This is a genomic window from Corynebacterium sp. H128 (genome assembly GCF_037482625.1).
Taxonomy (GTDB): Bacteria; Actinomycetota; Actinomycetes; order Mycobacteriales; family Mycobacteriaceae; genus Corynebacterium.
In genome coordinates this window covers 172088-263506 of the sequence record NZ_JBBHKW010000003.1, presented here as the reverse complement: position 1 = coordinate 263506, position 91419 = coordinate 172088, and the positions used below count along the sequence as shown (strand labels likewise).

The window sequence follows — 91419 nt, the reverse complement described above, 5'->3', positions numbered from 1 at the left end:
GCACTCTTTGGTAGCAGCTGCTGCGGGTGCGGTTGACGATCCGGAGTTTGCGCCCGCGCGGCTTGGCGACGTTCCTCGCTCTGCCTTATCTTTCGAGCGGGCTAAGGACGTGTTGGGGTGGCAGCCGAAGGTGGGTATTGAGGAGGGGGTGCGTCGAACTGTGGAGTACTTCCGCCGTTAGGGGGTGCCGACAGTCAAAGGAACCGCTGTGCCGAATTGTGTTTCGGTACAGCGGTTCCTTGTATTACGTAAAAAGTGGGTCCCAAAAAGGAACCCACTACATACGATCCTACTGACTAGTCATCAATTAGATGATGATGCCCTCGTGCTTGAGCCAGTTGAAGCCTGCGAGGATTGCGCCACCGATGACACCGCCAGCGAGGGTCTTCAAGCCGACATTCCAGAACTTCATCCATGCAGGAGCGTCGGAGTCAACTTCCTCGCCGAATCCATCCTGGCCGTTGGATGGCTGATCGCCATTGAGCCAGATGCCCCACTCGGAAGAGGTGGTGGAGAGCTCAGCCTCTTGGACTGGCTCAGCAGTCGCAACTGCGGTGCCGGACAGGGTCAGTGCAACAGCAGCTACGGATGCAACTGCAGCGTTCTTAAACTTACGCATTTTGTTTTCCTTTCAACCCGACTGGGTTGGGTTAGAGAGAAGGGTTGATTACCACTTAGGAAGTGGGAGGATGTTGTTGTAAGCCAGGAAGTTGTATGCAGGAGCGATCAGCATGGAGAAGACTGCTGCGCCGATGCCAGCGTAGGTGAGGGCACGCATGTTGCCAGCCCACTCAGGAAGATCTTCGGAGTCCTTGTTGGAAGAGCCCCAAATGTCGGTGCCGACGGCGTCCTGGTCAGCTTCCCACTGGTCGCCAACCTCAGAGGAGATGCCAGCGTTTGCAACGGAGGTAGCGCCGAAGGTTAGTGCAACGGCGGTAGCGCCCGCGATGGTGACGTTTACGAACTTACGCATGAAGTGATCCTTCACAGTTTGTATGGATGTGAGTGCTTTTGCTTGCACCTTCGGCTGCGGTGGTCGCAACCTTCAGGAAGAATCTTATGACACATTCCGGTTAAAGTCTCCCCGCTGGGGTGGTTTTCTAGCGAGTGAAGCCCCTGTACAGGTATGCATTTGCCGGATTCTTAGGCATAACGAATTCATAAATATGAATAAAACTGTAGAGGAGCGAACAAAGTGCCTGTTAATTGGTTTCAACTGCGTTACATCTCCAGGGCGCATATTTTCACCCTTAAGGTTTGCTGAGAAAACTCTTTTCTAACGCCAAAGCCCCCATTACGGGGGTAATGGGGGCTTTGTAGGGGTCCGTTTCTAGCCGATTGCCCAGAGGACATCGCCCTTGTGGTCGCTCATGTAGCGACCCCATGGCTGCCAGGTGTGTAGTCCGTTGCCGAAGTGGCGATGGACATTAAGTCCCTGGTTGCGCGCTTTGGTGGTAAAGGAGTCGGTGGACATGTTGATCAGCGTCTCGCCATGGATTGAAATAGCATCTGGGCCAAGGGAGCCTGGGTAGGACTCGCCGGGGCCAGGGTGAGAGTTGCCGGACCATACGTGCACATCAACACCGCCGTCGCGAAGCTTACCTGCGTTAGCTACTGGATCTGCATGTAGGGCGCGGGCGCTGGCTTCGAGTGGGTTCCAGCTCCACCAATCCCAAATGAACGCGCCAGCGTTGATGAGCATGGCGACGCTGAAGCCTGCGATCATGCCTACGTGGGTAGCCATCGCCGGGTCAATGAAACCGGAAAGGGCATGCGCCTGACGGAACTGGTCTGGGTGGTGCGCTGCCAGGGTCAGTGCTGGGATCGCGCCCATGGAAACGCCTGCAATAGCATTGCGGTTTGGCGATACTCCGAAGTTTTGCTGCAAGTATCCTGGGAGCTCGTATGCGAGGAAGGATTCCCACATTGGACGCTGAGGGCCGGATGAGAGGCTGCTGGTAGCTGGTGCGGCCCAGTCGGAGTAGAACTCGCCTGCGCCGCCGGCCGGCATAACCAGAGTCACGTTTTCATCCGCATAGTTAGCGGGAACGGTGGAGTAGGAAGCCCAGTTGGAGTCACGCTTGCCAACCTGTGCGCCATCAAGGAGATAAAGGCCACCGTCGCCACCAGCGCTGGAAGCCTGGATGAAGACCAGCATATTGCGATTGTTGGCTGGGGACCACACTTCACAAGCCTGGATCCAGTTGCCCTGGGCCGCCCAAGAACAGCCTGGACGCAGCCAGTCACGGTTGGCAGCCTTTGCGGCTGGGGTAAAAGTGAACAGGAGCGTGATCGCGACAATGGTTGCGATGATAGCGCGCGTCCACACGTTACGTGTGTGACTGATGTGACTAGTGTGCATAGTGGTTAGATTATCCTATGTCCTGGGAATTGCAAGTGGAATTCATAGCTATTCCACCTAAGGTTTTCCACGCGAAACTTCGGCCGAGCTTTACAGTACCGTGATCAAGTTGAAATGGAAAGACATAGGGCCGGTCGGCAGGGGATTGTCAAGAGCGGTCCAGGTCTACTGCGGATAGACACATAAAAAATCCCACTGCGATGGCAGTGGGATTAACGCTTGTTTCGGCAGGTTTAGATGTGGATGCCGTACTTAGCTAGGAAGTCTGCAACGATCTGCTGAAGGTTTGGCAGGGTGACCCACTGGCCACCTGGGAGCTGCACATTGTAGGAAGGCATTCCTGGTGCTGCGAGATTGATAGCGCCAGCTGGAGCTGCCTGTGCTGGGGCGGGTGCTGGTGCACCACCGTTGTCGGCAGGTGCGGGAGCTGGAGCTGGTGCCTGCGGTGCTGGTGCGCCGCCGTTGTCAGCAGGAGCTGGTGCGGGAGCTTCTGGTGCTGGTGCCGGGGCCGGGGCAGGTGCGCCGCCGCCCTTGAGTCCACAGCGGTTTGCAGCTTCGTCGATGCGGCCAAGGGCATCTTGAATCTGTGGGCCACGGGAGTCAACCATGGCAAGCATTTGTGCCTTGGCGACCTTGTCGTTGTAGTCAGCTTCGTTGGTCCAGTACTTGGTGGCCTGCTCGCAGGAAATCTGTCCTGCTGGCAGTGCTGCCAGGGCCTGGTCGACCTGGTCGGCGTGAGCTACTGCAGGAGCAGCTGCAATGCCGGTGGTCAGGGCAAAAGTAGCGAGGGCACGTCGAGATAAAGAAGTCATGGTGATCAATATTGCATACTTGACCAAAAATTGCCATGTCGACAACCTTCACGGTGGTCACTTTGGGAACAATGCTTGCGCCTTTTCGGGCGGCGATCTGTTGCCTGAGCCCTCAGCTCAGACTGGAGGATAACGTGCCGAAATGCCAAGTGAAGAGCTGTTTTTTAAATAGGTTGTACATATGGAATCGGCTTACATCCATTCCGGGAAAGGTGTCCTCCTATAACAATCCTATTTCGGGTACCTGTGCTTGCAGCATTCAGCTTTGAACGAGGTGCGACGGACGTCGAAAAGCGTTGGCGTCGATCAGGGGGTGGAGCTGATCGAAAAGCGCGCCCCGCCACCAAGCGAAGTCGTGCCCGCCGTCGTAAGTGTGCAGTTCGACGGGCCATCCCGCTGCCTTGAGTGTCAGCTGCAGGACATGAAGCTTGGCAACGCTAGTGTTCTCGCGGGCACCTACGCTGAGATGGAGAGTGGGGAGTGTCGAGTTGGGTGGCGCGCTCCAAAACTGTGAAGTGATCCAATCATTTCGTGGTATTTCAAGGTCCCGTGGCTTAGATGCGCCGTCTGGGGTCCACCACAGCGACGGTGACTGGGCGATCATTGCGCAATAGCGTTCCGGAAAGAAGCGGGCCATATAGAGGCACGACAGTCCGCCAAGGGATTGCCCTGCCAAAATATTGCCGTTTTCTCGATTAATGCGTACGCCGTGAGTGCGTGCCATTTCAACTGCCCACGTGGTGCCTACTGAGCTAATGAAGTCCAAAAAGGCGTGATTGGCGCCAAGCCGATCTTTGCGTTGTGCGGTGCTGGAGTTGCACACCCCAAACACTGCGATGGGAGGCATCTTGCTGGCGCTCGATTCCAGCGCTGCCGGGAGCTGTAACCGAGGAAACCAGGTTTCACCATCAAACAAGGTTAATAAGGGGACATCGTTTTCGGGCTGCTCGGGCAGATAAAGGTATACGGGAAGCGGCTGGCCGGCGTGGTCTAGCAGCGTGTCCTTAATTAAGGTGCCATGGAGCTGAGTTAAGGCATCCGGGGTCGGGGCCGCGGGCCAGGCTGGCTGGGGTGGCGCGCCGGTGCCGGCGATAATCGACGCCCCGAGTTTGCCGTCTAAAAAGAGGTGCTCGCGAGCATTGGGGTCTGGCAGCGTGCGGCAAGAATTGTGGGGTGGTGGAATGTGTCCTCTCGTGGCTAGCTGCTGCGCGCTAAGTGGCTGGAAACCATAGGAGCCGCGATAGGTCGGCGGCAGATCGATGGTGCGAACCCAATAATCAGTCGTTGCGATTCTCTTCATAAGCCCCCGTTCAAAGTTCGCCTTATCCGTGAGCCGGCTGAGTGACAGATGAACGTTCTTGATGTCAGTGTCTCCGGACGGGGCCCGAAAGAGGAAAGTGGCGGCACCGCACTTTGGGTGCATAATTGGCGTGCCCTGAGCGCTGAGTAGTGCCCACTTGTCCGTCAGGCTACCGTCTTGCGCCGCTGCTTCTAGGAGAGTGACTAATGCGTCTTCCAGGGCTTCGGCATTGCTGGGGTTGAGGGGCGGCCATGAAAGTGGAGCGGCGGTGGACATGCGAGTCCTTCCTAAGGGGTGCAAAGTCATAGACAACAAAGGTTAGCCTATGCTAACTTAACGGTGTCTTTTGGAAAAGACTTCCCCTCTCATCAGGGCTTCTGCCGTGCAGATTTCTGATGTAGAGAGTTAACACTTCTGGCACACGACCATATTTCCTCGCCACCGAGTCGGCATGTCTATAAGTCGCGCCTGTCTCGATGGGACATGGCAGCCAGTCATCGCTCCTATGAAAGGCAACACCCTATGCGTTCACAATCCCGCTCATGGCTTTCCCTCCCCGCAACAATTGCGTTGCTTGCATTGACGGCGTGCACCACATCGAATGCGGAGCGTGGCAGTGATGCTGCCGCGCCTTCGGCGAGCGTGTCCGAACGGGCCGCGTGCATTGCCAAAGCGCGACAGGAGGCTGCCACAGGGTTGATTTTGAATGAGCAGTGGATCCACGTTGCCTCTGAAGCCGATCATTCGGGCGTGACAGCCGCATCGCAGCTGCCGGTGACCGTCAAGGACGGTACGGGTGCTGAAGTCGCGGTAACGGACATTAGCAAAATTGTCTCCGCGGGAGACGGCACCTCTGCGACCCTCGGTGCTCTCGGCCTGTCTGAGAAGATCTACGCTGCGTCAGAGGATTCCACTTCACCCGAGGGCATCTGCGCAGAACAACACTACAAATTCAGCAAGGATTCTGGCGCCGAGGGATTGCTCGCCATTGATGGCACCCTATTCATTGGGGATAACACCAAGCGGCATGGTGCGGTAGCCCAGCAGTTCCGCGATGTAGCTATGGGAGCTGTGGTTGTTGATGACCAGCAGCCGCAGCTGGACAAGATCAAGGCCGTCGCTGAGTATGTGGGGGCCGCGGAGGCAGGACAAAAGCTAGCCACGGAAATATCCGCGCAGCTTAAACAAGCTGATAACAAGGTCAAGTCCAGCAACATCTCGGGAAAGCGGGTGATTCAAGTGACCGCCACCGGCGCTGGAGGGCAGAACTCAGTGGCAGGAAAAGGTACTCCCGGAGTTGAACTAGTAACAGAAATGGGACTGACTTCTGTCGGTGCGGAATCGGGGCTACGTGGGTTCTCTCGCGAGTTCAGCAACGAGGGCATCCTCGCTGCAGACCCAGAGATCATCCTGGTTGCGGAATCTGACCTGAAGAAGTGGGGTGGCGAAGACGGAATGTGGGCGGCGTTTCCGACACTGAAAGACACCGCCGCGGGCAAGGAGCAGCGGGTAATCGTCATGCCGGATGCTCAAGTGCGCTACACCAGTCCGGAATTAGGCGTCGGCGCTATCGCGCTTGCTGAAGCGTTAGCTGCAGAGTTTGGAAACTAATGCTGCGGAAGAGCCCCAACCCTGCTAATGCTGATTCGGCAGGACGACGTGCATCTGTATCTGTAGTTCTTGCAGTCGGTTGCGCTGCGTTGACACTGTTGGCAGTCCTCGCAGTTTCCTTGGGTCCACTGAGAATTCCGATCCTGGATGTGTGGCAAATCTTTGCGCTAAAGCTCGGTGTGCTTGATGCGGGGGACCTGACAACCCGTGACATCAACGTCGTCTGGATGTTACGTGTCCCGCGAGTCATCATGGGCGCCATGGTGGGGGCAGCCTTGGCAATCTCTGGCGCCGCTTTGCAAAGCCTGTTCAACAATCCACTTGCTGATCCCGGAATCGTGGGCGTAACTAGCGGGGCAAGCGTCGGCGCTGTGGGGGCGATTGTGCTGTCTGCTGCCTTCGAAAACACGTGGCTATTCCAGAAGCTTGGCACGCAATGGATGGTTCCAATGGGAGCTTTCCTCGCTGGGCTAGCAATCACGCTTTTGGTCTACGCTCTCGCGCGCCCGAAGCGCAACCGTGGTACCGCGCGGATGCTGTTGGTTGGCATTGCCCTCGGGTCCTCCTGCCAGGCGGTAGTGGGCTTCTTCACCTACATTGCCAACGACTCCGAACTGCAGACGCTCGTCTTTTGGCAGATGGGGTCTTTATCCAAGGTCACTTGGCTACAAGTAACTGTGGTGCTTCCAGTATTCCTCGTAGGGGTGACGTGCATGGCGTTCCTCTCTCGGGCATTAGATGTGCTGACGCTGGGGGAGCGGCAGGCGCAACACCTTGGGCTCAACGTAGCCAAGGCCCGCTTGCTGGTGATCCTAGCTACCGCGATGTTGACCGCAGCTGCGGTGGCCTTTGCTGGCAGCATCGGATTCGTGGGCTTGGTGGTGCCGCACATTCTGCGTTTCATAGTCGGCCCACTACATCGCTCCCTGCTGCCAGCTTCAGCCATTGCTGGCGCAGCGCTGCTCGTGGCCGCTGACACCGCCAGCCGGATTATCGCTCCTCCTACCGAAATCCCGATCGGGCTCTTCACTGCACTGGTCGGCGCCCCCTTCTTCCTTTTCTTAGTCCTGCGCGAGAAGAGAGGCACGTGGTGAACGGCGTCATTTCTGTTCGTGATGCTGGCTTCGAGGTCGATGGACATAGGTTGCTCATCAACCTGAACTGTGACTTCTTCTCCGGGGAGCTGGTTGCCCTCGTGGGCCCCAATGGTGCCGGAAAGTCCACTTTGCTGGGCTTGCTAGCAGGAGACTATCCGGCTAATAGCGGCGAGGTGTTGCTGGAAGGACGTGCGCTGCAAAGTTGGAACACTAAAGAGCTAGCCCGCAAGCGCGCGGTAATGCTCCAGACGAATGAGGCCCGGTTCGGTTTTAGTGTGGCCGAACTCGTCCACATGGCGCGTTTGCCGTACCCATTGGATGAGGTCCTGGATAGTGAAATAGTTGAGCGCGCGATCACAACTTCTGAGCTCAGTCACCTCAGGGACCGCAGCACAATGACCCTGTCCGGCGGGGAATTTGCGCGCTGCAATTTTGCGCGTACCGACGCCCAGACCACGCCCATCGTGCTGCTAGATGAACCTACCGCAGCCTTAGACCTACGGCATCAGGAACTAGTCCTGGGGCGCGCACGGGCTGCTCGTGAAGCTGGGGCCTTGGTGATTGTAGTGCTCCACGATCTCAACCTGGCGGCCCGTTATGCCGATCGCATCATCATGATGAAAGCCGGGGAAATAGTTGCAGAAGGCACCCCGGAAGTCGTGCTGACGGAGGAACGTGTGCACGAGGTGTATGGGCAACCGATTTTGCGCCTTGAGCATCCGGAGACGGGCGTGCCGCTGATCATCCCGAGATAGTTACCTTCCGATAACAATCTCGCCTCAGTGTTCCCGTGGAGAGGTTCCGCTTGTTAATCTCGCCGAAAGTATGTCCTGGATCACAAAGGGGCGGCTGGAACAGTGCGGAAAGGACACTAGTCATGACGATGGCGAAGGCGATGGGGAGGAAGAACCGGACGTCGAAAAGCGGCGAGTCCCTGGGTGGCCGCCTGCTCAACGGCATTGAAGTGGTGGGCAACAAACTGCCGGAGCCCTTCACCCTCTTTCTTATCCTGTTCTTGATCACGGGTGTGCTGTCCACGATCATGGCAGTGATGGGGCTGAAAGTGGCGGTGCCAGGCGCGGAAGAACTTCGCATCAAAGGCCTGTTTACCTCCGAAGGAATGGCGTGGTTCACCACCAACCTGGGCAAAAACTACATTGGCTTCCCGCCACTGCTAACGGTGCTGCCAATCTTGCTGGCCGTCGGTGTTGCTGAACGCTCCGGCATGCTGAGCGCCTTGGTTCGTAAACTATTTGCCTCCGCCAAGCGCTGGACGCTGCCGTATGCGGTGGGCATCGTCGGTGTTTCAGCCTCGGTGATGGCTGACTCTGCCTGGGTGGTTATTCCACCACTCGCGGCGATGGTATTCAAAGCGGCAGGTAGACACCCCGTCGCGGGCTTGCTGGGTGGCTTCGCCGCGGTAGGAGCTGGCTACTCCACCTCCTTCTTCCCAACTAGTCTTGATGCACTGTTCGCTGGCATCACCAATGCGGTGATGACCTCCATTCCGGATGCCGGGGCGACCGAGACAAACCCGATGTCTAACTTCTACTTCAACTTCGTCTCCGCCCTAATCCTGGGTCTGGTTTCCGGCTATATTACGGACAAAGTTCTAGAGCCTCGCATGGTCAAGCTGGGCGTACCAGTGGAAGAGACCGTAGACCCGGAGGAAGCTAAGACACGCGGTGACCGCGACGAAAACGGTGAGGAACTCTCCCCACAGCTCAGCGCTACGGAAAACAAGGCATTGTGGTGGTCCCTGATCGCAGGTTTCGCGCTTACGGTGCTGGTGCTTGCATCGGTACTGGTACCGAGCTCGCCGTGGCGCAACGAGTCTGGCCAGTTTTTGCCCAAGTCCCCGCTGATGGACTCCATTGTCTTCCTGGTCTTCGCCTACTTTATGATCCTGGGTTTGGTGTATGGCTGGATCGTCGGCAATATTCGCAGCACCTCTGACATGGTGGAGATGATGGGCTATGCGATGAAGGACATGACCAGCTTCCTAGTCCTGGCCTTCATCCTCGGCCAGTTCGTGGCGCTATTTACCTGGACCGGCATCGGCACCTTCACTGCAGTCAAAGGCGCGGCGTTTCTAGAAAACATGCACCTCACCGGATTCGTGGCGATCCTCGCCTTCATCATCCTCGCCTCCTGCCTCAATCTGGTGATCATCTCCGGCTCCGCGATGTGGACGCTCATGGCAGCCGTCTTCGTTCCAATGTTTGCCCTGCTCGGCTACGAACCAGCCTTCATCCAGGCCGCCTTCCGCGTTGGCGATTCCGCGACCCAGGTAATGACGCCACTCAATCCGTACATGATCGTGGTGCTTGGACTGCTGCGCCGCTACGAACCGGAAGCAGGACTCGGCACTTTGATGAGCCGCCTAGTGCCATTCGTGGTTCCGTTCTGGCTTTCCTGGGTACTCATCCTGTTTGTCTGGTACCTGACAGGCCTGCCACTTGGTCCGGGCGCGGACATCATGATCGCAAAGTAAAGGGTTTCACTGTGGTTTCTTCTGCTTACCTCGCACGCGTCAATGACCAGATGGACACCGCCATCGGAGAACTGACCCCACCACCGACTGCCCTCGATGCCTATCCGGAGCAGGCTGCGCTGTGGGAGCAGGCGGCTGCTGCCGTCGCAAAGCTAAAGCCCGCCCTGGAATCCGCCGCGCGGGACATCCATGCCCAGCCGGAGGTTGCCTTCGAGGAAACCTACGCGCAGCAGCGCCTTGCCGCATTGCTATCCGATTTTGATGTGGAGCTGGGAGCGCATGGGCTGGAAACGGCCTTTCGGGCGACGTGGAGCACCCCCGAATTCGACCCGGCGGAGCACCCCACCATCGCGCTGCTCAGCGAATACGATGCCCTTCCTGGCATCGGCCATGCCTGCGGGCACAACCTCATCGGTACCGCCGGAGTTGGCGGCTTCCTCGGAGCGGTGGCAGCACTGCAGGATTCGGACTTCCAGGGACGGCTGGTGCTGCTCGGCACTCCGGCAGAAGAAGGGCGCGCCGGCAAGGAGCTAATGATCCGCTCCGGCATGCTCGCAGGCATCGACGCCGCCGCAATGATCCACCCCTTTTCCTATGACATCGGTAGCCACGTGTGGGTTGGCCGGCGCACCCTGCATGCGACCTTCCGCGGAGTTTCGGCACACGCATCCTCCGAACCATTCATGGGACGCAACGCCCTCGATGCCGTCACCTTGGCCTACCAAGGCATCGGGCTGATGCGCCAACAGATGCCGCCCTCAGATCGTGTGCATGCCGTGATCCCGACCGGCGGCGAGCGGCCCTCCATCATCCCAGACGCTGCGTCCCTGCTATTGAACGTGCGCTCGCTCTACCCAGAAACACTGCTGGAGCTTTCCACCCGCGTCTCCGAAATCCTAGAAGGCGCTGCGCTCATGGCTGGGGTGGCCGTTGAGTTGGACTGGGACCCCGATCCAGCAACGTTGCCCGTGCGCAATAACGAAGCCATGGTGTCCCGGTGGGCTTTAACGCAGTCTCGGCGGGGACGCACCGCGATTCCAGCTGGTGTCATCCCCGCAACGCTCGCTGCTTCCACCGATTTCGGTAATGTGTCCCACCTCGTGCCGGGAATCCACCCGATGGTGAAAATCGCGCCCGTTGGTGTGGCCCTGCATACCGCCGAGCTGCGGGAAGCAGCAGCCTCTGAAGACGGGATGGTGGCCTTGGAAGATGCTGCAGTTGGGCTCGCGCAAGTAGCGGTGGACCTCGTTGCTGATCCTGCGTTGTTGGCGGCAGCGCGGGCTGAGTTTGCAGAAAGCGGGGGAGCGGTGACAACTGCGGAGCTGTTCGGAGGCTAGGGCTTGGGATACGGGCTTGGGATACGGGCAGTTTCCCGTCGCTGCAGCCTTTCCTGTTCACAGATAGGCTGACGAATATGGAACAGATGGGAAGCCCGGCTGAGGCCGTCGATAAGCTGATCGAGCTCTATGGTGCCGCCACTGATCTCGGTCTGGAACTGCTGCAACGCGACACCGCAGATGGCTATGAACAGGTGGTTTACCCAAAGCTTGTGGTGGATGTCCTTGAATGGCGCCCCATCGACCGCACTGAACCTTTTGGCTATGTGGATCGTGCCGGTCGCTACGCCGCCACTCTCTCCCGGCCTGCCCTGATCCGCTCCTACTTATTGGAGCAGCTGGAGCGCCTCAGCAGCAATTACCCGTGCGAGATCTTCGTCGGAGCTTCCGGGGAACAGATCCCGCCCGAGTACATCGACGATGCACCCGCGATCGAACGCTCACCGGCATCGAAGCTGCCGCGTCCCTCCCTCGACGCTGTTGACGACGCGATTATCGACGGCGAATGGGGAGCCTTCCACGGCGAAGAACTGCCACTGTTCCACTTCACCGCCCAACGCTTCGACATTGCCTGCAAACGCATCGAGCACTACACCGGGCTCCCCGTGGAATCGGTACAGAAATTCATCCTCTTCACCAACTACAACATGCACACCACCGAGTTTGTGCGCTTCGGTCAATCCGCCGGCGGCCGCTACACCTCGCTCGAGGTACCACGTGATGGCGTACAAATGCCACGCTATGACCTGGTCACCGAGGCCGGCGATGGCATCACCATGATCAACATTGGCGTTGGCCCCTCCAACGCCAAGACCATCACCGACTGCCTCGCAGTGTTGCGCCCCGAATGCTGGATCATGATCGGCCATTGCGCTGGACTCGACGGCCGCATGCGCATCGGCGACCTCATCCTCGGCAACGCCTACCAGCGCCGCGACCACATCCTCTCCGGGCACTTGCCCAACGACCTCCCCATCCCCGCGATCCCCGAAGTGCAGCGCGCCCTCGAATCCGCCGTCCGAACCATCTACGGCGACGACGCCGAACTCATGCGCACCGGCACCGTACTGTCTACCGACGACCGCAACTGGGAATGGCACACCCCCAAGCGACTCTGGAAGCAACTCCGCGGCTCTACCGCGGTGGCAGTGGACATGGAATCCGCTGCTCTCGCGGCCAACGGCTACCGATACCGCGTCCCCTACGGCACCCTACTTTCCGTCTCTGACCTGCCGCTCCACGCCGTTCCCAAGTTGCCGGCCGCCGCGCAAGCCTTCTACTCCTCCTCCAAGGAGGCTCACGTCATGTGCGCCGTGCACGCCGTGGAGGCGCTAGCCGCTGATCCGGCTCGGCTGCGTACCCGCAAACTACGACGCACGATCGGCGAAGTGCCGTTTAGATAGGGGTTTTCCTGCCCGAGACCGTCCGCTCACCGAGGATCCAAAACCTCAAAGGTGCCTCAGGATTCTTGGTGATGCCAATTCGCGGCCCCGAAACAAATTCCGCCGGTTGAGCTGGGAGTTCGAGGCTGAATGCGCCGCGAGAATTGAGGGAGATTGGCGTGGAATTGTCGTCGATAAGCAGGCCGAGCGCCTTGCCGACATTCCCCGGACCCGACGCCAGCTTGTGCGGGGCAACCTGGCCGCGCCGCTGCTTTGCGACGTCCTGACCAGCGACAATCTCGCCAGCGCGAATGAGGACTCCGCCGGATTCGCCATGCGGATGCGCCACAATATTGCCCGCCTTATGGATGCCATAAGAGTGGTACACGTAGAGATGCCCCGGCGGCCCGAACAGCGCGGCATTCGCATTGGTGAGGCCGCGAGCAGCGTGGGAAGCAGGATCGTTGATGCCGAGATACGCCTCAACTTCCGTGATTCGCAAGCTGACACCGTCATGCGTGAGGACGGCATTGAGCAGCAGCGGAGCGACGACATCAGCAGGGCGGGCGAAGAAGTCCATGGGTTGATTCTGCCGAATTTCTCACACCGAATGGAAGTTTTCGGGCTGCGCGACCTTCCGGTGTGAGAAATTCGGCCTCGCCTCAGCTGACACCTCCACCCCGCCTCCGAATGAAAAATCTCCGTATCCTAGATGCCATGAATCTGCTCTTCGACCTTTATGGTGTCCTGCTGAAAACTCAAAGCCCGTCGGCGCTGAAAGCGCTGGAGGATGCTACTGGCTCGGGCCCGGAGCTGTGGCCGGTGTATTGGGATTTGCGCCCGGACTTCGATGCCGGTCGTGTGACTGCGGAGGAGTATTGGGAGCAGGTGAAGCAGCGGCTGCAGTTGGAGGCCTTCGATGTGCAACAGGCTATCGAGGCGGATTATGCGGGCTGGTTGGAGCCGGATCCGGAGATGGTTGATTTGGTCACGAGTCTTGGTGAGCAGCATCGGGTTGGATTGCTGAGCAATATTCCCGAGGGGTTGGCCGAAAGGGTGAAGGAAAGGCACACGTGGCTCCGGGATTTTCATAGCGTGGCGATGTCTTGTGACATCAAGGTCGAGAAGCCTGACCCAGAGGCGTACCGCAAGGCCCTGGAATTGCTGGGGACAAAGCCAGAGGAGACGCACTTCTTTGACGATAATGAGGCCAATGTGGCGGCTGCGGAAGAGTTTGGGCTGATCGCGCATCACTTTACTGGCGTCGAGACGCTGAAGGCGGTTCTATGATCAAGGAATTCAACGGCAAAGCGCCCAAGATTCATCCTTCTGCGTTCGTGGCGCCGAATGCCACGATCATCGGTGATGTGGAAATCGGGCCGGATGCCAGCATCTGGTACAACGTGGTGATCCGTGCGGACGTGAACAAGATCCGCATCGGTGCCCGGACCAATGTGCAAGATGGCTCCGTGCTGCATGTCGACCGGGATGCGCCGTGCATCCTCGGCGATGACGTCACCATCGGTCACATGGCATTGGTCCACGGCACTACCGTGGGTAATGGCACTCTGGTTGGGATGAAGTCGGGTCTGCTGAGCAGGTCAAAGATCGGTGAGGGCTGCCTGATTGCTGCGGGCGCAGTCGTGCTGGAAGGGCAGGAAATTCCGGATAACACTCTTGCCGCGGGTATCCCGGCGAAGATCAAACGCGACAACACCCAGGAGTTTGTCACCCACGCTGGGCGCTATGTGGAGTTATCTAAGGAGCATGGTCGCTTGTAGCGTCGAAAAGCGGGCGTCGAAAAGCGAACCGAATAGGCTAGCCTTTCGCCAGATCCAGCGGGTGCGCATTGAGGATGGACAGTGAAAGCGCATGGGTAATGGTGCGCCGGGATTCCAGCTCGGGGCGGGTCAAACGGAGAATGATCTTGTCGCCGTGGGCAGCTTTGAAGCGCTTGCGGATGGTTTCGCGGTTCTCCGGATCCGTGAAATAGGAGCCAGAGAAGACGATCTGCTGCGGGCGTAGTTCCTCAATGGCGTAGGTCAGCCACTGCTCGGCGGTGAGGTTTTCCGAAGGAATGGACACGCCAGTATCGGTAATTAGTGCCGCTGAGGTGGTGAAATCGGAGCACAGCACCAGCACTTGCTCTTGGGTTACGTCGTGCTGGATTTCGGCCAGCGCGATGGCAGCTGCGGTGTTACCGGTGATGGTGGGAACGTGGAATTCGAACTCGAGGCGCTCGCGGATGGCGGAGAAATCATTCCAGTGTTGGGAGGAGGCCGTCAAAGCGATGCTACGCAGCGGCATGAGCAGGTCGCCCTTGATGCGGTAGATCGCGGCGATGATGTATTCGAGGACGTCTTCGCACTGGTAGTTCTTGGCGAACTCGCTGACCACCACTTCGCGCAGCAGGCGACCACGGGCGTCGTGGCAGCCGATGAGGGCATCATCTTTATCGATTGCCACGCCGATCATCACGGCGGGCCAGGTAGCTAGCTCTAGTGGGACGACCGGCCTTCCGGGCCGCTCAGTGTTGATCAGATCGCGGCGTTCCCGAACCAAGCCAGCGCTCGTGAGGGCGGTGACCGCGCGCGTAATCGTCGGCTGAGAAAGTCCTGTTGCTTTTACAAGTTCGCCACGACCAACATGCGGTGTACGCCGAACGTGGTACAGAACCTGTGCAGCAGGAGTAGCCGGTTTCTCAAAGATCTGGCTAAACGCGAGGTGCATATTCAAAATCATAGATTCCGCCTAAGCGGTGCTGTCTCAAAAACAATTCTAAAATGACGCTTTCCAACGCTCGATAGCGGATGCGCTGGCAGAACGCCGATTGGACGGGTAGTAGATTTGCTAATTCGGGTGTGCTGGTCGGGGGTGTGGGCTATCAACCAACCTCCCGACTTAAGACGATTTTATAACATATGGTGGCCTGGGGATGAGCGAGTTCGGCAAGTCCACAGGAAGTAGTTAGACTGGCCGATTATGACTCAGCCATCCCCCAACCGTGAGCCATCCTTGCTCGACGCCACCTGTGAGGCCTACGTATATGACGTCGCGGCGCTCTCGCCGACGGATGCCACCGCGTGGGGTATCGCAGGGCACGAAGGCGAGCTCCAAGATTTCTCTCCGGCCTACTGGGACGGACTGGCTGAATTGGACCGAGACCTCCTGGCTGACGTAGATGCCTTCGATGACGCAACCGATGACAATGATGACGAGGACGACTTCGACCACGTCGACAACGTCACGGCAGCCGTCCTCCGGGATCGCCTCTGCCTACAACTGGATCTGCACCACCGGGCGGAACGCTACGCGCAACTGGATAACATCGCCTCCCCGGTGCAAACCATCCGCGATACATTTTCTCTCATGTCAGACCCCGATGCTATTCGCTCCCGACTGGCTAAAGTTCCGGCGGCACTCCATGGCTATCGTGAGTCGCTGGCCCTAGCCGCAGGGCAGGGGCGGGTGGCCGCGCTGCGTCAGATCGACCTGCTGGTGACCGAGTGCAACAATCTGGCCGCCGCGAGTTCTTTCCTAGATACCTTGGGCGCTCCAGAAGCAGAGGTCGTCGTGGCCAAGGAAGCTTTCTCAACGATGGCGGACTGGCTCTCGGAGCACCTCGCCAGCTACGCCCCCAGCAATGACGCAGTGGGCCGTGAACGCTACGAGTTGTTCTCCCACGAGTTCGTCGGCGCTGCGGTGGACCTCGACGAAGCATATGAGTGGGGATTGCACCGCTTGCAGGAGATCTCGGAGCAACAGCGCCAGCTCGCTGCAGAGCTTTATGGTCCGGGAACCTCAGTCGCCGAAGCGGCCTCCCGCCTCAACAAGGAACCGGACTACACGATCGAAGGCGTCGATGAGCTGCAGCAATGGATGCAGACCGTGGCGGATAATGTGATCGACACCCTCGATATGGAGATCCCCGAGCAGCTGCGCACTATCCAGTGCTGCATCGACAAGGCAGGTACGGGCGGAATCTTTTACACCCCGCCGGCCGCCGACTTCTCCCGCCCAGGCCAAATGTGGTGGTCTGTAGTGCCAGGGGAGACCACCTTCCATAAGTGGCAGGAGCTCACCACGGTTTTCCACGAGGGAGTCCCCGGACATCACCTGCAAATCGGATCCGCCCTGCTCGCGCCTCTCAATCTGTGGCGTCGAGTAGTGTGTTGGAACTCCGGGCACGGCGAAGGCTGGGCGCTCTACGCCGAGCAACTCATGGAGGACCTCGGTTACCACGCCAATCCCGGTACCCGCATGGGGCTTCTCGACGCCAGTCGCCTCCGCGCCGCCCGCGTCGTCTTGGACATTGGCGTGCACCTGGGGAAGAAGGTTCCCGAAGGGACCTCCTGCTGGGATGCTTCCTACGCACGGAACTTCCTCCGGGAAAACTCCGTGATGAGCCCCGGTGCCCTCGAATTTGAAATCAACCGTTACCTGGGGTGGCCTGGTCAGGCACCCTCCTATGCTCTCGGCCAGCGGCTCTGGGAGCAGTTGCGCGATGATGCCACAGCTAGTGGAATGTCTCTTTCAGACTTCCACACCAAGGCGCTCGCACACGGTTCGATCCCGATGGGGATTCTCCGCCAAGAACTGCTGGGCTAAGACTTCACTTGAGAATCTTGGGCAGATAGCCCGCAACCAGCAGGATCGCTATCAGGCGAATGACTTGGATGGCGGCAATGGAGGGGCCTGCGCCAAACTCGTCGGCAAGCGCAAGCACGGTCTCCAAGCCGCCGGGGCTGGCGGCGAGATAGGCCTCGAAGTAGGTGGTGTCGAGCCAGAACATCAGGCCAAATGCTGCGAGTGCGCTGGCGGCGAGCAGGATGAAAATAAAGAGGAACGTGGCGGGTAGTTGGCTCGCGAAGAGCTTGAGCGCCGGTACGGAGAGTGCACCACCAGCTGCCCAACCGATGGCAATGAATGCGGCAATCTTCAGCACAGGTGGCAAAGCCAGCGCCGCGGGGTCGGGGAAGAACTGCGCGGCCACAATCGTCAGCAACATGGAGCCAAGGATCGTAGGTGCTGGCAGTCGGAGGAACTTGCCCAGCGGTTCACCGACAACAATGATGCCGAGGATGACGATCAACGCGACGGGGTCATAGCTGATCTGCAGGTGATCTACCCCGCCACGGGGCACATCCATGAGCGGAACCAACAGTGGAAGGGTGACCGTAACCGCTAGCAGTCGCAAGTATTGGGTGAGGGTGACGTAGCGAAAGTCTGCTCCCAGTTCCTGGGCTAGCACGGGCATGACCGAGGCGCCACCAGCGAGCATGGAGAGCACGCCGGTTTCTCGCGAGATCTCTGGCGTGGAGCGTGCGAGCATGAGGCCACCGACGATGCCGATTCCGATGGTGATCACCGCCATCGCGAGTCCAGGGAGGATGAAGTGGGTGAGTTCTACCGGATCCGCCGCCACGATGGGTGCCGCTGCCATAATTGCGATGAGGTTTCGGCCGACGCGGCTGACCATTCGATGTACGGGGAGATCGCGGCCGGTGGAGATAGACATTCCGGCGGCTGCGAGGATTGCCGCGAGAATCCAGCCAGCAGGAACGTGCAGGTAATCAAAGAGCATCCCGATCCCGATGGTTGCCGGTACCACCACGGTCCAGCGAACCGGATTCGAAAGGGTCATGAGAGTGCTTTTCTGGATCTTGATGGAATTTCTACCTGCGTATGCCAAAGGTGGCCTAAGCAAAGCTTAGGCCACCTTACCCAAGGGGGGCTCGTGGGGATCCCCTTATCCCCAGGCTTGGGCCTCCCGAACAACTGCTTGAGCTAATGCGGTCAGCGATGACACCGCCCGCTCTGTTGGCAGCCCGGAATGATTGAAGGCCAACGGCAGTTCTGTGCATGCGGTGAGTAGCGGCAACTGCCGTAACTCAAAGAGTTGATCTGCAATTGCGCGATAGGAACGACCAGCTTCATCCAGCTTGTTAGCCTTCACCAGACCTACGGTATTCATGATCTCAGTCTGTAAATCTGCTGGCGGAGAATGTAATACGTAGGACTGCTCAGCCGCTGCCCGCTGGTACAGCTGGGTATTCATGGTCCCCGTCGTTGCGGTGATCCAAGCCCCTTCCGGACATAGGCTTTTCGCACTCGCAATGGTTTCATCAACGATGTGTACCAGCGGTCTTGATAGTTCGTCTCGAAACTGATCGATGAAGTAGTGCGCAGTATTGCATGGCACGGCAAGGATATCTGCGCCTGCTTCTTCCAGAAAGAACAATCCGCGACGGATTGGTTCCAACGGCCCATCATCGTGATTCAGGATTGCTGTCGTGCGGTCTGGGATCGAGCAGTCACAGTCAATCAGCGTGTGGAAATGATCTTGATCCACCTCGGCTGGTGTGGCTCTGGTGAGTTCCAACAGGAATTCACCAGTAGCGGCTGGACCCATTCCACCGAGGATGCCGATCAGCGGTGGCCGAGTGACGGGCCGCATCTAGCTCACGACCAGTGGGGCTAGCAAGAACCCCAGGAGGACAGCCACTACCACGGACGTGATACCCGGTAAGACGAACGGGTGGTTGAAGACGTACTTGCCGATGCGGGTGGAGCCGGTGTCATCAAGCTCAACCGCTGCAACAGTAGTTGGGTAAGTCGGCAGGAGATACAGGCCGGTCACTGCTGGGAACGATGCGAGCATCGTAGTAGCGGCAACACCAATCTGTTGTGCCAGCGGCATCAGCGTGGCAGTACATGCTGCTTGTGAGTAAAGCAGCGCAGATGCGAAGAAGAGCACCACCGAAAGCAGCCATGGTTGGTCAGAGACTACGCTGCTGCCCACGCTCTTGATCTGCTCAATGTGGCCGTTGACGAATGTGTTCCCGAGCCATGCGACGCCGAGGATACAAGAAGCAGCACTCATGCCACCCTTAAAAGTTGACATCGTCGACATGGCAGCAGGCTTAACCTTAGTCAAGGCTACGATCGCTAGCCCGCCAGCCATCATGAAGGTCATAATTGCAGCATCGCGGCCCAGTGGCGGCTTTTCGATGAGGCCCACGGAGTCGGAGATGATGGTTGCGTAGACCATCACGATGGCCAAAGTGATGCCAAAAATTGCGACCGAGAGTTTCGCGCCCGGCTTGATATCGTAAGTGCCTTCGCCGCGCATTTTGATCAGCCCAGCGGCCTTGCGCTCTTGGTAAACCGGGTCATCCTCGAGTTCGCAACCTAGCTTTGAGGCGACTAAGGCGCCAACCATGCAGCCGATGAATGTGGTTGGGATTGCTACTGCCAGGATTTGCAGGTAGTCAACGCCCAAAGGCTCGGTTGCGGCGAGCATGGCGATCATTGCAGCTGAAAGCGGTGATGCGGAGATAGCGACCTGCGATGCTACGACAGAGATGGACAATGGCCTAGAAGGACGAATATTCATTTCCTTGGCAACTTCTGCGATCACAGGAAGTGAGGAAAACGCCACGTGCCCGGTGCCGCAGAACAAGGTCATCAAATATGTGACAATTGGCCCGTAGAACGTAATGCGCTTTGGGTTTTTGCGCAGCAGCTTTTCGGTTATGGAAACCAGGTAGTCTAAGCCTCCCGCGGCTTCCATCGCCGAAATGCACATGATGACCGACATGATGATGCCCAACACGGACCAAGGAATTCCAGTAGCTGGATCTACCTTCAGCCCTAGGAGACCCAGGACAATTACGCCGGCGCCACCGGCGAGACCGATTCCGAGGCTTCCATAACGGGCGCCGATGAGAATGAAAAATAGAACAACTGCAAATTGAAGTGCGATCATCATGATATTTCTTCGACCTCATTTCCCTGCAAGCTTGCGCTCGTGTGTGTGCTCATTGGGGGCAACCTTCCAATTTGTGGAATGGGTTTCGAGGACTAGGGCAGGCTCAAAAGAACTGGGTCGGGCTCAAATGGTCGAAATCCATTCACGGAATGATCTGAATCAAGTCGGATAGTGAATGAATGTATCCAATATTGACTTTGGCCCCGTAAACTTGTGCCGTCAATGTGTTCTGTGACAACTGACCATTTGGGAGTGAAAAGAGAGCTAAGTCGCTTAGATTTCCAGGGAAATTGTCAACGGCACTACAGTAAGGTGCTCCGAATAGTGAATTTAAAGAGGGCGAATTGATGGAAATTCAGCAATTGCTGATGTTACTTTTGGGCGCTGGCATTGCCGGTTGGGTAGACGCAGTTATTGGTGGCGGTGGGCTGATCCAGATTCCAATGCTGATGATTGCGTTTCCTGGCATGAATCCAGCCGTAGCGTTGGCCACCAACAAGCTGTCGAGCGTCGTCGGAACCGCATCGGCAGCGTGGACAATGACCAGAAAAGTAGCAGTCGATCGCCGCCTGGTTGCGATTTATCTGCCTGTCGCTTTTGTATGTGCTGGTTTCGGGGCCTTAGCCGCATCTCTCATCTCCAAGGAGGTGATGCGCCCGATAGTGATTGCTTTGATGGTGTTGGTCGGCATCTTCGTCGCCCTCAAACCGTCCTTTGGGCAAGAGTCGGACGGTAAAGCGCCAGGGCTGTGGCGGCGGATAATTGTGGTTTGCGCGGTCGCTGCCATTGCCTTCTATGACGGGATTTTCGGTCCTGGCACCGGAATGTTCTTGATTATGATCTTCACTGCGGTGTTGTCGCGAAACTTCCTGCAGTCGGCCGCTCTCACCAAGATTGTTAATACAGCCACTAATCTTGGCGCGCTAGCAGTATTCGCATTCCACGGGCACGTGTGGTGGGAACTCGGATTGGGCTTGGCAGTAGCAAACGTGATCGGAGCCCAAATCGGTGCCCGAACAGTATTGGGTGGCGGGGCAAAACTCATTCGAATCGCACTCCTGACCATGGTCGTGGTCATGAGCGTTTATCTCAGCTGGCAGCAATGGGGCTGATCTCCCTTCTTTTCCAACCCTGGGCGGTGTTGGTGTATGCGGTGCTGCTCGCGACTGCTTGTCGACGTCCCTGGCTAGCCCTGCCCGTGGCCTTGGCGAGCCTCACAACGCACCTACTCAAACCTCTTTTTGCGGTTCCGCGTCCGGAGGACGCCATGGTCTTTGAGCCTAGCTACTCCTTCCCGAGTGGCCATGCCACCGCGATTGCAGCGCTAGCGTGTGTGCTGGTCTTGTTGTGGCCACGGTGGTGGGTTGCTGTGCTTGCAATAGGGCTAGCGGCTTTGGTGGGATATTCGCGTCTGTACTTGGGAGTGCATCGACCGGTGGATATTCTTGCTGGTTATGCCGTTGGGATGACGTGGGTGTTGGGGTGGTTTTACGGCAGGAAAATCTTCCCCGCCTTCCGGAGATTTCACTCGCTAAATGGGTGAAAAATCGTGGAATGGCGGGGAAGATTTCCAAATCTAGGCTTCTCCTGGGTGGAACAGGTCCTCGATCGGACAATTGAAGAACCTTGCGAGATCAAAGGCGAGGGGGAGGGAAGGGTCGAAACGCCCCTTCTCGATGGAGATGATGGTCTGGCGAGAAACGCCAATGGCGTCGGCAAGCGCTAGCTGGGAAAGTCCACGCTGCTTGCGGGCCTCGGGGAGGAAGTTGCGCAATTATTTTTCCTTGCGCTCGATGAAGAGTTTTCGGATGAGCCATTCGGTCTCTCCATGCACAATTTCGTACTTCATGCGTTAGCTCCCTTGCCGTTTAGCGATGGTGTAGCGGATGCCAAAGCTCAACATGCCAATCATGAGGAGTGCGAGGACTAGATGGTTAGTCGGGAGCTCTAGGTGGCCAACGTTTACCACGGTGGTTAGTAGGCCGAGAACGATTAACAGGTCCGTGCCGGTACCGGCGGCGGCATCATGAGACCAGTGGTTTTCTACGCTGTCGTCGATGCGCTCGGCGCGACCTTTCAGGGTAGAAAGATCCACCAGCAGTGCCCATGTGCCAACGCAAAGGACAGGACCCATGCAGGCGATGCCGATGAGGAGAGCTAGCCAGAGTGCAATGTCTGGGTAGTTTTGGGACATTAGCCAACCTAGTGCGGCGGCGATGCTCAAGCCGATGGTGGTGGACAGAGTTAATAGGGTCGCGGTGGAATGTCCGCCGCGCATTCTTCCAAAGGTTGTCTTGTGCATACCCTCACTCTAAATGTAAAACGAGCTTTACGTCAAGTGTGCTTTACATTTGGTGGGACGTTAACGGCTTCGCTTCTTAGTACGTGCTGTCGCTGGCGCCGTCCACGGATCCTCCGGCCACGGATGCTTGGGGTAGCGGCCCCGCATATCGGCGCGCACGCCCGCGTAAGGGCCGGACCAGAAGCTAGCTAAATCATCAGTCACTGCGAGCGGACGCCCCGCAGGAGACAACAAATGAAACTGCACCTTAACGCCACAAACTTCCGGAGAACTGTCAAGGCCAAAACACTCCTGCAACTTCACCTGGCACACCGGTCTTCCCGTGTCATAGTGCAAGCGGTGGGTATTCCCGCTTGGCACCTGAAGCCGTTCCGGGGCAAGCTCCGCGAGCCGAGAAGCCTCAGGCCGCGGCAACAACGGTTGCAAAGCGGCGGCGCCAATTTCTAGGGACGTCCCCAGCCATTGACAAACCCGGTCCTGCAACGATGCATCTGAAACATCGGGCCAGGGGGCGCCGAGGTGCTCATGTAGAAACGCCAATCGTTCCCGCAGCGCAGTAAAACCGGCAGACAGACGCAGTATTCCCAACCCAGAGCTACGCACCGCATTAGCCAACGCCTGCTGTACCTGTCCTGATTCCAAGCGGACCGGGGTGGACGAGAGCGGGATTGCGCCCACGCGGCGCACCCGAACTCCCTTGATCTTGCCGTCTTCCACCAGAACCGAGTCTTCCTCAGAGACACTCAGCACCGCCAACACATCGTCGAAGGGCAGCGCAGTAGCCGCACGGATCACGCCACCGGTGGCGGAACGCGTTACGGCAGCACAAGCGATCCACTCGTCGTGGACATCTGTGCAGGTCGCGCGAGTGCCGGAGGCAAGCAAATAGGTGTCCGGCCCAACTCGATGGCCGATCCACTCCGGATAAGCCAGCGCCGTGGTGAGTCCGGGATTGCGTGGACCTGCCGAGACCAAGGAAGACAGTCGACGGACCTCCTGGGCGGGGGCGTGGCCACGAGAGATGTCGCCGGAGGGCTGGTCGGAGAGCAAAGCTACTGTTGCAACATCACCAGTAGCAAGCAGCGCTCGCCCGAGGCGAGGCTCCAGCGGTAGCGCCGCGAGCTGACGGCCAAGATCTGTCAGATTGGGGGCGAGCGCACCGAGCTCACGCAATGCCGCTTCCGCATCCGCCAAGGCAGTCGCCGGCGGTTGATCCAGCAACGGTAGCTCCAGAGAGCCCCAACAATGCATGAACAATGCCGCTTGGGTGAGGTCTGCCGACAAAATCTCCGGGGTGCTGAAAGGCTGAAATGCTGCATATTCCGCAGCAGAATAAGCGCGGATCACCAGCCCGGGGCCTTCACGTCCGGCCCGGCCGGCGCGTTGGTCTGCTGATGACTGGGCGATGGAGGAGGTCAACAACCCGGTCATTCCGCGTGCACGATCGCGCCGGGGTACGCGGGCCAAGCCGGAATCAATGACCACTCGGACACCGGGCACAGTAAGCGAGGACTCAGCGACATTCGTTGCCACCACTACCCGCGGGGAGTCGTTCGACAGCGCTGCATCCTGCTCGGCGGGAGAGAGCCGGCCGTGCAGCGGTATGGCATCGATCGCCGAGCAGACTAGGTTCACTTCGCGCACGCCCGGAACAAAGACCAGCACTGAATGTGGTCCGACATGGGAAGCGGCCAGCCGCGCCAACGCAGCATAGAACTCGCGTTTCCCGGCGAGGCGACCCGAGATTGGTTGGTATCGGATGTCGAGTGGGTGCGTGAGCGCGGGGGTTTCCAGGATCGGGGCGTCGCCAAGCAGGGTTGCGAAACGGGAGGCATCAATGGTCGCGGACATAGCGACTAGGGCGAGGTCCTCGCGCAGTTCGGTGAGCTCGAGCAACATGCCGAGCACAAGGTCAGTATCCAGGCCGCGTTCGTGAACTTCGTCGAGGACTACTGCGGAGACGCCCTCGAGGAAGGGATCGTGCAGGAGTCTGCGCAGCAGGACACCCGGGGTGAGAAATTCGACAAGCTTGGAAGGTCGGGAAGCGCCACGGACGGCGTAGCCGATGGGCAGGCCGGAAAGCGCACTCAGTCGCGCCGCAGCAGCACGTACTGCAACACGTCGCGGTGCCACAACGATCACACGCCCGCCGACAGCATTAAACACCGCCGGCGGCACCAACGTAGTCTTGCCCGTGCCAGGCGGTGCTTGGATGACGGCGCGGTGGGCGTCGTCAAGCAGCGGCGCTAGCTGGTCGATTCGTTGCAGAACCGGCAGGCCAGCGCCGATGACGGAGAGATCAAACAAGCTTTTCTTGGATCTGTCCAGCGACCATGTCGAGGTCAGAAGTGATAGAGCGATGCGCACGACGGCGCTGCTCTGGGGTCATGAACTCGGCGTTGTCCACGGCCTTATCCAGCTCATCAAGGCGCTCGTTGGCATCAAGCTTGAAACCGCGTGGCAGTGGAGCCTCGTCCACATTCTTGCGCAGGCCGGTGATGCGAGCCTTGAGCGAAGCGCCATGGCCCGCAAACTGGGACATCTCAGCCGCGGTCACGCCGTGCTTCTGCGCGCGCTGCTTATTCACCAGCTCTTGAGCTTGAGTCATGCCACGGTACATCAGTGGCAGTACCAGCGGAGCCAGCATGCGTGCCACACCGACATAACGCTGCACATTGTTCTTATTGACCTTACCCGCCTTGCGCTTTGCCAATTCCGTCTTGGCCAGCTTGATCTCCTGCTTGCGCTTAGCCTTCAAGCCCTTCTGCTCAGCCTTGATCAGCTTGTGCTCCTGCTGCGCGAGCAGCTTCTGCTGGCGGATGCGATCCTTCTGCGCCACCTTAACTTCGGCCTTAGCCCTCGCCTTTGCGGCTTTGACCTCAGCCTTGGTCTTGGCGCGTGCCTTGCGGATCGACTCAAAAACGCCCATGGTTTACTCCTCGGATTACGTTGGTTTCTTTTAACCACCCTACCTGTCCCGGAACGCGCGTTCATGGCAGAGTATTAATCGTGACTTCCCCGAGCGAACTGGTCGGCTGCCGATACCGCGCGGTGCAACGCGCTGCGCACCCCGACGTTCCGCCGACGGAAGCAGCCCAGGCCCGCGCCGCGCGTATCGACGCCGCCCTCGCCGCCGTACACAACCTTCTGCCACAGTCCCCGGCCATGGGGGATGCTCGCTATTTTCGACGAGTTAGCGCAGGTAAATCCTATTTTGAGACCCTCGAATGCCTAGCTGCTGGGGACACGCTGATTACCGAGGCGGTGCTCGAATGGGGCAGGTTCCAGATCACAGTGGATATCCTCGTGGCATTCGAAGATGGCTACCTTCCGATCATGGTGAGTAACCACCGCGCAGCCCGGAATCACTCCGGGGTGCAGGCGCGCTACCTCGCAGTGCCCAGATTAGGCCTCGGAAGTGTTCTGACCGGCGAATTTAAGATCAGACATCACGCTTTGGATACATATCGGCTTGCATTAGCTGGCCGAGCGTTATCTGAGATGGATTTGTCCTGCGGACTGGGTGGCACGATTGGCCAAGATCGCACCCGTGCGTTCCTAGAACCCCTCGCGCCGCTGGATGAAGCTCTCACGCGCGCGCTCCAGGTGGAAACGCCGCGTGCCCCTCGCAGAGTGAAGGAATGCGATTCCTGCCGCTACTGGCCGCTGTGTTCTGTTGAACTAGAGCGGGCCGATGACATCTCGCTACTTTTGCCCGGCGACCGCGCCAACCCGTATCGGGAACGTGGCATCCACACTGTCGGCGGTCTTATCGAGGCGGACCTCGGTGAAGCCTCGCTGCTAGCTGCGGCTTTTCGCTCCGGTCAGACGGTAGTTCCGCGGGGTTTGCTGAGCGCTCCACGATTCGATGTAGAGCTATTCATCGACCTCGAGGCATACCTTGACCAGGGTGCCTACCTTTGGGGTGCGTGGGATGGTTCTGCGTATCACGCTTTTACCGCGTGGTCGCTCGCCGAGGAAGCAAACGCATTCGCCGATTTTTGGACTTATCTATGCGATACCCGCGCTACGGCAACAGCTAACGGCCAGACCTTCGGCGCGTTCTGCTACTCCGCGCATGGCGAAAACCACTGGATGCGCGCCTCAGCTCGTCGATTCGCCGGGCAACCCGGTGTGCCAACCGTGGCCGAGGTGGAAGAATTTATCAATTCCGGATACTGGGTTGATGTTTTCCAGCTCGTGCGCGCGCAGCTCATCGGCCCCTTCGGACTTGGCCTGAAAGTGGTGGCCCCTGCTGCGGGTTATCACTACAGCGGGGACGTCGACGGGGAAAGCTCGGTGAATTTATTTCTGGACGCTGCTGCCGGCTCCGCGGCAGCCCGCACAGCGTTGCTGAACTACAACGAAGATGACTGCCGAGCGACGGCTGCGGTTAGGGATTTCTTAGAACGCTCGGATGCCCCGTTGTGACGCGCTAGTAGTTTTCTTTCTTCTTCACCCACGCGATAACCGCATAGGTCACTGGCATCATGCACACTTCCACGGCGGTCTTCCATAGGAAGCCGACGATCGTGTAGTTCACCGTATCTTCAATAGTGCTGATGCCGATGACAGGCGCCGCGATGAGGCAGAAAATCAGGGTGTCGCCGAATTCGCCAACGACGGTGGAGGAGAGCAGCCGGGCCCAGAGGGACTTCTCGCCGGTTTTCGCTTTCATCTTCACCAGGGTGAATGAGTTTAGGAGCTGGCCGACCAGATATCCGGCGAGCGAGGCCAAGACGATCTGTGGCACCAGGCCGAGCGTGGTGGCGAAGGCATCTTGGCCTTCGTAGAAGTCCGCACGTGGCAGGGCGATGGCGATATAAAAGGCGAGGACGGCGAGCAGCATACCTGCGAAGCCGGTCCAAATGGCGTTGCGTGTGGCTTTGAAGCCGTAGCACTCGGAGAGAACGTCGCCGATGACGTAGGCGATGGGGAAGAGGAAGAAGGCGCCGTCGGTAATGATGGGACCGAAGGCTACGCCTTTAGAGGCGGTGATGTTGGAAATGATGAAGATCGCGACGAAGAGCGCGAGCAGCATCGGGTAGAAGGAACGCTGGACAGTGATGTGGCGGGGTGTATGAACGGACGCAGCTTGTTCGAAAGAGGCTGCGCCCTCCCCAGACTTAGAAGTATTCACTAGCATTAATTACCATGATCGGACGCTACGCACCTAGCCCCAGTGGTGATCTGCATTTTGGGAACCTGCGCACCGCACTGCTGGCCTGGTTGTTTGCGCGTGTCGACGGCGGTTCATTTCTCATCCGTGTTGAAGACGTCGATTCGGGGCGCTCCTCTGCCGCATCCGCCGCCCGCCAGCTGGAAGATCTCGCAGCTATCGGCCTGGATTGGGATGACGAGGTGCTGTACCAGTCGACGCGTTCGGAAGCCTATTCCGCGGCCCTGGCGGCACTGCCCACCTATGAATGCTTCTGTTCCCGGAAGGATATTCAGGAGGCTGCCCGCGCGCCGCACGCCATACCGGGTTCATATCCTGGGACCTGCCGCAACGGGGCGGTGCCAAAACTAGACAAAGCGCCAGCATTGCGGCTGCGATCTGCTGTGAGTTCCTTCACGGTGCACGACTATTTTGTTGGTGAATACTCCGGTGACGTGGATGACATGATTTTGCGGCGTGGAGATGGCGACTGGGCCTATAACCTGGCGGTGGTCGTCGACGATGCTCACCAGGGAGTCAATCAGGTGGTTCGGGGAGATGATCTGCTGTCCAGCGCGCCACGCCAGGCTTACTTGGCCAGTCTGCTCGGGCTACCGGTGCCGGAGTATGTACACGTACCGCTGGTGCTCTCCCCGGCGGGAAAACGATTGGCTAAGCGCGATGGCGCTGTGACGCTGCGGGAGATGGGTATCGATTTTGCCATGCATAAGCTCGCGGCATCGCTCGGTTTGAAGCCCGGTTCGGCGCAGGAACTGCTTGCCCAGTTTGACCCTGCCGCGGTCCCGCGAGAGCCGGTGATCTTTTGATCCGCGGGCTGCTGGTTGACCAACACGGGCGCTGCGAGCACTACCATTCGGAACTGGACGTGGTGGCCAATAAGTGCAGCGTATGCGGGGACTACTGGGCATGTCACTTGTGCCATGCGGCGGAGTCGGCTCACCCCTTTGGGCAGATACCGTTGGATGAGCCTGCCATTGAATGCGGCGTGTGTGGGCATCGCATGAGTTACCAGGAGTATGGCCCGCGGTGTCCGGCGTGCGAGGCGCAGTTTAATCCCGGGTGCTCTCTGCACGCCGGGATCTACTTTGCTATTCCACGATGATTTTGCCGCGGGCTCCGCGCTCAGCATCAATGAATTGGTGGTTGACCATCGTGTAGGTGCCAGGCTCTGGGAAGCGGGCTTCCACGAAACCACCCTGCGCCGCTAATAGATCTAGGGCTTGTGAGGCACCCGTGTCACTGTCTTTGAGCAGGTAGGCCCCTTCTTTGTAGGAGGTGTGGAACTGTGAGCCAACGATGTGGAAGCTGAGTGAGTTGTTGGGGCCGGCGTCGAGAAGCCAGAAGCGCGCGGTCTCGCCTGCCCGCATGCGGAGCGGGTTGCTGACGTACTGGTCCTCGACGGAGTTGAACATGACGCGGTCTGGTGTGCCGGCGGCTAGCTTGGTGGCGTCGACCGGGTTGGTGGGATCGTTTGTGCTGCCGTAGAGCTCCGATTGGATGATGAGGTATTCATGATCGACGGGTGCGAGGTCTGGTGGATCGATGATCACTGCGCCGAACATGCCGGCAGCGATGTGCATGGACATTGGCATCGTGCCGCAGTGGTACAGCCAGATTCCAGAGTGGTGCGCACGGAAATTATATTGCAGAGACTCGCCAGGGTTGATGCTCTTCATCGGCTCATCAGGGGAAATGAGGCCGGCATGGAAATCGATGGAGTGTGGCATCGAACCGTTGTTGACGAACTTCACCCGGAACTCGTCGCCAATTTTTCCGCGCAAGGTAGGGCCCTGCATATCGCCGTTGAAAGTCCACCGGGCGCGGCCGTCGATGACCTTCTCCTCGACGTTGATAGTGATGTCATGCACGGTGCTCGGTGGCACCACCGGGTCGATGGTGTGCGCAGGTGGCTTGCCGACGCCCGCAGCTGCCATCGCCTGATGTTGATGCTGCTGGTGCGGTTGTTGCTGGCCTTGCTGCTCAGCCGGCGCGGTCCCGGTCAGCACATCCAGTGTCATGCCTTGCATCCGGTGGCCAGCGATAGAGCACCAAGCCTGGGTGCTTTCGGTGATGACACCGGCATCGAGTTCCGCAGTCTCGCCGGGGTTTAACCTGCCAGTGGTCGCGCCGTTGGGGAATACCAGATCGTGCACCATGGAGTCTTCATTCTTTAGCGTGAGTACTAGCCGACTATTGGCCGGAACGGTGATCGAACTCGGATGGAATCTCATCTGGTTCATTGTGATGTCCATCCGCACGGTTTCCGCGCCCGCAGCGGTGCTGGCCGGTTGCGGACCTGGGTTGCCGCTAAGGAGCATTGCGGCGGCAGTGAGGACGGCGATGCCCGCCGTGATCTGATGCCACCGGGGTGCGGTATCGGGCGTGGCCAGGGGTTTATCCTTGTGGGCCATGAGTGTGCGTTGTGCCTTCACCGCCCACGGGGTGGCTGGCACTAGATATGCCAGTGAAAGGCACACTAGGGCGGAAGCCACCACTTTCAGCCAGCTATTAGAAGAGAAAATCCAGATCAGCAGCCCGCCGTTGACCAGTGTGCAACGAAACAGTCCGGCCTGATTCATCACGCGCATCCCGGCGCGGGTTGCGGTTGGGCCGCCTCCAATGGTCGTCGGCAGCAAATAGCTCATGGTTCCGATGAGCAGCTGCGCCGCGAAACCTACCGCGAGGCCTAAGACAGGTAGGTGGCCCGCTGCCAACGCAAGGATGGAGCCGATGAGCCACAAGATTGCGGCGAGTGCAGATACGGAGGCAAAGGTGACACGGTCACGCGGATCGCGCGCCACTGCCACCAAACTACTCAGGAAGCCGACGAGGGCCAGCAGCCAAGCAGCTGCGTAGATCAATAGGCCTGGGGTGAGCCAAAGGGTGCCTACCACTAATCCCACGATGGCGATCCCTACCGACCAGCGCGTGAAGTCCCATTTGATCTGGGTGCGCCACATGGCGGGGAAGAGCACCGCCAGGGAGCCTAGTGCAGCCAGGCCTACAAAGCCGCCGAAGTTGAGAAGCAGGTGTGCAGGCAAGAGCTCGGAATAGCCGAGCCCGAGGAGTCCGCCCAGGATGGCGCCGGCAACGAGGGAGATTGCGGAGGCCACGTAGGCGACGATTGAGTGAGCGAAACGCTGTGAAGGTCGGAATTGTCGGCCCAACACAATGGCGTGGCATCCAAAGAGAGCAGCAATGGCGCTCGCCCCCAAGACCACTAGCCAGGATTGTCCCAGCACTCGACCGAGGATGGTGATGATGAAGGCTACATTGAGTGCGTAAACGCGAGCGACGAAGCTGCGCCGCTGTGACTGGCTGAAGTCCGCATGCATCCATTTTTCGGTGAAGTGAAAACTCCAGAGGTGGATGGAATTGCTGAGGATTCCCAGCGTGAGCATGTGGATGAGCATCCACCGGTATTCGGGGATGAGGATGTGGCTAGCTCCAGCAATGATGAGGGCAAGCATCCACCACGACACCGGTTTGCTTGCGGTCTTATGCCAGCTCTTCCGCCCACTTTTAATCATGTATATAACATACAGGATTAAGCTTGTTTTAGCTCTTCCGCCAGGGTGCGCACTCGGTTGTCTATGTCCTCGCGAAGCAAGCGCATGCGCTCCATGCCGGTGATGCCGTCGTGTGAAGGCTCAATGGTGTCCCACAACTCTACGGTGCCAGCAACTTGCGCCTGCTTGCCCAAAACGATGACTCGGTCGGCATTCAATAACAGCAGCGGGTCAATGGGCTTCGGAGTCTCCTGTGACATGTCGGCGCCAACTTCGGCGATGGCGGCAACGGACTCCTCATTGAGAGTGCTTCCCGGGTGAGTGCCTGCGGAGTGAACCTCGATCCAATCGCCAGCATGTTTGCGGAGCAGGGCTGCTGCCATCTGGGACTTGCCGCCATTGCTCACGCAGATAAACAAAACCTTCTTCATATTAAGACTCCTGAGGGTAGAGGCGGGGCTTGAGGGATTTCATGACATACACCAGCGCGACCAGGACCGGCACCTCGATCAACGGCCCCACTGTTCCGGCGAGCGCTTGGCCGGAGCTGGCTCCGAAGGTGCCGATCGCCACCGCGATGGCCAGCTCAAAATTGTTGCCTGCGGCAGTAAAAGCCACGGATGTGGATTGGGCATACCCCATCCCGGAGCGCCAGGAAGCAAGGACGCCGATGAAAAACATTCCGAAGAAATAGCACAATAGTGGCGCCGCGAGGCGAGCGACCGCCCAGGGATTCTCGGCGATGTGCTCGCCCTGCAGGGCAAAGAGCAAAACAATGGTGTACAGCAGGCCGAGCAGTGCGAGTGGGGAGATCTGGGGAAGGAAGGAACTTTCGTACCAATCGCGACCTTTAAGCTTCTCGCCGATAACGCGGGAGAGTGCTCCGAGCAGTAGTGGAATACCGAGAAAAATCAGCACCGAGGAAACGATGGTCCAAAATGAAAACTCAGCAGAGGTGGTCGGCAGGCCAAGTTGGCTAGGCAGTATTTGGAGATAAAACCAGCCGAGGATGCCAAACATTAGAACCTGAAAAACTGAGTTCACGGCAACCAGTACCGCGGTAGCTTCTTTGTCGCCGCAGGCCAGGTCGGACCATACCAAGACCATGGCGATGCACCGGGCTAGGCCAACGATGATTAGGCCGGTACGTAGTTCGGGTTGGTCGGGCAGGAAGAGCCAGGCCAGGGCAAACATGAATGCGGGGCCGATGAGCCAATTGAGGAGCAGGGAAACGATCATGAGGCGGCGGTCAGAAGCGAGCTTGCTTGCTTTGTCGTAGCGCACCTTAGCTAGAGGTGGGTACATCATGACGAATAGGCCGATCGCGATGGGGATCGAGATTCCTGCCAGGTGCATCGAGTTCAGTGCGGAGGCTAAGTGGGGAAATATGTTGCTCAGCGCCAGGCCGGCACCCATGGCGAGCAGGATCCAGGCGGGAAGGAAACGGTCCAGGAGAGACATCTGTGGCAGGCTTTCATATCGAAGGGTATCGATATGAAATGCTAGCTTTTATATCGACGGACGTCAATATAGACTGGTGGTCATGGGTTGTTGTTCCTTATGTGATGGACCACTGTCGGCAGAAGACTCGAAAAAGTACGCCATGCTCTTCAAGGTTTTGTCGGACCCAGTACGGCTTCAGTTGCTGTCTGAAATAGAAGCGGCCGGCTGCGGGCCGCTCTCCGTAACCGATTTGGTGTCGCGCACTGATTTGTCCCAACCAACGGTGTCGCACCATCTGAAGAAGCTCAGTGATGCAGGTTTACTACGAAAGGTACGCGAAGGTCGCACTGTCACGCATGTGATGCAGCCCGAGGTGTTCCAGGAATTGCAAAAGGTCCTGAGCCTGGACTAGTCCTGGCCGGATTGCTCGCGGGTCGACCATAGCCAAGCGCTGATGAGAACGATCAGCGCCGTCAACGCTGAGAGCCACATCGTGAACTGGAACCAGCCAATATGCATCACCATGCCAGATAGCCAGCCGATGATAGAGCTGCCAACGTAATAACAAAACAGGTACATGCTGGACGCCTCCGCACGATGCTCAGTGGCAAGGATGCCTACCCAGCTCGAGGCCGTCGAATGCAGCGCAAAAAACGAGGCTGTGAAAATGAAAAGCGCCAGTAGAATCACGCTCAGATGGCCTGAATTGAGTACTGGCAGGGCCGCCAGCATCAGCAGCGCCATACTCAGCACCACTGGTCCGCGGCCCCAGCGTTTTACCATCGAGCCTGCGCGTGCCGACGACCAAGTCCCCGCAAGGTACATGATGAAAAGCAGTCCGACAAGGCCTTCACTGAGCCCGAATAGTTGGATCATTCGAAAGCCAAGAAAATTGTAAACCGAAACAAAGGTCCCCATCGCTAGCAGTGGCAGGATGAATAGTGCTGCCAGCCGTGGATTTCTCCAGTGTCCCAGCATGGCCTGCACTTCAGCCTTGGCATGTAGTTGCTTGGCGTGGAAATGTTGCTGTGCTGGGAGTAGCAACCACACTAGGGCTGCCATCGTCAGAGCGAACACGGCGTTGATGCCCATTGCCCAGCGCCAGCTAGCAAATTCCAGGATTGTCGATGGGATGATGCGGCCGAGTAGCCCGCCGAAGGCATTTCCCGCGATGTATAGCCCCATAGCGCCGGCGAGATCGCGAGCATCGATTTCTTCCGAAAGCCACGCCATGGCCACCGCCGGTGTGCCAGCGAAGAAAGCTCCTTGGAGGCCGCGCAGGGCGATGATGAGGTTTGGATCGCTGAGGAAAGGAATGACCAGCCCGACTGCGGTGGCGGCTATCAGGGAGCCGGCTAGGATGCGGCCGCGGCCGAACCTTTCCGACAAGATTGAAGCCGGCACCACACACAGGGCGAGCATGCCGGTCGCCGCAGAAATGGTGAGGGCCGCCGTGGTGGGGGAGATACTAAAAACTTCTGAAAAGGTCGGCAGGAGCGCTTGGGTGCAGTAGAGTCCGTTAAACGTGGCTAACCCAACGGCAAGCATCGCCCACGTTGCCCGTTTGTATGCTGCGTCCGTCCGCCTTATGCCCGTCATGATTCCATCGTGCCTATGCTGGTTGTATTAGTAAAGTGCGAAGAATGGCTCTAATTAATCCGGAGGATGAATTGAATCTCGCTAGCAGCGACATCGCCAGTTTTCTCGCCGTGGCGGAGTCCGGGCACCTCACTGAAACGGCAGCTCGCTTGGGGGTGCCCCAACCAACTCTCTCGCGTCGCATTGCCCGCCTAGAGGAAGAACTGGGGGCGACGCTGTTTGATCGCGTCGGGCGAACCCTGCAGCTTAATACCCGTGGCCGTGCCTTCCAGCGCTATGCCCGCGCGCTCCTCTCGGCCGCCGAGGCAGGGAGCCGCGAAGTCCACCGCCTGATGGATCCCGAGTTGGGCACCGTGCGCATTGGCTTCATGCATTCCCTGGGTACTTGGCTCGTGCCGGCTCTCCTGCGCGAATACCGCGCCCGTTATCCGAAAGTACAGTTTGAGCTCCGGCAGGGGCCCGCGCGTGAGCTGGAGCAGGCAGTGCTTGACGACGCCCTGGACCTCGCCTTCGTCAGCCCGGAGCCTGCCAGTACCGACGTCGCCTGGACTACGGTGGCCCAGCAGCGACTAGGCCTAGCAGTTCCCGCCGGCCACAAGTTCGCCACGAAGACTGCGGTCAAACTCTCTGCAGCCAAGGATGAGCCGTTCATCGGCATGCTGCCTGGTTATGGCATTCAGATAATCCTAAATCGACTGGCAGCTGACGCGGGTTTTGAGCCAAAGATCGCCTTTGAAACAATGGAAATGACAACTGTTGCTGGACTCGTGGCCGCTGGCCTGGGAGTTGCTTTGTTGCCCATGGGGGATTCGGCGCTGGTCCCCGAGGGTGTTTCCGTGGTACCTCTCACACCAACGCAGGGGCGCGATATTGGCATGATCTGGCGCGCCGGGCTAGCCGAGGCACCGCCGGTGGAACTGTTCCGGCAGTTCGTGCTGGGGAAAATGCAAGTTCTCGTTTAGGGAGCGTGAGCGAATAAGGCCTGCGGAACTGGAGATCGAGCCCAGCTGGCTTGTACTCCAGCCACGACGAAACCCACCGCCCGTGCAGTGGACAGCACTGGTGGGCGATGGGTTGAGTCGGCGAGAACGATTACTTAGCAGCTGCGAAGCGCTTGGCAACTTCTTCCCAGTTGAAAACGTTCCAGACAGCCTTGACGTAGTCTGCCTTCACGTTCTTGTACTGGAGGTAGAAGGCGTGCTCCCACATGTCGAGCATGAGCAGTGGGCGCAGGTCGATGGAGAGGTTGCCCTGCTGGTCGGTCATCTGCTCGATAACGAGGCGCTCGCCGAGGGTGTCCCACGCCAGAACTGCCCAGCCGGAGCCCTGCAGGCCGAGGGCAGCAGCCTCGAAGTGTGCCTGGAATGCTTCGAAAGAGCCGAAGTTGCGGTCAATAGCCTCCGCGAGCTCGCCGGTTGGCTGGCCGCCAGCGTTAGGTGCCAGGTTCTTCCAGAACAGGGAGTGGTTGGTGTGGCCGCCCAAGTTGAAAGCGAGGTCCTTAGAAAGGCCAGTAACAACTGCGCCGATGGTGCCATCCTGGCGTGCAGCTTCCATCTTTTCAAGGGCAGCGTTTGCGCCGTTGACGTAGTTCTGATGGTGCTTGGTGTGGTGCAGCTCCATGATCTCAGCGGAGATGTGTGGCTCGAGAGCATCGTATGCGTAGTCGAGCTGTGGCAGTTCGTATTTAGCCATGTGCTTAAAACCTTTCGTTTGACGGTGTGACCCCCATGATAGGCGCGATTGGGGATTTCGCAACGATATAGTGTCGTATATGGGCTTCCTCTTTGCGCCGAAACCAGAAATGGTCACCCCCGAATCTGCGCTGCGTGGCGGATCGATGCCGGTGAACCCTGATCCTGCACCACACGCCGTGTTCGGCACCCCGTTGCGACAAGATGGAAAGGAAGTCTTGATTGGCATCGGATGTTTCTGGGGCGCTGAAAAACTCATGTGGAACACCCCGGGTGTTGTCTCGACCGAGGTCGGATACGCTGGCGGCTTCACTCCTAACCCGACCTACCGTGAGGTCTGCTCTGGGCGCACCGGCCATGCAGAGGTGGTGCGGGTGCTTTTCGACGACTCACTCAGCGTTCGCGATATTGTGGCCCTTGCTTTGGAGGCACATGACCCTACGCAGGGATACCGCCAGGGCAATGACGTCGGCACGCAGTACCGCTCCATCTTTTGCACGCATGAGCCGGAGGTAGTGCGGGATGTTGTGTCGCGTTACGGCGAAAAGCTCGCTGAGCATGGTTTTCCGCCCATCACCACGGAAGTGACTGCGATGCAGCCTTTCTATTTGGCGGAAGATGAGCACCAGCAGTACTTGTATAAAAACCCACACGGCTATTGTCCAGTGCACTCCACAGGGATTTCCTGCGGTAACTAAGGCGGCCTATAAAGATTGGGTAACTACCCGCTGTAGGTATTGACTGTCAATAGTGCTCATGTTGTGGTGGCAGTGTCAGTACCCACAGTGAGGAAGGATTGCTATGACCGCCAAACGTTCAACCGCGCTGCTGGTTGCCGGGTTTACGGCTGGGGCGATAGCGTGCACTAACCCAGCGTTCGCCGATACGGAAGCCCCAGGGGCTGAATCGATTTCGCCTGGGTTGTGCGCACATGCCCGTCATGCTGGAGGCCCAGCTAATTTGACCTCTGAGCCAGTGTCGGAAGAAGAAAAGCAACAATGGCTGGATCGGATAGATCAGGATGCCAAGCTCGATGGCCTCGTTATCCACTCTGGCTTGGACTCACTTAAGTATGAGGATGCGACCGTCAACAAGACTAAAACGGATGCCGGTGAGTTCACCGTCGTTTTGATTCCAATCGGTGGCGAATACTCGGAGACCAGTAGCTTCGCTGCAATGTTTGACAACTCCGGCGAGACCTTGGCGTACACGGAAGCCTTGTATCCACTTGGCGACGGCGAACCTGTCCAGATGGAGCGATATGTCAACGGCAAGCGTGCAGATGGCAGCCAAACTGATCTGCATTGCTTGAGTGAGTCGGCAGCAGTCCCTGAAGGGGGAACTGGCGTTAGTCTGCCTTAAGCTGCTCGACGGCTAGGGTCAATGCGCCAATCTGGTGGTCGCCGGGCACAAATGTGCCATCGACCATTTCAGTGTTGAGGTTGATGGAAACCTGGGCTCGCGGCAGCCTCATCGAAAAGTTGTGCAGTACGATTCGCAGCTGGTCAACGGCGCGAATAGCACCATCGAAGCCGTAGGAGATGAAGCTAGCCTTCTTGCCCTGCAACTCGACGCCGAGTGAGTCGATGGCATTCTTCAGGGCGCCCGGAATGCCGTGGTTGTACTCGCCGGTGACAAAAATGTAGGCGTCATACTTGGACATTGCGTCCGCCCACGCCTGCTGCTCCGGGACGTCGTACTTGCCCTTCATTGCCATTGGTGGGGCGCTGGTCAGTAGTGGCAGATTAAAGCTCTTGAGGTCAACCAGCTCGGCACCGGCAATGTTGGATACTGCCCACTTGGCAACCTGGGGGCCGAAGCGGCCCTCGCGGATTGAGCCGAGTACTACTGCGATCTTCATCAATTCATCCTTTGTTGATATATCTACAACTGTCGGCAGTTATCCTAACACCGTGCCAGCTTTATTTGCAGAACTCCCACGACCACCCAAGCGTATTGCCGCAGGAGTGGCGCATGTGCCAGCTTACTTATCCCCCAATATGCAGGCGGATCTAGTCGAGGCTGCGCGGCAAGTTAGTCGTGGCATGGCTCGCCCCACGCTGCCTTCCGGACAAATGAGTGTGTATATGCAGCCACTCGGCTATCGCTGGCAGGGCAATCTCAATAGCTATGAGCCCTCGCCGTTGCCTATGCCGCAGTGGGCGCGACAGCTCGGCAGGCAAGGGTTGCTGATGGCGTCGAAAAGCGCGCCGGAACTGTCGGGTTGGGTGAGGCGCTTTCGGCCGGAGATGCTTCTGATCAATTACTACCCGCCGGGTGCGAGGATGGGGATGCATCAGGATGCGGGGGAAGAATCGGAGGCACCAATTGTGTCAATCTCAATCGGGGATTCGGCACTGTTTCGCCTGGGTAATACAGAAAACCGCAACCGTCCGTGGTGTGAAATTCAACTGCTATCCGGTGACCTCCTCGTGTTTGGTGGAGAGCATCGGCGAGCATTTCATGGCGTGCCAAAGGTGTATGACGGCACAGCGCCGGAAGGTTGCGGCATTCGGGAGGGGCGGATCAATTTTACGATCCGCCAAGTAAATCTTTAGCCCTTGAGGTGGTCGTGGGCGGCATCTTGGGCGCGATCCACGTGGTGTTCATGTTGGCCACCGGTTTTTGCGTCAAGGGCATCGCCTGCCTTATCGACGACCTGGTCAGCCTTCTCGGGGTTTTTGGCTGCCATGTCCTTTGCCTTATCAAAAACGCTCATGGTGCTTACCTTTCGTTTCGGATGACTGGTACATGGTCCACGCTAGGGGCGCTGACGGGAGATCGCCACCTACTCTTTGGGACGGCGCGGTCATGAGCTGGTATTTTGCTCAAATCTCGATGGAAGTGAAACGGGAACGTAATGCGGTTGTGATTGGGTGACGTTGGATAGGGCATTAAAAAAGCCACGACCTTAACGGTCGCGGCTCGGTAGTGCGATGAGGCTTAGTGCGGCTGCTCAGGGGTCTCTTCCTGGGCTGGCGTGGCAGCGTGCTGGCCGTGCATCTTTTCCTTCGCCATTTGCTGGGCCTGGTCTACCTTGTCGGCATACTTGCCCTGCGTCTTGGAGTCGACGATGTCGCCGACCTTTTCGATGATCTCGTCGACTTTTCCGGGGTTCTTCTCTGCGAAGTCCTTAGCCTGGTCCATGATTCCCATGTCAATGCCTTTCGTTAGATGTAAGACTCATTCTAAGCTGTGGCGAGCCTGTCGGCTGGCTAATTGATTCAAGGGGTGGAACGCGTGTTCTAATTGTGAAGGCGGTGGGGTCCCGCCCGCCCACTAACATGGCAGACATGAACACAACCCTTAATGAACATGGCCTAGTTTCCTGCACTGATGGTCGGATTCGCCCGCAGTGGGCCCAGTCTTCCGACTTGCTGCGTGATTATTATGACAACGAGTGGGGCAGGCCCATCAGAACTGAAAATGAGGCTTTTGAACGGCTGGTGCTGGAAGGATTTCAAGCTGGCCTGTCCTGGGAAACCATCCTTAAAAAACGGCCAGCATTTCGAGCCGCCTTTGCCAATTTCGACGTGGACACCGTTGCCGGTTTCAACGCCAAAGACGTGGAAACACTACTAGCTAACCCAGGAATTATCCGAAATCGAAACAAGATCTGCGCCGCGGTCCACAACGCCGCCCGGGTACAAGAACTGCGTGACGACGGCGGTCTCCTTGCCTTCCTAGCCTCCTTTGCCCCCACGGATTGGGAACGTCCAACCCATGCGGAGACGGCTGCCACCGTGTCAAAAGAATCTGCGGCGATGGCGCGGGCCTTGAAGGAGCGAGGCTTTAAGTTTGTTGGCCCTACCATCTGCTTTGCGCTCATGGAGGCTACAGGTTTGATAAACAACCGCGTACTCGGCGCATCCGATCTATTGTAGGAACTATGACTGCAGCAACCCAAAAGACGGCACTCGTTACCGGAGCTTCTAGCGGTATTGGTGCGGCCACGGCGGAAGCACTTGCCAAGGACGGTTGGCACGTGTTCGTCGCTGCGCGTCGCGCTGATCGGATTAAAGAGGTGGCGGAGCGAATCGGAGGCACCGCCATTGAACTCGACGTAACAGATCTGGATTCCGTTGCCCGCATGGCCGAACAGATTGAGCAACTGGATCTACTGGTCAATAACGCAGGTGGCGCTAAGGGTCTCGATTCCGTAGCGGACGCAGACCTGGATGATTGGCGCTGGATGTATGAAACCAATGTCATCGGCACGTTAAATGTCACTCGTGCTCTGTTAGATGCGCTCATCGCCGCAGACGGCACGATCATCAACGTCGGCTCGGTCGCCGCGCTGAACCCGTATCCGGGAGGCGCTGGCTACAACGCCGCGAAGTTCGGTGTCCGCGCGATGACTTCGGTATTGCGCCAAGAAACCATCGATACTCCGCTGCGCATCACCGAAATCGATCCCGGCCGCGTCAAAACCGATTTCTCTCTCATCCGCTTTAAAGGCGATGCTGACAAAGCCGAGGAGGTCTACGCGGACAAACTCAACCTGACAGCAGCGGATATCGCTGAGACCGTGCGTTGGGTCGCTTCGCTGCCATCCCACGTCAATATTGAAAACATGACCATCAAACCAAAGGATCAGCTGTGATTGTTAGCACTACCAATAACATCGAAGGCCGCCAAATCGGTCAGTACATTCGGGTTGTCGCCGGGGAGACCATCGTCGGGATCAACGCTTTCAAGGACTTCACCGCCGGACTGCGCAACATCGTCGGTGGCCGCAGCGAAGCCTATGAAGGTGAAGCCCAGGCAGCTCGAGAGAACGCTCTCGCCGAAATGGTGCAGCGGGCAGCGGAGCTCGGCGCCGATGCTGTTGTCGGAGTTGCCCTGGACTACTCCACCATGGGACAGGCAAATAACATGCTGATGGTGAGCGCAACTGGAACCGCAGTGAAACTGGCGTAAGCTTTCCTTCCATGTATGACGTCGGAATCAAAGACGAAACCATCAAACTGGGTCAATTCATCAAATTGGCCAACCTTGTTGATACTGGCGGGGCAGCTAAGGAAGCTATTGCTGCAGGCCACATCACTGTGAATGGGGAAGTGGATACTCGCCGCGGAAAAACCCTTCGCCACGGAGACGTGGTGTGTCTCGGCGAGAATTGCGCCCGTGTTGTAGCCAGCGAGGACGATGATGACTTCTTCGATGAGGCAACCGCCAACGACGATTTCGACTACGAGAAGTGGAGGAACATGTAACCATGCCCGCCTTTGAAGCACGACATGGAATGCCGATCTGGGTGGAGCTGTCTACCTCGGATATCCGAAAAGCCTCCCACTTCTACTCAGAAATCCTGAGCTGGGAAATCGGTGATGAACAGGACTACCGTATGGCCCGCTGCCAGGGGCTACCGGTGGCTGGACTGGTACACCAAACTGAAGCCACTATGCCTGATATGTGGGTGACGTACTTCTACACCGAGAATCTAGAAAACTCGGTGGAGCGCGTCGCTGAACTCGGCGGCCGTGTAATCCTCGAACCTGCCCAAGTCTCCCGGGGAGAAATTGCGCTGTGTGTTGACCCAGCCGGCGCTGTCTTTGGACTCTTGGCCACCGATGAAGTCTTTGTTGCAGGCGGCGAGCCAGGCACTCCGGTGTGGCATGAACTCACCGCTACCACCAACTATGGCAAAGCAGTGGAATTCTATGAAGAACTCTTTGGTTGGGTGACCCAAGCTCTTGGTTCCGAAATCGCAGAGGGCAACGAGTTCAACTACACCACCGCCCTGGAAGATGGCGCACAGTTCGCTGGTATCTGGGATGCAAAGGGACAGTTCCCGCCCCAGGTACCGAGCTTCTGGCAGACCTACCTTGGAGTCGCGAACGTCGATGACGCTGCTAATAAGGTTACTGAGCTTGGTGGCACCCTCATTCGGGAACCATGGGACTCTGACTTCGGCCGGATGGCTCTGATTGCAGATTCCACGGGAGCCACCCTCACCTTGGCGCAGATCGCAGAACCCACGGAAGAAGGCAGAGAAGAAGACCCGCTCCAGGGCATTGATCTCAGCCAGTTTGGACTGTGACACCGCTGGCAGAAGCAGTAGTCGACTACGTCTCCGCCATTCCCCGTGGGCAAGTGGCAACCTATGGTGAAGTCGGCGCTGCCGTCGGCTGTGGGCCACGACAAGTCGGCCGCATCATGCGGGACTATGGCGGGATCACTTGCTGGTGGCGGGTTGTGCGTGCCGACGGCACCAGCGCTGTTGCAGACAGTGCTCGCCCACACTGGATCGCGGACGGACTACCCCTCACCGAAACCGGAGTGGACCTCCGCACCCTAGGCCAATAGCCAGCTCATAACCGGCGCAGTGCCCCAGGGAGCTCGTTCCTCCGACGAATCCGAAGCTTCCGATAAACGCGGGTGAGGTGGTATTCCACCGTTTTGACCGACAGGTACAACTCCGCTGCCACATCCCGGTTGGTCGCCCCCCGCGCGACCAACCGGGCAATCTCAAGTTCCTGTGGGGTGAGTTCCTCAGGTGCGTGATGTCGAGGCCCGAGCCCGACAGCGCGACGCTCTCGCAGCGCGCGCGACACAAAAGCATCCGCCCCCATCTCTGTGAACAGCTCTGTTGCTCGGCCAAACATCTCATCCGCGCGGCGACGCTGGCCAAAGCGGCGCAGCAGCTGCCCGTATTCAAAGACGATCCGGCTCTCATAAGCGGGGAGAGGGAGTGCAGAGATGCAGTCCACGGCGTCATCAAGCAAATGCATGGCTGCGCTAACCTCCCCCTGCTGAAACAGCACATTTCCGCGCGGTACGGCGAGTTTTGCGGTGAGTGAGGCGATGCCAGTTTCCAACGCCTCGGCCTCGAATTGCTCCAGCAGGGTGGTGGCGAGCTCGGTTTGGCCGTCGCGAAGCAATGCCTGGACGAAGACGTCTTCCCAAGGCCAAAAGCCGGGTGCATAGTCCGAGAGCGACGCGCGAATCTGCATGAGTTGTTCGCCTGCGCGCACGGCTCCTCTGACATCGTTTGCGAGGCTGGCAGAAGCCAATCTGCTCATATGGGAGGGCAGGCGCTGGATGGCAAAGGAGTCTTGGCCGAGGACCAGGCGGTTGGAATAGAACCGCGTTAGTTCCCGATCACCGCGATAGAGCGCAACATGAGCGCCAGTCCACAACAAGAGGGGCTTGAGCAGTGGAATGCCAAATTGTTCCGCCCGGAACAGACCGCGTTCTACTGCGGCGGAAGCTGCTGGCCAGTCGCCGAGCAGGAAATTTGCGCGGGCTAGCCAGGCATCCTGCCACAGCGCGATGCGCTCCGAGCCTTCTCCTTCGAAGCGCACTCGCAGCAGGTCTCGGGCCGAAATCGGGTCATCAAAAACCAGGCTGACCCAACCATGGGCCATGCTGAGGCGTTGCGCCTGAAAGGGCGCATCCGCGGCAGAACGCAGCGCCTCGGGGACGTGCGTGCGCGACAGTGCGGCGCTGCCAACCAGGGAGATCGCCGCTGCCTCAATGCCAGATTCATTAGCCGCAGGGCTCACCTCGCGGGTGCGCGCCGCCCAGGACACCACACCGGGTGCGTCCCAATCCGCAATAGACAGCAAGGTCATGCGTACTCCGAGTCGTGCGGCCACAACAGGATCTTCCGCAGCTAAGTCAGAAAACTGCTCTGCTAGGGGTTCCAACAGTGACTTTGCTTCAGCGCGGCGTCCCTCGTGCACGGCGATTCCACCCAGCATGGAATCGACTCGTTGGCTGTTCAAGCGGGGATCTACCCCAGAGGACAGCACACTGGCAGAGGCGATGTCTGAAGCTGAGATGACGGCTTCGACGGCGTCGAGACGCAGTTGCTGTCGCAGTCGCTGATTCGAGGCAAGCGCCGCAGCCTCATCAAAGTAGCGTCGGGCGAGCTGCCACGCGCCAAGCTCTCCAAGTTTGGTGCCGCGATCTGCGAGGAGGAGCGCGTAGGTATCGCGGCAGCCTACGGCGCTTAACGCCCGGTGGATCAACGCCTGATCGTCGCTGTTGTGGCGCGTGAAATAGTCGGCGGCGAGGCCGTGTAGTCGGGCTTGTCTGCCGGGAGAGAGTTGCTGCTGAATAACTGCGGTGTCGGTGGGATTTGTCACTGCGGCATGCAGGCCGGTGGAAGTGGGATAGACGTGCAGTATTGCCGCGTGAACCAGCTCATCCACTCCCTCAAGTTCGCGGTCCCCGGACAGCTCTTGAAGCAGGTCCAATGGGCAACTATCGCGGAAAACCCCTAAACATTCGAGCACGGAGTGCGCCTGCGGCGACAGCCCGTTAGTACGCGTGGCAAGGGACTGCTGCCAGCTCGGCGGCACTGGGATGGCAACGTCATCGTTGCGCCAATAGTCCAGGTTTCGGGTGGATAGCAGCTCGCGCACCCGGCCTGGTCTGCCACCCGACATCTCTAGCAGCCGGGTGCAGATGCTGGCAGAAAGAGATATACCGAGCAGGTTATATCCCACATCGTGCACCTCGGCCAGGGTCAGTGGCGGAAGGCTGATCGAATAGTCAGCAATGTGGGTGAGCGGTAGCGAGCTAGCGGACCCGTCCTCGGTGGCCACGCTCAGAATGAGGGCTAGGCGTCCTCGGCTCAGCCGGCGCGCCATGGTGGCGAGTTCGCGGATCGAGGCGTCATCGGCCCAGTGTGCATCGTCGATGACGATGAGGTGGGCAGCGGAATCGGCGTCGAGAAGCTCTTGGAGTGCATCTGATTCTTCGGTTCGGGGGCCGAGGAGATGCCGGATGACATTTCCGGAGTCCGCGCGCAGCCAGGGGAGTGCTGCGATGCGATGGGTGAACCACCCGGGGCATTGTTGAAGTAAGTGATGGAGGAAATCTCGCTTGCCGGAGCCGGCAGGGGCCGATAGCTCTACGATCAGCCCCTGACCCGGCTGCAGCTTTTGGATCCGCTCGGACAAGGCGCGGGGATCTCCAGAGATGGACAAAGCGTGAGCGTCATCCCTGGAGTGAATCATTGTTGGATTTTAACAATAAAGTTCCGCGTCATGGGCTGATTTAGCGGCGATTAACCTTGGTCGCCGCCCGCCACCGGCAATACTGAACCAGTGATGTAGGAGGCCTCATCTGACGCCAAGAAGCAGATCGGAGCGGCCTGTTCCTCCAAAGTGCCGTAGCGCCCCATCACGGTTGATTCGATCGTCTGGTCTACGATCTGCTGGTACCACTGCTTTTGCTGCTCATCCTCCGGACTCGGACCACGCTTGACCTTGCGTTCCGGTGCGAGAGTGCCGCCAGGCGCGGTGGCTACTACCCGGATGTTGTGCGGTGCGGCCTCCTTTGCCAGTGCGGAGACGATCCCATTCACGCCACCCTTCGCCGCGGCATAGGGAACCCGGTTCACGCCGCGGGTGGCGCAGGAGGACACATTGACGATGGTGCCGGAACCGTTCTGGATCAGAACTGGCAGCACCGCCCGGGTCACCCACAGCGTGGGAAAGAGACTGCGGTCAATTTCCTTGGTGATCTCTTCCGGGCTGTACTCCTCAAAAGGCTTCGCCCAGATGGTGCCGCCGACGTTGTTGATCAGCGTGTCTGCGCCACCAAGTTCCGTGCGCGCTGCCGCTGCTACCGCCTCGGCACCGGCATAAGTCTCCAGGTCTGCGGTAATCGCGGTGACCTCTCCCGCGCCAACGGATTCCAATTCGCTGCGGACATCCAGGACCAAGTCCGCACGATCCACCAGTAGCAGGCTCGCATCCTCATAAGCTAGCCGCTTGGCAACGGCATAGCCGATGCCCTGCGCTGCACCCGTGACTACGACGCGCTTTCCCGCAAAACGACGCGGGGTGAATATCGTCGGGCTTCCTTCGACGCCGTCACCAACTGGGACGTGGCCTTTGTCCGTGGTGCTCATCAGGCAGAAACCTCCGCTGGAGCTTTCTCGGAAGCGAGGGAGGCCGTGTTGGAGAACTTCTCGTAGTAGAAGTTCTGCGGCGGATTCGGCTGCTCGTTCAAGTAGGTGCGCACGGCTTCCACCATTGGCGGTGGGCCACACAGGTATACGTCGGCGTTGCCATTGTGCAGGTGTTCCTCAGTCATGTGGTCGGTAACATAGCCTTTGCGCTCCGCCGTGGAATCCGGGTCAGCAACGACAACGAAGTAGTCAAAGTCCGGGAGTTTTTCCTTAAACGCGTCGAGCTGAGCCAGTTCCACTACGTCGTGGTCAAAGGTTGCGCCGTAGATCAGGCGTACCGGTACGTCGAGAAGCTCATCACTCGCCAACTTGTGCAGGATGGAGGTGATCGGTGCCAGTCCGGTGCCACCGGCCAACAACAGGATCGGATCCAGTGGCTCACGAAGGAAGAAGGAACCCATCGGGCCGGACAGAGTGAGTTGGTCGCCTACCTGGGCGCGTTCATCGAGGTAGGTGGACATGCGGCCGCCCGGGGTGATCTTGACTAGGAAGCTGGCATCGCTGCCGTCCGGGTCGGAGCTGAAGGAGTAGGAGCGGGTCTCCTCGGTGCCGGGCACGGTGATGTTCATGTACTGGCCTGGCAGGAAGTGCAACTGTTCGCGGTTCTTGATGTCCACGCTGAAACCGACGGTGGATTCGGAATAGCGCTCGAGGCGAGAGATGGTGCCAGTGAAATCCTGGGCGCCGGTCTTTGCCAATTCAGAGGTGGTAGCGATTTGCAGGACGACGTCGGACAGCGGCGTCATCTGGCAGGGCAAGCAGTAACCCTCGGCTGCTTCGGCGGCGGTGAGTGCGTCATCGATGTACTCGCCGTCCTCGTAGTCACCGGCTTCGCAGAAGGCCTTGCAGGTACCGCAGGCGCCGTCACGGCAGTCGAAAGGGATGTTGATTTTCGCCTGGTAGGCGGCATCGGCAACGGTTTGGTCTTCGGCGCAATCGATGAACTTAGTGATGCCGTCTTCAAAGGCGAGCGCAATCTTGTGATTAGACATGTGGGCCTCCTAGACCATGTAGACGTCGACGATGTGGTGGATGTAGTCGTTTTTGAGCACAATCTTCTTCCGCTTGATCAGCGGGGTGTCCGTGGTGGTGTCCAAGGTGAGGAAGGTGGTGCCGAAGTACACATCGGTGGTGTTGTACCGGTAGTAGTAGTTGGCCCAGTTATGGCGAACGTCGACCTCGTTCTCGCGGGTTTCCAAGATCTCCACATTGGTGATGTTGTGGCCGGTACGCGGTTCTGGCAGCGAGGTTGCTGAGGAGCGCTCGGTGCGGATACGGAAAATGCGATCCTCGAGTCCGCCACGGTTGGGGTAGTACATCAGGGAGATTTCACGCTGCGGATCTTCGGTCAGCTCGCCATTGTCGTCCCAGGCGGGCATCCAATAATCGACGTCCTCGTGGTACAGATCGAGCCAGGCTTCAAACTCGCGGTCGTCGAGAAGCCGCGCCTCGTGATAGAGGAATTGTTCAATGTCGGTGTGGGTGAGTTCGGTGCTCATGGTTCCTCCTAAAAGTTGATCGTGGGCTGGGCTTATCGACGGCGACGGCGACGCGGTGCCTCGGCTTGCTGGGTGCTGGTAGCGGCTGCCTTAGCGGCCGAGAATTTCTGAGTGGCGGCGAACGCTGCCGCATCGTCCGCGGTTGCCTTGTCGGCTTGCCCGTCACGCTCCACGGCATCCAACATGATTGATTCCCAGTAGCCGTGCTGGATCGGGTAGAGGCCCTCGTCTTCGGTGCGTGCGCCGGAGGACAGCACTTCCGTCATGCCGAGGCCTTGGGCTACATCGTCAGGGCCGTTCTGCTGGTGGCCGAGGCCTCGGGTCATGTCATTCCACGGGAATGCGGAGGCCTGGTAAGTCTTCTGGCAGGAGCGGAATTCCTCGAGGTCATCTGGGGTGGCCATGCCGGTGGCGTTGAAGAAGTCCTCGTATTGGCGGATGCGGTTGGCGCGAGCGGCTTCAGATTCGCCCTTCGGTGCGATGCAGTAGATAGTGACTTCGGTCTTATCTACATCGATCGGGCGAATGTGGCGGATCTGGGAGGAGAACTGGTCCATGATGTAGACGTTCGGGTAGAGACAGAGGTTGCGGGAAGCGCCGACCATGAATTCGCCGATGTTCTCCCCGAACTGCTCTTTGAGTTCTTCCTTGCGCTCATACAGTGGGCGGTCTGCTGGGTTTCCCCACCACATCCACAGCAGTAGGTGGCCGTGGGGGAAGGAGTAGTAGCCGCCGCCCTGTTTGCCCCACGTGCCGGCATCCATGGCCTTAGTGGCGTTCTTGGACTCGCCGGTGGAGCGACGCGAGGTGGTGGCGGCGTAGTTCCAGTGGGTGGAGGAGACGTGGTAGCCGTCGGCACCGTTCTCGGTCTGGAGCTTCCAGTTGCCGTCGTAGGTGTAGGTGGAGGAGCCGCGAAGCACCTCGAGGCCTTCAGGCGACTGGTTTACCAGCATGTCGATCATGGTGCGGGCATCTCCCAGATGCTCTTCCAGTGGCACCACGTCGGGATTGAGGGATCCAAAGAGGAAGCCGCGGTAGGACTCGAAGCGGGCGACGCGGCGCAGGTCGTGGGAGCCGTCGGTCCGGAAGTTTTCTGGATACGCACCGTCCTTTTCATCCTTGACCTTGATTAGGGAGCCATCGTTGGAGAAGGTCCAACCATGGAATGGGCAGGTCAGGGTGGTGCGGTTATCCGTCTTGCGGCGGCAGAGCATTGCGCCGCGGTGGGAACATGCGTTGATGAGTGCGTTGAGTTCGCCGTCCTTGGAGCGAGTGATCACGATCGGCTGGCGGCCCATGTAGGTGGTGAAGTAGTCACCCGGGTTCGGGATTTGAGACTCGTGCGCCAAGTAGATCCAGTTGCCTTCGAAGATGTACTTCATTTCGAGTTCGAACAGTTCAGGATCAGTGAAGATGGCGCGGTTGACGCGCACGATGCCCTGGTCTGGCTCGTTCTGCAGTGCAGTGGAGATCAGATTCCTGCTGTCAGTATGGCTGGTTGACATGGAAGCCTTCCTTCTTCGTTGGGATGAGTTCGGAGCCCGAAATTCGGGTTCAGGGGCGAGTACCCAGTCCACGTTTGACGTGTCCGATGTTTCAATAATCCATACAAATGATGTAGGTCACACTAGGGACTTCCCTAGGGTTGGCTAGGGGTTGAATGTGCGCTAAATGGACGCTCGTTCACTTAGTGTCCATTTACCTGGGGAAATGGGGGACTTTTCCATCTCTTTGGCGTGAAACGGGCTTTTGGGGCCGATTTTGACGGTTGACTTAGCCCGTGACCTGAAGCACAGTACCTATCAAGTGATTTGAGGGTCACAGGCGCTGTGGCTCTTCACTCGCACCCCAACCACCCAGCCACCACTTCTCACCCACCGAAAGGTCACTGACATGACTCAGGCAGAGATCAACCCAACCGCACACGCCTCTGGCAACGCGGCTACCGACAAGTTCAAGTCAGATCGTGTTTCCGCCGATACCTCCAAGGAGCGCGCGAACGCGATCTACACTGACCTCCTCGCGGCTATCGCTAAGGTTGCTCACGATCACCAGGTCACCTACGACGAGTACCGCGTGCTAAAGCAGTGGATGATCGACGTTGGCGAATATGGCGAGTGGCCACTGTGGCTGGACGTTTTCGTGGAGCATGAGATCGAAGAGATCAACTACAACCGCCACGAATACACCGGCACCAAGGGCTCCATCGAAGGCCCGTATTACGTTGAAAACGCGCCACAGCTCCCGGCCGTGTGCGAGATGCCAATGCGTGAACAGGACAAAGTACAGCAGCCACTGATTTTCCAGGGCCAGGTCACCGACGTGGATGGCAAGGGCCTCGGCGGAGCCACCGTCGAGCTGTGGCACGCAGACTCCGAGGGCTACTACTCTCAGTTCGCGCCAAACATTCCAGAATGGAACCTCCGTGGCACCATCGTCACCGATGAAGAGGGCCGTTACCAGATCAAGACCCTGCAGCCGGCTCCGTACCAGATCCCGTCCGATGGACCTACCGGCTGGTTCATTGATTCCTACGGCGGACACCCATGGCGCCCAGCTCATCTGCATCTGATGGTCAAGTCCCCAGGCCACCGCAGCATCACTACTCAGCTGTACTTCCGCGGTGGTGACTGGACTGATAATGACGTCGCAACCGCAGTAAAGCCAGAATTGCTGCTCGATCCAAAGGAAGACGGCAACGGCAACAACGTGGTCGATTACTCCTTCGCGTTGGACAAGGAAGACTAACCCACACTTCCCAGCCCCTCCCATAAACAATGGGATGGGGCTACCGTCGTTTTGATGCACATGAAGGAGACAATGTGGCCGATTTGACCATTACGCGGGTAGATACGTGCATTCTTGATGTTCCCCTCATCCGCCCGCATGGCTTTGCCACCACTACCGCGGTCGCGCAGCCGATTCTGTTGGTCACCGTTGTGACCGAGGCAGGCGTGCAGGGTTACGGTGAAGGTGTGGTGCCCGGCGGCCCCTGGTGGGGCGGGGAATCCGTAGAAACCATGAAGGCCATCATCGACGGGTACCTGGCCCCCGTCATGATCGGGCGGCAGCTCAACGAGCTGGCAGGCATCCTCGCTGACTTTGAAAAAGTGGTTGCCAATGATCGTTTTGCCAAGGCAGCCTGCGACGTTGCGATCCATGATGCCTGGGCCCGCTCCCTCGGTATCCCAGTGCGCGACCTTTTGGGTGGTGCCGTTCGTGACAAGATCGATGTCACCTGGGCGCTGGGCGTACTGCCCCTCGACGAAGCGGTCGCGGAAATCGAAGAACGCATCGCGGATTATGGGCATCGTTCTTTCAAACTCAAGATGGGTTCCGGGGATCCGGCCGTCGATACGCAGCGCTTGGTCGACCTCGCTGCAGCGGTGGGGAACAAGGTGTCCCTGCGCATCGACATCAACGCGCGCTGGGACCGTCTCACCGCCCTGCACTACCTGCCGCGGCTTGCCGACGCCGGGTTCGACCTTTTCGAGCAGCCCACGCCGGCACACGATTACCACACCCTGCGGGAGATCACCCAGCGAGTAGGCGTGCCGGTCATGGCGGATGAATCCGTATGCAGCCCGGCGGACGTGCTCAAGGTGATAGAGATGCAAGCTGCGGATGTAGTTGCACTCAAGACCACCAAACTCGGCGGTTTGCGGGAATCCATGAAGGCCGCCGCCATTGCAGAAGCAGCCGGCCTGGCCTGTCACGGCGCGACTTCGCTGGAAGGGCCATTTGGTACGGCTGCCTCGCTGCACTTTGCCTGCGCCACCCCAGCGGTATCCTACGGTTCCGAACTGTTCGGTCCCTTACTGCTGCGCGAAAGCTACACCACTGCTGACCTGGTCTACGCGGACGGCACCGTCACCCTGCCGGAAGGACCCGGCCTGGGACTCGAGCCCGACTGGGACAAGATCAACCACTTCACTAGAAAATAAAGGAGCGCCACCATGGCACTGTTTCACTGCCACATGATCGTCAATCTCCCAGCCGATATGGATCCGGAGCTGCGGGCTGACCTGATGGCTCGTGAGCGAGCTTACTCTCAACAACAGCAGGGATCGGGAAAATGGCCGGAGATCTGGCGTATCGCAGGCGAGTACGCCAACATTTCCATCCTGAACGTTGCGGATGCGGACGAACTCCACGAGATCCTGTCCGGCCTACCGATGTTCCCCTATATGGACATTAAGGTCACGCCGCTGGCGAAGCACCCCAACGACGTCAAATAGCAACCACGCTCGCTCCCCTAGGAAATACCTGCCTAGGGGAGCTTCTTCCTGTCTAAGGCAGCGGCCGTAGCGCAACCGAAGAGCAAGCCCCAAAATGGGGCGGTGATCCCCAACAAAGTGAGGTTAGCCACCGTCACGAGGAAACACACCAGCGCGCCCGTGGTAGCTGCACCCGAAAACGTGGCCACAAAGGCGTTCTTGAGTGGCACCAGCATGGCAACCCCTGCCAGCGTAGCGATGAATGCCCCTGGCATGGCCAACATGAACCCCACCATCACCGGTGCCAACAGTCCGATAAGGATAGCGCCACTACCGGTGACCAAGGCTGCGGTGTAGTGGCGTTTAGGCTCGGGGGCGCTGCAGATAATAGCGTTTGTCGGACCGGTTAGGCAGGTGGGAGAAGTGCCCAGCACGCCCACCAGGATTGACCAGATACCGCTGGCAGCTGCCGAAAGGTTAGGGCCTTGGTGGTGTCGCGACGCCGAGAGCACTGCAGTGCCCTGGCCGTTCTGCACGATCACTACGGTGATCGCTAGCGGGATCACCAGTTCAATCAAGGAGTTTGCGCTGAACTCGGGTCGAAATAGCATCGGCTTGGCGATGATCCCGTTAGCAAGCGCCCCGCTCGAGAATTCCCCAGTAACTAGGGCCAACAGCGTGCCGAGGACCGCGGCCACCGCAACAGGTGGAGCGTATTTCCCTAGTTTGGGCAGCGCGGATAGCGCCACGAATACGGCAATCATTGGCAGCGCGATGATAGGTGCACTGCGCGCAGCACCGATCAGATCTAAACCGAACCTTAGGAAAATGCCCGCCACCATCGCCATCACAATCGTGGGCGGGAGCGCCGTCATGATGCGCCCGATGAGACCAGACCATCCCAGCGTGAATACCACCAGACCGGTGACGAAGTATGCTCCGATGACCTCGGCGAAGCTCAAATGCGTGAGAGCGTCGCCCACCAACACCGTGCCCGGGATGGTCCAAAAATATGCTTGCGGGGACCGATACAGGTAGGTGAGCAGCACCGTCAGGATGCCGTTGCCAAAGAAGGCTCCGAAAATCCAAGAGGCGGTCTGTTGCCCGCTGAGGTTTCCCGCGGAGGCAGCCTGCAAGATCACCGCGATGGCCCCTGAGGCGGAAAAGAGCAGCGCAACTAGGCCGACCCCTATCTCTTGAATACCAAGATCCCGGCGAACCTCCTGCCAACTTGGGCGGGGTAAGGTCGGCTTCTCGACGGCAAGCAGCGGCCATATGCGGGCCATGAAGCGACTCCTTTAGGGCGGGATTAGCTGGCTAGGTGGGCTTCGATGAGCCGGTTCACCTGTTCCGGTTGTTCCAGATTTGGCAGGTGCGCGGCGGGCGAGAGTTCGGCATAGTGCGCGCCGGGGATCGCGTCAGAGATTTGTCGCACTACAGCCGGCGCGGTGGAGGGGTCCTCCGTGCCTGCGATAACGAGCGTTGGTACCGCAATTTGTGGCAGTTCGGCATGGAAGTCCCAGTTGGCAAGTGCCTCACAGGCCAGGGCGTAACCTTCTGCTGGGGTACTTTCGATCATGGCGCGGTAATACATCCGAGAAGCGGGGTGCTGCTGCAACCAGGTCGGGGAGAACCAGCGATCCACCACGGCGTCGGAAAGTGCAGCCACCCCGCCGGTTCGGACGGTCTCAGCCCGATCCGCCCAGCCAGCTGGCTCGCCAAACTTTGCGGCTGTACAGATGAAGACCGCACGCTCCACGTTGTCATCAAAGCGGGCCAGCCACTGTGCGACGGCGCCTCCCAGAGAAAGGCCGACTACGTCGTATTTCTCGACGCCGATAGCGCGCAATGTCGTTTGGACATCCTCGGCTAGCTCCGCGACGGTGGGAGAGCCGGCCACGAGAGGAGAAGAGCCGTGACCGCGGTGATCGAGCGCGATGGTGCGCCTCGATGCGCTGAAATGGTCTAACTGTGGCAGCCACATTGCGGTATCCGAGCCCAAAGAGCCGAGAAAGACCAGTGGGGTGCCGCCGGTGCCGAATTCTTGTACGTGCAGAATTGCCATTTGTTCTCCTTAACTCTTAGTTGTATTCCGCTTCGAAGACAGCCGCTAGGCCCTGTCCACCACCGATGCACATTGTGGCCAGGCCGTAGCGGCCTTGGCGCCGTTGCAGCTCATGCGCCAGTGTCACGACCATCCGGGCTCCGGTCGCCCCCACCGGATGGCCGAGAGAGATGCCCGATCCGTGCGGGTTAAGCCGTGGATCCGAGGGGGATAGCTCGAGCTCTGCGAGCACCGCTAGGGCCTGCGCGGCGAAGGCCTCATTGAGCTCGATGACATCCATGTCAGCCAAGGTCAGGTTCAAGCGCTCAAGTACCTTCTTCGTTGCTGGTACTGGGCCGATGCCCATGGTCTCCGGAGGAACTCCTGCCACTGCCCACCCCGCCAGTCGTGCAACTGGGTTGAGCCCCAGTTCGGCTGCGCGGTCGCGGGTACAAACGATCATCGCGGCAGCGCCGTCGTTTTGACCAGAGGCGTTACCGGCAGTCACGGTGCCGTCCGGCAGGATTGCTCCGAGCTTGGCTAGCTTTTCGCTGGTGGTGCCGGGGCGCGGGTGTTCGTCGGTACTGAGCTGCTGCGGTGGATCCTGACGCTTTCGACCGGGGACAGAGATGGGGACGATTTCTTCGGCGAAAACCCCCGACTCTTGTGCTTGAACGGCGCGCTCATGTGAGGTGGCCGCCATGGCATCCTGGGCCTGGCGTTCAATGGAGTACTCACGCTGGAGGTTTTCTGCGGTTTCGATCATGCCGCCTGGGACGGGATGATTTTTGCCGCCAGCGGTCACGCGAGCTTCTGCTAATCGGTCCTTGAACTCCATGGAACCGCCCTTGGTGCCCCAACGCACGTCCCCATCTACTGTGTATTCAGTGCGGGACATGGATTCCGCGCCACCAGCGATGATGAGGTCAGCGGCGCCAGCAGCAATATGGGCAGCTGCGGTTGCGATGGCCTGCAGCCCCGAACCGCAGCGCCGATCCAACTGCATGCCAGGAACTGAGGTTCCAAGCCCGGCATCCAGAGCAACGATGCGTCCTAAGGCAGGAGCTGCACCATTGGGAGAGGCCTGGCCGAGGATGACGTCGTCGATATGCTTGGCGTCTAGGCCGGTTCGCTTCAGGATCTCCTGAACAACGGGAACGGCGAGGTCTTGGACGTTGACCTGGGAAAATTGACCACCGTAACGGCCAACTGGGGTGCGCAGTGGGCTGACGATGACAATGTCGCTGGGAGTGGAATTCAACGGAGCTGGCCTTTCTAGATTTTAAGGTGATGCGGTTTTCAGGTCGGCAGAGATGGCGCGGGCGGTGTTGAGGAGCTCGGGGATGACCTGGTGGGTGAGCTCCCCGGCGTCGCGAAGCGCACTCTGGGTAGAGATGTTGATCGCGGCAATGACATCCCCGGTAGGGGAATAGATGGGTGCAGCGACGGAGCGCAGCCCAGGTTCTAACTCTTGATCCACGATGGCGAATCCCTGGTCTTTCACCAGCGCCAGTTCTGCCTTAATGTCCGCGGGGCTGGTTTTGGTGCGGGAAGTGAGGGCGTCGAAATCGGCGACCGCGAGGAATTTATTTAGTTGATCCTCTGGGAGAGCAGCGAGCAGGACGCGCCCCATGGAGGTAGCAAAGGCTGGGAAGCGGGTGCCGATGGTGATCGACACCGTCATGATCTTGCGCACCGGAACGCGGTTGACGTAGACCACGTCGGCACCGTCGAGAACAGACAGGGAGCTAGATTCGCCCAGAGTGCGGGAGAGCTGTTCGAGTCGGGGTTGTGCGATTGTGGGTAGTTCGAGCCCAGAGAGATAAGAGAATCCCAGTTCTAATACTCGCGGGGTGAGCCAAAACGCCGTGCCATCCGTTCCTCCGTACTCGAGGGAAACCAGGGTGTGGAGGAAGCGTCGGGCGGTAGCACGGGCTAATCCGGTGACCTCGGCTACTTCGCTGAGGGTTTGTTTTGGGCGCTCGCCGTTAAAGGAACGAATGACGGCGAGACCACGAGCCAAAGATTGAACTGTGGTGGTGTCGGGGCTGCTCTCGGGAGCAGGTTTGGGGTTCACTGGATCTCCTTAAGACCGCTGATGTTCGCAGTGTGAACTAGTGTGCAATATATGAACATCAGTGTACACTGCGGATTATGATTGACAAGACATATTCATCAGCAAGTGATGCGGTAGTGGAAATCCCTGACGGGGCATCGATAGCAGTGGGCGGGTTTGGGCTGGTAGGGATACCTGCCATCCTTATTGACGCGCTCCGTGAAGTTGGGTCTACGAACCTTACGATCATCTCCAACAACTGTGGTACCGATGGGCACGGCCTCGGAAAACTACTCGAACATGGACGGATTTCCCGGACTATCGGCTCATATATTGGCGCTAATAAGGAATACGCTCGCCAGTACCTAGCTGGCGAAATCTCCGTGGAGTTCACGCCGCAGGGCACCTTGGCGGAACGGATGCGCGCAGGCGGGGCTGGAATTCCGGCGTTCTACACCACTGCTGGAGTTGGCACGCAGGTCGCTGAGGGAGGATTGCCGGTGCGCTACAACTCGGATGGCAGCGTGGCAGAGGTGTCCCAGCCTAAAGAGACACGCGAATTTAACGGCGAACTGTATGTGATGGAAGAGGGTATCCGGGCGGACTTCGCGCTCGTGCATGCCAAGCGGGGTGACAAATTCGGCAACCTGTCCTTCTATAAGACCGCGCAGAATTTCAATCCAGACGCAGCGATGTCCGGAAAGATCACCATCGCCCAGGTAGAGGAACTCGTAGAGACGCTGGACCCCGATGAGGTGGATCTACCTGGAATTTACGTGCAAAAGGTTGTGCATGTTGGCCCACAAGAGACCGGAATCGAGAATAGGACGGTGAGCAAGTAATGGCTTGGGATCGTAACCAGATGGCGGCTCGCGTGGCCAAGGAGCTGCGGAACGGGCAGTACGTCAACCTGGGCATCGGCATGCCGACTCTCGTACCCGGTTACCTACCGGAGGGGCTAGATGTGGTGCTCCACTCCGAAAATGGCATCCTCGGTGTTGGTCCCTACCCGACAGATGAGGCCGTGGACCCAGAGCTGATTAACGCCGGTAAAGAGACCATCACCGCTACCACCGGCGCCTCCTTCTTCTCGTCGTCGGATTCCTTCGCGATGATCCGTTCCAAGTCCATCGACGTTGCAGTGCTGGGCGCTATGGAAGTCTCCCAATTCGGTGACCTAGCTAACTGGATGGTGCCCGGCAAACTTGTCAAAGGAATGGGTGGGGCCATGGACCTAGTACACGGCGCAGGCACGATCATCGTGATGACAGATCATGTGACCAAGAAGGGGCAGTCGAAAATCCTCAAGAGCTGCACCCTGCCGCTGACCGGCGCGAAGTGCGTGGACATGATCGTCACCAGCCATGCGGTGTTCGCTGTGGACGCGAACAAGGGCTTGACGCTCCTCGAGCTTGCCGACGGCGTAAGCCTGGCGGAGCTCCAGTCCATCACCGAGGCGGAATTCGAAGTTGCTTGCTAGTTTCCCCGCAAGAACTCGGCCACTGCTTGGATCTCTGCGCGGGCAGCGGCTGGGGTCTGAATCCAGTCGCCGTTCGGTCGGGTAAGCAGGTAGTTATCGAACCCGGCGTCTTCTACAGCTGGGCACCCTTCGGATAGCCCCCAAGCAGTGTCCGAAAAGGACTTCGCTGCTGCTACTTGATTCGTAGCAAGAATGGTTGTGCCAGACAGTTGCGCTGCTGCGGCGACAAGCGGGAACCAGTAATTTTCCGTAGCCGGGCCTGCAGGGCGACCCCAGGAAGCCACCGCCGTGCGAGTGTTGGGCTGTGAGGGCGTGAAAACAGTGCCCAGCTCATGTTCGGACATGGTGATGCCCGCGGAATAGAGCACGCCGGGCATTTCATGATCCGCGGCGGAGCCCAGCTGCATCATTGCAGCATGGGTGAGGCGATCGGGAAGACGGGCCAGCCAATCTTCGAGATCTTTCACAGGGTAATGCGCCTGGAAATACCAGTCGATTTGCTCGAACTGTTCCTGGTCACTGAGCTTGCGATCCTGGCCACCAACCACAAAATCTTCCATACACTGAGTATATGCTCTCCTTCGTCTCCGCCATCGGCCCGCTAACCCTCATTTCCTCCGGCAATGGCATCCAGCACGTTCGTTTCTGCACAGCGGAAACCTGCGAGCCCACCACTTGGGAGCAACAAGCCCGGGCGGAGATCGAAGAGTACTTGGCGGGCAAGCGAGAAAAATTCACCGTGCCGCTGGATCGCCCGGAACCGAAGAACTTCCGGCAGGAGGTGCAGTGGGCGTTGGCGTCGATAAGCTTTGGCGAGGTTAAAACCTATGGTCAGCTTGCTGCCGAGCTTGGGCGTCCCGGGGCGGCCCGAGCCGTTGGGACAGCGTGTGCGAGAAACCCACTGCCAATTCTGGTGCCCTGCCATCGGGTCTTGGCGAAGAGCGGACTAGGAGGATACCTTGGCGGATTATCTGCGAAAGGTTTCCTGCTCGACCTGGAGCGCATAGACTGGCACGCATGAGCCGCGTAGCAGAAATCCTCCCAGCAACCTTGACACCAAGCAAGGAAGAAATGCTGCAAGCCTGGATGCCAGGATTCACGGAACTCGGCGCGTTTCGGCTGGTAGACCCAGCGGGCGAAGTTGGTATCGACTTTGTTATTGGCAACGATGATGAGGGGCGTTTAGTCCAGCTGCCCGTCACTTATCGCAGCGAGGCACTGTCTAGCGGGCAGGTGGGCACCATGGAGCACAGCGCGCTCGGAACCCGCTACGTTACTAAGGCGATTCACGACCCAGTAGCGGTAGGGGAGATCGTGCGCGTCATCCTCGCCGGAGACACCGAAGCTGAGCGTAGCGACGGCAAGGCTCAGGCCATGCACATCCAAGGCACCGGCCAGACCCCGTCCACTGAAATCACTGACGTGGCCATAGAGAATGCCTCCGAAGAGCGCGTCCTTGCCAGCGCGAAAGTCAACGGCGTAGGACGTTCCTTTGAACTACGTGTTTCGCGCCGACTCCTCCCCGCAAAATACCTGCGTGCATCCCGCGTCCCATCTCCGCGACACATCAGCGGCACTCTGATCGAATCTGGAGACCAATTCGTGGTGGCTGAACTGATCTGGCGCGATCTGTAGTGATTTGACTCGGTGATTCTAAAACGGTGCCATTGGGCCGCTAAACCAGAATGAGCCCCGAAATATCGCAAGTATGACAATCGTCAATGCGAAACCCAAGAAAACGCTCGGAATCGTGATAAGTGCGGCCTGTGTAGCAAGGTATTTTCGCATTGTCTTCGGACCCGCGCCGATGTCATCGAGGCAGCGACGATCCGTGCGAGATTCCGCGGCGGCGAGCACAAGCACCATAGCGATGATCGAGACAATGAACAGGACTCCGAGGCCCACCATTAGTAGCGTGACTGTGAGCAGGCTCTTGTTTTCATTTGCTGCACCGATTTCCATGCCACTGGTTTGGCTGAGTCGATGCAATTTGAGCTGTTGAATCGTAGTAGGGCTATCCGGAAACAAGCTAGCCACATACTTACTCTTTTCACCGGAGTCTGGTCGAGCACTCAGTTTTCCCGGCGCAGCGATTCCCAATTCAGAAGCCTTGATAGTCTCGCCTGCCTGCAGTTTTTCTCGTGCAGCCTTCCGACTTTCTGGATCGATCACTAGCATGTCTACAATCGCTGGGTCGGCCACTATGTCGTAGGCGTAAATGCCCAATGGGTACCAAGCAGTTCCACCGGAATCATACGAGTAATCTTCTGTTGCGTAGATATCGACTCGAGGCCCGAAGTCTTCTTCGAGCGCTGTCAGTAATGGGAGAAAATTCTCCTGCGATGTCACGGGGACGTTGGCCTTAGCGATCACTCCATTGCTAAGGCCTTGATTAGGATTCATGAAACCTGGTAGCGCAATGCTGAGGACTCCGATGGCGATGGATGTGGCGGTGATCGATGCGATGGCTGCTGAGGTCCGCTTGTGGTTGCGTTCAGCGTCTCGAATCGACATTGCGGTCACACTAGGCACGTGTTTGGCCAGCGCAGCAAGAATGCCAATTATCCATGGTCCGCACAGGGCCGCGCCAAGGCAAGCAACCGGCATTCCTAAAAACGGGCCAATGCTCGGTTCGAGAAGGACCAAGCACCCGAAGACAAGGATGCTTGGTCCAAGCCAGCGCTGCCAAGTGTGCAGGGCGCCTCGTTGGGAGCCTCGCAAAGCTATTTGTGCGGATGACAAAGCACTGGCCAGTGTGAGTACAACAAAGATCAGTCCTGTGTCCCAGGCCCATTGAAGCTTTTCATCGATAAAGAAGTACCCGGTGGCGGCAGACAGTACTCCCGAAGCGAAGAGACCTAATCCGCCGCCGGCTATGCCGAGGAGCAGTGCCTCCCAACGGAGTATGGCATCGATGCGGGATTTCCGTGCGCCGATGAAGTCCAATTGTTGTTGGATGCGGCGTAGACGAGTGTGTGCCATCACAAACAAAGGAGCGCTCAGTGCCGCGACGATGATTGACATGAGAGCAAACAGGGAGAGCAGCATTGTGGCGGAGAATCCGCTTGCGAAAAAGCCCACTATGAAGCGGGAAAGGCGGGGCGGTAGAGGTTGGCCTTCTTCGACAAAGATGCCACTAAACGTTGGGTCGCCCGCGGCCACCCGTTCAGTTGTTGCCCACCACACGTCATCGTCAAGACCTAATTGGGCGCCGTCAGCCACATTGGCCACCATGTTATCTGGGTAGCGCAGGTCATAGACCGTCAACGCGGCAGTGCCGATGTCGACGGTATCGCCGACAGATAGTCCCAGGGCGCGGGCGACACCGCGCGAGATAATCACCGTGCCGGGAGGCGGGGCATCAGCATAGTCATGCGCAGTGACCCATTGGTTTACTGACTCGCCGTTGGCAGAAGCAGCGGTTTGGCCACGGTATACCCGGTGGAAATCTTCCCGCGGCTGCGTAGCGTTGTTCGCATAGGTATACACATTTTCCGGATACTCCTCGAGGTACACGGCGGTGTGGACCAGTGATAGGAACGTGGTGAGGATGAGCGTAGGCATCGCCAAGAGGAGTATCGCGACCAGTGAGCGTTTCCAATGCTTGACGATGTCACGTCGTGCTAGCCGGATCATTGCAGTTCACCGTCCTTCAACCGCACCGTTCGGTCGGCGTAGGCTGCCAGTCGAGGTTCGTGTGTGACCATCAAACCGGATGAGCCCTCGTCGACGCGGTTCCTGATGAGGCGCATCACAGCATCGGAATTCGCTGTGTCCAAAGCACCTGTCGGTTCGTCGGCGAGGATTACGGAGCGTGGCCCGATAAAAGCGCGGGCAATTGCGGTACGTTGGCGTTCGCCACCAGAAACTTCGTCGGGGAACTGCTCAGCTATTTCCCCCAGACTGAGCTTTTCCAGCTCTGCCAAAGCCTGCTTCCTCGCTGAGCGGTGACCAGCGAGTTCAAGTGGCAATGCGACGTTTTCGACAATCGTCAGGGTATCGATGAGGTTGTAATCCTGGAAGACGAATCCGAGTCTGTCGCGACGTAAATCAGCTCGTTGATTGCGGTCCAGCGTAGAGCAGTCGATGTCGCCAATAAGCACGCGCCCTTTAGTGGGTGTTTCGAGCAACCCCGCGATGCGCAACAAGGTGGTTTTGCCGGCTCCCGACGGCCCCATGACGGCGACGAGTTCGCCCGGGCTGACTTCGAGAGTGACATCGCGAAGCACTGTGCGGGTGTTGGATCCGTCACGGAATTCTTGAGTAATGCTTTCCAGTTTCATGCTTGCTCCTCTAAGTAGTCGAGCCAGCGGGCCTCGGCTTCGAGGTTAAAAATGTGCCGCTGTTTCAGTAGATCGGCGGTGCCTTCGGACGGGGTACGAGTTAATTCACGAAGTTTTGCCATATTCGCAGCGCGTTGAGTTTTGATTAGCGTGCTGCGATCCTTTGCGATCGCCATTTTGATCACCAGTTCATCGCGGTCATCGGCGGGCTTTTCGACGGCCATCGACCACCATTCCCGCAATGCTTGATTGCCGGCTGGGGTGATGCTGAAAATGTCGGCCTTACCATCGCGGCCAGTGACTTCGATCAACTTATCGCGTTGGAGTCGCTTGACTGTTTGGTAGACCTGACCGATATTGAGTGGCCAGGTGTGATTCGTGCGCTCATGAAAAGTGGCCTGCAGCTGGGCAGATCCTTGCGGTTGCTCGTCGAGGAGGCTCAATAGTGCATATTTGATGGACATTCGCTACTACCTCCTTACCAAGTAAGTTACTCGGTAAGTTAGTGGATATCAATGTGTATCATGGTGCCATGCTTCACGTTGCCTGTAGTTATGGACATAAACTGCCCATCGGATCCTTAGATAAGGAATTTTGTCCTGGCCGGATGTATGGGCTGCGTGGACCCAATGGAGTTGGGAAATCCACTCTGTTGCAAACCATGGCCAACGAGCTTGAGCCGATCGAGGGTACCGTCAGCTATCAGGGGGATGGCATTGTGCTCCGGGTGGGAGATCCGGTCTTTTATCCCGATATGACCGTTGCTGAGCATTTGGAGCTGCTGGGTGAATCTTCGGAAGCACTCGTTGCGAGTTGGGACTTGGAACCCCTTCTTGAGCTTCCGCCTGCGTGGTTATCCAGCGGGCAACGGCAGCGTGTATTCCTGGCTGCGCAACTTAGGGTGCCTGCTGGGGTAATCCTCATCGATGAACCAGAGCGGCACCTCGATCCCGACTGGATAGCGTTTCTATGTGATGAGCTTAAGACACTAGCGGACACCCGCATCGTCGTAGTTGCTTCTCATTCAGCACTAGTTCAGGCTGCCTGTGACGAAATAGTAGATCTCAGATGAGCATTTTCGAACGCATATCGGGTTTTCTGTACCCAATAGTAATTGCAGGCGTGTGCCTAGGGTTTCTGTGGAACGGCGTTCAGTGGTTAGCTGCTAAGTCCGATCTAGCGGGAGTGGCCTCGTCGCCGATCGTTCTTGTATCGGCGGTCTTAGCAAACTCCCTACTCGCATGGCTTCTAGAGCGGATCATGCCATTGCGTGCGCTGTCAGAGCTTCGTTGGGTTTACCACGAGCGGCCACGTGGCGGTAGGCGCAGCTTTGATGTGGACTCAGTAGTCCAGCTTTGTGGACAGTTAGTTTTTGGTGTTGTTACTGGAGTCGCGGTTGGGCACCCAGTGCTAGGTGCTTGTGGTGCTGTTGCGCTACGCGTCGTATTCGCCATGATCAAGCCCGCGAGTCTCCCAGTCCTTCTCGCAGCCGGGCGCACCCGGCTCGTTGGATTGGCAGCTTTTCACGTGCAAGACAATCAACTCGCCTCCGATGCCTTCGCTGAGATGTGGATCCGGTGGAGATCGATAAAGCTCCCCTCTTTAACGTTGCGACGTCTTATGAGAAGGTCGTATCTGCTGCTCATCGCGCTGATCCAGATAGCAACCGCTGTGGTGCTCACAACGCCTCTTGGTCCTAGTTGTGCCATTGTTTTTGTTTGTGCGTGGACCATTCTCGGCGCTGGTGTCTATCGCTGTGCGGATACCAGCAAACTAACGGACAGCACGACAGCAGGGTTCATCGTTCTTGGATGTCACGCGCTGCTTGGAGGCACAGTGGCGTACCTGTTGTGGCAACTGCCGTTAGTGTGGCTGCTTGGAATAGTCGCCTCGATTGGCTATGGATCCTACAAGCGCGGTCAACCGCGACGCGTGGTGACCTTAACTTTCATGGAGAACGGCATGGGGATAAGTGTTCCAATGGAACTAATTGACTATTACGGAAAAGGGCTACTGCTGAGCGGATTACTAACGGCGGTAGCGCTGCTCTTTCGCTAATGACCGTTGAACTAGTCCTCCGTCGCGGACGCAACAGAGGACTAGTTTAGCTGCGTAAACTACCAGATCCGCACGCGTTGCTCTGCGGAAATTGCCATGTCTCCGACTTCGAACGCTTCATAGAATTCGTCGATATTCGCGGCGATGACGTTGCAGCGGAACTCGGCTGGGGAGTGTGGATCGATGGCAAGGTATTGCTCAGCCATTTCAGGACGGATAGCGGTGCGCCAGATCCGCGCCCATGACAGGAAGAGCTCGGGGAGTTCTTCCTGAGAGCCAGACTGGAGGAAAGCCGTCACGGCGATGCCTAAGCCACCAAGGTCGCCGATATTTTCACCCAAGGTGAACTCACCGTTGACTCCATGGATGCCCGCTTTGCCTGCCAAGACGCTTGGGATGAGGCCGTCGAACTGCTCAACCAATTGTGCGGTCAGCTTGGTGAAAGCAGTACGATCAGCCTCGGTCCACCAGGAGTTCAGGTTGCCGTCGCCGTCGTAATGCGAACCTTGGTCGTCGAAACCGTGCCCGATTTCATGGCCGATGACGGCGCCGATCGCTCCGAAGTTCGCTGCATCCGAGGCAGCTGGGTCGAAGAACGGGGGCTGCAGGATAGCTGCTGGGAAGGTGATGTCATTGACCACTGGGTTGTAAAAGGCGTTGACGGTTTGCGGGGTGGTGACCCATTCGTCCCGGTCCGCCGGCTTGCCGATCTTGGCCAACTCGTAGTCATGGTTGAAGGCGGCAGCGCGACGAACATTCTCCAACAAGTCCGAGCCGAATTCGAGGCCATCAAAAGAACGCCAGTTGTTCGGGTAGCCGATCTTGGCTTTGAACTTGGCTAGCTTTTCCAGGGCGCGCTTCCGAGTCTCCGGGGTCATCCATTCCAGCTGCGAAATACGGGACTCATAAGCCTTGAGTAGCCGACCGACCAGCCGCTCCATCTCTTCCTTATGGGCAGGGGGGAAGTGCTTGTCCACGTAGGCCTTGCCGATTTCTTCACCCACCATGGATTCAACCAACCCGACGGCGCGCTTCCAGCGGTCGCGCTGCTCGGTGGCGCCAGTGAGCGTACGTCCATAAAACTCCCAGTTCGCGCGCGAAATCTCTTCGGTGAGATAAGGGGCGCGGGCGGAGAGAACGTGCCAGGTAAGCCACGGGGTCCAGTCCTCGGACTCCAACAAGGCATCCAGGGCGGTGAAGAAGGACGGCATCATGTTGATCACCCGATGCTCAGGCACCCCAGCGGCGCGGAGCACCTCCTGGACGTTGACAGGTAGGTCGGAAAACGGCATCGGGTTGAAAGTCTTCTGGGCGTCGCGGGCCGCAACGACATCCCAATGCGCGGCGGCAAGCTTCTTCTCCAGCTCGATGACGGCGGGAGTCAGATCCGATTTTCCAAGGAATTCCAGCATCCGTGCCACGTGCTGTTCATAGCCAGCCAGGATCTCTGGATGCTCGCGGTAGTAAGCCTCATCTGGTAGCCCGAGGCCGCCTTGTACGAGGTAAACCAATGCTTCCTCGGACGCAGAGTCCTTTGCTACAAAGGCTTCGATGGGGGAAGAGACTCCGGTGCGGGAGAGCTTGCCCAGCGCTTCAGTGGCGGGCAGCGTCAGTAAGGACAAGTCGGGGCCGAGGGGGCCTGTGCTGAGAGCGTTGAGGGTGCCTACGTCCATGAACCCGCGGTAGAGCGGATGCTCCTGCACCAGTTCATGCACCGCAGCCTCGGCGTCGTCACGCAACTTGTGGAAGGTGCCATCGACGGCGCGGTCATCGGGAATCACGTGGGTGGCCAGCCAGTCGCCATTTACTGCTTCATAGAGGTTGTCCATAACGCACTATCCTAGGCACTATGCCCAACTATCGACTCAAACCCCGGCTACCGGTGTGGAAAATCACCGGAATTGTGGCGACACTGCTGCTCGCACCTTCACTGATCAGCCTGGCGGTTCCAGAGCTCGATAGTGATCGCAGTCCACTCGTGTTGAGCTCGCCGATGACCCAGTGGGAGATTCCCATCAACTGGCCCGACGGTGGCCCCTTGACTTGTGAAGAGGGCGATGAACTACTGATGGAATCGTGGTCTTGTGACGGTGCAAGTGTGTATTCCATTGTGATGGAAGGCAGCGAGGATCCGGAGAACACTCTCAAGCGGGGCATGCGCGCCGCCCTGCTCTTCCCACCAGGTGAGGGCGAGCTGGTTCGGGATGGAGAGCACCTGCTCTATGAGACCGATGATGCGATAGGCGTTGCCACCGTTGGTACGGGTGAACATGAAGGGCTGATGATGGTCGCAGTGGTGAGCGGTGCAGAACAGCGACCGTATTCGGCGCTGATCCTGGATGCCTTTCGTGGTGGCGAAGGCGAGTTGCCTGAGCTGGAAGAGCTAGGTGTGGCGGCATGAATCGCTCGGGAATGTACTGGTTAGTGCTGGTGTTCGGCATTCCGATCGCCGTCCTCATAACTGGACTTGGTGGTGTGCTATCTCCAATTGGGCTCGGGTTGGGGCTGCTTTTCGCGGCGGTGTACCTGGTTGCCGGCGTATTGCTGTTTCGGGCGGGGCCGTTGTGGCCGTCGGCAGGCGGGCTGTACGTCTTGAGCTGCCTGGCCTGGGGTGCGGGGGTGTCGTTGGCGCTGGTCGCGCTGCCTTCGACTGCGTGGTTGGAGATCACCGACAAACTGGGTTGGGAGGTGCTCGCCGCGTCCTTTGGTGGGGCGTATCCAGAGGAGATCGCCAAAGCTGCTGGCGTGCTGCTGATCCTGTATTGCTCCCGTCGTCTGAATCGGCCGTGGCACGGCTTTGTCACCGGCGGTTTGGTCGGGCTGGGCTTTGAGGTTAATGAGAACCTTAGCTATGGGGCGATGGGCGCGCTTCTCGACGCCAATAGTGATTTCGCTGGAGTCCTTGCGATGTGGGGGATGCGAGCTGTCGCAGGTCCGGGGCTCCACGTGGCGCTGACCGCGATTGCTGGCTGGGGCATCGGGCAAGCCATGTTCCAGCGGAAGTCTCTGTCCAAGTTGTGGTGGATTGGGGCCGCGATGCTGCTGCACTTCTTGTGGAATGTGATGCCGGTATCGGAAGAGTTGGCTTTTGTGCAGTATGGCGTTCTGACGATGGTGATCTATCCCTTGTTTATTTGGTTGTATGTCAAGTGTGTGAGATTGAACAAGATTGATAATTCTTACGTGTTGCTGATGTGACTTGTGTGAAAGTTGTGTACGTTTGGTGTCATGCATATTTTCCGACGGACACGACAGGTCCTCCTTCCCCTGCTCCTTTCCGCCACTTTGCTTACCCCTGTGGCGGTCGCCGCTGGGCACGATGCGCCATCCGGCATCGACGTGGCCAGCTGGCAAGGCAATATTGACTGGGCTACCGTAAACAATTCCCAGGACTTCGCGTTCGTGAAGGCCACCGAAGGCATTGGGTACCAGAACCCGCAGTACGCTCAAGACATCCAGCAGGCCAAGGACAACGGTCTGACTGTCGGTGCCTATCACTACGCTCGCCCCGGCACCGATCCCGTAGCGCAGGCCGCAGAATTTGCGGCCGCGTACAAGGCGCATCCGCAAGACCTGCCTCCAGTGATGGATCTGGAGCAAACTGATGGCCTCGCGCCGGAGCAACTTCAGGAATGGACCCGCACTTTCCTAGGTGAAACTGAGCGCCTTACCGGTCGTAAGCCAATGGTGTACACCTACCGCTACTTCTGGCAGCAAGATATGGCCAACACCACCGAATTCAGCCACTACCCGCTGTGGTTCGCGGCCTACCAGAATGATGTCCCGGACAGCCTCCCCGGCGGCTGGGAGCAGATGGCCTTCTGGCAGCGCACTGGCGAGGGAAGCGTCACCGGCGTGGACACCCCAGTTGATGTGAACCTCTTTAATGGCACCCCAAATCAGCTCACTAGCTTCAACGGTTCCTATGGCGGTGTGCTCGCGCCGGGTGAAGTCGTGGCTACCGACGGCAACCTCGGTATGTCAAACAAGGAGATCGTCGCGGCCTTGCTGGCAATGGCAGGTGCTATCGGCATCCTGCCGGCAGATCAGGCTGGCGCTTTGGCGCAGCAGGCTGCCGGTGCTGCTGGACTTGAGGCTGGCGTCGCCGATGCTCTGGGCGGAATGGTGAAGGATCTCGGCGGCGACCTGCCTGTCCAAGATCTCCAAGCTATGGCTACGGGCGATTACACCGTGGGTGACCTGTTGCTGCTGCTGAACGCAGCGGGGCATCAGGCGCCGTAGGGCTTAGCCCAGCTGCCCAGAAAGCCGGTCCACAATCTGCTGGCTTCGGGCATCGAGTCCAACGATTGAGACGGTCGTCCCCTTTGCTGCGTATTTTTGCGTGATCGCGTCGAAGGTGGCGACGGTGGAAGCGTCCCAAATCCTGGCCTCGCTCAAATCGATTTCCACATGCTGCAGTCCTCGGTTGTAGTCGAAGTTGTAAATCAAATCATTGCTCGCAGCCCAAAACAGTGGGCCGTTGACCTGATAACCCGTTGGAGTCTCCGTCACCGAGGCCACATTGGACACCTTGCGGGAAAACGCCACCATGGCGGCGAGCACGCCTACACCCACACCGATAGCAAGGTTGTGGGTAAGCAGGGTGGTGGCCACCGTCAACAGCATGATCACGGTTTCTGATACCGGCATCAACTTGAGGGTGCGCGGCTTAACCGAATGCCAATCAAAGGTGTGTGTGACCACCATCAACATGATGGCTACCAGCGCTGCCATAGGAATCTTGCCTACCGCATCGCTGAATGCGAGCAGCAATACTAAAAGGAATCCGCCGGAGAGGAGCGTCGACAGGCGCGTGCGGGCTTGTGCCTCCTTCACATTGATCAAGGTCTGACCGATTACCGTGCAACCGCCCATGCCACCGAAGAGACCTGACATAACGTTTGCTAGGCCCTGCCCGAAGCTTTCGCGCGCCTTGGAGCTGTGCGACTCCGTGATGTCATCAATCAGCTTGGCAGTTAGCAGCGATTCCATAAGGCCGACTAGTGCCATGGCTAGCGCAAATGGGCCGATGATGGTGAGTGTTTCCCAGGTCAGTGGAACAACAGGAACAAGCAGGTTCGGTAAAGAGGTAGGCAGTTCGCCCTGATCGCCGACAGTAGGCAGGTCCCAGTCGAAATAGATCGTGCTGATAGTGAGCAGCAGCACCACGACCAGTGGCGCCGGGACCACGGTGCTCAGTCGCGGCAAGAACACCAGGATTGCAATTCCGAGCAATACTAATGGGTAGACCAGCCACGGCACGTTAATCAGATGTCTGATCTGACCGCTGAGCACCACCAGCGCGAGCGCGTTGACGAAGCCCGTCATGACGCTGCGCGGAATGAACCTCAGCAGTCGGGCGACATCCAAGCTAGCCAGGATCAGCTGGATTACGCCGGCCAGCACCACCGTCGCCAGGAAGTAGTTCATGCCATAGTCGCGGGCGACGGGCGCGATGACAACCGCGACCGCGCCTGTGGAAGCAGCGATCATTGCGGGGCGGCCGCCGGTGAGAGAAATGACCACTGTCATGATCACGCTGGAATACAATCCCACCGCTGGGTCCACACCAGCGAGAACAGAAAAAGAAATCGCCTCCGGCACGAGCGCCAGCGCCACAATCAGGCCGCCGAAAACCTCCCGGCGCAGCTGCGTCGGGGAGGAAAAAGCGTAGCGGAAGGAATCGACAACATTAGTCGGGATAGTGGAGGGCGCGTAGTGCGGATCATTGGACACGAGAAGTGATCTTAGCTTCAGCGTTTATGGGTGTCTTCAATGGGTAAGTAAGATGTTTTCCTAACAATCAACCCAAGCCTTTCGTACCCGCCGTGCAGAACTCAGAATTCCTGGGATCACTGTTGTCGGCCTGCGGCCTCGTGGAAGTTTCTGCGAGGATCCGGACCTTGCGGCTAGAAGATGCAGACACCAAGAAGGCCTCCGCCGAAGCGGAGGCCTTAGTTTCGAAGGGTTATTCGTCGATCTTCATTGGTCCGGGGTTCCAGAATCCAGAACGTTGAATGACTTCGTGGTTGATCTCAGCCACATCGGGCTCCTCACCACGAGTATTCGTGCGTGGCGTGTAGCGGGTGACGGAGCCCCAGTCGCGATGCCAGTCATCCTTGAGGTAACCAGGGATCTCCACGGAGGTGTTCACGGCTTCGGTCAAGCCGAGGACGCCGCCACCGGCGTAGTCCATCACAGGGGACAGGGTGACCTTGCCTGGATGATCTGGAGCGATGCGGAACTTCGGCAGCTCAGCAACGCCTGCGAAGTGATTGAAGGTGCGCTGGCAAGGGAACTGCAGCGCCACGGCCCAGTCCAACAAGCCGGGATCCTCAGAGCCGATCACGTTGTTGAGCGAATCGAGCTTAGGTACGCGTGGTGGCAGGAACGCCAGCCACTGCTCCGGGTCGAGGTTCTGGTCCTCGGCCACGATGCGCACTGCATTGGCCTCAGGTGGGATCTGATCCATCGGTACACGCAGGTTGCGCCACGACGGCGTTGGCCCGATGTCCAAAGGTTCCAGCTTGCCGACGCCAGTAACCGAGTCACCGTTAACCGTCGCATACTCTACGACCAAGTCCTGGCCGTTTTGCTCTACGCCATTGATGTCATGGTGCGCAATGCGGCCCGCTGCGGACACCACTACCAGCGGGGTGTCCTCGCTGCGTTCCGGCAGGGAGTACCAAGTGGTAGTGACCTTTGCGGGGAACTGTGGTCCTTCGGTGTAGGAGCCCACAACCGGGACCTTCTGATAGTCCAGGCCGAATGGCAGCGAGACTTTGGAGCCATTGACACCGACATCCGAGCGGACACCACCCGAGTTGCCGGCGTTCTGTCCACCACCGGTTTCGGTGGTGTCTTCGGAAGCAGTAGCGCCGCCGATGGTGCCTTCAGATTTCTCCACGCCAACAGACTCGGAGTCGATGGTGCTTGGCACGTTGTTGGCCTCGAAGCCACGGTTCTCATCGGTTTCCAGAGATTTGCCCAGTTCCGAGCCGTCGGCAGGCTTGAGGAAGGACTCATTGGAATTGGTCTCCAACAGGGCGTCGTTAGCCAAGGCACAGTAGTTGCCGGTAGCCGAGCGCACATTGCCGAGCCCGACGGAGTACGCGGGGTACTGGGAGATGAAGCCCTTGCTGAGGCTGAGGACGGTAAACACCATCACGAGTGCGGACACCACAGCGATCGGGGATGCCGCCAAGCCTTGGAAACGCTGCAGGCGTTGGCGTCGTTCGTGCCTCAGCTCTTCCAGTTCTCCTGCTACCTCCGCCTGCGCGGTGCGAACATCGGAGATGAAGGACTGAATTACGCCGATCAACAGCACGAGGAGGGAAATAGCGAGCACCACGCTCGAGGCTTCGATGCCCTTGAACTGCACCGTCTTGTCGTACCACGGAATGCCGAAGCTGGAGATGTACCACCAGCCATTCGGGCCGGAGAGACAGAACGCCAGCACGAAGAGGATTCCACCAAAGAGCAGGGTGCGGGAACGTGAAGACTTCAGTGCCATATGCGATAGTGCCACCGCCGCTAGGCCTGCCATTGCGGCACCGATGCCGGCCCACACACCGAAGTGGTGGGTCCACTTGGTTGGGGTGAACATCATGAAGAACAAGGTGCCCAGGAAGGTCAGGAGCAAGCGTAGCGACGGCCCTGAGGCGGAGCCCGGTACACGACCGTTGCGCAGCATGGATGCCAACACCAGCGCCACCGACACGAACACCATGATGACGGCGAAGCGACGGGTGAAGGAACCATCCACAGTCTGGCCCATGAGGGATTCATAACGAACCCACTCCATGTACCAGGCCAGTGCAGGACCCTTATCAGCACGGACGCGAATTGCTTCCATGACCACGGGCAGCGTTTGATCGCCAAAAACCGCGAGTAGGATCGCAGTTCCCGAAGCCAGGAATGGCGCAATCATCGCCATCGCAGCCCGCCAGGTGCCCTTGCCACCGTGTGGTGCTCCCAGCAGTGGCAGGCGTCGATAAATGATGCGAATGAGGCTAGACAACCCGGCAAGCAGGGCCGCGACGGCCATCAGGCCCGTTGGGCCCGCGCCAAGAGAAAGCGTCGCCAGGATGACGGCGAATGCGGCAGGCAGCAATCGGGAGGTAGCGATGGCACGCTCCATGCAGACCCAGGTGAGCAGAGCGCCGAGTGCGATGACAGGCTCTGGGCGCGTGCCGTTGTTGTAGACGATCCAGAAGCTCAGGAAGCTGATCGCTGCAGTCCAGTGCGCTACGCGACGATCACCGATCTTGGTGCCCAGCCGTGGCAGCACCTCGCGAGTGATGAGGAGCCACACCATCCAGCCGGCGATGAGACCAGGTAGACGCATCCAAATAGAGCTGGTGGACACATAAGACATCAGGGCTAGCAGGTCATAGTATGGCGCGCCGAACGGTGACTCTGGGACACCGAACCAGCGGTAGTAGTTCGCCATATAGCCGGCATCGTGTGAGATGCGGGCCATGGTGAGCAGATAACCATCGTCTGCAGTATTGGCGCCGATGAAATGCCACAAAACCAAAACGAAGGCGACGAGGACATCGAGGCCCTTCAGCTTCCACCAATCCGGTGGGAAGAATCCGCGAGATCTGCGGCCGTCCAGCTTGTCCATCTGGTGTAGACACCACAACGCCACCACGGTCAGCGCAAGTCCGAGCCACATGGTCACGTACTTGATCAGGCTTGGGCTGGAAGTGAAGCGAGAATTGATCTCAACGTGAGCGTTGAGCCCACTGATGCTGCCATCACGCGGCAAATCGGTATAAATGCCGGTGAGCTGCGGGCGGTAGTCACCATCGAGCACTTCTGACTTGGAACCAAAAGTCACCTTGGTCTCTTCCGCTGTGGCGGAGACCGTCAGAGTGCCGTCCTTCGGGATGTCCCTTTTGGGGATCGAGAGTGGAACTCGGTCACGCACCACCACGTCGAGGCCCTGGTCGGTCCAGCGGACGAACATGCCACGGGCGGTAGCATCCTTGGAATCGGCAGGGAGAGTTCCCAAAACCATCCACTCGTCTTCCGGCATCTCTTCCAGGGCAGAAGCGGGTACAGAGAGGTCAATAGACTGCGGTGCATAGGACAACAGCGGCGCGTTGACGCTGTTCAGGCCGTTCTGGGGCCAATCAAACGACGATTGTGTTTGATTCACCGGCAGGAACGGCGTCAGGATGAAAAGGAGTAATCCTGCCAGTCCTGAGACGATCGCGGTGGTCTTTAACCAGTTCGGGGCGAGTTTGGCTGCTTTTGACACAAATCATTACTCTACGTCACTGGCTTAACAACTACCACAAATGGACCTACCTGCTTGATGTCCCAATCCTGGAAAGCTGCTGGGTTGAAATAGACACCACGGGAACGAACGTTTGGATTATTCGGGTAGATATCCTCAGCTAGATCGTACTTCCACGGGCTTTTCGGATCGGTGCTATCGCCATGAAGGATGAAGACATCTGGGGCGCGCCAAGGAGAGCGGGCTATCTCGGCGGAAAACGCCGCCGGATCCTTCAAATCCTCGTGGGAGCGCACCGCCCAGCTTTCGATGAGGTCGTTGCGTGCCTCAAATTCGCCCAGCGGGTTGGCATAATGGCTGGTAGATGCCTGGTAGCCGTAATAGGGATGGAAGGAGAGGAAGTCCTTGACGTCGGTAAGCACCACGGTGTTGGTGGGCTCATGGCCGGACTCGCGGAGGTAGGCATCGATCTCCGGGAAGTACTTTGCCGAATCAGCCGGGAATTTGTCTGCGCGCTCACCGTAGCCATCGGTATCGGTGTAGGCCAGATCGATGGCCACAGCCGTGCGGTTGGGGATCAACTGAGCATAAGCTACGCCACCGATCATCAAGAGGATCACCATCACGGCCGAGACTTTGGTGGAAAAAGCTACATCCGTACGAGCGGGGTAGAACTTGCGGACGCCGTTGAGTCGGAAGTCCGAGATGCCCAAAACACCTGCGGTGCCCAAGAGTAGCGAGACCAGGATGTCCAGGCGGAAGCCGAGCAGAGTGTTGCCAGCCAAGGTGTACACCATAGATCCGATAAGCCAACCGTAGATAACGATCAGGGTCACTGCCATGGCGCGCACATCAAAATCGTTAAAGCGGAATACCAAGAACACAATGCCAATGACGCACAGAAGGCCAATCAGAGTCGGGGAGAGCATCGGTAACGGCACCTCCGTGCCCTCCAGGGGCAGATAGTGCGTAGCGCTGCTATCGCTGCGCGGTGCGCCACTGAGTAGCTTGATCAGGTACGGCGCCCATACGATCGCAGCGATGGCCATCGAAGTGACTCCCACCAAGGTCAACTTGATAATGGGCTGCCAAGAACGCTCGACCAGGATCGCGTACACAAGAGTGATCACTACTACGCTGAGTGCCACTGCTGCAGTGAAGATGGTGTACGTCGCGGCAGAAAGTCCAAGGTAGATTGCCAGGCCAGCGGCGGCGGCCCAGCTGCCGTGTAGGGTGCGAGACATCAACACCGCGGCTACCGGGATACCCAGTGCCACGATGCCTGCATAGGGCTCCTCCGGGCTCATCACCAAAAAGATGGTGGTGTTGACTAGGGCGATGCCCACGGCGACTGGAAGACTGCCGCTCAAGCGTTGCCACAGTGGCACCAATGCCGAGGTCATCGCGGCAATGGAGACTAAAGCCCAGGGCTGGTAGGCCTCCCATCCGGGCAGGCCGAGGAGATTGGCAAACCTGCCGCCGAACCAAAACCAGGCACCAGGGTAAAACGACGGTAACCCGATGTAGTTCATATCCTGTAGGCCGAATTCAGCCGTCATGCGGGTGAGGAACTGGGTGCGGAATCCCTGGTCCACAGTGACGCCATCCAAATAGAGGCGTGTTGCTGACAGTGGAATAGCCAAGTTGGAGACCACAAGTCCGGCTGGGGCAAGGTAAGCCGCCAGATAAGTAAGGATGGTGCGCCACTTGGGGCGCACGGAATCGCGGTGTTGATCCCGCAACCACCACAGCAATAGCAGGCTCACGCCGATGATGATTGCGCTAGAGCAGGCTGTGGCGATGGCGCGGGAGACATAAGAACCGCCAAACGCTGGCAGGTTGGTTGACTTGAGGACAAACCAACATGCCAGCGTGAATACTGCGCCGCCAACTGTAGCGGCGAACATCGCGAGGATTGTGGAGCGGAAACTTAAGGTGTCTGCTTTGTAATTCTCGACGACGTTCATGTTCTCTCTTTACAGCGGCAACTTACGGAAAATTGGTTTCGGAATATGCTGCAGCACCATCATGACAGCTTGGAATGCAGGGTGAACCCACAGTACCTGCTTGCGGTTTTGTACAGCATCCACCACCGCGGTGGCCACGGCTTCGCGGTCAACGGTAAGTGGGGCTTCCTTAACATCTGCGCTCATCTTAGTGCGCACCTGTCCCGGGCGAACAACAAGCACATTTACGCCGTATTCGCGCAGGGCCTCGCCGAGCTCGGTGTAGAAGCTGTCGAAACCAGCCTTAGTGGAGCCGTATACGAAGTTGGAGCGGCGTACCTTGATGCCGGCAACGGAGCTCAGGGCCACAATGGTGCCGTGGTGTTGTGCCTTCATGCGGTTAGCCAGCAACACGCCAACGGATACGGCGCCGGTGTAGTTGATCTGGGCGGCTTCCACGGCCTTGGCCTGGTTCTGCCACTGCTCTTCATTGTCTCCGAGGATGCCGAAGGCGACGATGGCGACGTCAATATCGCCGTCGATCTGCGCGAAGACGTCCTCGTGGGAGGCGAAGTCGGTGGCGTCGAACTCGATGAACTCGGCAGTGCCGCCGAGCTTTTCGACGGCCTCGATAGCCGCTTCAGGGCGCGTGCGGTTGCACAGCGTGACCTTGGCAGCACCCTTCTGCAGGTACTCCTCAATGATGGCGAGTCCGATGTCGGAGTTACCGCCGAGCAGCACGATGTGCTGTGGTTTTCCTACTGCGTTCAGCATTTACTTTCCTCCCAATTCAAGGCGGCGGGACATGTCGGATGCAAAGACGCCGGTCGGGTCGATCTCGTTGCGGATCTTGAGCCAGTCCGCCATGCCTGGGTACATCTGGTGGAAATTCTCTGCGGAGGTACGGGATTCCTTGGCTAGGTAGAGACGGCCGCCGAATTCCATGACGCGCTTGTCCAGATCATCGAGGAACTGGCCGAGGCCAGCCTTGATTGGGAAGTCCACGCAGACGTTCCAGCCTGGCATTGGGTAGGACAGTGGTGCCTTGTTGCCTTCACCAAACAGCTTGAACACGTTCAGCGCAGAGTAGTGGCCGGACTTTTGGATGTCCTTAACGATGTCCTTGAATGGTTCCACGGCTTCGCGTGGGACTACGAACTGGTACTGCAAGAAACCCTTCTTGCCGTAGCCACGGTTCCACTCGCCGATCAGGTCGAGCGGCTGGTAGAACTGCGTCAGATTCTGGACCTGATTCTTGTAGGTGCCAGACTTGAGCCACCACAGTTCGCCGATTGCCATCATGGATAGCTTGTTCATGGTGAAGCTAGGGAAGATGTCTGGCACGGTGACCAGCTGTGGTGCATTGAACTTCAGTGGATCTTTGGCGAGCTTCGGATTGAGCTCTTCCAGCTGGGCCAGGGTGGCCAGCGAACCACGGGAAATGGCCGCGCGACCGAGCTTTGGCTCTGGGGAGATCGCGTCGAACCAAGCAGAAGAATAGGTGTAGTTGGTTTCGGAGCCATCGGAGTGGAACTCGATGGTTTCATCTAGGTTTTGGGTGAGGTCACCGTCTGCAATGAAGTAGGCGGTTTCGGTGCGGGTCATCTTGATGCGGGCGCGCATGATGATGCCGGTGAGGCCCATGCCGCCAATGGTGGCCCAGAACAGGTCGCCCTGTGGGTCTTCTGGGGTGCCGTTTGGTTCGATGTGCAGGATGCGTCCATCAGCCACGAGCAGTTCCATGGAGACGACGTGGTCGCCGAAGGAACCAGCAGAGTGGTGGTTCTTGCCGTGGATGTCGGGGCCGATTGCGCCGCCGATGGTCACCTGGCGGGTACCTGGCAGGACCGGAACCCAGAGGCCGTATGGCAAGGCGGCTTTCATCAGCTGGTCGAGGGTGACGCCACCATCGACGTCGACAATCGCGGTCTCCGTGTCGATGGAGTGGATCTGGTTAAGCGGCTGCATATCGATAACCAGGCCACCGGCGTTTTGTGCTGGGTCGCCATAGGAGCGGCCCATGCCACGTGCAATCACGCCACGGTCGTTCTTTTCAGCAGCTTCTTTCACTGCGCGAACAATCGACTCCACATCAGGAGTGGACAATACCTGCGCAGTTGTTGGGGCAGTTCGGCCCCAACCTGTCAGTACTTGTTGTTTAGTCACGCCAACAAGGCTACTCGTCTTTCATGGCGGTCGCTGCACCCCACAAATGGGGGGTCTGTCACATTTTTAGGTTGTCGAGTTGAACTGGACTTATGGCCGAGGTTATTAAATGCTACCTTTCAAAAAGGTTTGTTCTTAGCTTGTTTCGCTGCAACACTAGGAACTCCAATCGATCAACGAGAAAGGAATCATTATGGATTTCAACGCACTTTTCGACGGCATTGTTGGCGCAGTTCAGGGTCTGCTGAACCTGTTCACCGGTGGCCTGCAGGGCGTTTTTAACGTTGCAACCACCCTGTTCGACAACACCTCTTCTGCTATCTCTTCCTAGTAGTTAATCGAGGTCGAGCATGCCTTTGATCTCCTGTGGCAAGTCTTCTTGCCGGGTGATCGTAGGACCCTCGTAAGACTCTAGGATCTCGTACACTCGTACGCGGTCTTTAGAGTCCAGGAGCGGGAGCTCCTGAGCCAGCATCATCGTGAGCTCATTGCTGAGCGGGGTGTTGGTCAAAGCCGCAGCCGTATGATCGGTTGCGGCTTTTTTCTTCATAAATCCAAACATGAGTCCATACTAGTAGCCATGGACGATTTCATTCTTGCAGTATCTGTTGGCCTGTCTGCTGCGTTGCGCAAGCCCGTCAACCGCTTGCTTGCTTTGGGCGCGGGGATTGGCACTGTGGCATATCTCAATTCCACTGACGATGATCCGAATAATGATCCCGCAGTGATTGTGGACCGCGTGCGGCACCGGATCGGGGATATCGGCGATCAAGCCGGCCCGGAATCTGACGTACCTGCGGGGGATCCGGGTTCGCTGCTAAAAACTTGGGGAGTTATTGGCGGAGCAGTTTTGACTGTGATTGGCTTTGCCCGCGTAGAAAAGCGCCTGCTTAAGAGTCCTTTCGCCCGCGTTGCAGAAGGGCTGGCGGTGGGAGCAGTAACGTACTCGTACTGCCAAAGTAACGCTTAGGCTTTAGCATTCGAAGCGTGAGCTTCGTACCACTGACTGATCCTGAGTTGCAGCGCCCGCTGCGTCGTGAGCCTGTGCTCGACGGCCAGGCGCTGCTAGTGCAGGCGACCAGTGGGCAAGTGTGGCGCAGGCTCCGGGTACCGGCTGACATTGGTATGGAGCGTTTCGCACGTATCCTGCAAGTTGCCTTCGACATTGTAGAGCCAGCTGAGCATGCCTTTTTGCAATTGGATTCAGCGGCCGCGGGCAATGAGGAAAACGCGGCGGTAGTCATGCCGGCGCCGACTCTCGTGCGTTTCGACGCCGCCGGCACACCTTCCGAAACAGTAACGCTTGGCGAGTTGCTTAAGGTTGCTGACCTGCGTTTTGTTTCCCATTTTGCCGAGCCTCTCAGCATTGACATCAACTTGGTCTCAGAGATTCAGCGCACGCCCCGTCTGGAGACCTTGTGCATTGATGGTGAAGGAACACTAGGGAACCTCGCTTTCGACCTTGGCGATGTCAACCGGGAGTTGGATGCGGAGCGCTGGGTGTTCGCGAAGATGGCGCACGTCAAACCGAGTCTGCGAGACTTAATTTTCCGCACGGGAATGTGGGAAACAGCACAGCTGGTGGCGTTTTTGGACATCGACGCCCCGGCGGACGTGGCTGAAGGCGAGGCCGCGAAGATGATCGCACCGTTGCTTGCCGACGCCCGGTTGGTAGCGCTTCTTGACCTCGACGACGCGCGACTAGGGCTGACTACAGATCTGGACAAGTGGCGGCACATCGCGCACCGCCTGCCGTTGGAACGCGATACCCGCGGCAACGATGCAGCTTGGCTCCGCCTGATCGCGCTGATCTCCTCCATGCCCTTTGGTGCCGCTACGACCTTCATTCTGGAGGGAATGGCATGGACCGGGCAGCGTACGACCCTGGCCGAGGTGGATTCGCTGACTCTTCAAACGATGGACGTGTTGCGCAGTCTCGGGATCATAGTGGGCGATGACCTGGTATTGGGTGGCCCTCTTTCCAAACCACGCCGCGAATTCCTCCGCGCTGTTCTCCGCGCCTCCTAGGATCCTTAACTAGGCTGGGGCGCATGCGCTCCTTGATTCTCTGGGCTGGGGTTCGGGGGACTGATGTGTACCGGCACCTCGGAGTCAATGACACCATGTGCCTTGATGAGCTCCGGCGGGTACTTGACATCATTTTCGGTTTCGACCCCAGTGATGGCCCCTCGTCCTTCCCCGGGCTTGAGGGCAGCTCGCGCATCCCCGCTGAATTCACTTATGAGTGGGGGCTGTGGCAGGTTGATATCCGGGTCGTCGATGCCTACCCACGCGATGAGGGCACCCCGCGCGCCCTGTGTATCGGCGGCGATGGTTCGCTTTCCGACGACTTCAACCTCGCCACGGTAAACACCGAACTCACCGGGCGGGAAACCGTCTCTGCTGTGCTATCACTCACCAACCCAGAAGTGCGTGAACTCATAGAACGCGGGGGTCTGTATGACTTCGTGCCACTGCTCCAAGCCCTCGATCTGCGCCAGGCGCTGTCCCCGCTGGCGGAATTCCCGGTGGAGTCTGACCCGGCAGCCCGTGATGCCTACTGGGTGATGGTGCTGGTGCTCTCGTGCTTCAGCGGCCCTGAAATGTCTGATCAGCTACTAGAGGGCACAATGGCGACCCTGGGGTGGGTTGACGATGACGGCAGCCCACTGCAGGCACCGACCATCCGCGCCCTGTGCGCTTCATCTCTGACCGGATTGGCACGGCTCGGGGCTTATGGGAGACACGCCAAATCGCCCGTTGACCGCTTGGAGATTTATCGAAACCTGCTCGCAGGGTAGGCTACTTCCTCGTGGATATGAAAACCCAGAGCTATCGATTCATTATTTCCGGCATTATTTCAGCGGTCGTTGACTGGGGCTTCACGGCGCTCACTCAATTTCTGTTTGGTTTCGCGGCATCTCGGGCGCGACTCGTAGGGTTCATCTTCGGAACTATCACGGCCTATGTGATCAACCGTCGCTGGACTTTCCAGGCCGATCACTCCTGGAAGCGGTTGTTCTACGTAGCGATTCTCTATACCGTTACCGGATGGCTCAACATGACGCTTTATGCCTGGGGTTTCCATCTCCTAGAGCCGCACGCGCCTGTGCTTGTTGCCTCTGTTGGTGCTTTTGTCTTTGCGCAAGGCATCGCTACCGTGATCAACTTCTTCGCACAGCGGATGCTCATTTTTAAGTAGCTCGCCGAATTTGTCACTTCCCCTGGTAGGAATTCGCCGCCGGAAAACTACCAGAGGAAGTGACAAATTCAGCAAGTCACAAGCTCGCTTCCTAAGGTCGCTTGAATTTCTCCTCGCGTCCCATCTTGTGCAGCTTGAGCCACTCGCGGAAGCCGGCAGGATCCTTTTCCTGTACGAGGAAGAACCAAGCGAAGCGCGCGTATTCCTGGGGGAGAAGTTTGCGCATGCCAGGCTGGTTCATCAGGTAGCCGCGGTTGCGGTAGGTGAAGAAGCGCTTGGAATCCGAGGACGGGTACTGAGTATGCATCCGGCCACCCAGGATCGGCTTGAACTCGTCAGAGCCGTTCGGGTGTAAGTATGCGGTGCTCAGGCAGGTGCCGAAAGGAAGCCCGGAACGGACGAGTCGGCGGTGGTATTCCACTTCGTCGCCGCGGATGAAGAGTCGGTAATCGGGCACGCCGATCTGCTCCATTGCTTTCGCCGAGATGAGCGCGCCGTTGAATAAGGAAGCGATGCCCGGCAGGAAGCCATCGCCAAGTTCGGAGCGTTTGCGACGCCAGGTGAGGCCGCGGCGCAGTGGGAAGGCGAGCGTTTCTGGTTCAGCCTTGTCGACGACCACAGGGGACACCTCAGCCAAACCGTTTTCGAGCGCGCAGTCATAGAGCGCACCGAGCACGTGTGAGTCTTCGGGACGGCCGTCGTCATCCGCGCACCAAATCGCATCTGCCCCGAGGGCCAGTGCGGTGAGGAAACCGTAGGCGAAGCCGCCGGCGCCACCGAGGTTCGTCTGAGAGGGAAGATACACGCCGCGTGCGCCGCAGACCTGAGTAACCAGGGACTTCACGCTGTCTTCGCAGCCATTGTCCACCACGATGATCCATTCCACCGTGCGGGTTTGGGCTGCCACGACCTCTAGTGAGGCGCGGAGCATATCGACGCGCTTGTGGGTGACGATCACCGCGGCAACGCGGTCAGTGCGGGACAGGCGCATTACTTCTCCTCTTCCATGCGGGTCAGCAGGCGACGCACATGGTCGGCGGCACCCTTTCCTTCATATGCTTCCACGACATCGGGAACGGTGCCGGATTGGCGGATGGTGCCGTGGTCAACCCAGAGTGCGGTATCGCAGAGCTGTGCCAGGAAGTCATTGGAGTGTGAGGCAAAGACCAGGATGCCAGAGCGTTTGACCAGCTCTTGCAGGCGTATCCGAGCCTTGGCCATGAACGCGGCGTCGACGGCGCCGATGCCTTCGTCGAGAAGCAAAATCTCAGGCTCGATCGAAGTGACCACGCCAAGGGCTAGCCGGATACGCATGCCGGTGGAGTAGGTGCGTAGTGGCATAGCTAGGTATTCGCCGAGCTCGGAGAAGTCAGCGATCTCCTCCATTTTGTCCTTCATCTGCTTGCGTGTCTGGCCAAGGAAGAGCCCGCGGATGATGATGTTTTCGTAGCCGGAGATCTCAGGGTCCATGCCCACGCCAAGGTCAAAGACCGGCGCGACGCGGCCACGAATGTGGGCAGAACCACGGGTGGGTTCGTAGATGCCGGAGAGCAGACGCAGCAGCGTCGATTTGCCAGCGCCGTTATGCCCGACGAGGCCGACGCGGTCGCCTTCGCGCAGGTGGAGGTTGATATCTTTGAGAGCTTCGACGACCACTGTGTTATTGGAATTGCGGCCGATGGCACCGCCAGCGGCACCAAGGAAGGCTTTCTTCATAGAGCGGGACTTGGCGTCGAAGATGGGGAAATCCACGCAAGCGTTGTAAGTATCGATGGAAACCATGTCTAAACTCCTAAACCCAGTAGCTCACGCGGTAGCGCCACTGTTTCATTGCCAGCATCGCGAGGATAAGGCCACCAGCAGTGCAGCCGAGCACAACGTACCAGTGGTACATCGGTAGCGGGGCGCCGATAAGCGGTGCGCGGATGACTTCCATGTAGTGGTACAGCGGATTGAGCTCCACGATCCGCGCGCGGGTCGCCATCTCCGGGCCCGCGGTTTTTAAGGTGTGGGTAGTCCACACGATGGGGGTGACGTAAAACAGCAATTGCACCAGTGCCTCCAACAATGGGGCGACATCGCGGTAGCGGGTTGCCACAATGCCAAAGAACATGGCCACCCATACACCGTTGATGATCAGCAAAACCAGAGCTGGGATGGCCAGCAAAATATCCCAACCCAAGTGACGCGGGAAGACGAGCATGAGCACCACCCAGATCACTAGGTTGTGCGCTAGGAACAGCGTCTGACGCCAGACAAGACGGTAGACGTGCACGGACAGTGCCGAGGGCAGTTGTTTAATCAGCCCCTCGTTATCAATGAAGATGTCCGAGCCTTCTTTGATGGCGCCGGAGATGAAGCCCCACATGATGAGGCCAACGGTGACGTGTGGCAGGAATTCCGCGAGTGGAATCCGGAACAATAAGGAGTAGAGCAAGCCGAGAGCAAGCGCCATCACACCAGTGGCAATGGTTATCCATAACGGACCTAATACCGAGCGACGGTAGCGCTGCTTGATATCCTGCCAACCGAGCTGCAACCATAGCTCGTGTTGCTTGAATCCGCGAACAAGGTCGGCCCAGGCTGCGGAAAAGGTCATCGACCTAGATGCAGGGGCATCGGACTGGTCAACGCGGGTCATCCGCTCGAGATCTGCTGCTTTATGTGACACTCCTAAGAGCCTAGCCGTCACGGTATGCTTAGCGGGGTAAGCGGGTGCCAGTTAACTAGATTTTTCAAGTCCAGGAGTTTCGTATGTTCGATGTCGCCTATGCGAGAGGCCACTACACCTCGCTTAGCGACGGCTGGACCTACCTCAACGCACATGAGGGTGCCCAGATCCCGGAGCGTGTCTCCTCGGCTGTCACCACAGCTTTCCGCTCTGCGGTCCTCATGGATGAACGTAGCCCGCTGTCTGGTACCCATTCACGCGCCGCTGAAATTGGTGCCAACGTTGGAGACTGCTTTCTTGATGCCGCGCGTGCTGCAGTAGCAGATCTCACCGGTGCCGCCCCTGATCGCGTAGTACTCGGCCCGAACAAGGCAGTGCTATTACGTAGTCTGGCGGAGGCGTTGGCTCCTCGGCTGCGCAGGTCTACGCAGGTTTTGCTGAACAAGGTAGATGATGACGCTGTTACCCGCCCATTCCTGCGCACTGATTCGAAGGTCGTCTGGGCGGAACCGGATCTCGGTACCGGGGAGCTTCCGGCTTGGCAATATGAAGAAGTGGTTAATGGTTCGACGCGTTTCGTTGTCGTGCCCGCCGCGCACCCACTGACCGGAATGGTCACTGATGTTGCTGCAATCTCTGACATCGTGAGGTCTAAATCCCGCGCCTGGATTTTGGTTGATGCCTCCGCGGTAGCGCCCTATCGCGCCATCTCTATCGACGAGTGGGGCGCGGATATTGCGGTCGTAGAATTCGCGCCGATGGGCGGGCCGCAGATGGCCGCATTGGTGTTCCGGGATACCTCGATGTTCCCTCTGCTGGCATCTGTTAACCCGGCTGCGGGCGTCGATAAAGCGGCGAAGCTAGAGCTCGGCGGGCATTCTGTGGGCTTAGCCGGCGGCGTGACCGCAATCGTTGATCTTTATGCGCATTTTGCTGCGCCGGGTGGCACTCGTGGCACGCGTCTGCGGCGGGCGATGTCAGACATTGATGCTTACTCGCGACGTCTCACAGCGCATTTGCTGCACTCGCTCAACAGCTTGCCGAGCGTTCACCTGCTGGGCATCAGCGGTGAAGCTGCGGGACATGGTGCCATTGACCTGGATCGTGTGCCGCGGGTGACGTTTATGGTTCCTGGGGTGCCGGCGGCGACTGTTCAACGCCGCTTGCTCACCAATGGCCTGGTCACCTCTCTTAGCCCGCGTAACCCGCTTTTGGAAGCGATGGGGACCTTCGAAGAAGGCGGAGCAATCACCGTCGGACTTGGCCCGTATAACACCATGGCTGACATTGATCAGCTCACTCGGGTGCTGGCCTCGTTGGCCTAGTGCTGAATTGCTTCGCGGTGCCGACCATGTAGTGCTGCCTCCGGCGGGTTATGGACGGCAGCTAAGGGCTGCCGAGTTTCCCAACGCCACCATTGCAGGCTCAGCACCATCAGCAGTATCATCGCCGCGTTGCGAAGCGTGAGGAGCAGCGTCGGCAGAAAGTCGGGGTCATTCGTCATCAGCGTCGTGTAATTCGCAGGGTAGATCAGCTGCGTGAGCCACGTAATCACTAACACGAGCACCGCGCCTTGCCGCAGCTTCGGGGACTTGCTGAAGCAGAGTGCGACGGCGAAGATAGGTGCGAGCCACACAATATACTGCGGAGAAAACACTTTGTTGGTTACCAACATGGCCACCGTCAGCACCACCGCGAGCGCAACCGACTCCGAGGCACGCCACGTCAGGCTAGTCAGCCGGCGCAGCAGGATAAACGCGGCAAACAACACCACCGCGTAGAGCGCCAGGGAGGCAACCTGCGTGGCAGTGGCAACACCAGGGCCCACAACCTCAAAGCTTTTCGACGGCGCATAGGAGATGCGGTAGCCACCGCCGCCTGTCGACGCTAAAACCATGAAAGGTGTAGCTGCAACAGACTCAATCTGAAGTCCGCGTTCCCCCTGGTAACTGAGCGGCGACAGTAGGCGGTCGAAGCCCAACGTCAGAGTAGTTATCAGGGCCATCGCCACCATTGTTCCGCCAAACGCCGCGATGCGCAGCCAAGACTGAAGGCTCTTGAAATGGCCGACCAACACTGCTGCTAAAACCCCAGGCCACAGCTTCATCATCGTTGCAGCGCCCAAGAACGCCGCCGCCAGTTTTTGGTGGCGCGCCAAGAGGTAGGCGAAAACCCCCACCAAAAGCCCAGGAATCAGATCCAATCGAGTGAGATAAATCGGACCGACCACCAGACCAAAGGCGACCCAGAACCAACTCGCCAGGCGGTGGCCCCTCCGAAGCAGCAGGACGAAGAAGAGGAAATCCAGCACCAAGATGAACCCGACATAGCTGTACTCAATGCTGGTTTGGGAATCCGGGGCAAAGTGATCGATCAAGCGAATCAACCACAGGTTAGCCTCCGGGTACTCCTTCAGCGCGACCTGGCCACTACGCTCCTTAAGAATTTCGGAGAAGTAGTAGTGGACATCGCCAAAGATCCAGCGGTGGCGACCAAAGGATTGCCGTACCAACAGCAGGCGGGTCACCGCCCAGCCCAGCACCAAGAGAATCGGATTCAGAAAGCGCACCCGAATATCCTAAGCCACAACAAGGACAATTTTGCCCGTGACCGCACCCTCCTTAAGTAACTGATGCGCCTTTGCGGCTTCGGCGAGGGGGAGTTCGGTGCTGAGGTGGTGGTTGATCCGGCCGTCGGCAAGCATTGGCCAGACGGTGTGCACAGTGTCGGCGACGATCCGAGCCTTGTCAGCGAGATCGCGGGCGCGCAGTGCGGTGGCAGAAATGCTGGCACGTTTCGTGAGGAGCCGGCCGATATTAAGCTCCCCCTTCACCCCGCCTTGCATGCCGATGATGATCAGGTGTCCGTCCATCGCGAGGGCGCGGACGTTCTGGTCGAGGTACTTTGCGCCGATGATGTCCAGGATCACGTTGCATTTGTTCTTCATGACCTCGGCGAAGTCCTCCTCCCGGTAGTTAATGAGGATGTCCGCGCCCAGCTGCCGACAAACATCGAGCTTTTCCGCGCTACCGGCAGTGACAGCCACGGTGCATCCCAGCGCTTTGGCGTACTGGATGGCAAAGGTGCCAATTCCGCCCGCGCCGCCGTGAATGAGTAGGGTATCCCCGGCCTTTAGGCCTGCAAGCTGCATATTCGAGTGGACGGTGGCGGCGACTTCAACAATCGCGGCAGCCTCAGTCATGGACCAGCCAGCAGGAACAGGGAAAAGTTGCCCTTCTGGAACAGCAACGAATTCCGCATAGCCACCTCCGGCAAGAAGGCAGGCAACTTCCTCGCCTTTGGCACGAGACGTGGTCCCGGGATCTTCAATGAAGCCCGCGCATTCAAGGCCGAGGACCTCGCTGACCCCCGGAGGAGGTGGGTAGTGGCCCGCAACTTGCAGCAAGTCCCCGCGGTTTACCCCCACGGCTTTGACCTTTACCAGCACCTCACCATCAGCGATTTCAGGGCGTGGGACAGTGCAGAGGGTGGGTGTCTTGTCTTGGGCGAGGATGGCCGTCATTTCTGTGCTGGTGCTCATGACTAACCAGGGTATCGAGGATTTGGGATTTTGGACGGGGTATCGGCTATCATTCTGGGTACGCTTTTCCTCGGCACTCGTGTCGAAAGGTTTTGCGTTGGAAGTGTGGCAGAGCGGCCGAATGCACTGGTCTTGAAAACCAGCGATGGGAAACTATCCGGGGGTTCAAATCCCTCCACTTCCGCAATGTGAAGTCTCGAGACATCGTTCCTATTTGATGTCTCGGGGCTTCTTTGTTTTTCGGGGTTCGCCTTGACTACAGGTGGTTGTGCAGGGGCCTGGGAGACGGAAGGATGTCTCGGGACATAGCGGAACTATGTCATGGAACCAGACACCTCCACTTCCTCAATTGTGAAGTCTCGAGACATCGTTCCTATTCTGCGTCTCGGGTTCTTTTAAGAGTCGTTTTTGGAGTTTCCTTAAGAAGTAGCAGGGGAGCGTTGCTTTTTCGGTTCAAAGCAAGCTATTGAGTGTTGTGAATGGGTTTATATTCTCCGAAATTCAATGGATTTCATTATTTCTGTTAATGGAAGTTATTTAAAATGTTAAATTTGGTTCTTGCATTACCGTGTAGCGGGAATTGAAACGGATTTCGATTTTATTCGCTTCTGAAGGAGTGGAAACTGAAAAATATCTACAAGTTCTCTATGTATCGCTAATTCATATATTTGATAAAGGTATCCAACAAACGATAAGCGCGTCGCCTATGTAGGTAGGGCGACGCGCTTTGGGGAAGGTTTAGAGGTTGCCTCTCCAAGACGCCTTTTCATTTGAGAAGCTGAGTGACGGCTCAAAGTTGAGTTTGTATTCCCCCGGGGCTGTGCCTTCGAAGCAAACATCTCCGGAAACCGTTCCGCCTGGGGCAAGTTTTCCACTCTGCAGTGATTCTCCACCACTAAAGGTAGGATTGGTGATCACTCCGGCTGGATTTTGTTGCTTCCAGTCCCAGTATCCTTGGAAACTGACTTCGCCGTCGCCATTGTTTGTGTACGTAACATTTGCGCATGAGAGCTGAGTTCCAAATGGGCTGGACTGGGCTGCGAAAGAGTTTACGGTGATGTCAAGCTTTTTCTTAGTCGTGAATGCCTCTCCTACATTCAGTGGTTCAGTCGATTTGACGGGCGGCTTGTCGGCTTGCTTCTTGTCTGCAGTTTGAGAAGACTGCTGGTCGGTTGATGTGGAACTTCCGTCTTCCTTGTTTCCACCAGCAAGATTGGTGATCAAACCGAGCAAAAGTAGTGCTCCGATGATGATCGCTCCCCACTTGAGGCAGCCACCCTTTTTCTTCTGCTGAACGTATACGACTTGAGGTTGCTGGTTGGCCTGGGGATTCTCGGGACCATTGTAAGGATGAGTCAAGGTTGCTCCTGATTTTTGAATTGGAATGATTTCGAGATGCGGGCTACTAGTTGCAGAAGCCAAAGTTCTCGCACTCGATTCGATAAATATTAGGCAACAATCTAACATCAATTGCTTCCCTATACCCATCTAGGGGTGAATTCCCTAATCGGCAATAATCGCTAAAAACTCCAATTTCATTAGCCTTTCGCATAAATGCAGGTTACTGGTGTATTTGATATGGATGAAGGGCATTGGTTGCGCTCGGCGAATTGTGGAATAGTTGGAGATTTGATCACTTAACGTAATAGCTCTACCGCTTATATTGAAAAGCTTGATTAGCCATAGAGGCTAATGGCTGCAAGGGGACTCACATTAGAGCTCCTATAACAGTGGTAGGTTTTGCTAAAATTCTCGTTCTGTGGAAAGCGTCGCCAGTTTCGTGCGGTGAAAATGTTTGCTTCTACTGACGGTGGTGTGGATACGGTTCAAATCCCTCCACTTCCGCAATTTGCTTTACTCCCTGCAATCGAACGCATCGCGGCCAGCGGTGGTATAAATTTAGAACTTGTTGCAGTTAGACAGAGCTAAACGAGCACTGGGGGTATGTAGTGGGGAGCATGCCTCGACTGGCCATTTCCCAACAGCGGTTGCTGCGCATCGCCACGGTTGCCTTGTGTCTTTATCTGGTGGGGCGCGCGATAACTCTCGCTATGCTCCGGCCGTCTTCGACGTCCATGATCATCGTCTACGCCTTGGGTTCGTTCACCTGGGTGCTGCTGGGCGTTCTTTTGCGGCCGCTTGCGCCCATTGTGATGACGATGGGCATGGCAAGTTACATCATCGGTATGGGGCTACGCATCGGCTATCTCTTTTATCAACAGCCACTTCCGACGGGCTATGTGGAAAGTGGTAGCCCGTGGCCGCTCGCCCTAGCTTTGAAGGCAGTGGCCATTGTCTGTTTGGCTTTTACCTTGTGGCAGGGAAGAGTCGGGCATCGCATGCTCTGGCTGCTCTTCCTCGCCTTTGCTGTGGCGGTGGCGGTACGCGTGGTGTGCTACCAATCGTTGAGCATTGCAGAGTTCTCCTTCGTAAATCTGCTCCGGGACTTGCTAGGTGGGGGTTCCTATTTTGCCCTGGCTATCACGCTGTATTTTCAAAGCGCTTTCCTAGCGGCCGAAGGTGCAGAAGCACGCTAGCCTAGAGCACATGAACTCCGAACTCGAACTGACTTTGAGCGCTACCTCTGAGCTAGATCGTACGTATGTTGCGCGATTGAATTTCCTCACTGATACTTTCGGCGACGAGCAGGGCACGCTTTCCGACGACTTCGACGAGGACTACGCCTTCTACGTTGCGGAATGGGAGCCTAGCAACGGTGGTTTCATCGCATGGCGCGGCAACATCCCCGCCGGTGGGGTGTGGCTTGTGTGGGGAACAGATGATCAGCACGGTTACGGCCATGTGACGGAGGGGATCCCAGAGCTGGCAATCGCTGTAGAGGGGCGGTTTAAGGGGCAGGGAATAGGTACTGCCTTGCTAGATGCTGCCACCGAGTTGGCTCGCACGCTTGGTGCGCCGGGCATTTCCTTGGCTGTCGCACCCGACAATGAGCGCGCTCATCGCTTGTATCTGCATGTTGGATTTGAGGACACTGGCATCGTGAGAAACGGCCATCCAGTTCTAGTGAAGCGGTTTGTTTCGGAGCCTATGATTGATGTGTGAAGACGCTCTCCTCCCTCATTTGTGCAGGCATTACAGCAATTTGTGTTGCAGTAGCCCCCATCTCCGCGCACGCAGTCCCCACTCCGTTTACGGATGATGGAATTCCGGTCAACGGCACTGGCCCGGTGCAGTCTAGCGCGCCGGGCGCGGCAGCATTGGAGCTGGTCCGGCCGGGGATTTCTCCCGAGGGCAGCAATGATTTCAGCTGCGTCCCATCCCAGGGGCAGCACCCGGTAGTGCTAATCCCAGGCACCACGGGCAGTGCTTATGATTCCTTTGCGTATTTCGCTCCGCGCTTGAAGCAGGAAGGATTATGCGTTTATACGTTCAACACCAACCCGTTGGGGTTTAATTCCCAATTCAGCTTCGCAGGGGACATTGCGGAATCGGCTGAGGTATTAGACCTAGTGGTTGATAAGGTGTTGGCGTCGACAGGCGCAGCGCAGGTGGACCTCGTGGGGTGGTCGCAGGGCGGTGGTCGCAGGGCGGTGGGCCGTTGCCAACCTACTACATCACTAAGCTGGGCGGCGCGGCCAAGGTGCGCAGCAGCGTGGGAATTGTCCCGAGCCACCACGGCACCAATTTCTGGCTCTTCCATGATCATGCGGTGCGATACCCGCCTGCGCGCGAACAATACGACCAGGCTGGAGTGGCGCTGAACGGTTTGGCGCTGGCGCAGCAGCTCGCCGGCTCCGAGTTTATCACCGAGCTGTATTCGCAGCCGGTTACCCGACCGGGGATCAGCTACCTGAACATCGCGACTCAATATGACCAGATTGTGCTGCCGTACTCGAATTCCTATGTGGACGAACCGGGCGTGGACAATCGACTCATTCAGGATTATTGCCCAGGTCGGCGTACCAATCACCTCACCGCCACCTATGATCCGGTGGTGGCGGACATGGTGCTCGAGCAGCTCACCGGTATTCCACGCGCAGTTGACTGCAGCGTAGCGACGCCGATCGGCTAACGCAGCTCGCTGAACATAGCTTCTGCTGCGGCATCGTCCCACAGCACCACGGAGCCGACGGCGGTATCTGCAAATCCTCCGAGTGGGACAGTTTCCGTTTTCACGCCACTCTTGATGGAAAGTGCAAGCCGGGCGAGATGCCAGGCGTGATCCTGCTCGCCAACGATGAAAGCGCTACCAGTTTCGGTGATGAGGGGGATGGTTCGCAGTGGGTTGGCGAGGGTAGTTGCTGAGGTTGTTTTGTCCATGAGCGCGGCAAAGAACTTACGTTGCCGTTCGACGCGATCAAGGTCGCCCATCGGGGTGGCGCGAGTGCGCACATAGCTGAGGGCAGTTGGCCCATCCATCTCTTGGCAGCCGGCCTCGAGATAGAGGCTGATGACGTCATCATTAATCGGTTCGTCAACGCAAATCTCAACGCCACCAACGGCGTCCACCATGCCGGAAAAGCCACCGAAGCCGATTTCCGCATAATGATCGATCCGAAGGCCGGTGGCTTGTTCAACTGTCTGGGTGAGCAGCTGTGGGCCACCGTTGGTGAATGCGGAGTTCACCTTGTCCTCGCCGTAGCCAGGAATGTTGACGTAGGAGTCGCGCGGGATTGACAGGAGTGTGGGCTGACCACTGCGCGGAATATGGAGCAGCATGATGGTGTCGGTACGGCCAATACCAATATCGCCACCGGTGTTGAGCTCTGCGATTTCCTTTTCGCTGAGGCCTTGCCGGGAATCGGAGCCTACGAGCAGCCAATTCGTACCCGCGGTGTTAGCGAGTCGCTCGCTTGGCAGTGCCTCCACTCGAGTGAGTTTGGTATCCGCCCACAAAAAGGCGCCGATGGTGAGCACAAGAATTGCGACGAGTAGCAGCGCGATACCGCTGAAACAACCTTTGATCGGGTTACGGCGTCGTTTGGGGCGCGCTGGCTGTAGTGGTGGTGTCGGGCGCGCTGGCCGCGAGGTGCGTGGCTGGTAGCCGCGTTCGTAGCGGTATTCTTCCCGGCGAGGTTGCTGCTCGCGTCGTTCGGGGATGTATTGCCGTGGGCGCTGCGCAGGCTCCGGGCGGTTGTTGCTACTCGCGTCGCGACGCGGTCGGCGTTGCGGGGTGCGGGCCTGTTGTCCTCCGGTAGCACCACTCGTGGGTCGGCGACGCACGGGACGAC

The 91419-nt window shown here is 58.2% G+C and carries 95 protein-coding genes, 1 tRNA gene and 3 pseudogenes (1 of these 99 running past the window's edge); 49 read left to right on the top strand and 50 right to left on the bottom strand.

The genetic code is table 11. The features are described from left to right. Positions 1-181, top strand: a pseudogene (locus WG915_RS04680) (UDP-glucose 4-epimerase); the annotation flags it as partial. 126 nt (positions 182-307) lie between these two features. Here the strand turns inward: WG915_RS04680 and WG915_RS04675 are convergent. The 5 genes from WG915_RS04675 to WG915_RS04655 form a co-directional block, all read right to left on the bottom strand. Further along, positions 308-619 (bottom strand): hypothetical protein, encoded by a 312-nt coding sequence (locus WG915_RS04675; RefSeq protein WP_339564210.1) that lies wholly within the window; start codon positions 617-619, stop codon positions 308-310. 48 nt (positions 620-667) lie between these two features. Then, positions 668-973: a hypothetical protein gene (locus tag WG915_RS04670; protein WP_339564209.1), complete on the bottom strand. Its 306-nt coding sequence runs from the start codon at positions 971-973 to the stop codon at positions 668-670. 357 nt (positions 974-1330) lie between these two features. Continuing rightward, a complete protein-coding gene (locus tag WG915_RS04665) occupies positions 1331-2329 on the bottom strand; it encodes an alpha/beta hydrolase (protein ID WP_339564208.1) in 999 nt (332 codons plus the stop codon). A 266-nt stretch (positions 2330-2595) separates the two neighbouring features. Further along, the gene (locus WG915_RS04660; RefSeq protein WP_339564207.1) at positions 2596-3174 is read right to left on the bottom strand and encodes a hypothetical protein; all 579 of its coding nucleotides are present in this window, start codon (positions 3172-3174) and stop codon (positions 2596-2598) included. A gap of 259 nt (positions 3175-3433) precedes the next feature. Next, on the bottom strand, positions 3434-4750 hold the full coding sequence (locus WG915_RS04655; RefSeq protein ID WP_339564206.1) for an alpha/beta hydrolase-fold protein: 1317 nt from the start codon (positions 4748-4750) through the stop codon (positions 3434-3436). 246 nt (positions 4751-4996) lie between these two features. On the opposite strand from WG915_RS04655, the gene WG915_RS04650 reads away from it, so the two are divergent. From WG915_RS04650 to amn, 6 genes are all read left to right on the top strand, one after another. Further along, positions 4997-6085, top strand: a complete 1089-nt coding sequence (locus tag WG915_RS04650; RefSeq protein ID WP_339564205.1) for an ABC transporter substrate-binding protein — start codon at positions 4997-4999, stop codon at positions 6083-6085. Further along, entirely contained in the window at positions 6085-7179 is a 1095-nt protein-coding gene (locus WG915_RS04645) for a FecCD family ABC transporter permease (RefSeq protein WP_339564204.1), read from the top strand. Before WG915_RS04650 ends, WG915_RS04645 begins: the two co-directional genes overlap by 1 nt. Next, the gene (locus tag WG915_RS04640) at positions 7173-7937 is read left to right on the top strand and encodes a heme ABC transporter ATP-binding protein (RefSeq protein ID WP_339564203.1); all 765 of its coding nucleotides are present in this window, start codon (positions 7173-7175) and stop codon (positions 7935-7937) included. The genes WG915_RS04645 and WG915_RS04640 overlap by 7 nt, the downstream gene beginning before the upstream one ends. A 128-nt stretch (positions 7938-8065) precedes the next feature. Beyond that, positions 8066-9676: an AbgT family transporter gene (locus WG915_RS04635; RefSeq protein ID WP_339564221.1), complete on the top strand. Its 1611-nt coding sequence runs from the start codon at positions 8066-8068 to the stop codon at positions 9674-9676. A gap of 11 nt (positions 9677-9687) precedes the next feature. Then, entirely contained in the window at positions 9688-11013 is a 1326-nt protein-coding gene (locus WG915_RS04630) for a M20 family metallopeptidase (protein ID WP_339564202.1), read from the top strand. A gap of 77 nt (positions 11014-11090) precedes the next feature. Continuing rightward, positions 11091-12416 carry an AMP nucleosidase gene (gene amn / locus WG915_RS04625; protein WP_339564201.1) on the top strand — a complete coding sequence of 442 codons (1326 nt, stop codon included), beginning with the start codon at positions 11091-11093 and terminating at the stop codon, positions 12414-12416. On the opposite strand, the gene WG915_RS04620 is transcribed toward amn, so the two are convergent. After that, positions 12409-12975, bottom strand: coding sequence for a DNA-3-methyladenine glycosylase (locus WG915_RS04620; protein ID WP_339564200.1), 567 nt, complete (start codon positions 12973-12975; stop codon positions 12409-12411). The genes amn and WG915_RS04620 overlap by 8 nt on opposite strands. Positions 12976-13112: 137 nt before the next feature. Between WG915_RS04620 and WG915_RS04615 the strand changes: the two genes are divergently transcribed. Further along, the gene (locus WG915_RS04615) at positions 13113-13685 is read left to right on the top strand and encodes an HAD family hydrolase (protein ID WP_339564199.1); all 573 of its coding nucleotides are present in this window, start codon (positions 13113-13115) and stop codon (positions 13683-13685) included. Beyond that, positions 13682-14176, top strand: coding sequence for a gamma carbonic anhydrase family protein (locus WG915_RS04610; protein ID WP_339564198.1), 495 nt, complete (start codon positions 13682-13684; stop codon positions 14174-14176). Before WG915_RS04615 ends, WG915_RS04610 begins: the two co-directional genes overlap by 4 nt. A gap of 37 nt (positions 14177-14213) precedes the next feature. On the opposite strand, the gene WG915_RS04605 is transcribed toward WG915_RS04610, so the two are convergent. Further along, a complete protein-coding gene (locus WG915_RS04605) occupies positions 14214-15137 on the bottom strand; it encodes an ROK family transcriptional regulator (RefSeq protein ID WP_339564197.1) in 924 nt (307 codons plus the stop codon). A gap of 240 nt (positions 15138-15377) precedes the next feature. On the opposite strand from WG915_RS04605, the gene WG915_RS04600 reads away from it, so the two are divergent. Continuing rightward, entirely contained in the window at positions 15378-17003 is a 1626-nt protein-coding gene (locus tag WG915_RS04600; protein WP_339564196.1) for a DUF885 domain-containing protein, read from the top strand. A 4-nt stretch (positions 17004-17007) separates the two neighbouring features. Here the strand turns inward: WG915_RS04600 and WG915_RS04595 are convergent, their stop codons facing one another. The 3 genes from WG915_RS04595 to WG915_RS04585 all read right to left on the bottom strand — a co-directional run bounded on the left by WG915_RS04595 (position 17008) and on the right by WG915_RS04585 (position 20166). Then, the gene (locus WG915_RS04595; RefSeq protein WP_339564195.1) at positions 17008-18039 is read right to left on the bottom strand and encodes an AbrB family transcriptional regulator; all 1032 of its coding nucleotides are present in this window, start codon (positions 18037-18039) and stop codon (positions 17008-17010) included. A 105-nt stretch (positions 18040-18144) separates the two neighbouring features. Next, complete coding sequence (locus tag WG915_RS04590) at positions 18145-18852, bottom strand: aspartate/glutamate racemase family protein (RefSeq protein ID WP_339564194.1); 708 nt, start codon at positions 18850-18852, stop codon at positions 18145-18147. Further along, the gene (locus tag WG915_RS04585) at positions 18853-20166 is read right to left on the bottom strand and encodes an anaerobic C4-dicarboxylate transporter (protein ID WP_339564193.1); all 1314 of its coding nucleotides are present in this window, start codon (positions 20164-20166) and stop codon (positions 18853-18855) included. Positions 20167-20513: 347 nt separating this feature from the next. Between WG915_RS04585 and WG915_RS04580 the strand changes: the two genes are divergently transcribed. Together WG915_RS04580 and WG915_RS04575 are read left to right on the top strand one after the other, a co-directional pair. Further along, a complete protein-coding gene (locus tag WG915_RS04580; RefSeq protein ID WP_339564192.1) occupies positions 20514-21278 on the top strand; it encodes a TSUP family transporter in 765 nt (254 codons plus the stop codon). Further along, entirely contained in the window at positions 21269-21709 is a 441-nt protein-coding gene (locus WG915_RS04575; protein ID WP_339564191.1) for a phosphatase PAP2 family protein, read from the top strand. Before WG915_RS04580 ends, WG915_RS04575 begins: the two co-directional genes overlap by 10 nt. 33 nt (positions 21710-21742) lie before the next feature. Here the strand turns inward: WG915_RS04575 and WG915_RS04570 are convergent, their stop codons facing one another. From WG915_RS04570 to WG915_RS04555, 4 genes are all read right to left on the bottom strand, one after another. Continuing rightward, entirely contained in the window at positions 21743-21940 is a 198-nt protein-coding gene (locus WG915_RS04570; RefSeq protein WP_339564190.1) for a helix-turn-helix transcriptional regulator, read from the bottom strand. 78 nt (positions 21941-22018) lie between these two features. Beyond that, positions 22019-22468, bottom strand: coding sequence for a hypothetical protein (locus tag WG915_RS04565; protein WP_339564189.1), 450 nt, complete (start codon positions 22466-22468; stop codon positions 22019-22021). A gap of 60 nt (positions 22469-22528) precedes the next feature. After that, complete coding sequence (locus WG915_RS04560; RefSeq protein WP_339564220.1) at positions 22529-24775, bottom strand: ATP-dependent RNA helicase; 2247 nt, start codon at positions 24773-24775, stop codon at positions 22529-22531. Next, complete coding sequence (locus WG915_RS04555) at positions 24768-25397, bottom strand: DUF6474 family protein (RefSeq protein WP_339564188.1); 630 nt, start codon at positions 25395-25397, stop codon at positions 24768-24770. Before WG915_RS04555 ends, WG915_RS04560 begins: the two co-directional genes overlap by 8 nt. A gap of 80 nt (positions 25398-25477) precedes the next feature. Between WG915_RS04555 and WG915_RS04550 the strand changes: the two genes are divergently transcribed. After that, complete coding sequence (locus WG915_RS04550) at positions 25478-26899, top strand: TM0106 family RecB-like putative nuclease (protein ID WP_339564187.1); 1422 nt, start codon at positions 25478-25480, stop codon at positions 26897-26899. 4 nt (positions 26900-26903) lie between these two features. Here the strand turns inward: WG915_RS04550 and WG915_RS04545 are convergent, their stop codons facing one another. Next, a complete protein-coding gene (locus WG915_RS04545; RefSeq protein WP_339564186.1) occupies positions 26904-27614 on the bottom strand; it encodes a queuosine precursor transporter in 711 nt (236 codons plus the stop codon). A gap of 8 nt (positions 27615-27622) precedes the next feature. On the opposite strand from WG915_RS04545, the gene gluQRS reads away from it, so the two are divergent. Together gluQRS and WG915_RS04535 are read left to right on the top strand one after the other, a co-directional pair. Further along, the gene (gluQRS, locus tag WG915_RS04540; RefSeq protein WP_339564185.1) at positions 27623-28453 is read left to right on the top strand and encodes a tRNA glutamyl-Q(34) synthetase GluQRS; all 831 of its coding nucleotides are present in this window, start codon (positions 27623-27625) and stop codon (positions 28451-28453) included. Further along, complete coding sequence (locus tag WG915_RS04535; protein WP_339564184.1) at positions 28450-28749, top strand: CHY zinc finger protein; 300 nt, start codon at positions 28450-28452, stop codon at positions 28747-28749. Before gluQRS ends, WG915_RS04535 begins: the two co-directional genes overlap by 4 nt. Here WG915_RS04535 and WG915_RS04530 read toward each other — a convergent pair. Genes WG915_RS04530 through arsB form a run of 3 tightly spaced genes read right to left on the bottom strand, consistent with a single transcriptional unit; the run spans position 28736 to position 32617 of the window. After that, entirely contained in the window at positions 28736-31177 is a 2442-nt protein-coding gene (locus WG915_RS04530) for a cupredoxin domain-containing protein (RefSeq protein ID WP_339564183.1), read from the bottom strand. The two genes, WG915_RS04535 and WG915_RS04530, sit on opposite strands and share 14 nt — an antisense overlap. Before the next feature lie 17 nt (positions 31178-31194). Further along, positions 31195-31587, bottom strand: coding sequence for an arsenate-mycothiol transferase ArsC (locus tag WG915_RS04525; RefSeq protein ID WP_339564182.1), 393 nt, complete (start codon positions 31585-31587; stop codon positions 31195-31197). Position 31588: 1 nt separating this feature from the next. After that, positions 31589-32617: an ACR3 family arsenite efflux transporter gene (arsB, locus tag WG915_RS04520; RefSeq protein WP_339564181.1), complete on the bottom strand. Its 1029-nt coding sequence runs from the start codon at positions 32615-32617 to the stop codon at positions 31589-31591. Positions 32618-32699: 82 nt separating this feature from the next. On the opposite strand from arsB, the gene WG915_RS04515 reads away from it, so the two are divergent. Beyond that, positions 32700-33011 carry an ArsR/SmtB family transcription factor gene (locus WG915_RS04515; RefSeq protein ID WP_339564180.1) on the top strand — a complete coding sequence of 104 codons (312 nt, stop codon included), beginning with the start codon at positions 32700-32702 and terminating at the stop codon, positions 33009-33011. Here the strand turns inward: WG915_RS04515 and WG915_RS04510 are convergent. Beyond that, the gene (locus tag WG915_RS04510; RefSeq protein ID WP_339564179.1) at positions 33008-34198 is read right to left on the bottom strand and encodes an MFS transporter; all 1191 of its coding nucleotides are present in this window, start codon (positions 34196-34198) and stop codon (positions 33008-33010) included. The genes WG915_RS04515 and WG915_RS04510 overlap by 4 nt on opposite strands. Positions 34199-34242: 44 nt before the next feature. Here WG915_RS04510 and WG915_RS04505 point away from each other — a divergent pair, with 44 nt between their 5' ends. After that, complete coding sequence (locus tag WG915_RS04505; protein ID WP_339564178.1) at positions 34243-35160, top strand: LysR substrate-binding domain-containing protein; 918 nt, start codon at positions 34243-34245, stop codon at positions 35158-35160. A 130-nt stretch (positions 35161-35290) separates the two neighbouring features. Here the strand turns inward: WG915_RS04505 and WG915_RS04500 are convergent, their stop codons facing one another. After that, on the bottom strand, positions 35291-35890 hold the full coding sequence (locus tag WG915_RS04500; RefSeq protein WP_339564177.1) for a superoxide dismutase: 600 nt from the start codon (positions 35888-35890) through the stop codon (positions 35291-35293). 79 nt (positions 35891-35969) lie between these two features. Between WG915_RS04500 and msrA the strand changes: the two genes are divergently transcribed. Together msrA and WG915_RS04490 are read left to right on the top strand one after the other, a co-directional pair. Continuing rightward, the gene (gene msrA / locus WG915_RS04495; RefSeq protein ID WP_339564176.1) at positions 35970-36587 is read left to right on the top strand and encodes a peptide-methionine (S)-S-oxide reductase MsrA; all 618 of its coding nucleotides are present in this window, start codon (positions 35970-35972) and stop codon (positions 36585-36587) included. Positions 36588-36690: 103 nt separating this feature from the next. Then, complete coding sequence (locus WG915_RS04490; RefSeq protein WP_339564175.1) at positions 36691-37251, top strand: hypothetical protein; 561 nt, start codon at positions 36691-36693, stop codon at positions 37249-37251. On the opposite strand, the gene WG915_RS04485 is transcribed toward WG915_RS04490, so the two are convergent. Next, positions 37238-37750 (bottom strand): NADPH-dependent FMN reductase, encoded by a 513-nt coding sequence (locus tag WG915_RS04485; protein ID WP_339564174.1) that lies wholly within the window; start codon positions 37748-37750, stop codon positions 37238-37240. The two genes, WG915_RS04490 and WG915_RS04485, sit on opposite strands and share 14 nt — an antisense overlap. A gap of 52 nt (positions 37751-37802) precedes the next feature. Between WG915_RS04485 and WG915_RS04480 the strand changes: the two genes are divergently transcribed. Then, complete coding sequence (locus WG915_RS04480) at positions 37803-38447, top strand: alpha-ketoglutarate-dependent dioxygenase AlkB family protein (protein WP_339564173.1); 645 nt, start codon at positions 37803-37805, stop codon at positions 38445-38447. On the opposite strand, the gene WG915_RS04475 is transcribed toward WG915_RS04480, so the two are convergent. Continuing rightward, positions 38444-38608, bottom strand: coding sequence for an antitoxin (locus WG915_RS04475; RefSeq protein WP_339564172.1), 165 nt, complete (start codon positions 38606-38608; stop codon positions 38444-38446). The two genes, WG915_RS04480 and WG915_RS04475, sit on opposite strands and share 4 nt — an antisense overlap. A gap of 224 nt (positions 38609-38832) precedes the next feature. Beyond that, on the bottom strand, positions 38833-39045 hold the full coding sequence (locus WG915_RS04470) for an antitoxin (RefSeq protein WP_339564171.1): 213 nt from the start codon (positions 39043-39045) through the stop codon (positions 38833-38835). A 128-nt stretch (positions 39046-39173) separates the two neighbouring features. Here WG915_RS04470 and WG915_RS04465 point away from each other — a divergent pair. From WG915_RS04465 to WG915_RS04440, 6 genes and pseudogenes are all read left to right on the top strand, one after another. Beyond that, positions 39174-39689: pseudogene (locus tag WG915_RS04465) on the top strand (DNA-3-methyladenine glycosylase I); the annotation flags it as partial. 89 nt (positions 39690-39778) lie between these two features. Then, the gene (locus tag WG915_RS04460) at positions 39779-40492 is read left to right on the top strand and encodes an SDR family oxidoreductase (protein WP_339564169.1); all 714 of its coding nucleotides are present in this window, start codon (positions 39779-39781) and stop codon (positions 40490-40492) included. Next, positions 40489-40809, top strand: coding sequence for a heavy metal-binding domain-containing protein (locus WG915_RS04455; RefSeq protein WP_339564168.1), 321 nt, complete (start codon positions 40489-40491; stop codon positions 40807-40809). The genes WG915_RS04460 and WG915_RS04455 overlap by 4 nt, the downstream gene beginning before the upstream one ends. 11 nt (positions 40810-40820) lie before the next feature. Further along, entirely contained in the window at positions 40821-41105 is a 285-nt protein-coding gene (locus WG915_RS04450; protein ID WP_339564167.1) for an RNA-binding S4 domain-containing protein, read from the top strand. A gap of 2 nt (positions 41106-41107) precedes the next feature. Then, a complete protein-coding gene (locus WG915_RS04445) occupies positions 41108-41932 on the top strand; it encodes a VOC family protein (protein WP_339564166.1) in 825 nt (274 codons plus the stop codon). Continuing rightward, positions 41929-42198 (top strand): MGMT family protein, encoded by a 270-nt coding sequence (locus tag WG915_RS04440; protein WP_339564165.1) that lies wholly within the window; start codon positions 41929-41931, stop codon positions 42196-42198. Before WG915_RS04445 ends, WG915_RS04440 begins: the two co-directional genes overlap by 4 nt. 5 nt (positions 42199-42203) lie before the next feature. Here WG915_RS04440 and WG915_RS04435 read toward each other — a convergent pair whose 3' ends face one another. The 5 genes and pseudogenes from WG915_RS04435 to benA all read right to left on the bottom strand — a co-directional run bounded on the left by WG915_RS04435 (position 42204) and on the right by benA (position 48821). After that, positions 42204-44858: a helix-turn-helix transcriptional regulator gene (locus WG915_RS04435; RefSeq protein ID WP_339564164.1), complete on the bottom strand. Its 2655-nt coding sequence runs from the start codon at positions 44856-44858 to the stop codon at positions 42204-42206. A gap of 50 nt (positions 44859-44908) precedes the next feature. Beyond that, a complete protein-coding gene (locus WG915_RS04430; protein WP_339564163.1) occupies positions 44909-45757 on the bottom strand; it encodes a 1,6-dihydroxycyclohexa-2,4-diene-1-carboxylate dehydrogenase in 849 nt (282 codons plus the stop codon). A gap of 23 nt (positions 45758-45780) precedes the next feature. Then, positions 45781-46809 (bottom strand): annotated as a pseudogene (benC, locus tag WG915_RS04425) (benzoate 1,2-dioxygenase electron transfer component BenC); the annotation flags it as partial. Between the two features lie 9 nt (positions 46810-46818). Continuing rightward, entirely contained in the window at positions 46819-47316 is a 498-nt protein-coding gene (benB, locus tag WG915_RS04420) for a benzoate 1,2-dioxygenase small subunit (protein ID WP_339564162.1), read from the bottom strand. A gap of 32 nt (positions 47317-47348) precedes the next feature. Next, positions 47349-48821: a benzoate 1,2-dioxygenase large subunit gene (gene benA, locus WG915_RS04415; RefSeq protein WP_339564161.1), complete on the bottom strand. Its 1473-nt coding sequence runs from the start codon at positions 48819-48821 to the stop codon at positions 47349-47351. A 388-nt stretch (positions 48822-49209) separates the two neighbouring features. Between benA and catA the strand changes: the two genes are divergently transcribed. The 3 genes from catA (at position 49210) to catC (ending at position 51554) form a co-directional block, all read left to right on the top strand. Further along, positions 49210-50064 (top strand): catechol 1,2-dioxygenase, encoded by an 855-nt coding sequence (gene catA, locus WG915_RS04410; RefSeq protein WP_339564160.1) that lies wholly within the window; start codon positions 49210-49212, stop codon positions 50062-50064. 74 nt (positions 50065-50138) lie between these two features. After that, the gene (locus WG915_RS04405; RefSeq protein WP_339564159.1) at positions 50139-51260 is read left to right on the top strand and encodes a muconate/chloromuconate family cycloisomerase; all 1122 of its coding nucleotides are present in this window, start codon (positions 50139-50141) and stop codon (positions 51258-51260) included. A 12-nt stretch (positions 51261-51272) separates the two neighbouring features. Beyond that, positions 51273-51554 (top strand): muconolactone Delta-isomerase, encoded by a 282-nt coding sequence (gene catC / locus WG915_RS04400; RefSeq protein ID WP_339564158.1) that lies wholly within the window; start codon positions 51273-51275, stop codon positions 51552-51554. A 32-nt stretch (positions 51555-51586) separates the two neighbouring features. Here the strand turns inward: catC and WG915_RS04395 are convergent, their stop codons facing one another. From WG915_RS04395 to WG915_RS04380, 4 genes are read right to left on the bottom strand one after another with little or no spacing between them, the layout of a single operon-like run. Next, positions 51587-52819, bottom strand: coding sequence for a benzoate/H(+) symporter BenE family transporter (locus WG915_RS04395; protein WP_339564157.1), 1233 nt, complete (start codon positions 52817-52819; stop codon positions 51587-51589). Positions 52820-52842: 23 nt separating this feature from the next. Beyond that, positions 52843-53598 (bottom strand): 3-oxoadipate enol-lactonase, encoded by a 756-nt coding sequence (gene pcaD / locus WG915_RS04390; protein WP_339564156.1) that lies wholly within the window; start codon positions 53596-53598, stop codon positions 52843-52845. A 16-nt stretch (positions 53599-53614) separates the two neighbouring features. After that, complete coding sequence (locus WG915_RS04385) at positions 53615-54838, bottom strand: acetyl-CoA C-acetyltransferase (RefSeq protein ID WP_339564155.1); 1224 nt, start codon at positions 54836-54838, stop codon at positions 53615-53617. Positions 54839-54859: 21 nt separating this feature from the next. Continuing rightward, positions 54860-55654 carry an IclR family transcriptional regulator domain-containing protein gene (locus WG915_RS04380; RefSeq protein ID WP_339564154.1) on the bottom strand — a complete coding sequence of 265 codons (795 nt, stop codon included), beginning with the start codon at positions 55652-55654 and terminating at the stop codon, positions 54860-54862. Positions 55655-55731: 77 nt separating this feature from the next. Here WG915_RS04380 and WG915_RS04375 point away from each other — a divergent pair, with 77 nt between their 5' ends. Together WG915_RS04375 and WG915_RS04370 are read left to right on the top strand one after the other, a co-directional pair. Beyond that, positions 55732-56475, top strand: coding sequence for a CoA transferase subunit A (locus tag WG915_RS04375; RefSeq protein ID WP_339564153.1), 744 nt, complete (start codon positions 55732-55734; stop codon positions 56473-56475). Continuing rightward, positions 56475-57113 (top strand): 3-oxoacid CoA-transferase subunit B, encoded by a 639-nt coding sequence (locus tag WG915_RS04370; protein ID WP_339564152.1) that lies wholly within the window; start codon positions 56475-56477, stop codon positions 57111-57113. Before WG915_RS04375 ends, WG915_RS04370 begins: the two co-directional genes overlap by 1 nt. On the opposite strand, the gene WG915_RS04365 is transcribed toward WG915_RS04370, so the two are convergent. Further along, positions 57110-57673 (bottom strand): hypothetical protein, encoded by a 564-nt coding sequence (locus tag WG915_RS04365; protein WP_339564151.1) that lies wholly within the window; start codon positions 57671-57673, stop codon positions 57110-57112. The genes WG915_RS04370 and WG915_RS04365 overlap by 4 nt on opposite strands. A gap of 11 nt (positions 57674-57684) precedes the next feature. Here WG915_RS04365 and WG915_RS04360 point away from each other — a divergent pair, with 11 nt between their 5' ends. Together WG915_RS04360 and WG915_RS04355 are read left to right on the top strand one after the other, a co-directional pair. Continuing rightward, positions 57685-58134, top strand: a complete 450-nt coding sequence (locus WG915_RS04360; RefSeq protein WP_339564150.1) for a methylated-DNA--[protein]-cysteine S-methyltransferase — start codon at positions 57685-57687, stop codon at positions 58132-58134. Continuing rightward, entirely contained in the window at positions 58131-58748 is a 618-nt protein-coding gene (locus tag WG915_RS04355) for a CG0192 family protein (RefSeq protein ID WP_339564149.1), read from the top strand. Before WG915_RS04360 ends, WG915_RS04355 begins: the two co-directional genes overlap by 4 nt. Before the next feature lie 18 nt (positions 58749-58766). On the opposite strand, the gene WG915_RS04350 is transcribed toward WG915_RS04355, so the two are convergent. Genes WG915_RS04350 through WG915_RS04340 form a run of 3 tightly spaced genes read right to left on the bottom strand, consistent with a single transcriptional unit; the run spans position 58767 to position 61860 of the window. Next, positions 58767-60749, bottom strand: coding sequence for an FtsX-like permease family protein (locus WG915_RS04350; RefSeq protein ID WP_339564148.1), 1983 nt, complete (start codon positions 60747-60749; stop codon positions 58767-58769). Beyond that, complete coding sequence (locus tag WG915_RS04345; RefSeq protein WP_339564147.1) at positions 60746-61396, bottom strand: ABC transporter ATP-binding protein; 651 nt, start codon at positions 61394-61396, stop codon at positions 60746-60748. The genes WG915_RS04350 and WG915_RS04345 overlap by 4 nt, the downstream gene beginning before the upstream one ends. Continuing rightward, positions 61393-61860 carry a PadR family transcriptional regulator gene (locus tag WG915_RS04340; RefSeq protein ID WP_339564146.1) on the bottom strand — a complete coding sequence of 156 codons (468 nt, stop codon included), beginning with the start codon at positions 61858-61860 and terminating at the stop codon, positions 61393-61395. Before WG915_RS04340 ends, WG915_RS04345 begins: the two co-directional genes overlap by 4 nt. 68 nt (positions 61861-61928) lie before the next feature. Here WG915_RS04340 and WG915_RS04335 point away from each other — a divergent pair, with 68 nt between their 5' ends. Beyond that, positions 61929-62468, top strand: a complete 540-nt coding sequence (locus WG915_RS04335; RefSeq protein ID WP_339564145.1) for an ABC transporter ATP-binding protein — start codon at positions 61929-61931, stop codon at positions 62466-62468. Beyond that, a complete protein-coding gene (locus tag WG915_RS04330; RefSeq protein WP_339564144.1) occupies positions 62465-63454 on the top strand; it encodes a hypothetical protein in 990 nt (329 codons plus the stop codon). Before WG915_RS04335 ends, WG915_RS04330 begins: the two co-directional genes overlap by 4 nt. Before the next feature lie 59 nt (positions 63455-63513). On the opposite strand, the gene WG915_RS04325 is transcribed toward WG915_RS04330, so the two are convergent. Beyond that, positions 63514-65283 (bottom strand): M13 family metallopeptidase, encoded by a 1770-nt coding sequence (locus tag WG915_RS04325; RefSeq protein WP_339564143.1) that lies wholly within the window; start codon positions 65281-65283, stop codon positions 63514-63516. A 20-nt stretch (positions 65284-65303) separates the two neighbouring features. Here WG915_RS04325 and WG915_RS04320 point away from each other — a divergent pair, with 20 nt between their 5' ends. Genes WG915_RS04320 through WG915_RS04310 form a run of 3 tightly spaced genes read left to right on the top strand, consistent with a single transcriptional unit; the run spans position 65304 to position 67696 of the window. After that, entirely contained in the window at positions 65304-65855 is a 552-nt protein-coding gene (locus WG915_RS04320; protein WP_339564142.1) for a hypothetical protein, read from the top strand. Continuing rightward, positions 65852-66652, top strand: coding sequence for a PrsW family intramembrane metalloprotease (locus WG915_RS04315; RefSeq protein WP_339564141.1), 801 nt, complete (start codon positions 65852-65854; stop codon positions 66650-66652). The genes WG915_RS04320 and WG915_RS04315 overlap by 4 nt, the downstream gene beginning before the upstream one ends. 30 nt (positions 66653-66682) lie before the next feature. Further along, positions 66683-67696 carry a glycoside hydrolase family 25 protein gene (locus WG915_RS04310; protein ID WP_339564140.1) on the top strand — a complete coding sequence of 338 codons (1014 nt, stop codon included), beginning with the start codon at positions 66683-66685 and terminating at the stop codon, positions 67694-67696. 3 nt (positions 67697-67699) lie between these two features. Here WG915_RS04310 and WG915_RS04305 read toward each other — a convergent pair whose 3' ends face one another. The 5 genes from WG915_RS04305 to WG915_RS04285 all read right to left on the bottom strand — a co-directional run bounded on the left by WG915_RS04305 (position 67700) and on the right by WG915_RS04285 (position 76813). Continuing rightward, positions 67700-69190 carry a SulP family inorganic anion transporter gene (locus WG915_RS04305; RefSeq protein WP_339564139.1) on the bottom strand — a complete coding sequence of 497 codons (1491 nt, stop codon included), beginning with the start codon at positions 69188-69190 and terminating at the stop codon, positions 67700-67702. Between the two features lie 232 nt (positions 69191-69422). Then, on the bottom strand, positions 69423-72722 hold the full coding sequence (locus WG915_RS04300) for an arabinosyltransferase domain-containing protein (RefSeq protein ID WP_339564138.1): 3300 nt from the start codon (positions 72720-72722) through the stop codon (positions 69423-69425). An 11-nt stretch (positions 72723-72733) separates the two neighbouring features. Next, positions 72734-74668 carry a galactan 5-O-arabinofuranosyltransferase gene (locus WG915_RS04295; RefSeq protein ID WP_339564137.1) on the bottom strand — a complete coding sequence of 645 codons (1935 nt, stop codon included), beginning with the start codon at positions 74666-74668 and terminating at the stop codon, positions 72734-72736. Positions 74669-74677: 9 nt separating this feature from the next. Beyond that, a complete protein-coding gene (locus WG915_RS04290; protein WP_339564136.1) occupies positions 74678-75421 on the bottom strand; it encodes a decaprenylphospho-beta-D-erythro-pentofuranosid-2-ulose 2-reductase in 744 nt (247 codons plus the stop codon). Next, a complete protein-coding gene (locus WG915_RS04285) occupies positions 75422-76813 on the bottom strand; it encodes an FAD-binding oxidoreductase (RefSeq protein ID WP_339564135.1) in 1392 nt (463 codons plus the stop codon). A gap of 193 nt (positions 76814-77006) precedes the next feature. Here WG915_RS04285 and WG915_RS04280 point away from each other — a divergent pair, with 193 nt between their 5' ends. After that, complete coding sequence (locus WG915_RS04280; RefSeq protein ID WP_339564134.1) at positions 77007-77144, top strand: hypothetical protein; 138 nt, start codon at positions 77007-77009, stop codon at positions 77142-77144. 3 nt (positions 77145-77147) lie between these two features. On the opposite strand, the gene WG915_RS04275 is transcribed toward WG915_RS04280, so the two are convergent. Continuing rightward, positions 77148-77375, bottom strand: coding sequence for a hypothetical protein (locus WG915_RS04275; RefSeq protein ID WP_339564133.1), 228 nt, complete (start codon positions 77373-77375; stop codon positions 77148-77150). 18 nt (positions 77376-77393) lie between these two features. Here WG915_RS04275 and WG915_RS04270 point away from each other — a divergent pair, with 18 nt between their 5' ends. From WG915_RS04270 to WG915_RS04255, 4 genes are read left to right on the top strand one after another with little or no spacing between them, the layout of a single operon-like run. Further along, entirely contained in the window at positions 77394-77783 is a 390-nt protein-coding gene (locus tag WG915_RS04270; protein ID WP_339564132.1) for a hypothetical protein, read from the top strand. A gap of 17 nt (positions 77784-77800) precedes the next feature. Beyond that, complete coding sequence (locus tag WG915_RS04265) at positions 77801-78841, top strand: IS1096 element passenger TnpR family protein (RefSeq protein WP_339564131.1); 1041 nt, start codon at positions 77801-77803, stop codon at positions 78839-78841. A 23-nt stretch (positions 78842-78864) separates the two neighbouring features. After that, the gene (locus tag WG915_RS04260) at positions 78865-79614 is read left to right on the top strand and encodes a hypothetical protein (RefSeq protein WP_339564130.1); all 750 of its coding nucleotides are present in this window, start codon (positions 78865-78867) and stop codon (positions 79612-79614) included. A 17-nt stretch (positions 79615-79631) separates the two neighbouring features. After that, a complete protein-coding gene (locus WG915_RS04255; RefSeq protein WP_339564219.1) occupies positions 79632-80015 on the top strand; it encodes a GtrA family protein in 384 nt (127 codons plus the stop codon). A 91-nt stretch (positions 80016-80106) separates the two neighbouring features. Here the strand turns inward: WG915_RS04255 and glfT1 are convergent, their stop codons facing one another. The 3 genes from glfT1 to wzm are packed head-to-tail and all read right to left on the bottom strand — an operon-like array spanning position 80107 to position 82656. Continuing rightward, complete coding sequence (gene glfT1 / locus WG915_RS04250) at positions 80107-81006, bottom strand: galactofuranosyltransferase GlfT1 (protein ID WP_339564129.1); 900 nt, start codon at positions 81004-81006, stop codon at positions 80107-80109. Next, a complete protein-coding gene (gene wzt, locus WG915_RS04245) occupies positions 81006-81797 on the bottom strand; it encodes a galactan export ABC transporter ATP-binding subunit Wzt/RfbE (protein WP_339564128.1) in 792 nt (263 codons plus the stop codon). Before wzt ends, glfT1 begins: the two co-directional genes overlap by 1 nt. Before the next feature lie 10 nt (positions 81798-81807). Beyond that, positions 81808-82656 carry a galactan export ABC transporter permease subunit Wzm/RfbD gene (gene wzm, locus WG915_RS04240; protein ID WP_339564218.1) on the bottom strand — a complete coding sequence of 283 codons (849 nt, stop codon included), beginning with the start codon at positions 82654-82656 and terminating at the stop codon, positions 81808-81810. 113 nt (positions 82657-82769) lie between these two features. Here wzm and WG915_RS04235 point away from each other — a divergent pair, with 113 nt between their 5' ends. Then, a complete protein-coding gene (locus WG915_RS04235; RefSeq protein ID WP_339564127.1) occupies positions 82770-84011 on the top strand; it encodes an aminotransferase class V-fold PLP-dependent enzyme in 1242 nt (413 codons plus the stop codon). On the opposite strand, the gene WG915_RS04230 is transcribed toward WG915_RS04235, so the two are convergent. Further along, positions 84008-85255: a hypothetical protein gene (locus WG915_RS04230; RefSeq protein WP_339564126.1), complete on the bottom strand. Its 1248-nt coding sequence runs from the start codon at positions 85253-85255 to the stop codon at positions 84008-84010. The two genes, WG915_RS04235 and WG915_RS04230, sit on opposite strands and share 4 nt — an antisense overlap. Before the next feature lie 9 nt (positions 85256-85264). Beyond that, entirely contained in the window at positions 85265-86209 is a 945-nt protein-coding gene (locus tag WG915_RS04225; RefSeq protein WP_339564217.1) for an NAD(P)H-quinone oxidoreductase, read from the bottom strand. Between the two features lie 117 nt (positions 86210-86326). Between WG915_RS04225 and WG915_RS04220 the strand changes: the two genes are divergently transcribed. Next, positions 86327-86411: transfer RNA gene (locus tag WG915_RS04220), tRNA-Ser, on the top strand. Between the two features lie 554 nt (positions 86412-86965). On the opposite strand, the gene WG915_RS04215 is transcribed toward WG915_RS04220, so the two are convergent. Further along, a complete protein-coding gene (locus tag WG915_RS04215) occupies positions 86966-87649 on the bottom strand; it encodes a DUF4352 domain-containing protein (RefSeq protein ID WP_339564125.1) in 684 nt (227 codons plus the stop codon). 536 nt (positions 87650-88185) lie between these two features. Here WG915_RS04215 and WG915_RS04210 point away from each other — a divergent pair. Genes WG915_RS04210 through WG915_RS04195 form a run of 4 tightly spaced genes read left to right on the top strand, consistent with a single transcriptional unit; the run spans position 88186 to position 90260 of the window. Then, positions 88186-88764, top strand: coding sequence for a hypothetical protein (locus WG915_RS04210; protein ID WP_339564124.1), 579 nt, complete (start codon positions 88186-88188; stop codon positions 88762-88764). Positions 88765-88774: 10 nt separating this feature from the next. Further along, on the top strand, positions 88775-89290 hold the full coding sequence (locus tag WG915_RS04205; RefSeq protein ID WP_339564123.1) for a GNAT family N-acetyltransferase: 516 nt from the start codon (positions 88775-88777) through the stop codon (positions 89288-89290). Continuing rightward, entirely contained in the window at positions 89287-89949 is a 663-nt protein-coding gene (locus WG915_RS04200) for an esterase/lipase family protein (protein WP_339564122.1), read from the top strand. The genes WG915_RS04205 and WG915_RS04200 overlap by 4 nt, the downstream gene beginning before the upstream one ends. Continuing rightward, positions 89898-90260 carry a hypothetical protein gene (locus tag WG915_RS04195; RefSeq protein WP_339564121.1) on the top strand — a complete coding sequence of 121 codons (363 nt, stop codon included), beginning with the start codon at positions 89898-89900 and terminating at the stop codon, positions 90258-90260. The genes WG915_RS04200 and WG915_RS04195 overlap by 52 nt, the downstream gene beginning before the upstream one ends. Here the strand turns inward: WG915_RS04195 and WG915_RS04190 are convergent. Continuing rightward, a protein-coding gene (locus tag WG915_RS04190) for an LCP family protein (RefSeq protein WP_339564120.1) crosses the window boundary here: on the bottom strand, positions 90257-91419 show its 3' portion. It continues 61 nt past the right edge of the window; only the last 1163 of its 1224 coding nucleotides appear in the window; its start codon lies beyond the right edge, outside the window; it ends in the stop codon at positions 90257-90259. The two genes, WG915_RS04195 and WG915_RS04190, sit on opposite strands and share 4 nt — an antisense overlap.

Excerpts from the sequence above, each read along its gene's own strand:
- WG915_RS04675 (WP_339564210.1), bottom strand. The coding sequence starts at position 619 with ATGCGTAAGTTTAAGAACGCTGCAGTTGCATCCGTAGCTGCTGTTGCA.
- WG915_RS04610 (WP_339564198.1), top strand. The coding sequence starts at position 13,682 with ATGATCAAGGAATTCAACGGCAAAGCGCCCAAGATTCATCCTTCTGCG.
- wzm (WP_339564218.1), bottom strand. The coding sequence starts at position 82,656 with ATGACCCGCGTTGACCAGTCCGATGCCCCTGCATCTAGGTCGATGACC.
- WG915_RS04500 (WP_339564177.1), bottom strand. The coding sequence starts at position 35,890 with ATGGCTAAATACGAACTGCCACAGCTCGACTACGCATACGATGCTCTC.
- WG915_RS04590 (WP_339564194.1), bottom strand. The coding sequence starts at position 18,852 with ATGCGGCCCGTCACTCGGCCACCGCTGATCGGCATCCTCGGTGGAATG.
- WG915_RS04615 (WP_339564199.1), top strand. The coding sequence starts at position 13,113 with ATGAATCTGCTCTTCGACCTTTATGGTGTCCTGCTGAAAACTCAAAGC.
- WG915_RS04395 (WP_339564157.1), bottom strand. The coding sequence starts at position 52,819 with ATGGCCCGCATATGGCCGCTGCTTGCCGTCGAGAAGCCGACCTTACCC.
- WG915_RS04355 (WP_339564149.1), top strand. The coding sequence starts at position 58,131 with ATGAGCCGCGTAGCAGAAATCCTCCCAGCAACCTTGACACCAAGCAAG.
- WG915_RS04580 (WP_339564192.1), top strand. The coding sequence starts at position 20,514 with ATGGAAATTCAGCAATTGCTGATGTTACTTTTGGGCGCTGGCATTGCC.
- WG915_RS04255 (WP_339564219.1), top strand. The coding sequence starts at position 79,632 with ATGAAAACCCAGAGCTATCGATTCATTATTTCCGGCATTATTTCAGCG.
- WG915_RS04225 (WP_339564217.1), bottom strand. The coding sequence starts at position 86,209 with ATGACGGCCATCCTCGCCCAAGACAAGACACCCACCCTCTGCACTGTC.
- WG915_RS04295 (WP_339564137.1), bottom strand. The coding sequence starts at position 74,668 with ATGAACGTCGTCGAGAATTACAAAGCAGACACCTTAAGTTTCCGCTCC.
- WG915_RS04515 (WP_339564180.1), top strand. The coding sequence starts at position 32,700 with ATGGGTTGTTGTTCCTTATGTGATGGACCACTGTCGGCAGAAGACTCG.
- WG915_RS04585 (WP_339564193.1), bottom strand. The coding sequence starts at position 20,166 with ATGATGATCGCACTTCAATTTGCAGTTGTTCTATTTTTCATTCTCATC.
- WG915_RS04260 (WP_339564130.1), top strand. The coding sequence starts at position 78,865 with ATGCGCTCCTTGATTCTCTGGGCTGGGGTTCGGGGGACTGATGTGTAC.
- pcaD (WP_339564156.1), bottom strand. The coding sequence starts at position 53,598 with ATGGCAATTCTGCACGTACAAGAATTCGGCACCGGCGGCACCCCACTG.
- WG915_RS04435 (WP_339564164.1), bottom strand. The coding sequence starts at position 44,858 with ATGATTCACTCCAGGGATGACGCTCACGCTTTGTCCATCTCTGGAGAT.
- WG915_RS04460 (WP_339564169.1), top strand. The coding sequence starts at position 39,779 with ATGACTGCAGCAACCCAAAAGACGGCACTCGTTACCGGAGCTTCTAGC.
- WG915_RS04360 (WP_339564150.1), top strand. The coding sequence starts at position 57,685 with ATGCTCTCCTTCGTCTCCGCCATCGGCCCGCTAACCCTCATTTCCTCC.
- glfT1 (WP_339564129.1), bottom strand. The coding sequence starts at position 81,006 with ATGCGCCTGTCCCGCACTGACCGCGTTGCCGCGGTGATCGTCACCCAC.
- catA (WP_339564160.1), top strand. The coding sequence starts at position 49,210 with ATGACTCAGGCAGAGATCAACCCAACCGCACACGCCTCTGGCAACGCG.
- WG915_RS04365 (WP_339564151.1), bottom strand. The coding sequence starts at position 57,673 with ATGGAAGATTTTGTGGTTGGTGGCCAGGATCGCAAGCTCAGTGACCAG.
- WG915_RS04555 (WP_339564188.1), bottom strand. The coding sequence starts at position 25,397 with ATGGGCGTTTTTGAGTCGATCCGCAAGGCACGCGCCAAGACCAAGGCT.
- WG915_RS04475 (WP_339564172.1), bottom strand. The coding sequence starts at position 38,608 with ATGAGCGTTTTTGATAAGGCAAAGGACATGGCAGCCAAAAACCCCGAG.
- WG915_RS04645 (WP_339564204.1), top strand. The coding sequence starts at position 6,085 with ATGCTGCGGAAGAGCCCCAACCCTGCTAATGCTGATTCGGCAGGACGA.
- WG915_RS04340 (WP_339564146.1), bottom strand. The coding sequence starts at position 61,860 with ATGTCCATCAAATATGCACTATTGAGCCTCCTCGACGAGCAACCGCAA.
- WG915_RS04635 (WP_339564221.1), top strand. The coding sequence starts at position 8,066 with ATGGCGAAGGCGATGGGGAGGAAGAACCGGACGTCGAAAAGCGGCGAG.
- WG915_RS04600 (WP_339564196.1), top strand. The coding sequence starts at position 15,378 with ATGACTCAGCCATCCCCCAACCGTGAGCCATCCTTGCTCGACGCCACC.
- wzt (WP_339564128.1), bottom strand. The coding sequence starts at position 81,797 with ATGGTTTCCATCGATACTTACAACGCTTGCGTGGATTTCCCCATCTTC.
- msrA (WP_339564176.1), top strand. The coding sequence starts at position 35,970 with ATGGGCTTCCTCTTTGCGCCGAAACCAGAAATGGTCACCCCCGAATCT.
- WG915_RS04270 (WP_339564132.1), top strand. The coding sequence starts at position 77,394 with ATGGACGATTTCATTCTTGCAGTATCTGTTGGCCTGTCTGCTGCGTTG.
- WG915_RS04490 (WP_339564175.1), top strand. The coding sequence starts at position 36,691 with ATGACCGCCAAACGTTCAACCGCGCTGCTGGTTGCCGGGTTTACGGCT.
- WG915_RS04510 (WP_339564179.1), bottom strand. The coding sequence starts at position 34,198 with ATGACGGGCATAAGGCGGACGGACGCAGCATACAAACGGGCAACGTGG.
- WG915_RS04650 (WP_339564205.1), top strand. The coding sequence starts at position 4,997 with ATGCGTTCACAATCCCGCTCATGGCTTTCCCTCCCCGCAACAATTGCG.
- WG915_RS04575 (WP_339564191.1), top strand. The coding sequence starts at position 21,269 with ATGGGGCTGATCTCCCTTCTTTTCCAACCCTGGGCGGTGTTGGTGTAT.
- WG915_RS04275 (WP_339564133.1), bottom strand. The coding sequence starts at position 77,375 with ATGTTTGGATTTATGAAGAAAAAAGCCGCAACCGATCATACGGCTGCG.
- WG915_RS04620 (WP_339564200.1), bottom strand. The coding sequence starts at position 12,975 with ATGGACTTCTTCGCCCGCCCTGCTGATGTCGTCGCTCCGCTGCTGCTC.
- catC (WP_339564158.1), top strand. The coding sequence starts at position 51,273 with ATGGCACTGTTTCACTGCCACATGATCGTCAATCTCCCAGCCGATATG.
- WG915_RS04660 (WP_339564207.1), bottom strand. The coding sequence starts at position 3,174 with ATGACTTCTTTATCTCGACGTGCCCTCGCTACTTTTGCCCTGACCACC.
- WG915_RS04595 (WP_339564195.1), bottom strand. The coding sequence starts at position 18,039 with ATGACCCTTTCGAATCCGGTTCGCTGGACCGTGGTGGTACCGGCAACC.
- WG915_RS04370 (WP_339564152.1), top strand. The coding sequence starts at position 56,475 with ATGGCTTGGGATCGTAACCAGATGGCGGCTCGCGTGGCCAAGGAGCTG.
- WG915_RS04345 (WP_339564147.1), bottom strand. The coding sequence starts at position 61,396 with ATGAAACTGGAAAGCATTACTCAAGAATTCCGTGACGGATCCAACACC.
- amn (WP_339564201.1), top strand. The coding sequence starts at position 11,091 with ATGGAACAGATGGGAAGCCCGGCTGAGGCCGTCGATAAGCTGATCGAG.
- WG915_RS04335 (WP_339564145.1), top strand. The coding sequence starts at position 61,929 with ATGCTTCACGTTGCCTGTAGTTATGGACATAAACTGCCCATCGGATCC.
- WG915_RS04430 (WP_339564163.1), bottom strand. The coding sequence starts at position 45,757 with ATGAGCACCACGGACAAAGGCCACGTCCCAGTTGGTGACGGCGTCGAA.
- WG915_RS04445 (WP_339564166.1), top strand. The coding sequence starts at position 41,108 with ATGCCCGCCTTTGAAGCACGACATGGAATGCCGATCTGGGTGGAGCTG.
- WG915_RS04280 (WP_339564134.1), top strand. The coding sequence starts at position 77,007 with ATGGATTTCAACGCACTTTTCGACGGCATTGTTGGCGCAGTTCAGGGT.
- WG915_RS04670 (WP_339564209.1), bottom strand. The coding sequence starts at position 973 with ATGCGTAAGTTCGTAAACGTCACCATCGCGGGCGCTACCGCCGTTGCA.
- WG915_RS04470 (WP_339564171.1), bottom strand. The coding sequence starts at position 39,045 with ATGGGAATCATGGACCAGGCTAAGGACTTCGCAGAGAAGAACCCCGGA.
- WG915_RS04530 (WP_339564183.1), bottom strand. The coding sequence starts at position 31,177 with ATGATTAAAAGTGGGCGGAAGAGCTGGCATAAGACCGCAAGCAAACCG.
- WG915_RS04325 (WP_339564143.1), bottom strand. The coding sequence starts at position 65,283 with ATGGACAACCTCTATGAAGCAGTAAATGGCGACTGGCTGGCCACCCAC.
- WG915_RS04315 (WP_339564141.1), top strand. The coding sequence starts at position 65,852 with ATGAATCGCTCGGGAATGTACTGGTTAGTGCTGGTGTTCGGCATTCCG.
- WG915_RS04525 (WP_339564182.1), bottom strand. The coding sequence starts at position 31,587 with ATGAAGAAGGTTTTGTTTATCTGCGTGAGCAATGGCGGCAAGTCCCAG.
- WG915_RS04605 (WP_339564197.1), bottom strand. The coding sequence starts at position 15,137 with ATGATTTTGAATATGCACCTCGCGTTTAGCCAGATCTTTGAGAAACCG.
- WG915_RS04565 (WP_339564189.1), bottom strand. The coding sequence starts at position 22,468 with ATGCACAAGACAACCTTTGGAAGAATGCGCGGCGGACATTCCACCGCG.
- WG915_RS04655 (WP_339564206.1), bottom strand. The coding sequence starts at position 4,750 with ATGTCCACCGCCGCTCCACTTTCATGGCCGCCCCTCAACCCCAGCAAT.
- WG915_RS04330 (WP_339564144.1), top strand. The coding sequence starts at position 62,465 with ATGAGCATTTTCGAACGCATATCGGGTTTTCTGTACCCAATAGTAATT.
- WG915_RS04450 (WP_339564167.1), top strand. The coding sequence starts at position 40,821 with ATGTATGACGTCGGAATCAAAGACGAAACCATCAAACTGGGTCAATTC.
- WG915_RS04485 (WP_339564174.1), bottom strand. The coding sequence starts at position 37,750 with ATGAAGATCGCAGTAGTACTCGGCTCAATCCGCGAGGGCCGCTTCGGC.
- WG915_RS04310 (WP_339564140.1), top strand. The coding sequence starts at position 66,683 with ATGCATATTTTCCGACGGACACGACAGGTCCTCCTTCCCCTGCTCCTT.
- WG915_RS04210 (WP_339564124.1), top strand. The coding sequence starts at position 88,186 with ATGCCTCGACTGGCCATTTCCCAACAGCGGTTGCTGCGCATCGCCACG.
- WG915_RS04545 (WP_339564186.1), bottom strand. The coding sequence starts at position 27,614 with ATGCTAGTGAATACTTCTAAGTCTGGGGAGGGCGCAGCCTCTTTCGAA.
- benB (WP_339564162.1), bottom strand. The coding sequence starts at position 47,316 with ATGAGCACCGAACTCACCCACACCGACATTGAACAATTCCTCTATCAC.
- WG915_RS04290 (WP_339564136.1), bottom strand. The coding sequence starts at position 75,421 with ATGCTGAACGCAGTAGGAAAACCACAGCACATCGTGCTGCTCGGCGGT.
- WG915_RS04205 (WP_339564123.1), top strand. The coding sequence starts at position 88,775 with ATGAACTCCGAACTCGAACTGACTTTGAGCGCTACCTCTGAGCTAGAT.
- WG915_RS04375 (WP_339564153.1), top strand. The coding sequence starts at position 55,732 with ATGATTGACAAGACATATTCATCAGCAAGTGATGCGGTAGTGGAAATC.
- gluQRS (WP_339564185.1), top strand. The coding sequence starts at position 27,623 with ATGATCGGACGCTACGCACCTAGCCCCAGTGGTGATCTGCATTTTGGG.
- WG915_RS04505 (WP_339564178.1), top strand. The coding sequence starts at position 34,243 with ATGGCTCTAATTAATCCGGAGGATGAATTGAATCTCGCTAGCAGCGAC.
- benA (WP_339564161.1), bottom strand. The coding sequence starts at position 48,821 with ATGTCAACCAGCCATACTGACAGCAGGAATCTGATCTCCACTGCACTG.
- arsB (WP_339564181.1), bottom strand. The coding sequence starts at position 32,617 with ATGTCTCTCCTGGACCGTTTCCTTCCCGCCTGGATCCTGCTCGCCATG.
- WG915_RS04235 (WP_339564127.1), top strand. The coding sequence starts at position 82,770 with ATGTTCGATGTCGCCTATGCGAGAGGCCACTACACCTCGCTTAGCGAC.
- WG915_RS04320 (WP_339564142.1), top strand. The coding sequence starts at position 65,304 with ATGCCCAACTATCGACTCAAACCCCGGCTACCGGTGTGGAAAATCACC.
- WG915_RS04350 (WP_339564148.1), bottom strand. The coding sequence starts at position 60,749 with ATGATCCGGCTAGCACGACGTGACATCGTCAAGCATTGGAAACGCTCA.